Origin of the sequence: Actinomadura luzonensis (assembly GCF_022664455.2) — a bacterium.
GTDB lineage: Bacteria > Actinomycetota > Actinomycetes > Streptosporangiales > Streptosporangiaceae > Nonomuraea > Nonomuraea luzonensis.
Window position 1 is genome coordinate 619,204 of record NZ_JAKRKC020000001.1, and the last position, 115,343, is coordinate 734,546.

93 protein-coding genes (1 of these 93 running past the window's edge) are annotated in these 115,343 nt (G+C 73.2%); 39 read left to right on the forward strand and 54 right to left on the reverse strand.

Annotated features, from left to right (window positions below; genetic code table 11):
• Positions 1-39: 39 nt before the first annotated feature.
• Together MF672_RS02955 and dacB are read left to right on the forward strand one after the other, a co-directional pair.
• The gene (locus MF672_RS02955) at positions 40-603 is read left to right on the forward strand and encodes an FHA domain-containing protein (protein ID WP_242373441.1); all 564 of its coding nucleotides are present in this window, start codon (positions 40-42) and stop codon (positions 601-603) included.
• Between the two features lie 127 nt (positions 604-730).
• Positions 731-2,275, forward strand: coding sequence for a D-alanyl-D-alanine carboxypeptidase/D-alanyl-D-alanine endopeptidase (gene dacB, locus MF672_RS02960; RefSeq protein ID WP_242373442.1), 1,545 nt, complete (start codon positions 731-733; stop codon positions 2,273-2,275).
• Between the two features lie 274 nt (positions 2,276-2,549).
• Here dacB and MF672_RS02965 read toward each other — a convergent pair whose 3' ends face one another.
• The 4 genes from MF672_RS02965 to MF672_RS02980 are packed head-to-tail and all read right to left on the reverse strand — an operon-like array spanning position 2,550 to position 5,867.
• Entirely contained in the window at positions 2,550-3,320 is a 771-nt protein-coding gene (locus tag MF672_RS02965) for an ABC transporter permease (protein WP_242373443.1), read from the reverse strand.
• Positions 3,317-4,066 carry an ABC transporter permease gene (locus MF672_RS02970; protein WP_242373444.1) on the reverse strand — a complete coding sequence of 250 codons (750 nt, stop codon included), beginning with the start codon at positions 4,064-4,066 and terminating at the stop codon, positions 3,317-3,319. The genes MF672_RS02965 and MF672_RS02970 overlap by 4 nt, the downstream gene beginning before the upstream one ends.
• Positions 4,063-4,815 (reverse strand): ABC transporter ATP-binding protein, encoded by a 753-nt coding sequence (locus tag MF672_RS02975; protein WP_242373445.1) that lies wholly within the window; start codon positions 4,813-4,815, stop codon positions 4,063-4,065. The genes MF672_RS02970 and MF672_RS02975 overlap by 4 nt, the downstream gene beginning before the upstream one ends.
• A complete protein-coding gene (locus MF672_RS02980; protein ID WP_242373446.1) occupies positions 4,812-5,867 on the reverse strand; it encodes an ABC transporter substrate-binding protein in 1,056 nt (351 codons plus the stop codon). Before MF672_RS02980 ends, MF672_RS02975 begins: the two co-directional genes overlap by 4 nt.
• 217 nt (positions 5,868-6,084) lie before the next feature.
• Between MF672_RS02980 and MF672_RS02985 the strand changes: the two genes are divergently transcribed.
• Positions 6,085-7,272: an amidohydrolase family protein gene (locus MF672_RS02985; protein WP_242373447.1), complete on the forward strand. Its 1,188-nt coding sequence runs from the start codon at positions 6,085-6,087 to the stop codon at positions 7,270-7,272.
• Here MF672_RS02985 and MF672_RS02990 read toward each other — a convergent pair.
• Positions 7,234-8,388: a helix-turn-helix domain-containing protein gene (locus MF672_RS02990; protein ID WP_242373448.1), complete on the reverse strand. Its 1,155-nt coding sequence runs from the start codon at positions 8,386-8,388 to the stop codon at positions 7,234-7,236. The two genes, MF672_RS02985 and MF672_RS02990, sit on opposite strands and share 39 nt — an antisense overlap.
• Positions 8,389-8,475: 87 nt before the next feature.
• Here MF672_RS02990 and MF672_RS02995 point away from each other — a divergent pair, with 87 nt between their 5' ends.
• Positions 8,476-9,402 (forward strand): adenosine deaminase, encoded by a 927-nt coding sequence (locus tag MF672_RS02995; protein WP_242373449.1) that lies wholly within the window; start codon positions 8,476-8,478, stop codon positions 9,400-9,402.
• A gap of 67 nt (positions 9,403-9,469) precedes the next feature.
• Here the strand turns inward: MF672_RS02995 and MF672_RS03000 are convergent, their stop codons facing one another.
• The 4 genes from MF672_RS03000 to MF672_RS03015 form a co-directional block, all read right to left on the reverse strand.
• Positions 9,470-9,715 carry a hypothetical protein gene (locus MF672_RS03000; protein ID WP_242373450.1) on the reverse strand — a complete coding sequence of 82 codons (246 nt, stop codon included), beginning with the start codon at positions 9,713-9,715 and terminating at the stop codon, positions 9,470-9,472.
• Positions 9,716-9,917: 202 nt separating this feature from the next.
• The gene (gene map, locus MF672_RS03005) at positions 9,918-10,685 is read right to left on the reverse strand and encodes a type I methionyl aminopeptidase (RefSeq protein ID WP_242373451.1); all 768 of its coding nucleotides are present in this window, start codon (positions 10,683-10,685) and stop codon (positions 9,918-9,920) included.
• 87 nt (positions 10,686-10,772) lie between these two features.
• Entirely contained in the window at positions 10,773-11,507 is a 735-nt protein-coding gene (locus MF672_RS03010; RefSeq protein WP_242373452.1) for a siderophore-interacting protein, read from the reverse strand.
• A complete protein-coding gene (locus MF672_RS03015; protein WP_242373453.1) occupies positions 11,504-12,028 on the reverse strand; it encodes a PadR family transcriptional regulator in 525 nt (174 codons plus the stop codon). Before MF672_RS03015 ends, MF672_RS03010 begins: the two co-directional genes overlap by 4 nt.
• Positions 12,029-12,226: 198 nt before the next feature.
• On the opposite strand from MF672_RS03015, the gene MF672_RS03020 reads away from it, so the two are divergent.
• On the forward strand, positions 12,227-13,369 hold the full coding sequence (locus MF672_RS03020) for a L,D-transpeptidase (protein ID WP_242373523.1): 1,143 nt from the start codon (positions 12,227-12,229) through the stop codon (positions 13,367-13,369).
• Here MF672_RS03020 and MF672_RS03025 read toward each other — a convergent pair.
• From MF672_RS03025 to MF672_RS03035, 3 genes are all read right to left on the reverse strand, one after another.
• Positions 13,366-13,644 carry a hypothetical protein gene (locus MF672_RS03025; RefSeq protein ID WP_242373454.1) on the reverse strand — a complete coding sequence of 93 codons (279 nt, stop codon included), beginning with the start codon at positions 13,642-13,644 and terminating at the stop codon, positions 13,366-13,368. The two genes, MF672_RS03020 and MF672_RS03025, sit on opposite strands and share 4 nt — an antisense overlap.
• Positions 13,641-14,864 (reverse strand): hypothetical protein, encoded by a 1,224-nt coding sequence (locus MF672_RS03030; protein ID WP_242373455.1) that lies wholly within the window; start codon positions 14,862-14,864, stop codon positions 13,641-13,643. Before MF672_RS03030 ends, MF672_RS03025 begins: the two co-directional genes overlap by 4 nt.
• Positions 14,865-14,972: 108 nt before the next feature.
• The gene (locus tag MF672_RS03035; protein WP_242373456.1) at positions 14,973-15,914 is read right to left on the reverse strand and encodes a LysR family transcriptional regulator; all 942 of its coding nucleotides are present in this window, start codon (positions 15,912-15,914) and stop codon (positions 14,973-14,975) included.
• A gap of 113 nt (positions 15,915-16,027) precedes the next feature.
• On the opposite strand from MF672_RS03035, the gene MF672_RS03040 reads away from it, so the two are divergent.
• A complete protein-coding gene (locus MF672_RS03040; RefSeq protein WP_242373457.1) occupies positions 16,028-16,720 on the forward strand; it encodes an MBL fold metallo-hydrolase in 693 nt (230 codons plus the stop codon).
• A 45-nt stretch (positions 16,721-16,765) separates the two neighbouring features.
• Here the strand turns inward: MF672_RS03040 and MF672_RS03045 are convergent, their stop codons facing one another.
• Complete coding sequence (locus MF672_RS03045; protein WP_242373458.1) at positions 16,766-17,602, reverse strand: hypothetical protein; 837 nt, start codon at positions 17,600-17,602, stop codon at positions 16,766-16,768.
• 424 nt (positions 17,603-18,026) lie between these two features.
• Here MF672_RS03045 and MF672_RS03050 point away from each other — a divergent pair, with 424 nt between their 5' ends.
• Positions 18,027-19,046 carry a serine hydrolase domain-containing protein gene (locus MF672_RS03050; protein WP_407654755.1) on the forward strand — a complete coding sequence of 340 codons (1,020 nt, stop codon included), beginning with the start codon at positions 18,027-18,029 and terminating at the stop codon, positions 19,044-19,046.
• A 641-nt stretch (positions 19,047-19,687) separates the two neighbouring features.
• Here the strand turns inward: MF672_RS03050 and ilvC are convergent.
• The 5 genes from ilvC to MF672_RS03075 all read right to left on the reverse strand — a co-directional run bounded on the left by ilvC (position 19,688) and on the right by MF672_RS03075 (position 26,830).
• Positions 19,688-20,671, reverse strand: a complete 984-nt coding sequence (gene ilvC, locus MF672_RS03055; RefSeq protein ID WP_242373524.1) for a ketol-acid reductoisomerase — start codon at positions 20,669-20,671, stop codon at positions 19,688-19,690.
• A gap of 34 nt (positions 20,672-20,705) precedes the next feature.
• A complete protein-coding gene (gene ilvN, locus MF672_RS03060; protein ID WP_242373460.1) occupies positions 20,706-21,230 on the reverse strand; it encodes an acetolactate synthase small subunit in 525 nt (174 codons plus the stop codon).
• Positions 21,223-22,962, reverse strand: a complete 1,740-nt coding sequence (locus MF672_RS03065; protein WP_242373461.1) for an acetolactate synthase large subunit — start codon at positions 22,960-22,962, stop codon at positions 21,223-21,225. The genes ilvN and MF672_RS03065 overlap by 8 nt, the downstream gene beginning before the upstream one ends.
• Positions 22,963-23,166: 204 nt before the next feature.
• Positions 23,167-25,782 carry a putative bifunctional diguanylate cyclase/phosphodiesterase gene (locus tag MF672_RS03070; protein WP_242373462.1) on the reverse strand — a complete coding sequence of 872 codons (2,616 nt, stop codon included), beginning with the start codon at positions 25,780-25,782 and terminating at the stop codon, positions 23,167-23,169.
• Positions 25,783-26,032: 250 nt separating this feature from the next.
• Positions 26,033-26,830 (reverse strand): 2-hydroxyacid dehydrogenase, encoded by a 798-nt coding sequence (locus MF672_RS03075; protein WP_242373463.1) that lies wholly within the window; start codon positions 26,828-26,830, stop codon positions 26,033-26,035.
• 149 nt (positions 26,831-26,979) lie between these two features.
• Between MF672_RS03075 and MF672_RS03080 the strand changes: the two genes are divergently transcribed.
• On the forward strand, positions 26,980-28,107 hold the full coding sequence (locus MF672_RS03080; RefSeq protein ID WP_242373464.1) for a PQQ-dependent sugar dehydrogenase: 1,128 nt from the start codon (positions 26,980-26,982) through the stop codon (positions 28,105-28,107).
• 47 nt (positions 28,108-28,154) lie between these two features.
• Here the strand turns inward: MF672_RS03080 and MF672_RS03085 are convergent, their stop codons facing one another.
• The 3 genes from MF672_RS03085 to MF672_RS03095 form a co-directional block, all read right to left on the reverse strand.
• Positions 28,155-30,158, reverse strand: a complete 2,004-nt coding sequence (locus MF672_RS03085) for a VanW family protein (RefSeq protein ID WP_242373465.1) — start codon at positions 30,156-30,158, stop codon at positions 28,155-28,157.
• A 92-nt stretch (positions 30,159-30,250) separates the two neighbouring features.
• Positions 30,251-30,913, reverse strand: a complete 663-nt coding sequence (locus MF672_RS03090) for a response regulator (RefSeq protein ID WP_242373466.1) — start codon at positions 30,911-30,913, stop codon at positions 30,251-30,253.
• On the reverse strand, positions 30,910-32,472 hold the full coding sequence (locus MF672_RS03095) for an ATP-binding protein (protein WP_242373467.1): 1,563 nt from the start codon (positions 32,470-32,472) through the stop codon (positions 30,910-30,912). The genes MF672_RS03090 and MF672_RS03095 overlap by 4 nt, the downstream gene beginning before the upstream one ends.
• Before the next feature lie 145 nt (positions 32,473-32,617).
• Between MF672_RS03095 and MF672_RS03100 the strand changes: the two genes are divergently transcribed.
• Genes MF672_RS03100 through MF672_RS03110 form a run of 3 tightly spaced genes read left to right on the forward strand, consistent with a single transcriptional unit; the run spans position 32,618 to position 35,581 of the window.
• Positions 32,618-33,589, forward strand: a complete 972-nt coding sequence (locus tag MF672_RS03100) for a tripartite tricarboxylate transporter substrate binding protein (RefSeq protein ID WP_242373468.1) — start codon at positions 32,618-32,620, stop codon at positions 33,587-33,589.
• Entirely contained in the window at positions 33,589-34,074 is a 486-nt protein-coding gene (locus MF672_RS03105) for a tripartite tricarboxylate transporter TctB family protein (RefSeq protein ID WP_242373469.1), read from the forward strand. Before MF672_RS03100 ends, MF672_RS03105 begins: the two co-directional genes overlap by 1 nt.
• 1 nt (position 34,075) lies before the next feature.
• The gene (locus tag MF672_RS03110; RefSeq protein ID WP_242373470.1) at positions 34,076-35,581 is read left to right on the forward strand and encodes a tripartite tricarboxylate transporter permease; all 1,506 of its coding nucleotides are present in this window, start codon (positions 34,076-34,078) and stop codon (positions 35,579-35,581) included.
• On the opposite strand, the gene MF672_RS03115 is transcribed toward MF672_RS03110, so the two are convergent.
• The 3 genes from MF672_RS03115 to MF672_RS03125 form a co-directional block, all read right to left on the reverse strand.
• Positions 35,565-36,944, reverse strand: coding sequence for an MFS transporter (locus tag MF672_RS03115; RefSeq protein ID WP_242373471.1), 1,380 nt, complete (start codon positions 36,942-36,944; stop codon positions 35,565-35,567). The genes MF672_RS03110 and MF672_RS03115 overlap by 17 nt on opposite strands.
• A gap of 70 nt (positions 36,945-37,014) precedes the next feature.
• Positions 37,015-37,482 (reverse strand): sensor histidine kinase, encoded by a 468-nt coding sequence (locus MF672_RS03120; protein ID WP_242373472.1) that lies wholly within the window; start codon positions 37,480-37,482, stop codon positions 37,015-37,017.
• A complete protein-coding gene (locus MF672_RS03125) occupies positions 37,470-37,961 on the reverse strand; it encodes an RICIN domain-containing protein (RefSeq protein WP_242373473.1) in 492 nt (163 codons plus the stop codon). Before MF672_RS03125 ends, MF672_RS03120 begins: the two co-directional genes overlap by 13 nt.
• Before the next feature lie 179 nt (positions 37,962-38,140).
• Between MF672_RS03125 and MF672_RS03130 the strand changes: the two genes are divergently transcribed.
• Complete coding sequence (locus MF672_RS03130; RefSeq protein WP_242373474.1) at positions 38,141-41,827, forward strand: nSTAND1 domain-containing NTPase; 3,687 nt, start codon at positions 38,141-38,143, stop codon at positions 41,825-41,827.
• A gap of 115 nt (positions 41,828-41,942) precedes the next feature.
• On the opposite strand, the gene gatB is transcribed toward MF672_RS03130, so the two are convergent.
• From gatB to MF672_RS03170, 8 genes are all read right to left on the reverse strand, one after another.
• Entirely contained in the window at positions 41,943-43,430 is a 1,488-nt protein-coding gene (gene gatB, locus MF672_RS03135) for an Asp-tRNA(Asn)/Glu-tRNA(Gln) amidotransferase subunit GatB (protein WP_242373525.1), read from the reverse strand.
• A gap of 13 nt (positions 43,431-43,443) precedes the next feature.
• On the reverse strand, positions 43,444-44,094 hold the full coding sequence (locus MF672_RS03140) for a DUF4276 family protein (protein ID WP_242373475.1): 651 nt from the start codon (positions 44,092-44,094) through the stop codon (positions 43,444-43,446).
• A complete protein-coding gene (locus tag MF672_RS03145; protein WP_242373476.1) occupies positions 44,091-45,497 on the reverse strand; it encodes an AAA family ATPase in 1,407 nt (468 codons plus the stop codon). Before MF672_RS03145 ends, MF672_RS03140 begins: the two co-directional genes overlap by 4 nt.
• A gap of 17 nt (positions 45,498-45,514) precedes the next feature.
• Positions 45,515-47,005 carry an Asp-tRNA(Asn)/Glu-tRNA(Gln) amidotransferase subunit GatA gene (gene gatA / locus MF672_RS03150; RefSeq protein WP_242373477.1) on the reverse strand — a complete coding sequence of 497 codons (1,491 nt, stop codon included), beginning with the start codon at positions 47,003-47,005 and terminating at the stop codon, positions 45,515-45,517.
• Positions 47,002-47,301 carry an Asp-tRNA(Asn)/Glu-tRNA(Gln) amidotransferase subunit GatC gene (gene gatC, locus MF672_RS03155; RefSeq protein WP_242373478.1) on the reverse strand — a complete coding sequence of 100 codons (300 nt, stop codon included), beginning with the start codon at positions 47,299-47,301 and terminating at the stop codon, positions 47,002-47,004. The genes gatA and gatC overlap by 4 nt, the downstream gene beginning before the upstream one ends.
• A gap of 142 nt (positions 47,302-47,443) precedes the next feature.
• Entirely contained in the window at positions 47,444-49,525 is a 2,082-nt protein-coding gene (locus MF672_RS03160; protein ID WP_242373479.1) for a putative bifunctional diguanylate cyclase/phosphodiesterase, read from the reverse strand.
• Positions 49,526-49,843: 318 nt separating this feature from the next.
• A complete protein-coding gene (ligA, locus tag MF672_RS03165) occupies positions 49,844-52,033 on the reverse strand; it encodes an NAD-dependent DNA ligase LigA (protein WP_242373480.1) in 2,190 nt (729 codons plus the stop codon).
• Between the two features lie 99 nt (positions 52,034-52,132).
• A complete protein-coding gene (locus MF672_RS03170) occupies positions 52,133-53,125 on the reverse strand; it encodes a methionine synthase (protein ID WP_242373481.1) in 993 nt (330 codons plus the stop codon).
• A gap of 23 nt (positions 53,126-53,148) precedes the next feature.
• Between MF672_RS03170 and MF672_RS03175 the strand changes: the two genes are divergently transcribed.
• Positions 53,149-53,781 carry an MBL fold metallo-hydrolase gene (locus MF672_RS03175; RefSeq protein WP_242373482.1) on the forward strand — a complete coding sequence of 211 codons (633 nt, stop codon included), beginning with the start codon at positions 53,149-53,151 and terminating at the stop codon, positions 53,779-53,781.
• On the opposite strand, the gene mnmA is transcribed toward MF672_RS03175, so the two are convergent.
• Positions 53,778-54,845: a tRNA 2-thiouridine(34) synthase MnmA gene (mnmA, locus tag MF672_RS03180; RefSeq protein ID WP_242373483.1), complete on the reverse strand. Its 1,068-nt coding sequence runs from the start codon at positions 54,843-54,845 to the stop codon at positions 53,778-53,780. The two genes, MF672_RS03175 and mnmA, sit on opposite strands and share 4 nt — an antisense overlap.
• A 67-nt stretch (positions 54,846-54,912) precedes the next feature.
• On the opposite strand from mnmA, the gene MF672_RS03185 reads away from it, so the two are divergent.
• Complete coding sequence (locus tag MF672_RS03185) at positions 54,913-55,968, forward strand: DUF695 domain-containing protein (RefSeq protein ID WP_242373484.1); 1,056 nt, start codon at positions 54,913-54,915, stop codon at positions 55,966-55,968.
• Positions 55,969-56,071: 103 nt separating this feature from the next.
• Positions 56,072-57,157, forward strand: coding sequence for an alpha/beta hydrolase family protein (locus MF672_RS03190; RefSeq protein WP_242373485.1), 1,086 nt, complete (start codon positions 56,072-56,074; stop codon positions 57,155-57,157).
• 49 nt (positions 57,158-57,206) lie between these two features.
• Here MF672_RS03190 and MF672_RS03195 read toward each other — a convergent pair whose 3' ends face one another.
• A complete protein-coding gene (locus tag MF672_RS03195; RefSeq protein WP_242373526.1) occupies positions 57,207-58,325 on the reverse strand; it encodes a cysteine desulfurase family protein in 1,119 nt (372 codons plus the stop codon).
• A 98-nt stretch (positions 58,326-58,423) separates the two neighbouring features.
• Here MF672_RS03195 and MF672_RS03200 point away from each other — a divergent pair, with 98 nt between their 5' ends.
• The 5 genes from MF672_RS03200 (at position 58,424) to MF672_RS03220 (ending at position 62,597) form a co-directional block, all read left to right on the forward strand.
• The gene (locus MF672_RS03200; RefSeq protein ID WP_242373486.1) at positions 58,424-58,936 is read left to right on the forward strand and encodes a TetR/AcrR family transcriptional regulator; all 513 of its coding nucleotides are present in this window, start codon (positions 58,424-58,426) and stop codon (positions 58,934-58,936) included.
• 213 nt (positions 58,937-59,149) lie between these two features.
• Positions 59,150-60,343 carry an MFS transporter gene (locus MF672_RS03205; protein ID WP_242373487.1) on the forward strand — a complete coding sequence of 398 codons (1,194 nt, stop codon included), beginning with the start codon at positions 59,150-59,152 and terminating at the stop codon, positions 60,341-60,343.
• 49 nt (positions 60,344-60,392) lie between these two features.
• Positions 60,393-61,076, forward strand: coding sequence for a rhomboid family intramembrane serine protease (locus tag MF672_RS03210; protein ID WP_242373488.1), 684 nt, complete (start codon positions 60,393-60,395; stop codon positions 61,074-61,076).
• A 30-nt stretch (positions 61,077-61,106) separates the two neighbouring features.
• The gene (locus MF672_RS03215) at positions 61,107-61,571 is read left to right on the forward strand and encodes a MarR family winged helix-turn-helix transcriptional regulator (RefSeq protein ID WP_242373489.1); all 465 of its coding nucleotides are present in this window, start codon (positions 61,107-61,109) and stop codon (positions 61,569-61,571) included.
• 117 nt (positions 61,572-61,688) lie between these two features.
• Entirely contained in the window at positions 61,689-62,597 is a 909-nt protein-coding gene (locus tag MF672_RS03220) for an LLM class flavin-dependent oxidoreductase (protein WP_242373490.1), read from the forward strand.
• A 51-nt stretch (positions 62,598-62,648) separates the two neighbouring features.
• Here the strand turns inward: MF672_RS03220 and MF672_RS03225 are convergent, their stop codons facing one another.
• Complete coding sequence (locus MF672_RS03225) at positions 62,649-63,857, reverse strand: ROK family protein (RefSeq protein ID WP_242373491.1); 1,209 nt, start codon at positions 63,855-63,857, stop codon at positions 62,649-62,651.
• 56 nt (positions 63,858-63,913) lie between these two features.
• Here MF672_RS03225 and MF672_RS03230 point away from each other — a divergent pair, with 56 nt between their 5' ends.
• Genes MF672_RS03230 through MF672_RS52015 form a run of 3 tightly spaced genes read left to right on the forward strand, consistent with a single transcriptional unit; the run spans position 63,914 to position 67,612 of the window.
• On the forward strand, positions 63,914-66,130 hold the full coding sequence (locus MF672_RS03230) for an HAD-IA family hydrolase (RefSeq protein ID WP_242373492.1): 2,217 nt from the start codon (positions 63,914-63,916) through the stop codon (positions 66,128-66,130).
• Between the two features lie 53 nt (positions 66,131-66,183).
• The gene (locus MF672_RS03235; protein ID WP_242373493.1) at positions 66,184-67,344 is read left to right on the forward strand and encodes an epoxide hydrolase family protein; all 1,161 of its coding nucleotides are present in this window, start codon (positions 66,184-66,186) and stop codon (positions 67,342-67,344) included.
• Positions 67,268-67,612, forward strand: a complete 345-nt coding sequence (locus MF672_RS52015) for a YceI family protein (protein ID WP_407654697.1) — start codon at positions 67,268-67,270, stop codon at positions 67,610-67,612. Before MF672_RS03235 ends, MF672_RS52015 begins: the two co-directional genes overlap by 77 nt.
• Here MF672_RS52015 and MF672_RS03240 read toward each other — a convergent pair.
• The gene (locus MF672_RS03240; protein WP_242373494.1) at positions 67,581-68,888 is read right to left on the reverse strand and encodes an FAD-binding oxidoreductase; all 1,308 of its coding nucleotides are present in this window, start codon (positions 68,886-68,888) and stop codon (positions 67,581-67,583) included. The genes MF672_RS52015 and MF672_RS03240 overlap by 32 nt on opposite strands.
• 116 nt (positions 68,889-69,004) lie before the next feature.
• Here MF672_RS03240 and MF672_RS03245 point away from each other — a divergent pair, with 116 nt between their 5' ends.
• A complete protein-coding gene (locus MF672_RS03245) occupies positions 69,005-70,189 on the forward strand; it encodes a helix-turn-helix transcriptional regulator (RefSeq protein ID WP_242373495.1) in 1,185 nt (394 codons plus the stop codon).
• A gap of 350 nt (positions 70,190-70,539) precedes the next feature.
• On the opposite strand, the gene MF672_RS03250 is transcribed toward MF672_RS03245, so the two are convergent.
• The 10 genes from MF672_RS03250 to MF672_RS03295 all read right to left on the reverse strand — a co-directional run bounded on the left by MF672_RS03250 (position 70,540) and on the right by MF672_RS03295 (position 82,716).
• Complete coding sequence (locus tag MF672_RS03250; RefSeq protein WP_242373496.1) at positions 70,540-71,493, reverse strand: electron transfer flavoprotein subunit alpha/FixB family protein; 954 nt, start codon at positions 71,491-71,493, stop codon at positions 70,540-70,542.
• A gap of 18 nt (positions 71,494-71,511) precedes the next feature.
• The gene (locus MF672_RS03255) at positions 71,512-72,291 is read right to left on the reverse strand and encodes an electron transfer flavoprotein subunit beta/FixA family protein (protein WP_242373497.1); all 780 of its coding nucleotides are present in this window, start codon (positions 72,289-72,291) and stop codon (positions 71,512-71,514) included.
• A 248-nt stretch (positions 72,292-72,539) separates the two neighbouring features.
• Positions 72,540-73,745 carry a serine/threonine-protein kinase gene (locus MF672_RS03260; RefSeq protein ID WP_242373498.1) on the reverse strand — a complete coding sequence of 402 codons (1,206 nt, stop codon included), beginning with the start codon at positions 73,743-73,745 and terminating at the stop codon, positions 72,540-72,542.
• 195 nt (positions 73,746-73,940) lie between these two features.
• Positions 73,941-75,758, reverse strand: a complete 1,818-nt coding sequence (locus tag MF672_RS03265) for a serine/threonine-protein kinase (protein WP_242373499.1) — start codon at positions 75,756-75,758, stop codon at positions 73,941-73,943.
• 16 nt (positions 75,759-75,774) lie between these two features.
• Positions 75,775-78,054, reverse strand: coding sequence for a serine/threonine-protein kinase (locus MF672_RS03270; protein WP_308210460.1), 2,280 nt, complete (start codon positions 78,052-78,054; stop codon positions 75,775-75,777).
• Between the two features lie 118 nt (positions 78,055-78,172).
• Positions 78,173-78,685, reverse strand: a complete 513-nt coding sequence (locus tag MF672_RS03275) for a YbaK/EbsC family protein (RefSeq protein ID WP_242373501.1) — start codon at positions 78,683-78,685, stop codon at positions 78,173-78,175.
• 60 nt (positions 78,686-78,745) lie between these two features.
• Positions 78,746-80,296 carry a flavin monoamine oxidase family protein gene (locus MF672_RS03280; RefSeq protein WP_242373502.1) on the reverse strand — a complete coding sequence of 517 codons (1,551 nt, stop codon included), beginning with the start codon at positions 80,294-80,296 and terminating at the stop codon, positions 78,746-78,748.
• Positions 80,297-80,309: 13 nt separating this feature from the next.
• The gene (locus MF672_RS03285; RefSeq protein WP_242373503.1) at positions 80,310-81,152 is read right to left on the reverse strand and encodes a M55 family metallopeptidase; all 843 of its coding nucleotides are present in this window, start codon (positions 81,150-81,152) and stop codon (positions 80,310-80,312) included.
• On the reverse strand, positions 81,149-82,360 hold the full coding sequence (locus tag MF672_RS03290; protein WP_242373504.1) for a DUF6395 domain-containing protein: 1,212 nt from the start codon (positions 82,358-82,360) through the stop codon (positions 81,149-81,151). The genes MF672_RS03285 and MF672_RS03290 overlap by 4 nt, the downstream gene beginning before the upstream one ends.
• Positions 82,351-82,716, reverse strand: coding sequence for a hypothetical protein (locus tag MF672_RS03295; protein ID WP_242373505.1), 366 nt, complete (start codon positions 82,714-82,716; stop codon positions 82,351-82,353). The genes MF672_RS03290 and MF672_RS03295 overlap by 10 nt, the downstream gene beginning before the upstream one ends.
• A 142-nt stretch (positions 82,717-82,858) precedes the next feature.
• On the opposite strand from MF672_RS03295, the gene MF672_RS03300 reads away from it, so the two are divergent.
• Positions 82,859-83,707 carry a hypothetical protein gene (locus MF672_RS03300; protein WP_242373506.1) on the forward strand — a complete coding sequence of 283 codons (849 nt, stop codon included), beginning with the start codon at positions 82,859-82,861 and terminating at the stop codon, positions 83,705-83,707.
• Between the two features lie 30 nt (positions 83,708-83,737).
• On the opposite strand, the gene MF672_RS03305 is transcribed toward MF672_RS03300, so the two are convergent.
• A complete protein-coding gene (locus MF672_RS03305) occupies positions 83,738-84,511 on the reverse strand; it encodes an enoyl-CoA hydratase/isomerase family protein (RefSeq protein ID WP_242373507.1) in 774 nt (257 codons plus the stop codon).
• Between the two features lie 109 nt (positions 84,512-84,620).
• Here MF672_RS03305 and MF672_RS03310 point away from each other — a divergent pair, with 109 nt between their 5' ends.
• Entirely contained in the window at positions 84,621-84,905 is a 285-nt protein-coding gene (locus tag MF672_RS03310; protein WP_242373508.1) for a HesB/IscA family protein, read from the forward strand.
• Between the two features lie 101 nt (positions 84,906-85,006).
• Complete coding sequence (locus MF672_RS03315) at positions 85,007-87,031, forward strand: CehA/McbA family metallohydrolase (protein ID WP_242373509.1); 2,025 nt, start codon at positions 85,007-85,009, stop codon at positions 87,029-87,031.
• A 27-nt stretch (positions 87,032-87,058) separates the two neighbouring features.
• On the opposite strand, the gene MF672_RS03320 is transcribed toward MF672_RS03315, so the two are convergent.
• Both MF672_RS03320 and MF672_RS03325 read right to left on the reverse strand, forming a co-directional pair.
• Positions 87,059-87,520, reverse strand: a complete 462-nt coding sequence (locus tag MF672_RS03320; protein WP_242373510.1) for a PaaI family thioesterase — start codon at positions 87,518-87,520, stop codon at positions 87,059-87,061.
• Between the two features lie 39 nt (positions 87,521-87,559).
• Entirely contained in the window at positions 87,560-88,273 is a 714-nt protein-coding gene (locus MF672_RS03325) for an HNH endonuclease family protein (protein ID WP_242373511.1), read from the reverse strand.
• A 212-nt stretch (positions 88,274-88,485) separates the two neighbouring features.
• On the opposite strand from MF672_RS03325, the gene MF672_RS03330 reads away from it, so the two are divergent.
• The 4 genes from MF672_RS03330 to MF672_RS03345 all read left to right on the forward strand — a co-directional run bounded on the left by MF672_RS03330 (position 88,486) and on the right by MF672_RS03345 (position 93,302).
• On the forward strand, positions 88,486-89,253 hold the full coding sequence (locus tag MF672_RS03330) for a hypothetical protein (protein ID WP_242373512.1): 768 nt from the start codon (positions 88,486-88,488) through the stop codon (positions 89,251-89,253).
• On the forward strand, positions 89,246-90,388 hold the full coding sequence (locus MF672_RS03335; protein WP_242373513.1) for a helix-turn-helix domain-containing protein: 1,143 nt from the start codon (positions 89,246-89,248) through the stop codon (positions 90,386-90,388). The genes MF672_RS03330 and MF672_RS03335 overlap by 8 nt, the downstream gene beginning before the upstream one ends.
• Before the next feature lie 48 nt (positions 90,389-90,436).
• The gene (locus MF672_RS03340) at positions 90,437-91,303 is read left to right on the forward strand and encodes a MarR family transcriptional regulator (RefSeq protein ID WP_242373514.1); all 867 of its coding nucleotides are present in this window, start codon (positions 90,437-90,439) and stop codon (positions 91,301-91,303) included.
• An 85-nt stretch (positions 91,304-91,388) separates the two neighbouring features.
• Positions 91,389-93,302, forward strand: a complete 1,914-nt coding sequence (locus MF672_RS03345; RefSeq protein ID WP_242373515.1) for an N-acetylmuramoyl-L-alanine amidase — start codon at positions 91,389-91,391, stop codon at positions 93,300-93,302.
• On the opposite strand, the gene MF672_RS03350 is transcribed toward MF672_RS03345, so the two are convergent.
• A complete protein-coding gene (locus tag MF672_RS03350) occupies positions 93,265-94,164 on the reverse strand; it encodes a MurR/RpiR family transcriptional regulator (protein ID WP_242373516.1) in 900 nt (299 codons plus the stop codon). The genes MF672_RS03345 and MF672_RS03350 overlap by 38 nt on opposite strands.
• A 21-nt stretch (positions 94,165-94,185) precedes the next feature.
• Positions 94,186-96,768, reverse strand: coding sequence for an alpha-glucan family phosphorylase (gene glgP, locus MF672_RS03355; RefSeq protein ID WP_242373517.1), 2,583 nt, complete (start codon positions 96,766-96,768; stop codon positions 94,186-94,188).
• A 243-nt stretch (positions 96,769-97,011) separates the two neighbouring features.
• On the opposite strand from glgP, the gene MF672_RS03360 reads away from it, so the two are divergent.
• From MF672_RS03360 to MF672_RS03370, 3 genes are all read left to right on the forward strand, one after another.
• Positions 97,012-99,078 carry an alpha-1,4-glucan--maltose-1-phosphate maltosyltransferase gene (locus MF672_RS03360; RefSeq protein WP_242373518.1) on the forward strand — a complete coding sequence of 689 codons (2,067 nt, stop codon included), beginning with the start codon at positions 97,012-97,014 and terminating at the stop codon, positions 99,076-99,078.
• 70 nt (positions 99,079-99,148) lie between these two features.
• Positions 99,149-100,849 carry a maltose alpha-D-glucosyltransferase gene (treS, locus tag MF672_RS03365; protein ID WP_242373519.1) on the forward strand — a complete coding sequence of 567 codons (1,701 nt, stop codon included), beginning with the start codon at positions 99,149-99,151 and terminating at the stop codon, positions 100,847-100,849.
• 3 nt (positions 100,850-100,852) lie between these two features.
• Entirely contained in the window at positions 100,853-102,178 is a 1,326-nt protein-coding gene (locus tag MF672_RS03370) for a maltokinase N-terminal cap-like domain-containing protein (RefSeq protein WP_242373520.1), read from the forward strand.
• On the opposite strand, the gene MF672_RS03375 is transcribed toward MF672_RS03370, so the two are convergent.
• Positions 102,175-103,038, reverse strand: a complete 864-nt coding sequence (locus tag MF672_RS03375) for an NAD(P)-dependent oxidoreductase (RefSeq protein WP_242373521.1) — start codon at positions 103,036-103,038, stop codon at positions 102,175-102,177. The genes MF672_RS03370 and MF672_RS03375 overlap by 4 nt on opposite strands.
• 83 nt (positions 103,039-103,121) lie before the next feature.
• On the opposite strand from MF672_RS03375, the gene MF672_RS03380 reads away from it, so the two are divergent.
• A complete protein-coding gene (locus MF672_RS03380; protein ID WP_247815151.1) occupies positions 103,122-106,289 on the forward strand; it encodes an AfsR/SARP family transcriptional regulator in 3,168 nt (1,055 codons plus the stop codon).
• On the opposite strand, the gene MF672_RS03385 is transcribed toward MF672_RS03380, so the two are convergent.
• Positions 106,274-106,906 (reverse strand): DUF4328 domain-containing protein, encoded by a 633-nt coding sequence (locus MF672_RS03385; protein ID WP_242381661.1) that lies wholly within the window; start codon positions 106,904-106,906, stop codon positions 106,274-106,276. The two genes, MF672_RS03380 and MF672_RS03385, sit on opposite strands and share 16 nt — an antisense overlap.
• 284 nt (positions 106,907-107,190) lie before the next feature.
• On the opposite strand from MF672_RS03385, the gene glgB reads away from it, so the two are divergent.
• From glgB to MF672_RS03400, 3 genes are all read left to right on the forward strand, one after another.
• Positions 107,191-109,359 carry a 1,4-alpha-glucan branching protein GlgB gene (glgB, locus tag MF672_RS03390; protein WP_242381662.1) on the forward strand — a complete coding sequence of 723 codons (2,169 nt, stop codon included), beginning with the start codon at positions 107,191-107,193 and terminating at the stop codon, positions 109,357-109,359.
• Between the two features lie 154 nt (positions 109,360-109,513).
• Entirely contained in the window at positions 109,514-111,460 is a 1,947-nt protein-coding gene (locus MF672_RS03395) for a S8 family peptidase (protein WP_242381663.1), read from the forward strand.
• Positions 111,461-111,625: 165 nt separating this feature from the next.
• Entirely contained in the window at positions 111,626-113,089 is a 1,464-nt protein-coding gene (locus MF672_RS03400) for a S8 family peptidase (RefSeq protein ID WP_242381664.1), read from the forward strand.
• A gap of 21 nt (positions 113,090-113,110) precedes the next feature.
• Here the strand turns inward: MF672_RS03400 and MF672_RS03405 are convergent, their stop codons facing one another.
• Complete coding sequence (locus tag MF672_RS03405) at positions 113,111-113,764, reverse strand: nucleoside/nucleotide kinase family protein (RefSeq protein ID WP_242381665.1); 654 nt, start codon at positions 113,762-113,764, stop codon at positions 113,111-113,113.
• A gap of 159 nt (positions 113,765-113,923) precedes the next feature.
• Between MF672_RS03405 and sppA the strand changes: the two genes are divergently transcribed.
• On the forward strand, positions 113,924-115,343 hold the 5' portion of the coding sequence (sppA, locus tag MF672_RS03410; protein WP_242381666.1) for a signal peptide peptidase SppA. It continues 278 nt past the right edge of the window; only the first 1,420 of its 1,698 coding nucleotides appear in the window; the start codon lies at positions 113,924-113,926; its stop codon lies off the right edge, out of view.

The following is a 115,343-nucleotide window of genomic DNA, read 5'->3' on the forward strand; positions in this document are numbered from 1 at the left end:
TTCTGGACACGAGCCGAGGTTGAGGCCGATACTCGCTACATGAGCTCGACCCATCCACCTTTCCGCGCGTCCGACGGAGAACGCGACCGTGCGATCGACGAGCTCAAGAACCGCGCCGTGGAGGGACGCATCTCCCACGACACCTTCATCGGCCGGGTCGACCAGGCCCTGCGGGCGCGCAGCCAGTACGAGCTCGACGAGCTGGTGGCCGACCTGCCGCGGCGGCCCACGCTGCGTCAGCGGCTGACCGACGCCGTCTCGTCGGTGTCGGAGTTCACCACCCGCGTGCAGTCCGCCTGGCGGCGGCCCCGGCTGCCCCGGCTGGCGCTGCCCGACGACGACCGGGTGCGTTACGTGGTGGGGCGGGGGTCGGCCTGCGACCTCGTGCTGTCCGACCTGACGGTCTCCCGGGTGCACGCCGAGCTGCGGCGCGACGACGACGACCGATGGCTGCTGGTCGACCTGGGCTCGCTCAACGGCACCCGGCTCAACGGGTGGCGGCTGGTGAGCCCGGCGCGGGTGAAGCCGGGCGACGAGATCTCCTTCGGCGACTGCGGCTTCCTGCTGACCTCGGGCCGGCCGCCTGACCGCCTGACCGCCTGACCGCCTGACCGCCTGACCGCCGGTCCAGCGGCTCGCCGTTCCGGCCGATAAATACGGAATTTTGCGGATTACAGCCCGCACGCGCTGCCTCATGCTCACAGGCGTCCCCCAGTACCTTGGAGACCCCATGCGGCGCACCTCAGCCTCCCTCGTCGCGGGCGCGCTCGTCGCGGCCCTCGCGTGGGCGTCCAGCCCGTCCTCACCCGCCGTCGCCCTCGACCCCGCGGCCGGCGTGGCGGACCTCACCCAGGACATCAACCAGATCCTCAGCGACTCCCGCCTCACCATCGCCCGCGCGGGCGTCGTGGTGAAGAGCGCCAAGACCGGCGAGGAGCTGTACTCCACCGACGCGGGCAAGCTGCTCACCCCGGCGTCCAACACCAAGCTGTTCACCTCGGCCGCCGCCGTGGAGACGCTCGGCCTCGACTACCGCTTCCCCACGACCGTGCTCGCCACCGGACGCAAGGCGGGCTCGATCCTCGCCGGCGACCTGGTGCTGCGCGGCACCGGCGACCCGACCATGCTGGCCGAGGACTACGACGCCCTGGCCGCCCAGGTGGCCGCGGCCGGGATCAAGGTCGTCGCCGGCCGGCTGGTGGCCGACGACACCTGGTTCGACTCCCAGCGGCTCGGCAACGACTGGTCCTGGGACGACGAGACCGCCTACTACGCGGCCCCGATCTCGGCCCTGACCGCCTCGCCCGACCGCGACTACGACGCCGGCTCGGTGATCGTCAGCGTGGCCGCCGACGGCGACAAGGTCAAGGTCTCCACGACCCCGGAGACCGACTACCTGAAGATCGTCAACAGGGCCACCGTGGGCGCCGACACCGACGTGCTCATCGAGCGTCAGCACGGCACCCGCACGGTGGTCGTCACCGGCACCGTGGCGGACCCGTACCAGGAGTGGGTGGCGGTGGACGACCCCACCGCGTACGTCTCCTCGCTGTTCCGCAAGGCGCTGGCCGGGCACGGCGTGAAGGTCGTCGGCGCGAGCGCGACCGGAGCCGCCCCGGACGGGGCCAGGGAGCTGGCCCGGCACGAGTCCATGACGCTCGGCGAGCTGCTGGTTCCGTTCATGAAGCTGAGCAACAACATCCACGCCGAGATCCTCACCAAGGCCATGGGCCGCAAGGTCGCCGGCCAGGGCACCTGGTCGGCCGGGCTCAAGGTCTCCACCGACTTCGCCAAGGCCAACGGCGTGCAGGTGATCAACATGCGCGACGGCTCGGGGCTGTCGCGCCGCGACGGGTTCTCGCCCGGCTCCATCGTGCAGCTCCTGACCGCCGTGCGCGGCAAGCCGTGGTTCCCCACCTGGTACGAGTCCCTGCCCGTCGCCGGCAAGAGCGAGCGCTTCGTCGGCGGCACCCTGCGCAGCCGCATGGGCGGCACCCCGGCCGCCGGCAACGTGCACGCCAAGACCGGCTCGCTGACCGGCGTGACCGCGCTGTCGGGCTACGTGACCAGCGCCGACGGCGAGCCGCTGGTCTTCTCCATCATGCTCAACCAGTACCTGTCGGGCTCGCCGAAGGACATCGAGGACAAGATCGCGGTCCGGCTGGCCCAGTTCTCCCGCGCCGCCCCGGCCGACGCGCCGGCGCAGCTCCGCTCGGCGGTGCCGCAGCAGGCGGGCGACCTGGAGTGCTCGTGGCTGAAGCCGGTCCAGTGCTGACCTGCCAGTCGTAGAAGCGGCCCCCTGACGCCCAGGGGGCCGCCCAGGTTTACCTGGAGCCCCAGATATTGGGCGACTTTTCAGGACATGAACGACTTCTGGGCACCAGAATCACGGAACAGCCCATCGAGGACCACGGGAGCGCCCGGGGCCTTCACCGGCCACACCCCCTGTGCCGGTAACCCACCGCACGCCCATGGCGCTCCCCTTCCCGCGGGCTCGGCCGCGCCTCCCCCCGCACACAGGACCGCGGCCGGGCCCGCCCACCGGCTCCTCAGGAGCCGGCGAAGCGGGCCAGGACCAGGCTCTCGACCACGCCGACCAGCGCGTAGGCGAGGATCGACACGCCGGTGACGACCACGATGTCCGCCCACACCTCGTCGTAGCGGAACCCGCCGATCGCCCGCAGGATCTCCGCCCCGACGCCCTGCCCGGTGGCCAGCCACTCGGCGATCAGCGCCCCGATGATCGAGGCCGGCACGGAGATGCGCGCCGAGGCGAAGACCGCGGGCATCGCGGTCGGCACCGCCACCTTGCGCAGCACGGTCAGCCGCGTCCCGCCGTACGCCATCACCAGGTCGGTCGCCTGCGGCGAGGCCGAGCGCAGCCCGAAGGCGATGTTCACCAGCGCGGGGAAGAACACCACGATCCCGCCGATGACGGCCACGCCCAGCAGCTCCCGGCCGAAGACCAGCGTGATGAGCGGCGTCATCACCACCAGCGGCACCGACCGCAGCAACATCGCGACCGGCATGAACGTCTGCTCCACGCTGCGGAACAACACGAACGCCACCGCCACGGCCACGGCCGCCGCCAGGCCGGAGGCGAACCCGACGGCCGCGTCCCTGATCGTGATCCCGAGCGCCCCGAACACCGCCTCCCGGTGCTCCGCCGACGCGGTCAGGTACTCCCACACCTGCGGCGGCCGCTTGCCGACCAGCGGGCTGATCCCGAACGCCTCCAGCGCCAGCCACCACCCTGCCACCACGACCAGCACGGACGGCACGAGCGGCCCGACGATCCGCAGCGCCGTGCGCCCGATCATGACGCCACCCCGCGCGACCAGGGGGTGACCACCCGGGCGACGAGCGCGACCAGCGCGTACCCGAGCCCGGCGACCAGCCCCGCCACCAACGCCAGCCCCCACGTGCGCGGCACCTGGAACTGCTGCTGGGAGATCATCAGGGACACGCCGAGCCCCTGGTCGTTGCTGCCCAGGTACTCGCCGATGATCGCGCCGAGCAGCGCCGACGGGGCCGAGATGCGCAGCCCGGCGAACGTGCTCGGCAGGGCCGCGACGACCTGCACGTACCGGAGCCTGGCCAGCCGCCCGCCGCCGTAGACGGTGACGAGGTCGAGGCTCGCCCGGTCGGCCGAGCGCAGCCCGAGCAGCGCGCCGATGAGCGTGGTGAAGAAGACGGAGATGGCGGCCAGGAACACCACGGTGGCGTCCCCGCCGAACACCACCAGCACGATCGGCCCGATGGCGAGCAGCGGGACGCAATAGCTGATCACCGCGAGCTGCGTGGCGACGGCCTCCAGCCTGGGCACCAGCAGCACGAGCAGCGCCACCCCGACGGCGAGCCCGTTGCCCCACAGGAAGCCCTGGACGGCGGCGGAGACGGTGGCGCCGGCGTTCGGCCCGTAGAAGGCCCACCCGTCGCGGCCGACCGACTCCAGGACGGCGAGCGGAGTGGGCACCGCGCCGCCGGCCGCGAACACGGTCGCGGCCAGCAGCCACCAGAGCGCGACGAGCACGACGACCCCGGCGAGCCCCTGGACGCGCCTCATGAGCCGTGCCCGAACAGCAGGTCGCTGAGGCGGTCGTGGAGGGCGTGGAACTCGGGCGTGCGCATCATGGCGGGCGTGCGCGGCCGGGGCAGGCCGATCTCCACCAGCTCGACCACCCGGCCGGGGCGCGGGCTCATGACGGCGACCACGTCCGACAGGAACACCGCCTCGCCGATGCCGTGCGTGACCATGAGCGTGGTGGCCGGCTTCTCGGTCCAGATGCGCAGCAGCTCCAGGTTGAGCCGCTGCCTGGTCATGTCGTCGAGCGCGCCGAACGGCTCGTCCAGCAGCAGCACGCTGGGCTTGACCACGAGCGCGCGGGCGATCGAGACGCGCTGGCGCATGCCGCCGGACAGCTCGGCGGGCCTGGCCTTCTCGAACCCCTCCAGCCCCACGAGCTTGATCAGGTCCTGGATCACGCCGGGCTCCGGCTTGAGCCCGGCCACCTCCAGCGGCAGCCGCACGTTGGCCGTCACGCTGCGCCAGGGCAGCAGCGCCGAGTCCTGGAAGGCGATCCCGAGATGGTGGCCGCGGCGCAGCTCCTCCGGGGTCTCGCCGTTCACCCGGATCTCGCCGGCCGTCGGCCGCTCCAGCCCGGCCAGGATGCGCAGCACCGTGGACTTGCCGCAGCCGGACGGGCCGAGCAGCGACAGGAACGAGCCCTTCGGCGTCTCCAGGTCCACGCCCTCGACGGCGGTCACGCCCTTGCCGAAGGTCTTGCTCAGGCCGCGGATCGAGATCCCGCTCATGCGAGCTTGAGGCCCGGGTCGGCCTGGTGGACCTCGTCCAGGATCGACAGGTCGAAGAGCTGCTCGGCCTTGATGGCGAGGCCGGCCTTGCCGAGGGAGGCGATGTTCTGCTCGATCAGCTCGGGCGTCATCGTGAACAGGCCGTTGGCCTTGGCGTCCGGGGTGACGACCAGCTCGTTCTGCATCTTGGCCTCCTCCGTCTGTTCCTTGACGTCGAGGTTCTGGTCCTTGCCGTAGACGGTGGCGGCCAGCTCGGCCGATCTGGCCGGGTCGGCGACGGCGTCCTTCCAGCCCTTGATCTCGGCGGTCAGGAACGCCTTCAGCTTGTCGCGCTCGTTGTCGATGGTGTCCTGGGTGACGGTGAACGTCTCGGCGACCAGCGGCAGGCCCGCGTCGGCGAGCAGCAGGTACCTGGGGTCGTGGCCCTTCATGCGCAGGTTGACCGGGCCGCTGGTGACGAAGCCGACGTACCCGTCGAGCTGGCCGGAGGTGAGCATCGACGGGTCCGACTGGAACGGGACCCTGGTCACCGCGCCCGCGTCGAGGCCGTTGGCCTTGAGCAGCGCGTTCCAGACCAGCTCGTTGGAGTCCTGGACGCCGATGCGCTTGCCGGCGAGGTCCTCGGGCTTCTCGATCGGGTTCTTGCTCAGGGAGATGACGGCGAACGGGTTCTTCTGGAAGGTCGCGCCGACGATCTTCAGCGGCGCGCCCTGCAGCACGGCCGGGGCGGTGATGGTGGGCGTGGACAAGCCGATCCAGCAGCGGCCGGTGGCGAGGCCCGACTCGACCGAGGTGCCGGAGCCGCCGCCGGACAGCAGCTCGACCTGGGAGAACCCGGCGGCCTTGAAGTAGCCCTTGCTGTCGGCGAAGTACTCGCCGGCGAACTCGACGTTCTTCTTCCAGGAGAGCTGCAGCTTCACCGCGCCGAAGCCGGCGCTCCCGCTGCCGCCGCTGCCGCCGCCGGTGGACTCGCCACCGCAGGCGGCCAGACCGAGCGCCAGTCCGGCCAGACCCGTTGTCCGCAGGAACGCGCGGCGGTCGAAGGTAGCCATAATTCTCCTTGGGCGGCGGTGAACATGCAGGTCAGGACCGTATCTATCGATTATTACCATCGTGTGACGGTCATTTCGGACAGCCGACCCGGCGGGCGGCGGTCGCGCGGGAAGGGCGCAAAACGCCAGGCGGGTGTCGTAGGTCCCTACGAGAGGGCCCGGCGAGGACCGTAGATCCCTCCAGCCGCCCGGAGCCTCCGGTAGCGTCGAGCGGGAAATGAGACTCGACGGAATCCCTCTTTGGGACGGTACCGAACACCGCGGCCCCGCCGACCTGAGCTGGGAGCCCGACCGCATCCTCGACGTGCGCCCGGCCGCCGCCGCGCGGCACGGCGACCTGTGCGTGCTGCCCGGCCTGGTCGACACGCACGTGCACCTGGTCGGCTGGGCCGGCTCCGGCGAGCCGCCCGACTTCGCCACCTGGCCGCTCACCACCACCCGCGACGAGCAGGTGCTGCACGGCGTCGCGCACGCCCAGCGGGCCATGCGGCACGGCGTCACGACGCTGCGCGACCTCGCGGGCGACGAGGCCCAGATCGCGCTGCGCCGCGTCTTCGACGCCGGCGTGCTGCCCGGCCCGCGCCTCCGCGTGCACGGCGTGGTGGGGATGACCGCCGGGCACAACGACCTGTTCGTGCCGCCCGCGTTCCCGCTGCGCAAGCCCACCGCCGACGGCCCCGACGAGTGCCGCAAGCTGGTGCGCGTCTGGGCCCGCGCCGGCATGGACGGCATCAAGCTCACCACCAGCGGCGGCGTCCTGTCGATGGGCGACAAGAACGTCTGGCGCAACTACACCCGCGAGGAGATCCGGGCGGTCGTGGACGAGGCCCACGCGCTCGGCATGCCGGTCGCCTCGCACGCCCACAGCGCGGACGGCATCCGCGTCGCGGCCGAGGAGGGCGTCGACTCGATCGAGCACGGCACGCTCATGAGCGAGGACCTGGCCGGACTGCTGGCCGCCCGCCGCACCCCGGTCGCGCCCACCCTGCTCATCAACGAGGCCATCGCCGAGGGCCGCGTCCCGGTCACCGCCGAGTCCCGGCAGAAGGCGGCCGAGCTGGTCGCCACCCGTGACGTGCTGCTGGCCAGGGCCGCGGCGCTCGGCGTGCGGTTCGTGCTCGGCACCGACGCCAACGGCCACCACGTGCGCTTCGGCGACCAGATGGCCGAGGTCGTGCGCATGACGCGGGTGCTCGGCCTGGACGCCGGAGCGGCGCTGCGCGCCGCCACCTCGGACGCCGCCGACGCGATCGGCGTGCCGGCCGGCCGGATCGCGCCCGGCCTGGGCGCGGACCTGATCGTGCTGCGCGGGCGGCCGTGGGAGCGGATCGAGGACCTCGCCACGGAGAACATCGTGGCCGTGGTGTCACGGGGCCGGCTCGTCGCGGGCGCTCTTCCCTCCTGAGCGCAGCGCCAGGTACAGGTCGGTGCGGTCGCGCATCGACGACATGCGCCGCCCGGTCAGCTCCTCTACGCGCTGCATCCGGTAGCGCAACGTGTTGACGTGCACGTACAGCTCGTCGGCGGTGCGCTGCCAGGAGCCGCACGTCTCCAGGAAGACGTCCAGCGTGCGCAGCAGCTCCGAGCCGTGCCGGGCGTCGTACTCCTCGACCGGGCCGAGCAGGTGGTCGCGGAACGTGCGCCGCACGCTCGGCGGGAGCGCGGCCAGCAGCAGGTCCACGTTGTCGATGTCGGCCACCGACATGATCGAGACCGGCCCGGGGCCGCCGCGCGCCGACTCCATGCCCCGGCGGGCGGTCTCCAGGGCCTCGCCGAGCTGGGAGACGCTGGCCGTCATCTCGCTGATGCCGGCCGCGATGGCGAGGCCGGGACGGGCGGCGGCCAGCGCGCGCAGCTCGTCGGCCAGGCTCTTGCGCGAGGCCCGGCCGTTGACCAGCACCACGGCCTCCTCCGGCGTGCCGCCGACGACGAGGTGGCGGCCCTTCCTCGCCAGGCCCTCGTGCAGCAGCTCGGGCAGGTCGGGCCCGTCCCGGCCGGCCCGGGCCACGACCAGGGCGGCGGTGGGCTGGCCGGGGTCGGCGCCGAGCAGCCGCAGGTGGGCCGAGACCTCGCCGGGCGGGATCTGGCCGAGCACGTCCAGCAGGGTCTGGGCCCGCACCCGCTCGGCCCTGCGCTGCTCGGCGGCGAACCCCTCGGCCGTCACCACCTCGGTGATCGCCCCGAACGCCTGGTCGGGCGCGGCCAGCAGCAGCGGCAGCCGACGCCGCTCGCACGCCGTGACCAGCGCGGGCGGCAGCTCCCCGAGCACCACCAGGCCCACGACCAGCGCGGCGGCGTCGGCGGCCCACAGGGCGTCGGCGAAGCGCTCGCAGTCGGCCGGCTCGGCGTACCAGACGCCGCTGGTCAGCACGAGGTCGCCGGAGCGCAGGTAGCGCCGCGGGTCGGGCAGGTCGGTCGGGTACGCGCGCCGGATCTCGCGATCGAGCAGCCCGCCGCCCGGATCGTCCGTGATCAGTGTCAGCCGCATGTCGTCGCGGGCGAGCAGCTCCGCCACCCTCATGAAATCTGATGTTATGCCAGGTCAAGGGGTGAGAGTTCAGAGGTTCGCACGATGCTCCGCGCTCCGCGGGTCGGGTTTACTCGGTCCATGCGTCCGAAAGCGGAACTCCACCTGCACATCGAGGGCACCCTCGAACCCGAGCTCGTCGTCGAGCTGGCCCGGCGCAACCGGGTCGAGCTGCCCACCTTCGACGTGGCGGCGATCCGGGCGCGGTACTCGTTCACGAGCCTGCAGTCGTTCCTGGACGTCTACTACGAGAACATGGCGGTGCTCCGCACCGAGCAGGACTTCTACGACCTGGCCACCGCCTACCTGCGCCGGGCCGCCGCGCAGGGGGTGCGGCACGCCGAGATCTTCTTCGACCCGCAGGCGCACCTGGTCAGGGGCGTGCCGCTGGAGGTCGTGCTCGGCGGGTTGTCGGCGGCGCTGAAGGACGGCGGGCTGTCGGCCGCGCTGATCATGTGCTTCCTCCGCGACAGGGGCGCGGAGGAGGCCGAGCGGGTGCTGCGGGCCGCGCTGCCCTTCCGGGAGCAGTTCATCGGGGTGGGGCTGGACTCGGCCGAGGTGGGGCATCCGCCGTCGTTGTTCCGCCGGGTCTTCGACATCGCGGCGGCCGAGGGGCTGCGGCGGGTCGCGCACGCGGGCGAGGAGGGCGGGCCCGACTACGTCTGGGAGGCCCTGGACGTGCTGCGCGTGGAGCGCGTGGACCACGGCATCAGGGCGATGGAGGACCCGCAGCTCGTGGCCCGGCTGCGGGCCGAGCGCATCCCGCTGACCGTGTGCCCGCTGTCGAACGTGCGGCTGCGGGCGGTGCCGTCCCTCCGCGACCACATCCTGCCCGCGATGCTGGACGAGGGCCTGCTGGTGACGGTCAACTCCGACGATCCCGCGTACTTCGGCGGCTACGTCGAGGACAACTTCGCCGCGCTGCGGCGCGAGCTGGGGATGACGGACGAGCAGCTCGACCGGCTGGCCCGCAACTCCTTCGAGGCGTCCTTCTGTTACGAAGGGTGACCGCGACGAAGGGGCCCATCCCGTGCAGGATGGGCCCCTTCGGGCGAATCGTCGGCAACGCGGGACGTCAGCCGCTCAGGACCGAGCTGAGGAGCTCGTTCAGGAGGTCGAGGTCGAGGATGTCGTTGTCCTCACCGTAGTTGTTCCACTCGCCGAAGTCCCAGCCGGGCGCTTCCTTGCCGTGGCTCGGGCCGGGGAGGATGCCGCTCTGCACGCTCTCGGCGGCGGTGACGTTGGACGTCGCTAGCGCGGAGCCGCCGAACGCGACCATCCCGCCGACGAGACCGGCGAGGATGAGTCCTGCTCTATACATATCGTTCTCCTCTGATACCTATCGACTACTCTCCGTAGCTATCGGGAGGAGATCTGCCCTATGTCCACTTTGGACAAACACCCGCACTTTCACGCTTGACCTGGGAAAATGCCGCATCTGAGGGAGAAGGGGCAGAAGATCACGGTCCTTGACGGTCCGGTGTGGTCGGCAGGGGAACATCAGGCTCTTTCGTGACCCGCCTTTAGGGCAGCGTGAGGACCACCGGGCCGTCGGCCGTGATAGCCACCGTGTGCTCCACGTGCACACTGCGGCTGCCGTCGGCCGAGCACACCGACCAGCCGTCGTCGGCCATGCAGTAGCCGTCGCCGCCGCCCGCCATCAGGCTCGGCTCGATCGCGATCACCAGGCCGGGACGCAGCCGCAGGCCACGCCCGGCGCGGGCCTCGTTCGGCACGAACGGCGCCTCGTGCATGGCCCGGCCGATGCCGTGGCCGGCGAAGTCGTTCTGCATGCCGTAGCCGGCGCCGCGCCCGACCGTGGACATCGCGTGGCCGATGTCGCCGAGCCGGGCGCCGGGCAGCGCCGCCTCGACGCCCGCGGCCAGCGTCTCCTCGGCCACCCTGATGAGCTTGAGGTCCTCGGCGCGCGGCTCGCCGACGGTGAAGCTCACCGTGCCGTCGGCGTGCCAGCCGTCCACGATCGCGCCGCAGTCCACGCTGATCAGGTCGCCGTCGCGCAGCCGGTACGGCGTCGGCAGGCCGTGCAGCATGGTCCCGTTCACCGAGGTGCAGATGACGCCCGGGTACGGGGTCGCGCCGAAGGACGGGTGGTAGCCCAGGAACGACGCGCCGGCCCCGGCCTCCTCGATGACCGTCCGGGCCACCTGGTCGAGCTGCTTGAGCGACACGCCGACGGCGGCCCGCTCGCGCACCGCGGCGTGCACGGCCGCCACCACCCGTCCCGCCTCGCGCATCGCGTCGATCTCGCCGGCGCTCTTCAACTCGATCACGGCCACTCCTCGTCCGCCCGTCCGTCGATACGGCGATAACTATACCGGTATTTTTATCGGGCGCCAGAGGGGATCCGGGACGGCTCGTCAGTCGAGACCGCGGCGGCCGGGCGTCCAGAACGGCTTCGTGCGCACGTCCCTGCGGCTCCAGCCACGCTCGTGCACCAGGTGCGCGCGGATCGCCTGGACGGTGCGGGCCTCGCCCGCCAGGTAGGCGACGCCCGGCCGGTCCGGCAGGTCCAGCGCGCGCACGGCGTCCACCAGCACCGCGGACCCGGCCGCCAGGGCGCCCTCCCGGCACACCCGGGTCAGCTCGCGCGGCAGCCCGAGGTGGTCGCCGGGCCGCTCGGCCTCCACCACGCCGTACGCCGCCGCCTCGCGCGGCAGGGCGCGCAACATCGCGCCGAACGCGACCGCCGCCGTCTCCTCCCCCGCGAACAGGTGGTAGCGGGCCTCCTCCCGCAGCACGAAGCTCCCGTCGGGACGGGTGAAGGCCACCTCCTGGCCGGGCGCGGCCGCCCGCACCCAGCGGGCTCCAGGGGCGTCGCCGCCGTGGTCGAGGCCGATCAGGTCCAGGGCCTCCCAGGTGGGGTCGTGGGCCCACACCGAGTACGTCCGCAGGACCCCGCCCAGCAGGCCGCCGCCGTCACCGATGAGCACCCGCACGTGCTGGCCCGGCGTCCAGGAGAGCCCGGCGAGGGCCTCGCCGCCGATCCTGATCCGGCGCATGCGCGGGGCCACCTCCTCCACCTCGACGATCTCTCCCGTCACGAGCATCCGGTCCAGCAGCCGCCGGGCCAGGCCCGGCCGGGTCGCGGTCACCGCCCCCTCCTCGGGTCCAGGTCCTCGATGCGGCGGCGGGCCTCGACGAAGATCTCCTGGATGCGTTCGACCACCCGGGGGTCGCCGTGGCTGTGCGCGAGCGCCTTCACCGCGGCCTTGACCAGGCGCAGCGCGGGGCCGACGATCTCGGCCGCCTCCGGCTCGCGGAACAGGCCCCACTCGCCCCTGCTGGCCGCCCGCCCCCACAGCCGCTCGATCTCGGCGGCCTGCTCCGCCACGACGCGGCGGCCGTCGTCGGTGACGTGGTGGACCTTGCGGCCGTCGGCCTGCTCGACGCGGACCAGGCCCTCGTCCTCCAGGAGCTGGAGGGTGGGGTAGATGGAGCCGGCGCTGGGCTCGTAGGTGCCGTTGAAGCGGTCGGACAGGCGGCTCATGATCTGGTAGCCGTGGCCGGGCTGCTCGGCGATCAGCGCGAGCACGGCCAGGCGCAGCTCGCCCGGCCCGAAGACGCGCCCGGTGGGGCCGAAGCCGCCGGGGGCGCGGCGCGCGTTCATCATCATGAGTCGGATGCTATATCGAACGATATATCTAAGGAAGGGTCTTGCATGAATACGATGAGTTATGGGGATAGCACGGTCCGTATCATCTCTAGGGCCCTCTAGGCCCTGATATGCCCATTTGTCGGGGGACTGGAGGCATCGTCGATGCGGAATGGCGGACCCACGGTTGGCGGACCCACGGCTGTCGGCACCTTGACGGTGCTGCTGCTCCTGCTCGCCGGATGCGCCCAGGACGGCCCCGGCCCGCCGCGGCCCGCGGCCCCGCAGGACCCCGGCCGGGCGGCCAAGCTGTCGATCACGCCCGCCGACGGGACGCGGAAGGTCCCGCCGGACACCGCGATCAGCGTCAAGGTCACCGACGGCACGCTCACCGGGGTGATCGTCGCCGACGAGCAGGGCCGCGAGGTCCCCGGCCGGACCGACGCGACCGGCACCTGGCGGCCGGCCTGGCCGCTGCGGCCCTCGGCCGCCTACACCGTGCGCGCCCGGGCCACCGGCACGGACGGCGCACAGGTGACCGGGCGGACCGCGTTCACTACCCTCAAGCCCAAGCGGGTGCTGGAGAGCGGCATGTCCCCCCTCGACGGCGAGCGGGTCGGCGTCGGGATGCCGATCCAGCTCCTGCTGTCGCGGCCGGTGACCGCGCGGGAGGACCGGGCCGCCGTCGAACGGTCGCTCACCGTCCGCATGTCGAAGCCGGTCGAGGGCGCCTGGAGCTGGGTCAGCGACCGGGAGGTGCAGTTCCGGCCGCGCGCGTACTGGCCGAGCGGCGAGCGCGTCACGGTCGTCGCCCACCTGGCCGGCCTGTCCGTCGGCCGGGACGTCTGGGGCGCCAGGGACCGCAGCGTCACCTTCACCGTCGGCCCCCAGCACATCACCGAGATCCGTGACAGGACCCACCGCGCCGTCGTGCGCGAGAACGGCCGGATCGTCAAGACGATCCCGGTCAGCCTCGGCAAACGGGGCGACGAGAGCTACTCCGGCACCATGATCGCGCAGGAGAAGGCCCCCGACTTCCTCATGGACTCCGCCACCGTCGGCAGACCCGGCGAGTACTTCGCGCACACCAAGTGGAACGTCCGGCTCACCTACAGCGGCATGTTCTTCCACGCCGCGCCCTGGTCCGTCAGCGACCAGGGCAGCCGCAACGTCAGCCACGGGTGCGTCAACGTCAGCCTGGCCGACGCCCACTGGTTCTACCGGTTCACCCAGCGCGGGGACATCATCCAGGTCAAAGGCACCTCGCGCCGGCTGCGGTTCGGCAACGGGCCGACGCCGTGGGCCAAGACGTGGGAGGAGTGGCTGGCGGGCAGCGCCCTCGGCAGGTCCGCGGACGCCTAGCCAGGACGCTCCTCGGCGTCCGGTCCGTGCCCGGCGAGCCGGGCCGCGATCACGTAGTCGACCCGGACCTCGCGGTAGACCCGGCGCTCCGCCACGCGGTCGGGCAGGCCCGCGCGACGGCTCCCGGACGCGGACTCCTCGCCCGGCTCGCCGCTGAACGTCACCGTCACGGGCGGCGCCCGGTCGAAGCAGATGCGCTCCGCCCGGACGGTGGCGGCGAAGACGATGTCCGCGGACGCCGTCAGCCGGGGGTCGGGCCGGTGATCGCCCGTCATGAGGGGCGGCCCCGCTGCCCTGACCGGCGGGGGTCGCGGCGGTCGTTGGCCATGTCCCGCAACCGGCGCAGGCCCGCCTGCCTGGCCGCCCGGCCCAGGTCCCGCAGGGCGGAGCCGAGGGTGAGGTTCCCGGCCTCCTTGGCCGGCTCGCGGGCGGCGGGCTTCTCGGGCTGGCCCGGATGATCCGGCTGGTCCGGCTGGCCCGGCTGCGGCTCTGCCGAGGCGGACGAGGAGCGGGGGCGGGAGGGCGGAGTCGGGCTCTCCGGCGCAGGCTCACCCTTGGCCGCAGGCTCGCCCTTGGCTGCAGACTCGCCCTTGGCCGCAGGCTCCCGCTCGGGCGCGGGCTCGCTCTCGGACGGAGGCGGGCCCTTCGGCACAGATCGGCTCTCCGGCGGCGGCGGACCCTTCGGCGCAGGCCGGCTCTTCGGGGCAGGCGGGCTCTTCGGGGCAGGCGGGCCTTCGGGCGGAAGCGGGCTCGGGGGCGCAGGCGGCGCTGGAGGCGCTGGAGGCGCTGGTGGCCTGGCTCGCGTGACATTCGTCGTGGCGTCCGTCGCAGCATCCGTCACGGCGTTCGTCGTCGTGCCGGGCTCGGCCACCGCGGGCGCGTCACGCACCACCTCGCCGGCGACCTCCCCGACCCCGTCCACGCCGACCTCGCCCACGACCCGCCCGGCACCCGCTCCCACGTCACGAACGGCCCGCCCGGCACCCGTCCCGACGTCGCGGACGGCCTCCCCCGCCCCCGCCCCCACGTCACGAACGGCCCGCCCGGCACCGGTGCCGACGTCGCGGACCGCCTGACCGGCGCCCGTCCCCACGTCGCGGACCGCCCGCCCGGCTCCCGTGCCAACCTCGCCGATGGCCGCCCCCACGCCTCGCGTCACGTTCTCGATGAGCTGCGGATTGTGGTCGATCGTCCGCAGCACCTCTTGGATGATCAGCGCCACGTTGTCCAGCCGCACCTTCAGCAACGCCTGAGCCTCAACGCCCTTGATGTCCAGGTTGACGCGGTTGAGCCCGGCGTCCACGCCGACGTGCAGCCGCAGCAGGTCGAGCACGTCCGCCTCCAGCGAGACGCGCGCCCGCAGGTCCTCGACCTCGAGCTTGATCTCCTCGACCTTGAGCACCGGCACGTCGAGGTACACGTCCGGGTCCGCGGGCCCACCCGCGGGCGTGACTGCGGGCGGCTGGACCTGCTCCGGCCGATCCTCCTCGTGCATACGCTCCCCCTCGAACGGCGGCTCCACAAAGCCCTGCCCGTGAGCCGCGCCAGGAGCAGCCCTTTCCGCAACCAGGGGAAGGTCTTTACCGCCGGATGACCCGGCGCCTCACGGCACGGGGCCGAGGTCGGTCTCCGGCAGCCACACCTCCGGGTCGGGCTGCGCGGGCGGCGCGCACGCGCGGAGCTGGCGCAGCAACGCCCGCAGCAGCGGCCGCGGGTTGCGCCGGTGCCACACCACCGACCAGGGCAGGAGCGGCGTCGGCCGGACGATCGGGATGCGGCGCAGCCCGCTGCCCGCCGGGTCGATGCTGCTCTCCCCCAGCCCCACTGCCTCCTTCTCGGCAAGGAACTGCTCCACCAGGTGCCGCTGGCCGATGGCCGGCGCGTTGAACCGGAGCGGCGCCCCGAAGCGGTCGGCCAGCCGCCGCAGGTAGTCCCGCCACTCGGTGGCGCCCGCCGGGTCGGGCATGGCGATGCCCGCCTCGCGCAGGTCGGCCGGGCGCAGCACGTCCTTGCCGGCGAGCCGGTGGTCCTCCGGGACGAACGCGTGCAGCGGCTCCAGCCGCACCAGCCGGTACGCGAGCTCGGCCGGCCACGGCGTCGGCGTGCCGTGGACCCGTCCGAAGGCCGCGTCGATCTCCTGCCGCCGCAGCGCGGGCAACGCCGCCGACAACCCCTGCCGCATGCTCAGCTCGATCCGCACCCGCGGGTCGCGTTCGCTGGCCCGGCGCACCAGCCGCAGGGGCGTGAACCGCTCGTCGTAGACGTCCACCCGCAGCGGCTCCTCCTGCCCGCGCACCGCGCGCACGGCCCGGTCGAAGGCGGCGACGGCCTCGATCGCGTGCGGCAGCAGCCGCCGTCCCTCCTCGCTCAGCTCCACCGCCCGGGTGCTGCGCCGGAACAGCGGGACCGCCAGGGCCTCCTCCAGGCGGCGGACGCGCTTGGACAGCGCCTGCTGGGTGATGAACAGCCGCGCGCCGGCCCGGGCGAAGTGCAGCTCCTCCGCGGTCACGACGAAGGCGCGCAGGCCCTCGATGTCGGCCTCCATCCGTCCGAGCCTGGATTACCAACCACTGGTTGTCAATGTCCGGGGATCGTTGTTGGACAACGCGACCCGCCTGCGACTTTGCTGGTGCCCGACCGAACGCGAAGGGCCACCCCATGAAGATCGAACGACTCCGTCCCGAGCTGCACCTGATCCTGCTGGAGTTCGGCCAGGCTTACCTGTGGGACGACGACGGCGAGCTGACGCTGGTCGACACCGGGATCGCCACCTCCGGGAGCGACCTCGCGGCCGCGCTCGGCGAGCTGGGCTTCACCACGGCGGACGTCAGGCGGGTCGTGCTCACCCACTTCCACGAGGATCACGCCGGCGGCGCGGCCGAGGTCAGCGGATGGGGCGAGGTCACCGTGCTGGCGCACCGGCTGGAGGCGCCGGTGATCCGCGGCGAGCGTCCCGCGCCCGCCCCCGACTTCACCGACGAGGAACGCGAGCTCCACCGCGCCCTGGGCGCCCACCTGCTGCCGCCCGCGCCCGCCTGCCGGGTGGACCGCGAGCTGGAGGAGGGCGACGTGCTCGGTTTCGGCGGCGGCGCGCACGTGATCCACACGCCCGGCCACACCGACGGCAGCATCGCCCTGCACCTGCCGCGCGCCGGGGTGCTGTTCACCGGCGACACGGTCGCGCACGTGGGCGGGCAGGTCATGCCCGGCGTGTTCAACCTCGACCGGGCCGAGATGCTGCGTTCCTTCCGCAGGCTCGCCGGGATCGACGCCGGGCTCGCCTGCGTCGGCCACGGCGAGCCCGTCCACGACGCCCGCGACGCCCTCACCGCGACCCTCAGCACACTGTGAGAGCACACTGAGAGCACGGTGGCGGGCGCCGGGCGGCCGTGGGCGTCAGCTCCAGAGGGCGGGCGCCTGGTCCGGCACCTCGTCCTCGACCTGGGACCGGTCGATGACGTCGCCCTGCAGCGGCAGCAGGACCGTCGTGTCGCGGCCCCACTCGGTGTAACGCGTCTCGGACTCGACGGTGACCGAGCCCTTGTCGTACGGCAGCACGCCCTTCACCGACACCCGCTCGACCAGCCCGCCGGGGCTGAGGTGCAGCGCGTAGGAAATCTTGCCGCTGTTCTTCTTCCATTGCTTGCCGAAGCGGGCCACGAACGAGTCGGACGCCTTGGCGAGGCCGCCCGGCCGGATCGTGCCCTTGACGACGCCGCCGCTCCAGGACGAGCGGTGGTCCATCAGCGCCTTGAGCGTGGCGGGCTCGAAGACGTCGAGCAGCAGGCTGCCGGACGGGACGTCGGTGCCGCCGTAACGCACCCAGCTCGTGCCCTCCGGCAGGGCGTCGCCGACCACAGCGCCGGAGACGTAGCTGGTCGTGCCGCTGGACAGGACCCGGACCGGCGACTCCTGCAGCGCCTCGGTCTCCTGGGGGCTCACCTTCATCATCCGGGCGAGCAGGTCCTTGCTGTAGCGCAGGTTCTGGCTGGTGTCGGCCGCCCGGGCGCCGCGCTGGTCGAACTCGACGGTGCCGTCGAGCGACGAGGAGATGTACTGGCCGGCCGCGTACGTCACCTTGGCCGTGGCCTGCACGTTGACGCCCTTGCCCCGCGCCAGCTCGGACGCGAGGACCTTCACCGGATCGACCTTCGGCGCCGCCTGCGCGGGCGCGACGGCGGCGAACTGCACCGCGCCGGCGACCACGGCGACGCCGAGGAGGGTTCGCTTCATGGGTTCTTGGTTTCCTTGAGGGGGATGCTCCGGAAGGACCCGAACAATCTGGTGCATCTAAGATCAACAGTCAAGTCGGCCGACATTCTCGTTATGCCGCGACCACCCAGGTCGGGGCGCACGCGTAAGGCCCGCGTCAGGTCCGCGACGGTCCGGCGTCAGGACGATCCGCGACCGTGGGCGCATGAACACATCGGTGCTCGCGGCCAAGGGGCCGCGCAGGACGTACCCGTTGCTCACCGGCCTCCGCAGGCGGCTCGCCCGGCCGGCCGCCGTGACGGCGGCGCTGGCGCTGGCCTCCGCGCTGCTCACCGGGACGGCGGCGGCCGCTCCGGCAGCCGCCACCGCCGGACAGGACCGCCCTGACCTGCGGCAGGCCATCCAGGAGATCGTCGACGACGGCCTCCTCGGCGTGCAGGTACGGGTGCACGACGAGCGGGGCGACTGGGCCGGCAGCGCCGGCGCGCGCAAGCTGGGCTCGGCCGCCGCGCCCCCGGTGAACGGGCGGTACTGGATCGGCAGCACCACCAAGACCTTCACCGCGACCCTGGTGCTGCAACTGGTCGCCGAGGGCCGGGTCGGGCTGGACAGCCCGGTCGCCGGCTACCTGCCCGAGCTGGGGCTGGACCCGCGCATCACGGTACGGATGCTGTTGCGGCACAACAGCGGGCTGTTCAACTACACCGGCGAGTACTACCCCGACGGGACGGTCGTGCCCGGCATCCCCGGGACCGGCAAGGAGTGGCTGGACCACCGCTTCACCTCCTACCATCCGGAGGAGCTGGTGCGGCTGGCGCTGTCCAAGCCGGCCCGGTTCGAGCCGGGGACGAACTGGAGCTACTCCAACACCAACTACACCCTCGCCCTGCTGCTCGTCGAGAAGGTCACCGGCCACTCGTACGCCGAGGAGATGCGCCGCCGCATCCTGCGCCCGCTCGGCCTCACCGGCACCCTCGTGCCAGGCGACCAGTCGCGGCTCCCCGGCCCGCACGCGCACGGCTACCTCCGCTACCAGGACGGCGACCAGTGGCGGGTGGTGGACGTCAGCCGGCAGAACCTCTCCATGCTGGCCGGCGCCGGCGACATGATCTCGACCACCAAGGACGTCCAGACGTTCTTCACCGCGCTGCTGCGAGGCAGGCTCCTGCCCGCCGCGCTCGTGGCCGAGATGTACCGCGACCCGGACCCGAGGAGCGAGAGCCTGTACGGCCGCTACGGTCTCGGCATGTACGTGCTGGACACCGGCCCGGACTGCGCCGGCGTCGTCCTCGACCACAACGGCAGCCCGCCCGCCGGCTATGGGTCGCTGATGTACAGCACGCCCGACGGCAGCAGGACCCTGACCGCCTCGCTCACCATGGGCGACGCCGCGATCGACCTCGGAACGGTGTTCCCGAAGGCGCTGGACCGGCTCGTCAAGGCCGTGTTCTGCGACAAGCGCTGACCCTTCCCTACACCCCGGCCCCGTCCCCCGCCCCGGCCCTCGTGCGCGATCTGCCCGTTCCCGCGATACATGGAGCAAACTCCTGCGCTCGTCCTGCTCGCCCTGCTTCACTGTAGGCAGCGACTATCTTCAGGTGCCTAGGGGAAGCCCGAACACCACATCCTGAGGCCGCCCTCGCGGGCGGCCTCAGCGCTGAGCCTGATCGTCGATGCCGCCTCGGCACCACGAGCCCATCGCGCCGCTCCTCGGCCTTCCTCGGCTGCGGGTGGTGGTGTGGCCGGAGCCGGCCTCCGACATCGAGGAGCAGGACGAGCGGAGGGGTCCGCTCTCCTGCGCCGGGTCGACCCAGGTCGAGGGCTCAGCGACGCCGATTACGAGGCTTTGCGCGAGTGGTCGGGCAGCGTCCAGAGCCGCTGATCAGGCCTACGCCATGATCGTGACGCTCTCCGTACGGGTTGCAACTCGGCTGAGCGGAGCGAAGACCTCCAGGGGCCGGGCCCCGGCCCGGCTGGAAGAAACGGCTGAGCCCCACACGCGCGAAGCGCCCCCGACGCGAAGACCTTTGAGCCGGCAAGACGGCCGACCCGAACCAGCTTCGGCCTGGGAAGGCGGCCGAGCCGCCCTCCCAGTGACCAGGAAGCTCAGCCCTTGAGCCAGCTCATCATCGGACGCAGCTTCGCACCCGTCTTCTCGATGGCGTCCTCGGACAGCTCCTCGCGGTACTGCTGGAACTTCTTCTGCCCGCTGTCGAACTCCTCGACCAGCTCACGCGCGAACGACCCGTCCTGGATCTCGCCCAGGATGCGGCGCATCTCCTGCCGGGTCTCCTCGGTGACCACGCGCGGCCCGCGGGTGTAGCCGCCGTACTCGGCGGTGTCGGAGACCGACCAGTACATCTTGGAGATGCCGCCCTCGTACATGAGGTCGACGATGAGCTTCATCTCGTGGAGGCACTCGAAGTAGGCGACCTCGGGCTGGTAGCCCGCCTCGATGAGGGTGTCGAAGCCGGCCTTGATGAGCTCGGACACGCCGCCGCACAGCACGGCCTGCTCGCCGAACAGGTCGGTCTCGGTCTCCTCCTTGAACGTGGTGCGCAGCGCGCCGGCGCGAGTGCCGCCGATGCCCTTGGCGTACGACAGCGCGAGGTCGAGCGCCTTGCCGGAGGCATCCTTCTCGACGGCGACGAGGCAGGGCACGCCGCGGCCGGCCTCGAACTGGCGGCGCACGAGGTGGCCGGGGCCCTTGGGGGCGACCATGCAGACGTCGACGCCCTCGGGGGCCTCGATGAGGCCGTAGCGGATGTTGAGGCCGTGGCCGAAGAAGAGGGCGTCGCCCTCGACCAGGTTGGGCGCCACGTGCTGGGCGTACAGGTCGCGCTGGACGTGGTCCGGCGCGAGGATCATCGTGAGGTTGGCCTCCTCGACGGCCTCGGCCGGGGTGACGACGCGCAGCCCGTCGTTCTCCGCCTTCTCGCGGCTCTTGGAGCCCTCGGGCAGGCCGACGCGCACGTCGACGCCGCTGTCACGCAGGGAGAGCGCGTGGGCGTGGCCCTGGCTGCCGTACCCCAGCACGGCCACGTGGCGTCCCTGGATGATCGACAGGTCGGCCTGGTCGTCGTAGTAGATCTCGGTCACTTGCTCAAAACCTTTCAGGCGGGATTCAGGCGGTACGGTCCAGTGCCCTGAGGGACCGGTCGGTGATGGAACGGGCACCGCGGCCGATGGCCACCATGCCCGACTGGACGAGTTCTTTGATCCCGAACGGCTCGAGGACCTTGACGAAGGCCTCCAGCTTGTCGGGGGTGCCGGTGACCTCGATGGTCACGGCGTCGGCGGCCACGTCGACGCAGCGGGCCCGGAAGAGCTGGACGAGCTCCAGCACGTGCGATCGGCTCTCGGCGTCGGCCTTGACCTTGATGAGCATGAGCTCGCGCTGCACGGACTGCGACGGGTCCAGCTCGACGATCTTGAGCACGTTCACCAGCTTGTTGAGCTGCTTGGTGACCTGTTCGAGGGGCAGTTCCTCGACGCTCACGACGATCGTGATGCGGGAGATGTCGTCGTGCTCGGTCGGCCCGACGGCCAGCGAGTCGATGTTGAAGCCCCGCCGGCTGAACAACGCGGACACGCGCGCGAGGACGCCGGGCTTGTTCTCGACAAGCACGGACAGCGTGTGCCTACTCATCTTCGTTCTCCCACCTCGGCGCCATGTCCCGGGCGATCTTGATGTCGTCGTTGCTGGTGCCCGCCGCGACCATCGGCCAGACCATCGCGTCCTGGTGGACGACGAAGTCGACCACGACGGGCACGTCGTTGATCTCCATGGCCTTCTTGATGACGGCGTCCACGTCCTCGGCGCGCTCGCACCGCAGACCCACACAACCATAGGCCTCGGCCAGCTTGACGAAGTCGGGGATGCGGCGCGCCGTCTTCAGGTCGGTGTTGGAGTAGCGCTGGTCGTAGAAGAGGGTCTGCCACTGCCGGACCATGCCGAGGTTACCGTTGTTGATCACGGCGATCTTGATCGGCACGCCCTCCAGCGCGCACGTGGCCAGCTCCTGGTTGGTCATCTGGAAGCAGCCGTCGCCGTCGATGGCCCACACCGTCGAGTCCGGGCAGCCCATCTTGGCGCCCATCGCGGCCGGCACGGCGAAGCCCATCGTGCCGAGGCCGCCGGAGTTGATGAACGTGCCGGGGTTCTCGTAGCTGATGAACTGCGAGGCCCACATCTGGTGCTGGCCGACGCCGGCCACGTAGTAAGCGTCGGGGCCGACGATCGTGCTCAGCCGCTCCATCACGTACTGCGGCGCCAGCGACCCGTCCGCGAACGGCTCATAGCCCAGCGGGTAGGTCTTCTTGTAGCCGTTGAGCAGCCGCCACCACTCGTCGTAGTCGCCCTTCTGCCCGCCGGCCTGCACCGCGCCGATGAGGTCGGTCAGGACCTCCTTGCAGTCGCCGACGATCGGGACGTCGGCGTGCCGGTTCTTGGAGATCTCGGCCGGGTCGATGTCGGCGTGCACGATCTTCGCGTACGGCGCGAAGGTCGACAGGTCGCCGGTGACCCGGTCGTCGAACCGCACGCCGAGCCCGATGATCAGGTCGGACTTCTGCAGGGCGCCGACCGCCGCGACGCTGCCGTGCATGCCCGGCATGCCCATGTGCTGCGGGTGGCCGTCGGGGAAGGTGCCCCGGGCCATCAGCGTCGTCACGACCGGGATGTTGGTCAGCTCGGCGAGCTGCAGCAGCTCGGCCGCGGCCCGCGCCTTGTGCACGCCGCCGCCGACGTACAGCACCGGCCGCCGGGCCTCGGCGATCAGCTTGGCCGCCTCGCGGATCTGCTTGGAGTGCGGCCGCGTCACCGGCCGGTAGCCCGGCAGCTGCATGACGGGCGGCCAGGAGAAGGTGGTCTCGGACTGCAGCGCGTCCTTGGAGATGTCCACCAGCACCGGGCCGGGCCGGCCGGTCGAGGCGATGTGGAACGCCTCCATGATCGTCCGGGCGATGTCGCCGGCGTCGGTCACCAGGAAGTTGTGCTTGGTGATCGGCATGGTGATGCCGGAGATGTCGGCCTCCTGGAAGGCGTCCGTGCCGATCATCGGCGCGGCCACCTGCCCGGTGATCGCCACGATCGGCACCGAGTCCATGAAGGCGTCGGCGATCGGCGTCACCAGGTTCGTCGCACCGGGGCCGCTGGTCGCCATGCAGACGCCCACCTTCCCGGTGGCCTGCGCGTAACCCTCGGCCGCGTGCCCGGCGCCCTGCTCGTGCCGTACAAGCACGTGCCGCACCTTGACCGAGTCGTAGAGGGGATCGTAGGCGGGCAGGATGGCGCCGCCGGGGATCCCGAACACGGTGTCGACCCCCACGTGCTCCAGCGCCCTGACCAGGGCCTGTGCACCTGTCATGCGTTCGGTCATCGGCTCGTTCCTTGCGTGGCTACTCGCTTAGGACATAAAAAAGGCCCCTTCCCACCGGAACGGCGGGACTGGGGCGGCGCGCAGGTCGTCGTGCTTCGCTATCGGCCTGCGCGCCGGCGAAGTACTACGAGAATCTCACTGCGAAGCATGTCGTCCACGATAGCCGCTCCGAACGCCCTGGTGTCAACTTGGTGGACACAAGTCTCAAACAGTGAGACTTGTCCGCATCAGCTTGTCGACGCCGCGCGCCGCCATCGGGCGGGCCACGAGGAAGCCCTGGCCGCGCGTGCAGCCCATCTCCCGCAGCAGTTCGAGCTGTTCGGGACGTTCGATGCCCTCGGCCACCACGATCAGCCCCAGGTCGTGCCCGAGCCGCACGATCGTGCGGGTGAGCAGCGTCAGCGTGTCGTCGCGGCCCAGCCCCGCCACGAAGGACGGGTCGATCTTGATCATGTCGACGGGCAGCTGGCGCAGGAAGGCCAGCGAGGCGTAGCCGGTGCCGAAGTCGTCGATGGCCAGGCGCACGCCGAGCGCGCGCAGCTCCGACAGCCGCCGGATCGTCTCCTCGGCGTCCTCGACCAGCATCTCCTCGATGACCTCGAGGGTGAGCGCGGAGGCGGGCAGCCCGCTCTCGGCCAGCGCCTCGGCGACGGTCTCGACGAAGCGGGGCGCGGTGATCTGGCGCGCCGACAGGTTGAGCGACAGGCCGATGTCCCAGGACGAGGCCCGCCAGGCGGCCACCTCGCGGCACGCCTCGCGCAGGATCCACTCGCTGAGCGGCACGATCAGCCCGGTGTCCTCGGCCGGGCCGAGGAACTGCTCGGGCGGCACGAACACCGAGCCCCGCCACCACCGCACCAGCGCCTCGACGGCGGTGACGCGCGAGGTCGCGAGGTCCACCACGGGCTGGTACTCGATCGCGAACTGGTGCTCGATGAGCGCGCGTTGCAGGTCGGCGGCCAGCTCCAGGCGGCGCAGCACGTCGGCGTGCATCTGCGCGGCGAACACCTCCACGCGCCGGCCGCCCAGCTCCTTGGAGCGCGCCATGGCCACGTCGGCGTTGCGGATGAGGTCGCCCGCGGGCATGTCGTCCTCGGCGAAGGCCACGCCCACGCTGGCGGTCAGCGCCACGTCGCGGTCGGCCACCCGGAACGGCTCCTGCGACACCGCGCGGACCAGCCGCTCGGCCAGGTCGACCGCGACCTGCGCCTCGCCGCCGGTCTCCACCAGCACCGCGAACTCGTCGCCGCCCCAGCGGGCGAGCGTGTCGTCGGCGCGTACGGCCCCGCGCAGCCGCCGCGCGGCCTGCCCGAGGAGGTAGTCGCCGCTGGCGTGCCCGACGGAGTCGTTGACCGAGGTGAAGCCGTCGAGGTCGAGGAAGATCACCGCGACGGTGCCGGCGGTGCGGCCGGAGAGCACCTCGCGGGTGCGCTCCTCGAAGTAGGCGCGGTTGGGCAGGCCGGTGACGCCGTCGTGGAAGGTCAGGTGGGCGACCTGGTTGCGCAGGGCCTCCTCGTCGCTGACGTCCCTGGTGGTGACCAGCATCAGCTCGTCGCCGCCGACGTGCCGGGTGGCGACGGACTCGGTGGGCCGCCAGGTGCCGTCGGCGGCGCGCACCCGGCAGGCGATGAGGCAGGCGCCGGCGGTGGCGTTCTCCTCGTCGAGGCCCATGGCGCGGAGCGCGGCCTGGATGCCGGGGACGTCCTCGGGGTGGATGTAGTCGAAGATGGACCCGCCGACCAGCTCGTCGGGCGGGTAGCCGTAGGTGACCTCGACGCCGGGGCCGATCTCGCGGACCACGCCCTCGTAGTCGCACAGGAACACCACGTCGCCGGTGCTCTCGGCCAGCTCCCTGAGCTGCCGCTCGCCGAGCCGGACCAGGCCGCGCAGGCGCGCGTTGACCGCCGACACCACGAACAGCCGCACCAGCAGGAGCAGCACCACGCTGACCGCGATCACCACGACGCCGGTCACGGGCTGCTCGGCGTGCCCGCCGGCGACGTGCGCCAGCAGTGTCGCGGCGGCCACGGCGACCAGCGCCAGCGGCACGATCGCGACGAGGTTGCGCGCCGCGGGGCCGCCCGCGGGCCCGTCCCACTCGACCCAGGGCACGCCGGCCAGCAGCAGGAACACCACGGGCGCGAACAGGACCGCCCACACCGGCGGCACGCCGCCGTCGAGCCGGGCGGTGGCGATGGCCAGGCCGGCCACGGTCATCGCGACCAGCGTCACGGCGCCGGCCAGGCTCAGCGACCAGGAGGCCGACCTGCTCGCGGCCACCGACGGCAGCACGGCGCAGGTCACCAGCAGGCCGAGCATCGGCGGCAGCATGACCAGGGTGAACGCCGGAGGGTCGGCGGCGGCCTCGTAGACGTGGCGGAGCTGCACCACCCAGCCGATGAGGAAGAGCGAGGCCGCGCACAGGTAGGAGTCGGTGATGTGCCGTAACACCGCCCGGGCGGGCAGCTTGCGGTCGGCGGCGATGAGCGTGCCGCCCGCGGTGACCGCGACGCCGAGCAGCAGGAACAGGTCCGCGAAGCCGGCGGCGAAACCGCCGTCGAACGGGCGCAGCGCCAGCCCGGCCCCCCAGATGACGGCGCCGCCGCCCATCCAGCGGGCGCCCATGGCGGTCGGGCGGTGGCCGCCCGACCGTAGCGAGGCGACCAGCAGCGAGGCAGCGGCGGCCAGCGCCGCCACCCCTCCGATGACCGCTCCGGCGACGAGGGACTGGTCGTCCTTCAGGAACGCGGCAGCGAGCACCACCACGCCTGCCGCGATCGCGGCGGTCAGCGGCGCACGTGGATCACGCCAGCGGATCACAGTCGTTGCCCATCCCGTCTCGAACTCTGCACCTGCGACCGCCGAAGCCCGGCGATCACCTCGCCAGTGTGTGCGGTCGCGGGCGCGCGGGTGGTGACAACGCCGATGTCGTCACCGATCTGATAACCACACAGACCCATTGCCGCCAAGAGTCCCTTGACAGTGAGTCAGGAACTCCCTGCAAACGTAACCGTACGCACCGCAGGTCACGGACCAGCCACGTTCCGGAATCCTCTCAGTACGGGTCACGTCAGTAGGACTCGGTGATGACGTTGGCCAGTTCCTCCCCCGCGAGGTAACGCGAGAGCTGAGCCCTGATGAGGCGCAGCATCCGCCGCCCGGAGGCGGGGGTGCTGCCCGCCACGTGCGGGGTGATGAGCACGCCCGGCGCGCTCCACAGGGGGTGGCCCGCGGGCAGCGGCTCGGGCGCGGTCACGTCCAGCGCGGCGCGCAGCCTGCCCGTTTTGAGCTCCGCGATCAGGGCGTCGGTGTCGACGACGCTGCCGCGGGCGGCGTTGACCAGCACCGCGCCGTCGCGCATCCGGCCGAGGAAGGCGGCGTCCACCATGCCCGCGGTCTCGGGCGTGGAGGGGACGAGCAGCACCACGACGTCCGCGCGGGGCAGCAGGGCGGGCAGCTCGGCCAGGCCGTGCACGCCTTCGCGCGCGGTGCGCGCCACCCGGACGACCTCGACCTCGAAGCCCTCCAGGCGGCGTTCGAGCGCCGCGCCGATGGAGCCGTGGCCGACGATCAGCACGGTGGAGTCGGCCAGCACGGCGGTGTGGCGGTAGGTCCACTCGCCGCGGCGCTGGGCGTCGGTGAACTCGGGGAACTCGCGCAGCACCGCGATCATCGCGCCGACCGCCCACTCGGCGGTGCCGGCGTCGTGCACGCCGCGCGCGTTGCACAGGGTCGCGCCGTCAGGCATGTACGGCCGGTACGGGTCCACCCCCGCGGTGACGGTCTGCACCAGCCGCAACGAGGTCATCCTGGCCAGCGTGCCGGGCACGTCGGGCACCGGGATGAGCGGCGGGACCCAGACCTCCACCTCCTCGATCCCCTCCGGCTCAGCGGCCGTACCGTCATAAACGGCACATTCGACGCCAGGCAGGTCGGACAGAACATCAGCCACCGAATCAGACGGAACCCAGGTCTTCATGCCGAGAACCCTACGGCTCCCGGGTAAGTATGGAACACATGAGGAAGCTATGGACGCTCGCGCTCCTGGCCACGCTGACGACGACGGCCGCCTGCTCCGGCGGCGGCGGCGCGGCGCCCGCCGCCCCCGCCACGCGGCCGGGAGCGGCCGGCGACACGACCCCGGCCGCGCCTCCCACCGCGGCCCCCACCGCGACCGTCACCGGCGCCGTCCGTCCGGGAACGCCGAAGGACGTCGCCACCGGGCTGGCCGTGCCGTGGGCGATCGCGTTCCTGCCCGGCGGCGACGCGCTGGTGACCGAGCGCGACTCCGCCCGGCTGCTCAGGGTGACCGCGTCCGGCCGGGCCAGCGAGGTCGCCAGGATCGGCGAGGCCCGCCCCGACGGCGAGGGCGGCCTGATGGGCGTGGCCGTCAAGGACCGCCAGGTCTTCCTCTACTACACCGCCGAGCAGGACAACCGCGTCGTCCGCTACGCCTTCGACGGCGAGCGCCTCGGCGCGGCCAAGGTCCTCGTCCAGGGCATCCCGAAGGGCGGCATCCACAACGGCGGCCGCCTCGCCCTCGGCCCCGACGGCTACCTCTACGCCACCACCGGCGAGACCGGCGACCGCCCTCTCGCCCAGGACCGCGGCTCGCTCGCCGGCAAGATCCTGCGCCTGACCACCGACGGCGCCCCCGCCCCCGGCAACCCGTTCGGCACGCTCGTCTACAGCTACGGCCACCGCAACGTCCAGGGCCTCGCGTGGGACCAGGAGGGCCGCCTGTACGCCAGCGAGTTCGGCCAGAACACCTGGGACGAGGTGAACCAGATCAAGCCGGGCGGCAACTACGGCTGGCCCGAGGTCGAGGGCCGCGGCGACGACTCCCGGTACGTGAACCCGATCGCCACCTGGCCCACCTCCGACGCCTCGCCGTCCGGGATGGCCTACGCGGGCGGCTCGTTGTGGGTCGGGGCGCTGCGCGGCCAGCGCCTGTGGCAGATCCCGCTGTCGGCCGACGGCTCGCCCGGCAGGCCGGTCGCCCACTACACCGGCCGCTACGGCCGCCTCCGCGCCGTCACCGCCACGCCGGACGGCTCCGCGCTCTGGGTCGGCACCAGCAACGAGGACGGACGCGGCGCGCCACGCCAGGGCGACGACCGCGTCCTGTCCGTCCCGCTGTCCTAGAGCCGCTGTCCTGGAGCCGCTGTCCTGGAGCCGCTGTCCTGGAGCCGCTACTGGCCGCTGCCGGTGCAGGTGATCTGGGCCTGCGGCCGGTACTCGGTGGTCAGCTTGGCGTCCCGCTTGACGACCTTGCCGTCCTTGTGGAAGACGCGGGTGACGTCGATGGTGAAGCCCTCCTGCCCGACCGTGGGCAGGCAGCCGGGCTCCGAGCTGACCTCCCGCCGGAACGGAACGACGTCGCGCCGCTCCGACTCGACCGCCTCGACCTTGTCGTAGCGCTTGGTGCTCCACAACGTCACCGACACGGAGGTGTCGGTGGAGGCGGTCTTGATCAGCACGCCGTGCTCGGAGTCGTTGCGCCACTTCAGGTCGGTGTCGGGGTAGAGCAGCGCGGCGTCGCGGCCGGCCGGGTAGCGCGGCGCGTAGTAGTCCATGGGCTGGTGCTCGACGTCCTCGTAGCCGCCGAAGAAGGCCGCGTTGTACAGGGTCGTGGCGAACTGCGAGCCACCGCCGCCGACGACGTTGACCATGCGGCCGCCGACGATCTGGCCGGCCTCGACGTAGCCGTCCTCGACGGTGCGCTCGCCGAGCACGTCGTTGAGCGAGAACGTCTCCCCCGGCTTCACCAGATGGCCGTCGAGCTGCTGGGCCATGCGCCTGATGTTCGTGACGCGGGCCTGGCAGCAGTCGAAGGAGGTGGTGAAGGAGGCGACCTCCTCCTTGATGCCGAGCCCGCGCACCTGCTGGGTGGTGACGGCGGGCTCGACCGTGCCGAGCCGCACCGGGACGACCCGGGCGCCGCCGGTGTCGAAGACCCTTTCGGCGTCCCTGGCCAGCAGCTTGTCGTTGACGCCCCGGCCGGTGCGCGAGGGCACCAGCACCGGCGTGCCGTCCACGATCTGGTACGTGGCGTCGCGCGGCTGCTGGGCGGCGTCCACCAGCGTGCTCTCCAGGCCGGCCAGCACCGCCTTGGCGTCGAACTGCGGCGTCAGCGTCCCGTCGCCGTCCGGCACGTACGCCAGGTTCGCCGCGATCGTCGCGGGCGGGACCTGCGCCTGCTTGGCGCCCGCGGTCAGCGTCAGCGGGGCGGCCACCGCCTGGCGGGCCTTGGCCAGGGCGGCCTGCACGGCCTCGGGGGTGGTGACGGGCTTGGCGGGCCGCAGGGTGAGGACGACGTTGCCGCCGCCGCGCAGGAACGCCTCGCCGATGCGGCGCACGGCGTCGTCGCGGTCGAGCAGCACGCCGTCGGCGGGCCGGCGGGCCCTGGGCTGCAGCCCGGTGAAGGTGACGCGGCCCTCGACGGCGGGCTTGTCCACGGCCTCGGCCAGGCCCTCGACGGTCCTGGCGAGCTGGGAGGAGTCGATGTTGATCTTCGGCTGGAGCTCGGTGGTGCCGGTCAGTCCCCGCCACACCTCCAGGGGGCCGGGAAAGCCGCTGGGCGCCTGCCCGATGGTGCCGACCACGTCGAGCTCGAGCCCGGCCTCGTCGGCCTGCACGGTGTCCTTCCTGTCGCCGATCTCCACGATGACCGGCCTGCTGAGCTTGGCGCCCAGCTCAGCGCGGAGCTTGTCGGCCGCCTGGGTGACGGTCAGGCCGCCGATGTCCACGCCGGCCACGTGGGTGCCGCGTAAGACCGAGCCGGACATGAAGACGGCGGGCACCACGTACGCCAGCGCGGCCAGCACGACCACCAGAAGCGCGAGCCCCGGCAGGAGCCGCCGCCTGCGGGGCGGCTCGGCGTCGGCGTCGTAGGAGGGGCGCTCCTCCGGCCCCGGCCCGAACACGGGGCCGGGCGGCGGCGCCGGCTCCTTCTCCTTCATCGGCCAGGGCTGGGCCGGCGGCGCCACCGGGGGCAGCGCGCCGGCGGCGGGACCGCCCGCGGCGCCCGGACCCTGCGCCGGCCGTGCCTCCTGGCGGTCCGGCGGGCCGAAGATGTCCCGGGAGACGCCCGGCGGCAGTCCTTCGATCCGCGGCTTCCTGGAGACGCTCGACGTGGGCAGGGGCACCGAGGCGAACGGGTCGGTCGGTGATTCGATCGGTCCGGCGTTTCGCACGCCTCAATCTCCTCCCGGTCCGCAGCCAAGTCTCAGGCAACAGTAAGGCACGGGGATCCGCATATGTCACGGGAAATGGCTACGGAAGTGTGTCAACCTAGCCACCGGTAGCGATGCTCCGGACGGCCCGCCGTACCGTAACGCGGCCGCAGCCCGGCCTGCCCCGCCGTGCACAGATGTTCGAGATAACGGCGGGCGCTCACCCGCGACAGGCCGGTGAGCTCGGCGGTCTCGGCCGCGGACAGGTCGCGCCCCGCCTCCCGCAGCGTGGCGGCGACCAGCGCGCAGGTGGCCGCGGACAGCCCCTTCGGCATGGGCGCGGCCGCGGCCGGCGCGCCGAAGAGCCGGTCCACGTCGTCCTGGCGGGCCTCGGGGCCGATGGACGTCAGGCGGCGGCGGGTGTCGGCGTACTGGCGGAGGCGGTCGGCCAGGGCGGCGGCGGTGAACGGCTTGATGAGGTAGTTCACCGCGCCGCCCCGCATCGCCTCCTGCACCGTGGGCACGTCCCGGGCGGCACTGATCATCAGGACGTCCACGTCGTGCAGCGCCTTCAGCACCTCCAGCCCCGACCGGTCGGGCAGGTAGATGTCGAGCAGCACGAGGTCGGGCCGCAGCTCGGCCGCGGCGGCGAGGGCGTCCGCACCCGTGTGGGCCGTCGCCACGACCCGGAAGCCGGGCACGCGGGCGACGTAGCCCGCGTGGATGCGGGCCACCATGAAGTCGTCGTCGACCACCAGCACGCGCACGTCGCTCATCGGACGGCCACCGGAGGCAGCAGGGCGGTGAAGACCGCGCCGCCCGCGTTGCCCACCCGGACCCAGCCGCCCCGCCGCAGGCACGCCTGCCGGGTCAGGGCGAGGCCGAGCCCGCGCGGCCCCGAGTGCGCCGCCTTCGTCGTGAAGCCCTCCCTGAACACCTCCTCGACCAGGTCGGGGGCGATGCCGGGGCCGGAGTCGCCGACCCGCACGCGCAACCCGTCCGGCCCGGCGAGGACCGACACCTCGATCGTGCCGGGCGCGCCGTCCAGCGCGTCGATGGCGTTGGCCACCAGGTTGCCGACGACGAGCACGGCGTCCTGCGGGTCGCCGAGCGCCCCCTCGGGCACCCGGGAGTCCTCCGCCAGCACCAGCGTCGCGCCCCGCTCGGCCGCCTCGGCCGACTTGGCCAGCAGCAGCGCCGCCAGCGTCGGCTCCTGGACGCGGTCGCGCAGGTCGCTCGCGTACGCGCCGCGCGTGGTGCGGGTGATGTAGCCGATCGCGGCCTCGTGCTCGCCCAGCTCCAGCAGGCCGACGACGGTGTGCATGCGGTTGGCGAACTCGTGGGCCTGCGCGCGCAGGGCGTCGGTGGCGCTGCTGGCGTCGTCCAGCTCGCGGGCCAGCCGGATCAGCTCGGTGCGGTCCCGCAGGGTGACCACCCAGCCGAGGTGCCGGCCGCGTACCGACACGGGGGTGCGGTTGAGCACCAGCACGCGCTCGCCGTGCAGCACGACGCGGTCCTCGCCCGGGTCGGCGCCGCCGAGCACGTCGCGGAGGCGGGCCGAGACCGGCAGCCGGGACAGGTCCTCGCCCTCGGCGACCGCGCCCAGCAGCTCGCGGGCGGCGTCGTTGACCAGCGTGACCCGGCCGTCGAGGTCGAGCGCGAGCACGCCCTCCTTGACGCCGTGCAGCACGCCCTCGCGCTGCTCCAGCAGCGTGGCGATCTCCCGGGGCTCCAGCCCGAACGTCTGCCGGCGCACCCGGGCGGTGATCAGCGCGGCCAGCGCCAGCCCGGCCAGCATGACCGCGAGCGCGGTCCACACCAGCGGCGGCAGCGCGGCCCCGAGCTGGTTCAAGACCGTGGTCTCCAGGATGCCGACGGAGACCAGGCCGATGACGGTGCCGTACTCGTCGCGGATCGGGGTCTTGCCCCTGACGGTGGTGCCGATGGTGCCGGTCTCGGTGCCGACCCAGCTCCGCCCGGTGCGCAGCACCACCGTGCCGTCGGTGGACAGCCGCTTGCCGATGAGCGAGGCGTTGGGGTGGGCGTAGCGGCGCTGCTCGGCGTTGGCGATGACGACGTAGTCGGCGCCGGTCTCCTGCTGCACGGCCATCGCCAGCGGCTGGAGCACGCTCTCCGGGCTGGGCAGCCGGAAGGCGTCGCGGACCTGCGGGAGCGCGGCCACCGACTGCGCGATGGCGAGCGCCCGCTGCTGGTGCAGGGCGTCGAGCTGCTCGCGGGTGTGCCCCGCCCACACCCCGGCGGTGCCGCCGACGGCGAGCAGCACGATCACCATCTGGAGCACGAACAGCTGGGTGCCCAGCGGCGCCTCACGCACGCGTCTTCCGAGCCACATCCCGACGAACCCAGGTCACGACCAATACGACCACTACGACGGCAAGCATGCAAAGCCTCGACGCCGACCGGAAGGGGCTTCACCATCCCAGTTTCATAACCGTGAAATCCCTCCCTGGAGTTCGATCATGCGCTTGCGCATCCTCGCCGCGCTCGCGGCGCTCTCCTTCGGCGTCCTGACCGGCTGCGGCAGCCAGGGCGGCGGCACCAGCGCCTCGGGCACCCTGCGCATCATGGCCCCGGCCGCGCCCGGCGGCGGCTGGGACCAGACCTCCCGCACCGCCGAGCAGGCGCTCAAGACCGCCGCCCCGGACCGCAAGGTCGAGGTGTACAACGTGCCGGGCGCGGGCGGCACCATCGGCCTGGCCCAGCTCGCCGGCGAGAAGGGCAACGGCAACCTGCTCATGACCATGGGCCTGGTCATGGTGGGCGCGATCGAGCAGAACAAGTCGACGGTCACGCTGGCCGAGACCACGCCGATCGCCAAGCTGACCGAGGAGTACGAGATCGTCGTGGTGCCGGCGGCCTCGCCGTACAAGACGCTGGCCGACCTGGTGGCGGCCTGGAAGGCCGACCCGGCCAAGGTGTCGATCTCCGGCGGCTCGGCGGGCGGCACCGACCACATCGTGGCCGGGCTCATGGCCAAGGCCGCGGGCGTGGACCCCAAGCAGGTCAACTACATCGCCCACTCCGGCGGCGGCGAGGCGCTGAACGAACTGCTCGGCGACAAGGTCACTGCGGGCATCTCGGGCGTCTCGGAGTTCGCCGAGCACGTCAGGTCGGGCAAACTGCGCGCGCTCGGCGTCACCTCCGGGCAGCGCCTGCCCGAGCTGGACGCGCCCACCCTCAAGGAGGGCGGCCTGGACGTGGAGCTGGCCAACTGGCGCGGCTTCGTCGCCCCGGCCGGCCTGTCCGAGACCGACAAGAAGGCCCTCACCGACCTGGTCACCAAGATGCACGACTCGCAGCCGTGGAAGGACGCCGTGGCCAAGAACGGCTGGATCGACTCCTTCCAGACCGGTCAGCAGTTCGCCGACTACCTGAGCTCCGAGCAGGCCCGGGTCAAGGGCATCATCGCCGAGATGGGGCTCGTGTCCTGATGACGCGCTGGTGGCGGCCCGAACTCGGGCTCGCGCTCGTGGTGCTCGGCCTCGGGGTGTTCGTGATCGCCGGGACGCTCGACGTCTCGGCCGCGGCCTCCCAGCTCGGGCTCGGGCCGCGGTTCTTCCCCGTGCTGGTCGGCGGGGCCATGGTGGTCGTCGGCGGCTGCTACGTCCTCGACGTGCTGCGCGGCGGGCACGGCGACCCCGAGGAGAGCGAGGACGTGGACGCCGGCGCCCCCGCCGACTGGCGGAGCGTGCTGCTGGTGAGCGGGATCTTCCTGGCGTTCGCGGCGCTGCTGGACCTGCTCGGCTGGGTCATCGGCGCGAGCCTGCTGTTCTTCGGGCTGTCGGTGGCGCTCGGGGCCGAGCGCAAGGTCCGGGCGGCCGTGGTCGCCGTGGTGATGGGCGTGGCGACGTACCTGCTGTTCGTCAAGGGGCTCGGCGTGACGCTGCCGGCCGGGCCGCTGGCGGGGGTGATCTGAGGTGACCTCCCTGGAGCTGCTGCTCGACGGCTTCGCCGCCGCGCTCACCCCCGTCAACCTCATGTACGCGCTGATCGGCGTCACGCTCGGCACCCTGGTCGGGGTGCTGCCCGGCATCGGGCCCGCGATGACGGTGGCGCTGCTGCTGCCGATCACCTTCACGGTGCCGCCGGCCAGCGCGTTCATCATGTTCGCCGGCATCTACTACGGCGGCATGTACGGCGGCTCGACCACGTCCATCCTGCTCAACACGCCGGGCGAGTCCTCGTCCATGATCACGGCGCTGGAGGGCAACAAGATGGCCAGGCGCGGGCGGGCGGCGCAGGCCCTCGCCACGGCGGCCATCGGCTCGTTCGTGGCCGGCACGATCGCGACGGCGCTGCTGGTCGTGGCGGCGCCCGCGGTGGTGGCGTTCGCGATCTCGTTCGGGCCCGAGGACTACTTCGCGCTGGCGGTCCTCGCGTTCACCGCCGTGTCGTCGGTGTTGTCGCGCTCGGTCGTGCGCGGCCTGGCCTCGCTCGGCCTCGGCCTGGTGATCGGGCTGATCGGCATCGACCAGCAGACCGGGCAGGCGCGGCTCACGCTCGGCATCCCGCAGCTCCTCGACGGCATCGACGTGGTGATCGTCGCGGTCGGCCTGTTCGCGCTGGGCGAGGCCCTGTACGTGGCCTCGCGGCTGCGCCACTCCCCGCCCTCCGTGGTGCCGGTGGGGTGGGCGTGGATGGGGCGTTCGGACTGGCGGCGCTCCTGGCTGCCGTGGTTGCGGGGCACGGCGCTGGGGTTCCCGTTCGGGGCGCTGCCGGGGGGCGGGGCCGAGATCCCGACGTTCCTGTCGTACGCGGCCGAGCGGCGGCTCGCGCGCGGCGTGGCCCGCGAGGAGTACGGCCGGGGCGCCATCGAGGGCGTCGCCGGGCCGGAGGCGGCCAACAACGCCTCCGCCGCCGGCACCCTCGTGCCGCTGCTGACGCTGGGCCTGCCCACGTCCGCGACCGCGGCGATCATGCTGGCCGCCTTCCAGCAGTACGGCCTGCAGCCCGGGCCGCAGCTCTTCGACCACAACCCGGCGCTGGTGTGGGGCATGATCGCCTCGTTGTTCATCGGCAACACCATGCTGCTGGTGCTCAACCTGCCGCTGGCCCCGGTGTGGGCGCAGGTGCTGCGGGTGCCGAGGCCGTACCTGTACGCCGGGATCGTGCTGTTCGCCGCGCTCGGCGTGTACGCGCTGAACGGGACCGTCGTGGACCTGTTCGTGCTGTACGTCCTCGGCCTGCTCGGCTACGCCATGCGGCGCTTCGGGCTGCCGGTCGCCCCGGCGGTGATCGGCATGATCCTGGGGCCGATGGCGGAGATCCAGCTCCGGCGGGCGCTGGCGATCGGGGCGGGCGACGTGAGCGTCCTGGTGCGCAGCCCGGTCGCGGCCGGGCTGCTGGCGCTGGCCGTCCTGGCCCTGCTGACGCCGCTCGCCCGCCGCCTCGCGGCCCGCCGCCGGGTCAGCCGGACCGGCTGACCTCTCCGGCGACCGGTTCCGCCGCACCCGCGGGACCGGTCCCGGACGCCTTCGCCCGGAACGCCCGGGGCGCGATCGCCAGCCCCGCCAGCGCCATCGCCAGCGTCGCCGCGAACACCGCCCAGTACCCCGACCCCGCCGCCGCGAACAGCGCCCCGGTCACCGCCACCGACACCACCGAGAACACCGACTCGCCCACCTGCAGCGCCGAGCTGTTCTCCCCCTGCTCGCCCGGCGCCGACAGCTCCAGCGTCAGCACCGACAGCGTCGGGTACACCAGCCCGATCCCGAACCCCGTGACGATCCACGCCGGGTAGGCCACCGCCACCGGCACCGCGGGCACCGTCACCGCCCCCATCACCAGGACGCCGAGCGCGATCATGCCCGCGCCGAGCCGCAGGTTCGTCCGCTGCCCGAAGACCTCCCGCCCCTGCAGCCACGACGCGAACGACCAGCTCAGCGCCCCGCCCGTGAGCACCAGCCCGGCCGCCGTCGTGGACAGCCCGCGCTGCTCGCGCAGCATCAGCGGCACCATGACCTCGGCCGCGAAGAACGCCCCGGCGGCCAGCCCGCGCAGCCCCACCACGGACGGCAGCCCGCGGGCGGCCCGCAGCGTCCCGGCGGGCAGCAGCCTCGGCAGCGCCACGGCCAGCACCGCCAGCCCGGCGGCCAGCAGGATCCACCGCCAGGAGCCGCCGCCCTCGCCGGTGCCGCCGCTGCCGTACTGCATGAGCCCGGCCCCCACCGCGGTCACCGCCGCCCACGCGACCTTCGCCGCCAGCCCGGGGGCGGGCGCGCGCTGCCCGCCGCTGACCGGCTGCCCGGCCAGCCCGCGCAGCAGCACCAGCCCGGCCGCCACGGTCAGGACCGGCACCAGCAGGAACACCCACCGCCAGCCGAGCGTGTCGGTCACCACGCCCACGACGGCCGGCCCGACCATCGACGGCACCACCCACGCCGTCGCGAACAACGAGAACACCTTCGGGTGCAGGCTCTCGGGATAGACCCGCGCCACCACCACGTACAGGGCCACGCTGACCAGCGCCCCGCCGAAGCCCTGCACGAAGCGCCCGGCGATCAGCACCTCCATGCTCGGCGCGAGGCCGGCCACCGCCAGGCCGGCGGCGAACCCGGCCACGCCCGTCCACAGCGGCGCGCGCGGCCCGCGCAGGTCCGCCCACCGCCCGCCGAGCACCGTGCCGACCACGCTCGCCGCCATCGCCCCGCTGAAGGCCAGCCCGTACAGCTCGACGCCGCCCAGCTCCTCGGCGACGACCGGCATCGCGGTCGCGACCGCCATGTACTCGAGGGCCACCAGCGACATCATCGCCACCAGGCCCGCCGTCAAAGCTTTCCTCGTCATGCCGCGAACCTACGACGTCCCGCCGCGCGGCACCTCCAGCGGGGGTGCCGGGACGGCTCGGCAATTGGACCTAGGACCCCGGTCGAGGGCGCGCCCGCCGCAGCGGGACGGTGACGCTCGTCGTGGTGCCTTCACCGGGGACCCCGTTGACGGTCAGGCGGCCGCCCAGCCCGGCGATCCCGGCGGCCCGCCCGCGCAGCCGCGCCCGCAGCGCCTCCGCCGCCGTGCCTGAGCCGTCGTTGCTGACCGTCAGGCGCAGCCTGCCGGGGGACCGGGTGAAGGACACGGTGAGGGCGAGCGAGACGACGCGGGCCGTCGCCTGCCGCTCCACCTCCTCCAGGATCTCGTCGAGCGTGCCGTGGACCAGCTCGGCGACCGTGGCGGGGAGGGGCCGCCGCGGCAGGGCCCAGATCTCGATCGCGATGCCGGACCGCGCCGACCAGCCCGCCAGGTGCTCCGCCAGGGTGTGCCGGAGCGGGTCCTGCGGCGAGCCGTCCTTCCTCCCCCGTCCGCCGAGCACGGCCGTCACCGGCGCCACGCCTGCTCCGCGGTGCTCCCGCACGGCCACTGGACGGCGGCCTTGCCCTTGCGCCTCTCGCCGCCCCCGATGGCCAGGCACATGCCGGTGGCCCTGTTGCGCAGCCGCTGCATGCCGTCGTAGACCCACTCCTGCGCCAGGCCGCCGTCCGTGCACGGCCACTGGATCGCCGCCTTCCCCCGCTTCTTCTCGCCGCGCCCGATGGCCAGGCACAGGCCGGTCTTGGCGTTCACCAGCCGGCGGTCGGCGCGATGGATCCAGCGCTGCGACTTGCTGCCGATGCACGGCCACTGGATGGCGGCCTTGCCGGCCTTCACCTCTCCCCGGCCGATGGCCAGGCACATGCCGGTCGCGCCGTTGACGTAGGCCCGGCCCGCGGCGGCCGCGGCCGGCGCCGCCTGCGCGGGCGCGGCCGGCGGCAGGCTCAGCAGGGTCAGGGCGGTCACGACCGCGGCGGCGGTCCTGGAGCTCGTACGCATGGACGTCCTTTCGTGAGGTCGGTCTCCGGCGGCCGGCGAGGAGCGGAACCCCCTGATCGCTTGCCCCTCCGGAGCTTGTGACCCCAGGATCATGACGGCGACGTTGTTCGGCACCCCTGATCAGGGCGGCAAACAACGCGTCGCGTGGCGAGCCGTCCAGAGAACGGAGATCCGGAACGGTGGTGGGCCGTCGTGAGACCCCGCTGGACCCGGCGGCGGGCCCGGTGCAGCGCTTCGCCGCCGCGCTGCGCGAGCTCCGCCGGGAGGCGGGCGGGCTCACCTACCGGGCCATGGCGGCGCGCGCCGGCTACTCGGTCACCACGCTGTCGCAGGCGGCCGCGGGCGAGCGCCTGCCGTCGCTGCCCGTCGTCCTCGCCTTCGTACGGGCCTGCGGCGGGGACGCGGCGGAGTGGGAGCGCCGCTGGCACGAGGCCGCCGAGGCGGCGGCCCGCGAGCGGGCGGCCGAGGAGGAGCCCGCGGCCGGGCCGTACCTGGGGCTGGCCGCCTACGGCACCGGCGACGCCGGGCGCTTCTTCGGCCGCGACCGCCTGGTGGAGGAGCTGCGCGAGCTGCTGGAACGGCACCGGTTCGCCGCCGTGTTCGGCCCGTCGGGCAGCGGCAAGTCGTCCCTGCTGCGCGCCGGGCTCGCGGCCGGGGCCGGCCCGTGCCTGCTCCTCACGCCCGGCGAGCACCCGATGCGGCACGCCGGCCGGCTCGCCCCGGGCGAGGACGGGACGCTGGTGGTGGTCGACCAGTTCGAGGAGGTCTTCACCCTCTGCCGGGACCCGGCCGAGCGCGGCCGGTTCGTCGACCTGCTGCTCGCCGCCCGCGGCGGCCGGCCCGTGGTCATCGCGGTCCGCGCCGACTTCTACGGCCGCTGCGCCGAGCACCGCGAGCTGACCGCCGCCCTGCGCGAGGCCAACGTGCTGGTGGGCCCGATGCGGCCGGAGGAGCTGCGCGAGGCGATCGTCCGGCCGGCCATGGCCGAGGGCCTGACGGTGGAGCGGGCGCTGACGGCCGCCGTCGTCGCCGACGTCGCCGAGGAGCCCGGGGCGCTGCCGCTGATGTCGCACGCGCTGCGTGAGGTGTGGCGGCGGCGCACCGGCAAGCTGCTGACCCTGGACGCCTACCGCAGCGTGGGCAGGCTGCACGGCGCGATCAGCCACACCGCCGAGGAGGTGTACGCCGCGATGTCGCCGGCGCAGGCGCGGATCGCCCGGCGGGTCCTGCTCCGGCTGATCAACCCCGGCGAGCAGGCCCAGGACACCCGCCGCCCGGCAGCGCGGGCCGAGCTGGACCCGTACGGGGACCCCGACGTCGCGCTGGTCATCGAGCGCCTGGCCGGGGCCAGGCTGCTCACGCTGCACGAGGACGGCGTGCAGCTCGCGCACGAGGCGCTGATCGAGTCGTGGCCGCGGCTGCGCGGCTGGGTGGACGAGGGACGCGAACGGCTGCGCGTGCATCGGCGGCTGACCGAGGCGGCCCAGGCGTGGCAGGCGCACGGCCGGGACGCCGGGCTGCTCTACCGGGGCGTCCGGCTGGCCGAGGCGACCAGGCTGTTCCCTGAACCGGACGAGCGGCCCGACGGCCAGGACGTCCTCACGCCTCTGGAGCGCGGCTTCGTCGAGGCGAGCGCGGCGCTGGCCCGGCGCGCCTCCCGCCGGCGGGTGGCCGTCGCGGCGGCCCTGGTGGTGCTGCTGGCCGCCTCCGTGGCCGCGGCGGGCGTCGCCGTCCGCCAGGCGGGCCTGGCCGACGACCGCCTCCAGGAGGCGACGGCCCGGCTGGCCGCCAGGCGCGCGGCCGCGCTGCGGCTGAGCGACCCGCGCCTGGCCCGCCGGTTGAGCGCCGCCGCCTGGCGGATCGCCCCGGTGGCCGAGGCCAGGAGCGAGCTGATCGACTCGCTGGCGCTGCCGCTGGTGGACGTCTTCACCGTCCCCTACCCGCCGACGGACCTCGTGTCCGCGCTCAGCGTGGACGGCGCCAGGCTGGCCGTCTTCACCCCCGGCGGGCCGGGCGAGCCGGCCGTCCTGCGCGTGCTCGACCTGGCCACGAGGAAGGAGACCGCGGCCACGACGTGGCGGGGGCGGGAGGTCCACGGACTGGTGTGGAGCCCGGACGGCCGAACCCTGGCCGTGTACGACGAGGGCGACACCCGGTTCTGGGCGGTGCGGGGCGGCCGGCTGACGGACCTCGGCGTGCGGATCCCCCGGCTGACCCCGTCGGAGTTCAGCCCGGACGGACGCCGGCTCATCGGCATCCGCGACGAGTCGAGCGAGGTCTGGAACGTCGCCGACGGCACGCGGGCGCTCGGCGAGCCGGTCGCCGCCATCAGCCCCGACGGCCGGCTGGCCGTGGTCATCCCGCCGCGGGACGAGCTGCGGGCGACGTCCTCCGGCGGCGGGACCGGCCCGGCGGGACAGGTGGAGCTGTGGGACCTCGACCGGCGCGCGCGGCTGCCGGCCCCCTGGCTGGACGGGAGCGCCACGGACGCCGTGTTCAGCCCCGACGGCAGGCGCCTGGCCCTCGCCGCCGACCACGAGGTCCGGGTCTTCCACCTCCCCTCCGGCAAGGAGGTCCTGCCGCCGCTGCCGCCGGCCGCCGGGCACCTGGAGTTCAGCCCCGACAGCCGGTTCCTGGTCGGGACGCAGGCCGAGGGCCGGGTGACCCTGTGGCGGGCGGACGACGGCGCCGAGCTGACGCGGTCCCCGCTCCCGCAGGCGACGACGGCGCCCGACGCCCGGATCACCCCGGACGGCCGGCTCCTCCGGGTCCTCGGACAGTACGGCACGGTGATCACCCTCGACGTCTCGCCCGCCACCCGCCCGGCGGTGCTCGCGCCGGGAACCGACCAGCGGCTGCTCAGCCCCGACGGTCGCCTGCTGGTGACGGCCGGCCGCCGCGACGGCCGGTCGGAGGTGCGCGTCTGGGACGTCGCCGCGCGCAGGCCCGTGAGCGGCCCGCTGCCCCTCGACGGCCACCCGGACCAGGGCTCCGGCGAGACGGGGTACGTCCCGGCGTTCAGCCCCGACGGGCGGATCCTCGCGCTCTCCCACCCCCTGTCCCCCACGGTGACCCTGTGGGACGCCACGACCGGCCGCGGCCTCGGCACGTTCCGCGCGCACGACCCGGACGCCATCGGGATCATGTCGCTGACGTTCTCCCCCGACGGCGGGACCGTCGTGTTCGCCACCACCAGCTCGCACCTCGGCGACGGGCTGAGCGACTTCGACCTGGAAGTGTGGGACGTGCGAGCCCGGAGCTGGCTCCGCACCGTCCCCGGCGCGGGATCGGGAATCCCGATCTTCGAGCCGGACGGGCGGCGGCTGCTGGTGGACTCCTCCGCGCAGGGCCGCCTCGCGATCGACACCGCCACCGGGCAGGTGCTCCGGCGGCCGTACGACGTGCGCTCCGAGGGCGAGATCCTGTTCGTCGAGGACCGGGCGGCCGTCGGCGACCCCGACGGGATCCTGACGTTCTGGGACAGGGAACTGCGCCGCCCCCTCACCCCGCCGCAGAACGCCCACCTGGGGCCGATCAACGCCCTCGTCCCCTACCCGCCGGGCCGGCTGCTGGCCACCGTCGCCGGTGCGGGCGAGTCAGGCGTGCGGCTCTGGGACTGGCGCGGCAACCAGCCGGTGGCCACGCCGATCGACTTCACCGGCGATTCCGTGCCGGCCGTGGCGTTCACCCGCACGACGCTGCTCGTCTCCACCGCCGACGGGATGCTGCGGGAGATCGTCGTCGACCCCGACACCGCCGTCGCGGCGATCTGCCGCCGGGACGGGGCCCTGTCCCCGGCCGAGTGGCGGGAGCAGATCCCCGAGCTGCCCTACCAGGACGCCTGCCGGGCCCCGCCGTCGCGCTGAGCCCTGCCCGGCACGCGGCGGGCCCCGCCGTCGCGCTGAGGCCCGCTGAGCGCGGGGCGGGACCCGCCGTCGCGCTGAGGGCGGCCTGGCGCGCGGCGGGACCCTGTACCCGCGATCACTCCGAGACGCCCAGCTTCTCCAGGATCATCTGCCGGGCGCGGGCCGCGTCGGCCTTGCCCTTGCTGGCCCGCATCACGCCGCCGACCAGCGCTCCGGCCGCCGCGATCTTCCCGGAGCGCACCTTGTCGGCCGCGTCGGCGTTGTCGGCCAGCACCTGGTCGATGATCGCCGACAGCTCGCCCTCGTCGTTGACGATCCGCAGCCCGCGCGCCTCGACGACCTCGTCCGGCGTGCCCTCGCCGCCGAGCACGCCCTCCAGCACCTCGCGCGCCAGCTTGTCGTTGAGCGCCCCGGAGGCCACCAGCTCGGTCACCCGCGCGACCTGGGCGGGGGTGATGGCCAGCTCGGACAGCGGCACGCCGCTCTCGTTGGCGCGCCTGGCCAGCTCGCCCATCCACCACTTGCGCGCGTCGGCCGCCGGCGCGCCCGCCGCCACGGTCGCCTCGACCAGGTCGAACGCGTCGGCGTTGTGCATGGCCTGCATGTCGAGGTCGGACAGCTTCCACTCGGCCTGCAGCCGCTTGCGCCGGGCCGACGGCAGCTCGGGCAGCGCCGCCTTCAGCTCGGCCACCCACGCCGGGTCGGGCGCGATCGGCACCAGGTCGGGCTCGGGAAAGTACCGGTAGTCCTGCGCCTCCTCCTTGGACCGGCCGGACGTGGTGGTGCCGGTGTCCTCGTGGAAGTGCCGGGTCTCCTGGATGATCTTCCCGCCCTCGGCGAGGACCGCGGCCTGCCGCTCGATCTCGCTCCGCACGGCCCGCTCGACGCTGCGCAGCGAGTTGACGTTCTTGGTCTCGGTGCGGGTGCCCCACTCGGCGGAGCCGCGCGGCATCAGCGAGACGTTGACGTCGCAGCGCAGCGAGCCCTCCTCCATGCGCACGTCGGAGACGCCGAGCGTGCGCATGATCTCTCGCAGCTCGGTGACGTACGCGCGGGCGACCTCGGGCGCGAGCCGGTCGGTGCCCGGGATCGGCTTGGTGACGATCTCGACCAGCGGGATGCCGGCCCGGTTGTAGTCGACGATCGAGTGGTCGGCCCCGTGGATGCGCCCGGTCGCGCCGCCCACGTGGGTGGACTTGCCGGTGTCCTCCTCCAGGTGCACCCGCTCGATGCCGATGCGCACGGTCTCGCCGTTCACCTCGACGTCGAGGTAGCCGTCGAAGCAGAGCGGCTCGTCGTACTGGGAGATCTGATAGTTCTTCGGCATGTCCGGATAGAAGTAGTTTTTCCGGGCGAATCGGCACCACTCGGCGATCGAGCAGTTCAGCGCCAGGCCGATGCGGATCGTCGACTCGATGGCCTGCGCGTTGGCCACCGGCAGCGACCCGGGCAGCGCCAGGCAGGTCGGGCAGACCTGCGTGTTGGGCGGAGCGCCGAAGGTGGTCTTGCAGCCGCAGAACATCTTCGACCTGGTGCCCAGCTCGACGTGCGTCTCCAGCCCGAGCACCGGCTCGAACCGCTCCAGCGCCTCGTCGTACGGCATGGTCCCTGTTGTGTCAATCACGGATCAACCTCAGTTCTTTCAGAGCCTCGAACGTCTCGGACAGCCAGAGACGATACGAGGGCACGTTTTCCAGGTAGTCCAGGCGCATGAGCTCGGCTATGCGGGTCAGGTAGTCGCCCGCCTCCCGGCCCGCCCGGCGGCGCCGCCTGCCACTCGCGACGATGTCCTTCAACGTCCGTTTCGGATCGGAGAGGCACTCCACCCGAGAAAGGCGGTCGCCCTCGAAGACGCTTTTGGCCTGCCACGATGATCCTGCGACCTGCCGCAGGACATCCAGGTCGCTCAGTGCCCAGCTCTCCATCTCACGGACGGGGACCACTCTCACCAAGGGCCGCACCGGCCCGTGCCTTTTCCATGTCTCCCATAACGGCGCCCAGTATTTCCGCTCCTCACGGTCGGGAGCCGCCGAACCGTCGTAGTGGTAGAAGAGCAAGGTCATTCCTGCCACCGCGGCCCGAGCCACCCTGCATACGGCTTCGTGCCGGGACTCCTGGCCCTGTACGGACACCCGCAGCACCTGAACCGGAGCCACCGCGAGGCGATGCGGCAGGCACAGGCGGTTCAGCGCTCGTTCCAGGAGCACAGGCAAGAAGTCGTAGTCGGAGTTCCCCTCAGCGGTCAGGAAGGCATTGACCTCGATCACGAGGCCTCCTCCAGAAGCTGCCGCGCCTCTTCTTTCGAGATGGCGGCGAAAGCCCGCCACTCGGGCGCCGGGACGACGAGCCCGACCTCGTCAAGAGGTGGCGTGCCGTCCGGCGTGCTCGGCACCAACTGCCGGGCGCGCGAGACACGGCTCCCCACGCCGGCCACGTCGTCCTCAGGCACGGTGATCCAGTCCATGACCAGGAGGTCCTCCGGGTGCAGGGCCACCAGCATCAACGGGGAGTGACTGCTCATGAGGAGCTGCGCCAGAGGCTCGTCCTCCTCGACCTCGCCAGTCGGATCCGTCACCAGTCTGCGGAGATGCCGCACGAGCTCCCGCAGCCGCTGTGGATAGATCCCGTTCTCGGGTTCTTCGAAGCAGATGAGCCCGCGGTGAGCCGGATCGTAAAGCGCAGCGAGGAGGGCGAGGACCCGCAAGGTGCCGTCCGATGCGACACGGGCGCTCACCTTCCCCTCGTCGCGCGTCCGGAGGTAGATCTCCCATTGCTCCTTGGCGACGTTCTCCTCCACCTCGATACCGGCGAAGCCACGGACGACGCGTGCCATGTCGGCCGCGATCTCGTCCAGCGAGCTGCCGGACTCGTCCGCGGTCGTCTGCTCGATCCGGCGGAGGACCTTGGCCAGATTCGCGCCGCTCGGCTCCAGCTGTTCGCCTCGCTGATGCCGCGAACTGGGCATCCGCAACGAGGCTGGATCCAGTTGGAGGAAACGCCAGGAAGCGATCTCCTTCCTGAGCGCGTAAAGAAGCGGGAACTCTCCTGCCGAGGTGATGCTTGAGAGAACGGTGGCCTCCGCGGCGTGCGCCGCGAGCTCCCGCTTGCGCCCTTGCCGCCCTTCCTGCGCGATGCGGAACACCCGGCGGCCGGCGTCGTCGAGGGTCGTCTCGAGAAGAGGCGACTGCCTCTTGTAGCGCAGGAACGTGGAGCGGAACTCTCTGCCCACGCTCTGCTCCCGGGTCCACGAGTCGTCGGCCGAACGGATGGGGCGCGCCTCCTCCCTGGCCACATAGGGGCGCGCGAAGCCGTCCTCGCTCAGGCGCTGCACGATCTCCAGCTCGTAGCGGATCCGGGTGTGCGATATCTCGAGCTCGGCCCCGAACTGGTCCACGACCTTCGGATCCAGGAGCACCTCGACGGCGAACGCCATACGGTCCACGACCTGGCCGTCACCGCGCCGCCGGAACAGCTCGCCGAGGTCCCCCCTGGCAGCCGCGAAGGCGTCGTACAGGCTGGGGGTGTCGACGAGCCTGCGGAGCAACTGGATGCCGTCGAAAAGGTTGGACTTGCCGCTGGCGTTCGGGCCGATGACCACGAGGAAAGGCGGCACGTTCAGCTTGAAGTCCGCGAACGACTTGAAGCCGTCGATCTCGATGCGGGTGAGCATGCCGCCGTTTCCCCTTCCTAAAGCTCCGGAGCCTGGGACAGCAGGCTGCCGCCCCAGCGGCTCTCCAGGGCGCGCTCGACGGCGGCGCCCACGCGGTAGCAGCGGTCGTCGGCGAGCACCGGGGCCATGATCTGCAGGCCGACCGGCAGGCCGTCCTCGTCGGCGAGGCCGCACGGCACCGACATGGCCGCGTTGCCCGCCAGGTTGGACGGGATGGTGCACAGGTCGGCGAGGTACATCGCCATCGGGTCGTCGGCGCGCTCGCCGATCGGGAACGCCGTGGTCGGCGTGGTCGGCGAGACCAGCACGTCGACCTGCTGGTAGGCGGCCTCGAACTCGCGCGCGATGACGGTGCGGACCTTCTGCGCCTGGCCGTAGTAGGCGTCGTAGTAGCCGCTGGACAGCGCGTACGTGCCGAGCATGATGCGCCGCTTGACCTCGGGGCCGAAGCCGGCGGCCCGGGTCAGCGCCATGACCTCCTCGGCGCTGCGGGTGCCGTCGTCGCCGACGCGCAGGCCGTAGCGCATGGCGTCGAAGCGGGCCAGGTTGGACGAGCACTCCGACGGCGCGATCAGGTAGTACGCCGGCAGCGCGGTGGTGAACGACGGGCAGGACACCTCGACCACCGTGGCGCCCAGCGACTCCAGCAGCTTGACGGCCTCGTGGTAGCGGGCCAGCACGCCGGCCTGGTAGCCCTCGCCGGAGAACTCCTTGACGACGCCGACGCGCAGCCCCGCGATGTCGGGGTTGCGGGCCGCCTCGACCACGCTCGGGACAGGGGCGTCGATGGAGGTGGAGTCCATCGGGTCGTGGCCGGAGAACGCCTCGTGCAGCAGCGCCGCGTCGAGCACGTTGCGGGCGAAGGGGCCCGGGGTGTCGAGAGAGCTGGCGAAGGCGATGAGGCCGTAGCGGGACGAACCGCCGTAGGTCGGCTTCATGCCCACGATGCCGGTCACCGAGGCGGGCTGCCGGATCGAGCCACCGGTGTCGGTGCCGGTGGACAGCGGCGCCTCGTAGGCGGCCACGGCGGCGCTGGAGCCGCCGGACGAGCCGCCCGGCACCTTCGTCAGGTCCCACGGGTTGTGGGTCGGGTGGTAGGCGGAGTTCTCCGTGGAGGAGCCCATCGCGAACTCGTCGAGGTTCGTCTTGCCCAGGATGACCAGCCCGGCCTCGCGCAGCCGCCGGGTGACGGTCGCGTCGTACGGCGGCCGCCAGCCCTCCAGGATCTTGGAGGCGGCGGTGGTCGGCATGTCGCGGGTGGTGAAGATGTCCTTGTGCGCGATCGGCACGCCGGCCAGCGGCCCGAGCTTCTCGCCCGCCCGCAGCCGGGCGTCTACGGCCCGCGCCTGCTCCAGCGTGACCTCGCGGTCCACGTGCAGGAACGCCCTGACCTTGGGCTCCACCTCGGCCATGCGGTCGAGGTGCGCCTCGGCCACCTCGACGGCCGACACCTCGCCCCCGGCGATCATCGCCCCCAGCTCGGCGGCGGTCTTGCGGATCAGGCTCATGCCTCCTCCCCGAGGATGCGCGGCACCTGGAAGCGGTCGTCCTCGACGGCGGGGGCGCCGGACAGCGCCTGCTCGGGGGTCAGGGACGGGCGCACCTCGTCGGCACGGAAGACATTGGTGAGCGGGAGCGCGTGCGACGAAGGCGGCACGTCCTCGGCGGCGACCTCGGCCACCTTCGCGACCGACTCGATGATGGCATCGAGCTGGGTGGCGTAGTGGTCGAGCTCGTCGTCCGTGAGCGCCAGCCTGGACAACCGGGCCAGGTGTGCGACCTCGTCGCGGGTTATGGCGGACATGAGTCGTTGAACCCGTTTCGTGGATGGAGTCTTTGGACACTGCCATCCTAGGGGGCTTGACGCAGCGCACCCGAACCATTAACCCACTGGCAACATGCGGCGCGCGTCCCGTGGAAGCGCTCCCACGGAGGCGAGGGTCGCGTCAGGCGGTATGGGTGACCTCGGGCTGGTAGCCGTACTCGGCCGCGTGCCGGCTCTCCTCGACGCCGGCGTGCTCGCGCAGCCACTCGGTGACCTCCGCGGGCGGCATCGGCTCGCCGAACAGCCAGCCCTGCCCCACGTCGCAGCCCATCTCGGCGAGCCGCATCGCGACGTCGTCGGACTCGACGCCCTCGGCCACCGAACGCAGCCCGAGCGAGCGCACCAGGTCGACGATCGAGCGCACGATCCGGTCGTCGTCCTCGGAGGCGGCGATCCGGCGGACGAACGAGGCGTCGATCTTCACCTCGGACACCGCCAGCCGCTGGAGCCGGATGAGGGAGGAGTAGCCGGTGCCGAAGTCGTCGAGCGACAGCGGCACGCCCAGCGTGGCGAGCGCCTTGATGGTCTCCTGCGTGTACGCCTGGTCGCCGGTCAGGATGCGCTCGGTCACCTCGAGCTGGATGGCCGAGGGCGGCAGCCCGTAGCGGGCCAGGCCGACCTCCAGCCGCTCGGGCAGCGCCGAGTCGAGCAGGTCGCGGGCGGAGATGTTGACCGAGACCTGCACCCGCAGCCCGGCCCGCCACCAGCGAGCGGTCTGCGCCAGCGCCTCCTCGATCACGTACGCCGTGAGCTGCCGCATCAGGTAAGACTGCTCCGCCAGCGGCACGAACTCCGACGGCGGGATCGTGCCGTGCACCGGGTGCCGCCAGCGCAGCAGCGCCTCCACGCCCCGCACCGCGCCGTCGCCCAGCCCGACCTTGGGCTGGTAGTGCAGCGACAGCTCACCGCCGTCGATGGCGCGGCGCAGGTCGCCGAGTAACGTCAGCCGCTCCGGCGAGTTGCGGTCCTTGTCCGGCTGGTACAGCTCGACGCCGGTGCGGCCCTCCTTGGCCAGGTACATCGCCACGTCCGCGCGCTGGAGCAGCAGCTCGAAGTCGGGGGCGTGGTCGGGGTAGAGCGCGATGCCGACCGAGGCGTCGACGTCGAACGTCATGCCCTCCAGGCGCACCGGCTCGGTCAGCGCGGCGCGCAGCCGGGCCGCCACCTCGCGGGCCGCGTGGGTGTCGCGGATCGAGGGCAGCAGGACGGCGAACTCGTCGCCGCCGAGCCGGGCCACCACGTCGCCGGGCCGCACCGAGTGGGTCAGCCGGTGCGCGACGAGCTGCAGCAGCCGGTCGCCCACCGGGTGGCCCATCGTGTCGTTGACCTCCTTGAACCGGTCGAGGTCGAGGAGGAACAGGCCGACCCGCTCGTCCTGGCGGGCCTCGGCCAGCGCCTCCTCGGTGCTCACGATGAGCATCTTGCGGTTGGGCAGGCCGGTCAGCTCGTCGTGCAGCGCCTGATGGTCGCGGCGCATGGACAGCGTGGCCGTGAAGTAGACGGCCGCGAGGGGCGCGACGAACAGCGGCACGAGGCCGGGCGAGTGGTTCATGACCACCACGACCAGGGGCGCCATGCCCAGCAACGCGACGTAGACCAGGCTCTGCGGCCCGGCGGTGGCCTTCAGCACGCGCACGATCGAGCGCCGCTCGTGCAGCGCGACCGCGCCGCAGACGAGGGTGGCGCGGGTGACGAAGTACGCGACGCCGGCCAGCGCGATCGGCAGCAGGTCGGGGACGCCGGGCTCCCACGGCGCGGCCGGGCTCGGCACGATGCCGAACGCCCCGAGCACCACGGCCGCGGCGGTGAGGGCGAGCGTGGACTGGGCGATGTTGAACATGACCCGGTGCCAGGCCTTGCGCGTCACCACGCCGTTCATGGCGACCGCGACGGCCTGCAGCAGCACCGCGACCGGCAGCCCGAAGTGCAGCAGGGCGGCGAAGGTGAACATCGCGGACGGGTACGTGCCGCCCACGGAGGCGGCGGAGGACACCATCACGGGCCTCAGCTCGCCGAGGATCACGAGGACCACCAGCACCCAGAACAGCGCGGTGCGGGCCAGCGCGACGAGCCCCGCGGCGTCGAGCCTGAGCATGGCCACGAGCAGGGCGGTGAAGCCGATCACCGTGATGCCGGCGAGGAACGCCCAGAGGGGCGTGCCGACGCGTGGCCCGGTGTCGCGGGTGTCGGTTGGGTCAGTCATCGATAACAGAACCCCCATTAGGTCACTATGGGAGGGTACGACCTTCAGCCCACTTCGCGAAACCAAGCGCGTACGGTCCGTAGTTCTCCTTTGGGACATATACCCGAAAACCACCCTCCGTAGCAAACCATGCCCGATCCGTACCCGTCCCGGAGGCGGCGGCGTCCACTCGCCGACCCTCGTGAACGCCCGTCCAGGCCACCGCCCGCGGATCCGCCTGCCCTGGATGCGCGCAAGCAACCCTCCCGTGCGCGCAACAACCCACCGACCCCCGCCGCCTTGACGGCCCTCACCCCCGGACGCCGCCGCCGGTGACGGTCATGCCTCCGGTTTGACCGCCACCTCCGCCGCCGCCTCAGGCCCGTCGTTGAGCAGCACCTCGAACCCGGCCCCGTCCAGGATCGGCACGTTGAGGCTCACCGCCTTGTCGTACTTCGACCCCGCGTTCTCCCCCGCCACCAGGAACGACGTCTTCTTCGACACCGACGAGGCCACCTTCCCGCCCCGCGCGGCGATCGCGTCGGAGGCGGAGTCGCGGGTGTAGCCCTCCAGCGTGCCGGTCACCACGAACGTCAGCCCTTCGAGCGTCTGCGGCCCCTTCTCCGGCGCGGGCTCGTCCGCCATGCGCACCCCGGCGGCCCGCCACCGCTCGATGATCTCCCGGTGCCAGTCGACCTCGAACCACTCCTTGATCGTCGCCGCCACCCGCGGCCCGATGCCTTCGACCGCGGCCAGCTCCTCCTCCGAGGCGTTCATGATCGCGTCGATCGAGCGCATGGCGCTCGCCAGGTCGCGCGCGGTGGGCGGGCCCACGTGCCGGATCGTCAGCGCCACCAGGATCTGCGCGAGCGGCACCTGCTTGGCCCGCTCCAGCTCCTCGATGAGCAGCCGGGCGACCGCGCTCGGCTCGGCGTTCTGGTTGGCGAAGAGCGTGACGACCTTCTGCTCGCCGGTCTTCGGGTCGATCTTGGGCAGGCCGGAGTCCTGGTCGCGGACCACCGACCTGATCGGCAGCAGCTGCTCCAGCGTCAGGTCGAACAGGTCGGCCTCGGTGCGCACCACCGGCTCCTGCGGCGGCAGCGGCTGGGACAGCGCGGTGGCCGCGACGTAGCCGAGCCCCTCGATGTCGAGGGCTCGCCGCCCGGCCGCGAAGTAGAGGCGCTCACGGATCTGCGCGGGACAGCTCCGGGCGTTGGGGCAGCGCAGGTCGGCGTCGCCCTCCTTCTCGTACGCCAGCAGCGTGCCGCACTCGGGGCAGTGCGTCGGCATGACGAACTCCCGCTCGGACCCGTCGCGCAGCGCCGCCACGGGCCCCACCACCTCGGGGATGACGTCGCCCGCCTTGCGCAGCACCACCGTGTCGCCGATCAGCACGCCCTTCTTCTGCACGATCGCGGCGTTGTGCAGCGTGGCCCGCTCGACCGTGGACCCGGACACCACCACCGGCTCCATCACCGCGAACGGCGTCACCCGCCCGGTGCGCCCCACCCCCACCTGGATGTCGAGCAGCTTGGTGTTGACCTCCTCCGGCGGGTACTTGAACGCCATCGCCCAGCGCGGCGCCCGCGAGGTCGAGCCCAGCTCGCGCTGCGTGCGCAGGTCGTCGACCTTCACCACGACGCCGTCGATCTCGTACGCCGGGTCGTGCCGGTGCACCCGGTAGTGCTCGATGAACGCGTTGACCTCGGTGAGCGTCGGCACCACGCGGTAGAGGTCGCTGACCGGCAGCCCGAACGCGCGCAGCCGCTCGTAGACCCCCGACTGGGTGCGCGGCTCGGCCGCCCCCTCCCACACCCCGACGCCGTGCACCAGCATGCGCAGCGGGCGCTGCGCGGTGACGCGCGGGTCTTTCTGCCGCAGGGTGCCCGCGGCGGAGTTGCGCGGGTTGGCGAACGGCGGCTTGCCCTGCTCGACGAGCTGCTCGTTGAGCAGCTTGAAGTCTTCCACCGGGATGTAGATCTCGCCGCGCACCTCGACCAGGCTCGGCACGTCGTCGCCGGTGAGCCGGTGCGGGACGCCCTTGATGGTGCGCACGTTGGCCGTCACGTCGTCGCCGGTGCGCCCGTCGCCGCGGGTGGCGGCGCGCTCCAGCCTGCCGTCGCGGTAGACCAGCGCGATGGCCAGGCCGTCGATCTTCAGCTCGCACAGGTAGGGGCCCGGGTCGCCCTCGGCCAGCCGCTCGGCGCGGGCCTGCCAGGCCGCCATGTCGGCGGCCGTGAAGGCGTTGTCGAGGCTCTCCATCCTGGCCAGATGCCGCACCTTGGCGAAGTCGCCCGAGGGCGGGGCGCCCACCTTCTGGGTGGGCGAGTCGGGCGTCTGCAGCGAGGGATGGGCCTCCTCCAGCGCCAGCAGCTCACGGAACCACTCGTCGAACTGCGCGTCGCTGACCGTCGGCTGGTCCTCGACGTAGTAGCGCCAGCGGGCCTCCTCGACCAGCTCGCTCAGCTCGGCATGCCGCTTGAGCGCGGCCACGGGCACGCCTCCGGGCTCGGTGCTCGACTGGCTCACGCGGGCTCTCCTTCCGTACGACGCGTACGACGACCTGTGCAAACGCTACCGCCGGGCACCGACAAGAACACGCTCGCGGCGCGCCCCCTGACAGCCGCCTCAGCCCTCGCGCATGCCGCCGGCCGGGTCGTCCTTGAGCACCTGGGCGGCCTTGCGGCAGGCGGCCAGCGCCGCCCGCGCGTACGCGGGCGAGGCTCCGGCCAGCCCGCACGCGGGCGTGAGCACGACCTTCCCGGCCAGCGCGTCGGGCGCGAACCCGAGCCGCCGCCACAGCTCCACCGCCGGCTTGGCGATCACGCCGACGTCCGGCAGCCGCGTGTCGGTGGCCGGCACGACCCCGAGGAACAGCGGGGTCCCGGCCTCGACCAGCTCGCCCAGCTCGTCCTCGTCGCGCCGCCGCAGCAGGGAGGCGTCCACCGAGACCGCCCGCGCCCCCGCCCGGCGCAGCAGCCCGAACGGCACCCCGGGCGCGCAGCAGTGCACCACCGGCTCGCCGAACAGCCGCAGCGACTCCTCCACCCGCCACTCCTCCACGGCCGCCAGCCGCCCGAACCCCGACGCCGTCGGCACCGTGCCCGCCAGCACCCCCGGCAGGCCGGGCTCGTCGAGCTGCAGCACGATCTCGCTCACGCCGGGCAGCCGCCGCCGCACCTCGGCGCAGTGGTCGGCGACGCCCTGCGCCAGCGAGGCCGTCAGGTCGCGTACCGCGCCCGCGTCGGCGAGCATCTTGTCGCCGTACTTCAGCTCGACCGCGCCGGCCAGCGTCCACGGCCCGCACACCTGCAGCTTGAGCGGCCCCTCGTAGTCGTGGCCGATCTCCTCCAGCCCGTCGAGGTCGCGCCGCAGGTGGTCGACGGCCCGCTGGTGGTCGCGCCCCGGCCGGTCGGTCAGCCGCCATCCCGACGGCTGCACCTCGACGGGCATGTCGACCAGCAGCGACGCCGTCCGCCCGACGAGATCGGCGCCGACGCCCCTGGCCGGCAGCTCCGGCAGGTACGGCAGGCCCGGCACCTCGCCGAACACGACCCTGATCGCCTCAAGATGATCGTCGCCCGGATGCGACCCGACCCCGGTGGCTTCCCACGTTGACATGGCACAAGCGTAGGCTCTTGCGCATGCAGCTCACGAAGTACGGCCACGCGTGCGTCCGCCTGGAGAAGGACGGCAAGGTCCTCGTCATCGACCCCGGCGCCTTCACCAGGGACCCGGTGCTCGACGGCGCGGACGCCGTCCTCATCACCCACGAGCACATGGACCACGTGGACGTCGGCAAGCTGACGGCCGCCTCCCCCGACCTCGAGGTCTGGACGTGCGAGGGCGTGGCGGCCGAGCTGTCCGAGGTGCCGGCCAAGGTCCAGGTGGTACGGCACGGCGACGCCTTCGAGACGGCCGGTTTCCGGGTGCGGGCGTTCGGCGAGTGGCACGCCGCCAACCACCCCGACGTGCCGATCGTGCAGAACGTCGGTTTCCTGGTGGAGGACGAGGTGTTCTACCCGGGTGACTCCTTCACCGTGCCGGAGGCCGAGGTGGGCACGCTCCTGGTGCCGACCGGCGCGCCCTGGCTGAAGCTGCCGGAGGTCGTCGAATACCTGCGCACGGTCCGGCCGGCGCGGGCGTACTCGACGCACGACGCGCTCTACGGCGACATCGGCCTGGCCCTGGTCGACAACTGGCTGAAGATGGAGGCCGACAAGCAGGGCGCCGACATCCGCCGCCTCGCGGTCGGCGAGTCGGTCACCCTGGCCTAGCCCCGGCCGGCCGACCTGATCGTCGCCGAGCCGATCACCGTGTCGCCGGAGTAGAGCACGGCCGCCTGGCCGGCCGCGACCCCGGTGGCGGGCCGGTCGAGCTCGACGCGCAGGCCGCCGCCGGTCTCCTCGAAGCGGCAGCCGTAGACCTCGCCGTGCGCCCGGAGCTGCACGGTGAGGTCGGCGCGCAGGTGCTCGGGGCCGTTCCAGACGGGCGGGCCGCAGGTGATCGTGGTGACCTCCAGCGCGGCGCGCGGGCCGACCGTGACGGTGTTGCTGACCGGCTCGATCGACAGCACGTAGCGGGGCCGGCCGTCGGGCGCGGGCCGGTCGATGCGCAGGCCCTTGCGCTGCCCCACGGTGAAGCCGTGGGCGCCCTGGTGGCTGCCGACGACCGCGCCGTCCTGGTCGACGATGGGGCCCTCGGCCGAGCCCAGCCGGTCGGCGAGGAAGCCGCGGGTGTCGCCGTCGGCGATGAAGCAGATGTCGTGGCTGTCGGGCTTGTCGGCGACCGTCAGGCCGCGCCTGGCGGCCTCGGCGCGCACCTCGGCCTTGGTGGAGTCGCCGAGCGGGAAGATCGCGTGGGCGAGCTGCTCGCGGGTGAGCACGCCCAGCACGTACGACTGGTCCTTGCCCTGGTCGGGGCTCCTGGACAGCACGCCGTCGGCGAGCCGGGCGTGGTGGCCGGTGGCGACGGCGTCGAAGCCGAGCGCGAGCGCCCGGTCGAGCACGGCCGCGAACTTGATCTTCTCGTTGCACCGCAGGCACGGGTTGGGCGTGCGGCCGGCCGCGTACTCGGCGACGAAGTCCTCGATCACGTCGCGCTGGAAGCGCTCGGCCATGTCCCAGATGTAGAAAGGGATGCCGATGACGTCGGCGGCGCGGCGCGCGTCGCGGGAGTCCTCGATCGTGCAGCAGCCGCGCGCCCCCGTGCGATGCGATTGGGGGTTGGCCGACAGGGCGAGGTGGACACCAGTGACGTCGTGACCGGCCTCGGCGATGCGCGCGGCGGCCACGGCTGAGTCGACGCCGCCCGACATGGCGGCAAGCACACGCAGTCCCATGACCGTTCCAGCGTACTGTCCGGCGGGAGGTGCGCGACCGCGCCCTCGGTCTGCGAGGATTCAGCCCATGCGACTATTCGGGCGCAAGGACGCCGAGGACGAGGGCGGCGCGTCCCGCGAGGACGGTATCGCCACATTCTGGACGTGGTGGCAGGAGAGCAGACCGGCCGTCGACGCGCTCGTGGCCGCGGGCGACACCGGCGGCCTCGAGGACCTGCTCGCGCCGGCGGTGGCCGCCGTCCACCCCGGCCTGGTGTGGGAGGTGGCCCCAGGCCGCAACGCCATGCACACCCTGGTGGTGACCTCGGCGGGCGACGCCGAGCTGCGCCCGCTCGCGCACCGCTGGGCCAAGGCCGCCCCGCCCGCCGACCTGCTGTGGGAGTTCCACCCGTCGCGGCAGGCCAACCCGCAGGCCGCCGAGCTGACGCTCGACGTGGGCGGGGCCGAGTTCGCCCTCGACAAGCTCGTGCTGGGCCTGCGGGTGCCGCGCAACCAGCCGCGCGTGGACGTCTCCGCCTACCACCCGATCTTCGCCGACCTCGACGAGGACGTCCGCCTGGACGCGGCGCTGCTCGCCCTCGACTGGCTGCTCGGCGAGGACGACGTGGCCCGGTGGGTGGGCGAGATCACGGCGGTGACGTTCGAGCCGATCGACGCCGTGTCCGCCGCGCACCTGCCGGCCGTGGTCGCCGACCTCGCCTCCGGCTACGACGAGGAGGAGTGGGTGCTGCTGGAGGGCCAGACGGCCGGCGGCGCGCCGCTGGTCGCGACCGCCCGCTACCCGCTGCGCCCGGTGGACCATCCGCTGTTCGACCAGCACATCGCGATCACGCTGCCGTACGCGCACCGCGACGAGGCCGGGCTGCCGATCGGCGAGTCGCTGACCGCGCTCCGCGACTTCGAGGAGCGGCTGGCCGCCCGCCTGCTCAAGCTGCGCGACGACGCGGTGCTCGCCGCGCACCTGAGCGCCGAGGGGCAGCGGGTCATCCATCTCTACGCCGACCCGACCGGCGACGCGGCCATCCATGCCAAGGAGCTGATCGTGAGCTGGGAGGAGGGCGAGCCCCGGGTGGACGTCGCCACCGACCCGGCCTGGACGGCCGTCTCGCCGTTCCTGAGCTGACGTCGCGGCGGGCGGGCCCGGCGTCCCGGGTGACAACCGACGGTTGTCGGGTGCGCGCGGGCGTTGTTGGAGCGGGTGCGGCTCGTGCCGGTTATATGGCCGCATGCGCGAACCGACCCCGACAGCAGCCCCCGCCCCTCCGGCACGCCCCGCGACGCAAGGCACGCCGACCGGCCCAGCCGAGAGCACGCCGACCGGCCGCGCGGAGGTTGCCGCGTTCGCGGCGGCGAACTTCTCGCGCGCCACCGGCGCGGGCCTGGACCCGCACGAGTATCTGCGCGTCACCGCCGCCCTGACCGGCCTCGACGGCTGGGGCGAGGCCCTGATGGGGGCCGCCCGCGGCCATCTCGCCCGCGCCCGGCAGGCCGCCGGCGCCGTCTCCGCGGGCGAGCACCACCAGGTCGCGGCGCGCTGGTTCCACTTCGCCACGCTGGGCCCGAACCCCGAGCGCGCGCTGGCCGCCGCCGAGGCGGACGCCGCCATGGCCCGGGCGCTGGAACTGCTGGACCCGGACGCCCGCAGAGTGGAGGGCCCCGAGTTCGCCGGATGGCTGCGCGGCCCGGCCGGCGCCCCGGTGGCGATCGTGGTGCCCGGCCTGGACTCCGGCAAGGAGGAGTTCCACGACCTGGTGGCCGCCCTGCTGCGCCGGGGCCTGGCGGTCCTCGCCATGGACGGCCCCGGCCAGGGCGCGCTCGCGGCCACCACCACCGTCCGGGCCGACTACCACCGGGTCGTCGCCCGGGTCGTGGACGCGCTCGGCGCCCGGCGCGTGGGTCTGGTGGGGCTGAGCCTGGGCGGCTACTACGCGGCGGAGAGCGCCGCGCACGAGCCTCGCGTCGCCGTCGCGGCCACCGTCAGCGGCCCCTTCCGGCTCGACTGGGCCGCCCTGCCGGACCCCGTCCGCCTGCTGCTGGCCGAGCGCGCGGGCGGTGAGGACGCGGCCCGCGCCTTCGCCGGCCGGGTGGACCTGTCTGCGCTCGCCGCCCGCGTCGCCTGCCCGCTGCTGGTGGTGGACGGCGGCCAGGACGTCATCCCCGGCGTGACCTGCGGCGAGGCGCTGGCCCGCCGCGCGCCCCGCGGCCGGTACCTGCGGATCCCGCACGGCGACCACCTGCTGGGCAACGCCCGCCCGGACTGGCTGCCGGCCCTCGCCGACCACATCGCCGGGGGCCTGACGCCGGAAGCCTGACCTCGGGGCCTGACCTCGGGGCCTGACCTCGGGGCCTGACAGCCGCCGGCTAGCTCAGCCCCGCCCGCCGGGCGCGTTCGACGGCGGCGGGCAGCACCTCGATCAGCCGGTCCACGTCGTCCCTGGTGGAGGTGTGCCCGAGGGAGAAGCGCAGCGAGCCGCGGGCCGCGGCGGCGTCGGCGCCCATGGACAGCAGCACGTGCGACGGCTGCGCCACGCCCGCAGAGCAGGCCGAGCCGGTGGAGCACTCCACGCCCTTGGCGTCGAGCAGCATGAGCAGCGCGTCGCCCTCGCAGCCGGGGAAGGAGAAGTGCGCGTTGCCCGGCAGCCGTTCGGTGGGGTGGCCGTTGAGCACCACGTCGGGGACGGCCTGGCGGACCCGTTCGATGAGCTCGTCGCGCAACGCGGTGAGCCGGCGGCGCAGGGCCTCCTGCTGCTCGACGGCGGCGCGGACGGCCGCCGCTAGCCCGGCGATGGCGGGCGCGTCGAGGGTGCCCGAGCGCACGTCGCGCTCCTGGCCGCCGCCGTGCTGCACGGACACGGGGTTGAGCCCTCTGGCCAGCAGCAGCGCGCCGACCCCCATCGGGCCGCCCACCTTGTGGCCGGTGAGCGTGAGGGCGTCGGCCCCCGACCCGGCGAACGACACCGGAAGCTGGCCGACGGCCTGCACCGCGTCGGTGTGGAACGGGATGCCGTGGTCGTGGGCGACGGCCGCGAGCACGTGGACGGGCTGGACGGTGCCGACCTCGTTGTTGGCCCACATGACGCTGATCATGGCCACGTCGTCGGGGTCGCGCTCGACGGCGGCCCGCAGGGTGTCGGGGTGGACCAGCCCGTGCTCGTCCACCTTCAGCAGCTCGACCTCGGCGCCCTGGCTCTCGCCCAGCCAGTGGGCGGGGTCGAGCGCGGCGTGGTGCTCGATGGCGCTGAGCAGCACCCGCCGCCGCGGCCGCCGGGCCCAGTAGAGCCCTTTGATGGCGAGGTTGTCGGCCTCGGTGCCGCCGGAGGTGAAGACCACCTCGCTGGGCCGGGCGCCGAGGGCGTCGGCGATGGTCTCGCGCGCCTCCTCGACGACCCGCCGCATCCGGCGGCCGGCGGCGTGCAGCGAGGACGGGTTTCCGACGTGCCGCAGTTGCTCCGTCATGGCCTCGATCGCCTCGGGCAACATGGGCGTGGTCGCCGCATGATCAAGATAGGCCGACGGTCTGCTCACCCGCCCAGGGTATCGCGCTTGCTACTGTACCGTCCGGACGGTACAGTAGAGGCATGCGAAGGGACGAGCTTTTGGACGCGGCGGAGGACATCCTCTGCGACCAGGGCTCGGCCGCGCTCACCCTCAACGCGGTGGCCGACCGGGCCGGGGTCAGCAAGGGCGGGCTGCTCTACCACTTCAACTCGAAGGAAGCCCTGATCAAGGGCATGGTCGAGCGGCTCATCGAGGATTTCGACCAGCTCATGGCCGGCCAGCCCGGCGGGTCCTACACCGAGCGCTACCTGGGGGCCACCCTGGCCGCCGTGCGCTCGGGCCGGCTGCGACGCTGGGCCGTGGTCACCGGGGCGTCGGGAAACCTGTTCCTGCTCGCGCCGCTGCGCGAGGCGATGACCCGCTGGCACCGCGAGGGCCTGAGCGAGGAGCCCGACCCGGTGGCGTCGCAGATCGTCCGGCTCGCCTGCGAAGGGCTCTGGGACGTGGCCAGCCACGACCCCGAGCTGAACTCCGACGCCGACCTCCGGGCCCTGGAGGCGCGCCTGCGGGGGCTCCTGGCGAGACCCGCCTGACGCACCCGACCCCATCCGTCCCAGGGGCCCGCCTGAGGCGCCGCAGTCTCAGGAATTTTCTCCCCGTCCGTCCTGTTCCATCGTCCCGTCGCCCCCTGGCGCCGGGGGCTCAGGCACGCCCGTCCTTCAGTCCTGTCGTGACCGAGGGGCCAGGTGCGGCCCTGCATGCCCGAAATATGCCTGTAAGTAACTCTTTGTGTGAGGTGTTGCCGTATGACCCGCGACCTGAGGAGTGCCCGCTACGGGGCGGTCCTCACCTTCGTCCTCGCCGGCCTGATGGTGGGCACGATGACGGTGCGCATCCCCGCGCTGACCGACAAACTCGGCCTGTCCGAGTCCACGGTCGGCGCCGTCCTGCTGGTCTGGGGGCTCGGCGCCCTGGTGACCATGCAGAGCATGCGCCGCGTCATGGCCCGCCTGGGCAGCAGGACGGTCCTGCGGGTCGGCGGCCCTCTCACCGCGCTCGGCCTGGTGGCCGTGGCCTTCGCCCCCGACCTGCCGCTGCTGATGGCGGCCGTGGCGCTCTTCGGGATGGCGTTCGGCATGGTGGACGTGGCCATGAACGCCCAGGGCTCCACCGTCGAGCAGGCGTACGGCCGACCGCTGATGAACGGCATGCACGCCGGCTGGTGCGTCGGCGCGATCGCGGCGGGCGGCCTCGGCAGCCTGTCGATCGCCCTCGGCCTGTCGTTCACCGCCAACGTGGCGCTGATCGGCCTGGTCGCGCTCCCGCTCATGATCGCTCTCGGCCGGACGTACCTGGCCGAGACCCCGGCCGCCGGACGCGCCGCCGCGACCGGCCGCCGCCGCCTGCCCCCGATCGTCTACCTGCTCGGCGCGATCATGTTCTTCGCCTTCATGGTGGAGGGCACGGTGGCCGACTGGAACGGCCTCTACATGCGCGACGAGCTCGGCGCGCCCGAGGCCGTGGCCGCGCTCGGCTACCCGGTCTTCGAGGTGGGCATGCTGGTCGCCCGGCTGACCGGCGACCGGCTGCGGCTGCGTTTCGGCGTGCGCGGCATGCTGACGGTGTCGGGCGTGGCGACGGCGGGCTTCTTCGCCGTCGTGCTGCTCGCTCCGGCGGCGCTGGTGGCGGTGGGCGCGATGTTCTTCGTCGGCCTCGGCGTGGCGACGATCTCGCCGCTGACGCTGTCCCTGGCCGGGACCGCGACCGCGAACCCCGGCCCGGCGATCGCCCAGGCGGGCGCGATGGGCTACGCGGGCCTGCTGCTGGGCCCGGTGGTGATCGGGTTCCTGTCGGACGCCACCAGCCTGCGGACCGCGCTCGGCATCGGGGTCGTCCTCGGCGTGCTGATCACGCTGGCCGCGCGCCTGCTGCCGCGCCGCGAACCGGCCGCGATCCAGCCCCTCCCCGTCACCAGGGAACGGGAGCCCGCGGCCGCCTGACCCGGTATGGCACGCTATGGGCGTGCTCAAGCGCCGGACGGACGGATTCGTGCCTTACCTCACCGCCGTGGTCCTCGCGATCACGGCGGTGCCCAGTCTCCTGCAGTTCGTCATCCCGGGCCTGGAGCCCGCCTGGGCCCGCGACCCGGCGGCGATCGCGGCCCACGGCCAGTGGTGGCGGCTCGCCACGGCCCTGCTGGTCCAGGACGGCGGCCCGTTCGGCACCCTGGTCAACCTGGGCTTCCTCGCCGTGCTCGGCCACCTCGCCGAGCGCGCGCTCGGCCGCCCGCGCTGGCTCGTCCTGTACGCGGCCGGCGCCGTCGCCGGCGAGACCGCCGGCTACCTGCTGAACCAGCCGGGCGCGGGCAACTCGATCGCGCTGTGCGCCCTGGCCGCCGGCCTCGCCGTCTCCTCCGCCGGCCGCCTCGAACGCTCGGTGGGCGCCTTCTACGCGATCGTCTCGGGCGCCTGGCTGCTGGCGGACCTGGGCGTCTGGGGCGTCGTCGCCATGGTCGCCCTGGCCGCGGCCGGCGCCCAGCTCGTGGCGCACCGCGCGCGGGTGCCCGAGTGGCTCTTCCCCGCCGTCCCCGCCGTCGCCGCCGTCGCCCTGACCGGCGTACCCGACCTGCACGGGCCGGCGCTGCTCAGCGGGCTGATCGTCGGCTGGCTCTGGGAGCTCCCCTCCCGCGAGCCGCCGGAGCCGGTGGCGGACGGCGTCGCCGCGAGCGGGTAGTTCGTGCCACGAATTGGTTATCCTTGTGAGGTGAACGAACAATTCGACGGCCAGATCGGGACGGTGGCCGCGCTGGTACGGTCGACGTTCCTGGTCAATGCCGTGTACGTGGACGCCGCCCGCGAGTACGGCCTCACCCAGCAGCAGGGCCAGCTCCTGTGCGTGCTGATGGCGCAGCCGTACGGGATGAGCGAGCTGGGCGCGATGCTGGGCCTGGCCAAGTCCAGCCTGACCGGCCTGGTCGACCGGTGCGAGCGCAACGGCCTGGTCCAGCGCAGACCCGACCCCCAGGACTCGCGCGCGGTGCGGGTCGCGCTGACCCGCCGGGGCGCCGAGCTGGCCGACGTGTTCTACACCGGCACCTGCCGCCGCATCGAGGAGCTGACGGCGGGGTTCTCCCAGGAGGAGCGCGACACGCTGGCCGCGCTGCTCGGCCGCGTCGTCGCGGACAACAAGGTGCCGGCCGTCTTCGCGGAGCCGGACGCCGTCCGTTGATCCCCGGCTTGCAGTTCGTGTCACGAACTATTATGGTTCGTAGCACGAACTACAAGCCATTGCCGGGGCGCCGGGACAGCACCTGGGCGGCCGCGGCAGCGGGGGAAAGGCAGAACCATGTCCGCATCCACTGACGTCGTCTTCGGCTTCGGCGCGCACTCCGGCGTCTCCGACATCCCCGAGCTGTTGCGCCTGGTCCAGCAGGCCGACCGGGACGGCCTCGACCTCTTCTCCCTGTCCGACCACCCCTACCTCGGCGAGCGGCTGGACGCCTACGCCGCCATCGGCTACCTCCTCGGCCGGACCGAGCGCATCGCCGGTTTCGCCAACGTCACCAACCTGCCGACCCGCCCCGCCCCCATGCTGGCCCGTCACGTGACGTCCCTGTCGGCCCTGTCGGGCGGCCGCGTCGTGCTCGGCATGGGAGCCGGCGGCCTGTGGGACCGGATCGCCGACATGGGCGTGCCCCGGCAGACGCCCGGCCAGGCCGTTGAGGCGTTCGAGGAGGCCATCACCCTGGTCAAGAAGCTGTCGGGCGGCGGCCCGCCGGTCACCTTCGAGGGCCGCCACTACCAGGTGAGCCGCATCGACCCCGCCCCCGTGGCCGCTCCCCCGGTGTGGACCGGCTCGAACGGCCCCAAGTCGCTGGCCGCCACCGGCCGGGTGGCCGACGGCTGGATCCCCGGCCACGCGGCCGACTGGCTCAGCGAACGCTACCGCTGGTCCCGTCCGATCATCGACGAGGCGGCGGCGTCCGTGGGCCGCGACCCGGGCGAGGTGCGCACCGTCTACAACTTCCCCGGCCGCGTCACCGACCGGCCGCTGGCCGCCACCCGCGACCGCGAGGGCCGCTGGCTCGGCGGCTCGGTCGCGCAGTGGGTCGAGGAGCTGACCGGCGCGGTGCTGGAGCACGGGGCCGCCGGTTTCATGCTCTTCTCCACCGGCCACGGAGCCGTGGACCTCACCACCCTGGCCCGCTGGGGCCAGGAGATCGCCCCCGCCGTGCGCGAGGCGATCGCCAAGTGACCCGCCGGCGCGGCCGCGCCTCTCACGTGCCGAGCTGAGCCGGCGGACGGGCTAGGCCGGGGAGCGGGAGGAGCGCAGGGCCGCCCAGGCAGCGAGCCCTTCTTCGGTGAGGACGTGGTCCAGCGCCGCCACCACCGCCCCGCGCAGTGCCCCGTCACGGCCGAGGGCGGCGGGGAGCACGGGAGGCGGGTGCGGGCGGCGGAAGCGCATGAGCCCGCCGGTCAGGGCAGCGGTGAACTCGGGCTCGGCCGCGGCCCGCAGGGCCTGCGCCAGGCCGCCCAGAGTGACGACCGCGGGGTCCAGAGCGTTGATCAACCCGGCGACGCCATGGGCCAGTCCGGCGGCGGTGCGGCCGACGGCGGCCCGGGCGGCCGGGTCCGCCGGGACGCGGGCAAGGACCTGCTCGGCGTACGTGCGGGGGTCGCGGGGCGGCGGCTCGCCGAGGTGGCGGGCGATCGCGCGGCCGTCGACGGTCAGGTCCCAGCAGCCCCGGGCGCCGCAGGGGCAGCGCAGGCCGGGGTCGCCGAACGGCAGGTGCCCGAACTCCCCGCCGGCGCCCGTCGCTCCGTGCATGGGCCGGCCGCCGACGACCAGCGTGCCGCCGACGCCCACCTCCACGGTGATGTGCAGGACGCTCGCCGCTCCCGCCACGGCGCCCTGCCGGGCCTCGGCGAGGCCGGCGAGGGTGGCGTCGTTGCCGATCAGCAGCGGCGTGCGCGGATCGTTCGTCAGTGCCGCCAGGTCCACCGCGTCCCAGCCGAGCACGGCGGACTGGACGACCTTGCCGTGCTGCACCGTCGCGGCGACCGCCACGGAGATCGCCCGGACGCGGTGACCGTGACGGTCGTGCAGGCGTCGCACCGCCCCGGCGACCGTGTCGATCACCTGCTCGGGAGCGCGGCTGCGGTGCGTCCCGGTCTCCGCGATGCCGGGCTCCCCGTCGAGCGAGGCGACCGCGCATCGCCAGTCCTCCTGCCGCAGGTCCACGGCGATGACGAGAGGGCCGTCAGGGTGGGGCGTGAGCACGCTGGTCGGGCGGCCGCGGGTGGTCGCGGCGGCCGGGGTCTCGGCGAGCAGGGCGAGGTCGCGCAGCCGGGAGGTGATCTCCGTGGCCGAGCCGGTGCTGAGGCCGAGGCTCCGGGCGACGGCCGCCCTGGTCACTCCCGGCGCGCGGCGCATCTCCTCCAGCACGGCCAAGGCGCCGCGCCAGCGGAGATCGGCGGCGCGCACGGACCTGGCGCGGTCGCGTGGGGTTGCCATATGTCGCTGCCCTTCGTTTATGCTCGACTCACGAGTTTAATCGAAGGGGGAACGCCGTGCCACGACGAACGACGGATCTCGGCGAGATCCAGGCGGTGCTGCTGGACATGGACGGCACTCTCGTGGACTCCGACGCCGCGGTCGAGCGCGCCTGGTCGATCTGGGCCGAGGAGTACGGCGTCGACCCCGGCGCGGTGCTCGCCGTCGCCCACGGCAGCCCGGCCGCGCGTACGGTCCGCAGGCTGCTGCCCGCCCTGGACGACGAGGCGGTCACGGCGGCGGCGCGACGGCAGCACGCCCTGCAGTACGAGGACCTGACGGACGTCACCGCGGCACCCGGCGCCCATCTCCTGCTCGCCACGCTGGACCGGCTCCGGCTGCCGTGGGCCGTGGTGACCAGCGCCGACGGGCGGCTGGCCAAGGCCCGCCTGCACGCGGCGGGGATCGATCCGCCGGTTCTGCTGACGATCGACGACGTCGGCGCGGGCAAGCCCGACCCGGAGGGCTACCTGGAGGCCGCGCGCCGCCTTCGCCTCGCGCCGTCCTCCTGCCTGGTGGTGGAGGACTCCGAGCCGGGGCTGGCCGCGGGCCGGGCGGCGGGCATGCCGACCGTCGCGCTGCGGGGGCTGGACGGCGACCTGTCCCTGTCCGGCCTCGGCCGGCTGGCCCACCTGCTGCAGCGCTCGCGGGTGCGGCCGTGGTGGCGCGACGCCGTGGGCTACCAGGTGTACCTTCCGTCGTTCGCGGACAGCACCGGGGACGGCTGGGGAGACCTGGCCGGGGCGAGCGCGCGGCTGGACCACCTGGAACGGCTCGGCGTGGACGTGGTGTGGCTGACCCCCTTCTACCGCTCGCCGATGCGCGACCACGGCTACGACGTCGCCGGCTACCGCGCCGTGGATCCGTCGTTCGGCGGGCAGGCGGCCCTCGACGAGCTGCTGGCGCAGGCGCACCGGCGCGGGATGCGGGTGCTCGGCGACCTGGTCGTCAACCACACCAGCGACGCCCATCCGTGGTTCGTCGCCGCCGCCTCCAGCGCGGACGACCCGCACCGCGACTACTACATCTGGCGCGACCCGGCACCGGACGGCGGCCCGCCCAACAACTGGGTGTCGCACTTCGGCGGGCCCGCCTGGACGTTCAGCCCGGCGACCGGCCAGTACTACCTGCACCTGTTCCGCCCCGAACAGCCCGACCTCAACTGGCGCAACCCGGCGCTCGCCGCTGAGATCGACGCGATCGCCGAGCACTGGCTGAGCCGCGGACTGGACGGCTTCCGCATCGACACCGCCGGCTACCTCATCAAGGACGCCGGCCTGCGGGACAACCCGCCGCTGCCCGCCGGCCGGATCCTGCCGGCCCGCGGGGTGACCCTGGACTGGCGCCGCCAGGAGCATCTCCACGACATCCACCAGCCCGGCGTGCACGCCGTCCACGAGCGGTGGCGGCGGATCGCCGACCGGCACGACGCCTTCCTCGTCGGCGAGGTCTACGAGCTCGACCCCCGGGCGCTGGCACGCTTCGTGCAGGGCGAGCGGCTGCACTCGTCGTTCTGGTTCGGGCTGGTGGAGACCGGCTGGGACGCCGACCGCATCGACGCCATGATCGAGAGCGCCGTGCTGGCGTCGCCGCGGCTGTCCTGGGTGCAGGGCAACCACGATCGTTCCCGCGCCGTCACCCGGTTCGGCGGCGGGCTCCGGGGGCGGCGCCGCTCGCTCGCGCTGCACGTGCTGATGGCGTTGCTGCCGGGGACCTTCTGGCTCTACCAGGGCGAGGAGCTCGGCCTGGGTGACGGGCGGGTGCCGCCCGGCCAGGGCGCCGCCCCGCTGGGCGCGGCCCAGCCGGAGGAGAGCCGCGACGCCGCGCGCACCCCCATGCCCTGGCGGCCCGGCCCGGGCCTGGGGTTCACCACCGGGCAGCCCTGGCTTCCCGGCGGCGACCGCCGCGACGACGAGACCGTGGCGGCGCAGCGGGACGACCCCGCGTCCCACCTGAACACCCTCACCCGGCTGCTGGCCGCCAGACGCCGGCTGGCGCACGCGCTGGCCGCCACCGACGACGTGAGCAGGGCCGTGCTCGCGGCGCCGGTGACCGCCTACCGCCGGGGAGCGCTCTGGGCGGTGGCGAACCTCCGCGACACCCCTGCCGGCGACCTGCGCCCGCCCGCTGCGGCGGTGTTCGACAGCGACGACCCCACCGTCACCCCCGACCGGCCCAGGACCGGATACGTCCGCCTCGCGCCGCAGCAGGCGCTCCTCCTGGCCGGAGAATGACCGCCGGTGGCGATCCCCGCACCTGTCACCCGAAGACCGATGAGGAAGGCAGCATGTCCGACCACGTGACCCCGTTCCGGCTCGACATCCCCGAGCCCGTGCTGGCCGACCTGCGCGAGCGGCTGCGGCGCACGCGCTGGCCCGAGAAGGAGACGGTCGAGGACTGGTCGCAGGGCGTCCCGCTGGGCTACCTGCGCGAGTTGTGCCGGTACTGGGCCGAGGAGTACGACTGGCGGGCCACCGAGCGGCGGCTGAACGCGCTGCCGCAGTTCCGGACCTCCCTGGACGGCCTCGGGATCCACTTCCTGCACGTCCGCTCGCCGCACCCGGACGCGATGCCGATCGTCCTGACCCACGGATGGCCGGGCTCGGTCGTGGAGTTCCTCAAGGTGATCGGGCCGCTCACCGACCCGGCCGCCTACGGCGGCGACGCCCGCGACGCCTTCCACGTCGTGTGCCCGTCCCTGCCCGGCTACGGCTTCAGCGACAGACCGGGCCACCGCGGCTGGGGCGTCGAACGGATCGCCGACGCCTGGATCGAGCTGATGGCCCGCCTCGGCTACGACCGCTACGGCGCGGCAGGCTCCGACTGGGGCACCACCATCACCACCCTCATCGGCCTGCGGGACCCCGTCCACGTGGCGGGCATCCACCTCGTCCCGCCGCTGGCGGCCCCCGACCCGGCCACGTTCGGCGACCTCACCCCCGCCGAACGGGCCGCGATCGCCGACCTGGACCGCGGCCAGGAAGACGAGGACGGGTACTCGCTGGAGCAGTCCACCCGCCCGCAGACCATCGGCTACGGGCTCGTCGACTCACCGGCCCTGCTGGCCGCCTGGATCATCGAGAAGTTCCGGTCCTGGACCGACGGTGACGGCCACCCCGAGAACGCCCTCACCCGCGACGAGCTCCTCGACAACCTCATGTTCTACTGGCTGCCCGGAACCGGCGCGTCCGCCGCCCGGCTCTACTGGGAGAGCTTCAAGGCCGTCCAACGGCTCTTCACCGCCGGGACGACGGACCTGGTGACCGTCCCGGCAGGCTGCTCGATCTTCCCCAAGGAGAACCCCCGGCCGTCCCGGCGGTGGGCCGAGAAACGCTTCACCAACATCCTGTACTGGAACGAACCGGACAAGGGTGGCCACTTCGCCGCGTTCGAGCAGCCCGGCCTGTTCGTCGAGGAACTGCGCGCCTTCTTCCGCATGCTCCGCTGACGCCACCAGCACCGGCGTCAAGCACCTCGGCGACGCCTGCTTCGAGGTGACCGGCCGGTTGACCGTCCGGGGTGTCACCCGCGAGATCACCGTCCCGCTCCGGTACGCCGGCAGCACCGTGATCAACCGCAAGGAGCGGCTCCGGCGACGGCATCCACCTCGACGACACCGGCTACGACGCCCTCGCCCGGCCCATCGACCTCGACGCCCTGGGACCGCTGATCCCCGCTCCGGTGTCAGGCCGACGACGGCTGGATGTTGTGGTTGAGGTGGAAGACGTTGTCCGGGTCGTAGACGTCCTTCAGCGCGGTCAGCCGGGCGAGCTTGGCCGCCGGATAGGCGCGCCGCACGCCTTGGGCGCCCTCGTCGCTGAGCGCGTTGACGTACACGCCGCTGGCGAAGGGTTCGAGGGCGGCGGCGGCCCGGCGGGCGGCGGACATGCGCCGCCCGTCCTCGGCCGGGTCGCTCCAGCCCGCCGAGGTCACGTACTCGAAGGCGGCGTCGCGGTGGCCGAAGGCGCTGTCCTCGTCCGGCACGTCGGCGATCGCGCCGCCGTACGCCTGGAGCCGCGCGCCCGGCACGTCCCGGCTGCCGTCGAGGAACGCCTCGATCGCCTCGTCCGGCAGGTCCCGCAGGTAGTGGCCCTTCCAGAACCTGCGCAGGTCGTGCCGGTCCGTCACGTCCTCCCTGGTCTGCAGCTCCAGATAGGACGGCTCGGCCAGGCGTTCCTCCTCGGGACGCCCGAGGGCGCGCAACGCCGGCACCAGCTCGCGGCCCGCTTCCGGGTCGCCCACCCACACGAACCCGACCGACGCCATCCCGCCCCCGGCCCAGGCCGTGAACGTGGCCTGCCGGGGCGCCTCCGCGCTCAGGTCCCGCCAGCCGCGCAGGACCGGCAGCGCCCGCCCGGCCGGGAAGGTGTACTCGGCCGTGAAGGCCCGCGTCCCCACCGGGTGCAGGCGGAACTCGAACTCGGTCACCACCCCGAAGTTCCCGCCGCCGCCGCGCAGCCCCCAGAACAGCTCGGGGTTCTCCTCCCGGCTCGCCCGCACCACCTCGCCGGCCGCGGTCACCAGCTCGTACGACACGACGTTGTCGCAGGAGAGCCCGTGCCGGCGGGCCAGCCAGCCCATCCCGCCGCCCAGCGTGAGGCCGCCCACGCCGGTGTGGGAGACGTTCCCGGCGGTGGTCGCGAGGCCGTGCCGCTGCGTCGCGCGGTCCAGCGCCCCCAGCAGCGCGCCGCCGCCCACCCGGGCGCGCCGCCGATCGGGATCGACCCGGACCTCGTTCATCAGCGTGAGGTCGATCATCAGCCCGCCGTCGGGCACCGCCAGCCCGAGCACGCCGTGCCCGCCGCACCGCACCCCGATCTCCAGGCCGAGCTCACGCGCCGTCCGCACGGCGGCGACCACGTCGGGGACGCCGGCGCAGCGCACGATGAGCTGCGGACGCCGGTCCACCATGGCGTTCCAGACCGTGCGCGCCTCGTCGTACCCCCGGTCGCCGGACCGCAGCACCAGGCGGCCCTCCTCGACGATTCCCATGCCGCTCCTCGTGTCAGGTCCGTCGCCGTAGGCACCTCACGATGCTGGACCGGACATTCACCGGCCATCCCAGATTTCTGGGGACATGTCGCGAAACCCGTGTCTAGGGTGAACGCGTGTCCCCAGCATCCACCCGTGCCGAGCTCCTGAGACTGGTGCACCGCGGGCTCGACGTCCCCGCGTACGCCCGCGCCGTCGGCGAGCTGCTGGGACGGCTCGTCCCGTGCGAGGGCACCTGCCTGCAGACCATGGACCCCGCCACCCTGCTGCCCACCGGCGAGTACGTCGAGAACGGCCTGCCGGCCGCCGAGATCCTCCGGCTCATCGAGATCGAGCTGCGCGAGCCCGACGTCAACAAGTGGGCCGCGCTCAGGAACGCGGGCACCGCGGCGGCCGGCCTCGGCGAGGCCACGCGCGGCGACCTCGACCGGAGCCTGCGCCAGCGGGACGTCCGGGGTCCCGGCGGCTTCGCCGACGAGCTCCGGGTCGTGCTCGCCACCGGCACCGGCACGTGGGGCGGGCTGACCCTGTTCAGAGAGGCGGGCCGCCGGCACTTCACACCCGAGGAGGTCGCGGGCGTGGCGTCGCTGGCCGGGCTGATCGCCGACGGCCTGCGCCGCGCCGCCCTCCTCAGCGGCGCCGCCGCCCCGGACGACCCCGGGGTCCTCCCGCCGGACGACTCCGGGGCCCTCGTCCACCCGCCGGACGACTCCGGGGTCCTCGTCCTCGCGCCCGACGACTCCGTCGCCCTGTGCGACCGGGCGGCCGGGCACTGGCTGGACCAGCTCGGCACGGGTGACCGGGCCGGCGCGCGGCTTCCGCTGGTGATCGCCACCGTCGCCCGCCAGGCCCGCGCCCTGGCCACCGCCCGCCGGCCCGCCTCCCCGCCGGCCCGCGACACCGCCCTCCCCTCCGCCCGCGACACACGCCTCCCCTCCGGCGCCGCCGCCCTTCCCCCTGCCCGGGCGCGCGTGCAGACCCCGTCCGGGTGGCTGCTCGTCCGCGGCTCGCTGCTCGGCGACGGCCCGGACGCGCCGGTGGCGGTGACGCTGGAGGCCGCGCGGGCGCCCGAGCTGGCGCCTCTGATCGCGGCGGCGTACGGACTGACCGAGCGGGAACGCCGCGTCACCGAGCTCGTCGCCCGCGGCCACCCCACCAGCCGGATCGCCGCGACGCTGCACCTGTCGGCGTACACGGTGCAGGACCATCTGAAGTCGATCTTTGACAAGACCGGCACCAGCTCACGCGGCGACCTGGTGGCCCGCCTCTACTTCGACCACTACGCCATGCGCCTGCGCTGAGGCCCGGCGCAGGTTCTCATGATCACCCGTGACGGCGGCGGGCATGCCCGCGCGAGGCAGCCGGCCCGAGCGCCTGGCCGCCCTTCTCACCGCCGTCAGCCGCGGTTGTCGCCCGAGCCGGGGTCGAAGGGGCCGAGAAGCAGCGCCGGCCAGGCACGAAGGCGTGTCCTCGGAGTCGGTCCGCTCCGCCGCTTCTCACGTCCCTGGGCCAGGGATACGACGTCGGCCGGTCGGCGAGGCGGCGCAGCGGGTTCTGCCGGGGGTGTGGGGGGGCGCGACCCCCACTGCCGGCCTGAGCGCCCTCGCGAGGGACGGGGTTTGGGGGGCGGTGCCCCCCGCGTCCCGCCGTGCTACTTGCGCTTCTTGATCTCCTCGGTGAGCTGCGGCACGACCTGGTGGAGGTCGCCCACCACGCCGTAGTCGGCCAGCTCGAAGATCGGCGCCTCAGGGTCCTTGTTGATGGCGATGATGGTCTTCGCGGTCTGCATGCCCGCCCGGTGCTGGATGGCCCCGGAGATGCCGGCCGCGATGTAGAGCTGCGGCGAGACCGTCTTGCCGGTCTGGCCGACCTGGAACTGGTGCGGGTACCAGCCCGCGTCCGTCGCCGCCCGGGAGGCGCCCACGGCCGCGCCCAGCGCGTCGGCGAGCTGCTCGATGACGGCGAAGTTCTCGGCCGAGCCGACGCCGCGGCCGCCCGAGACCACGATCGCGGCCTCCGTCAGCTCGGGGCGGGCGCCCTTCTCCTGCTTGACCCGCTCGACCACGCGCGCGCCCTTGGCGGCCTCGGACAGGGCGACCGAGATCTCCTGCTCGGCGCCGGCGCCCGCGGACGGGGCGGGGGCGGTGGAGTTGGGGCGGACGGCCACGATGGGCGTGCCCCTGCGCACCTTCGAGTGCACGTTGACGCCGCCGCCGAAGATGGACTGGTCGGCGACGAAGCCGTCGCCGAGGCCCACGGCGTCGGTGATGACGCCCGAGTCGGTCTTGACGGCCAGGCGGCCCGCGATCTCCTTGCCCTCGGCCGTGGCGGCCACCAGCACGGCGGCCGGCGACTTGTCGGCCACGAGCTGGGCCAGCGCCTCGGCCTTGGGGGCGACCACGTACTGGACGAGCTCCTCGGAGCCGGCCACGTAGATCGTCTCGGCGCCGTACTCGGCCAGCTTGGCCTTGGCGTCGGCGGTGTAGCCGGGGCCGAGCCAGACGGCGGCGGGCGTGCCGAGCGAGCGGGCCAGCGTGAGCAGCTCGAGCGTGACCTTCTTGACCTCGCCTTCGACCTGCTCGACGAGAACGAGAATCTCCGACATTTCAGTAAACCCCCGTTCTCAGATGAACTTCTTGGACGCGAGGAAGTCGGCGGCGTTCGCGCCACCGTCGCCCTCGTCCTTGACGATCGTGCCGGCCGCGCGCGGCGGGGCCGCGGCGAAGTCGACGACCTCGGACCAGGCGGCGCCGAGGCCGACCTGCCCCGCGTCGATGGAGGCGTCGCCGATGGCGAGCGTCTCGACCGGCTTCTTCTTGGCCGCCATGATGCCCTTGAAGGACGGGTAGCGCGGCTCGTTGATCTTCTCCACCACGGACACGACGGCGGGCAGCGCGGCCTCGACCTTGTCGAAGCCGTAGTCGGTGAGGCGCTGGATCCGGATCGAGGAGCCCTCGACCTCGACCTTGTTGGCCAGGGTGAGCTGCGGCGTGCCGAGCCGCTCGGCCAGCATGGCGGCCAGCACGCCGGTGCGGGCGTCGGTGGACTCCGCGCCGAGGATGACCAGGTCGAAGCCGATCTTCTTGAGCACCTGGGCCATCGCGTACGAGGTGCCGAGGGCGTCGGAGCCGTGCAGGGCCTCGTCGCTCAGGTGGACCGCCTTGTCGGCGCCCATGGCCAGGGCCTTGCGGATGGTGTCGGTGGCCTTGCCGGGGCCCATGGTCAGCACGGTGACCTCGCCACCGTGCGCTTCCTTGAGCTTCAGCGCCTCCTCGACCGCGTACTCGTCAAGCTCGTTGACCACGCCGTCGGCGGCGTCGCGGTCGAGCGTCTTGTCATCGGACCGCAGCTTGCGCTCGGTCGCCGTGTCGGGGACCTGCTTCACGCAGACGACGATGTTCATGGCCGGTGGCCGACCTCCCGTTTCGCGTGCGCCACCGCGTCGCTGCGGTGGGCGCCGGATGCAATGCTGTCCAGACTGCCAGGTGCCCGGCGGGCCTCCGGCAGAGGGTGGCTTGTCGCGGTCATGTTACCCATGGGTAGCTTACGCGCAAACCGTGAGGGAACACGGCCGGCGCACAAGCACTGCCGTTCCCCACCATACCGAACTTCATTCTGTTCGCGGCCATCACCCCCAGCCCGAGCGGACCCTCAGGCCGACAGCAGGAACACGATCCCGACGACGAGCGCCGTTCCGGCGAACAACGCCAGGGTGAAGGTGCTGAACACCGCCGCCAACCCGAAGCAGAGGCCTACAACCCCTGCCACACTGACCATATCTGTGATCATGCGGGAGCGTCTGTAAGGACCGTGCGTGAACAGCGCGACCCCGGCGTCGGACACCGCGCCCAGCGCGTACGCCGCCAGCAGGAACAGCGCCACCTCCGGCACCAGGTCCCGGGCCGCCGCCGCCAGCAGCCCCGTGAACAGCCCGGACGCGATCAGCCAGCGCCTGCGCACTTTCTCCCGGTGCCGGGCGCGGGACTCCTCGACCGGACGCCGGGCCCGCGGCTCGCCCGGCCGCCACTCCATGGTCGCGGTGTCGTCGCCGGCCCGGGAGGGGGCGCGGACCGGACGGGGGACGGAGGGGACGTGCTCCACACCGAGGCGGGCGCAGATCTGCGCGGCCGTGGGCCGCGCGGCGGGGTCCGTGGCCAGGCACTCCGTTAACAGCGGCGCCAGCCAGCCGGGCACGTCCTCCAGGTCGGGCGGGTGGTGCACGACCCGGTAGGCGACCGCGGCGGCGGGCCCCTGCCCGTACGGCTGCCGCCCGGTGGCCGCGTACGCGAGCGTCGCGCCGAAGGAGAACACGTCGGCCGCCATGCCCGCCTGCCGCCCCTCCAGCACCTCGGGGGCCAGGTAGCCGGGCGTGCCGACGACCGCGCCCGAGGCGGTCACCGACAACGAGTCGAGGGCGCTCGCGATGCCGAAGTCGATGACGACGGGGTCGCCCTCGGCGAGGATCACGTTCGCGGGCTTGAGGTCGCGGTGCACGACGCCGGCCTCGTGCATGGCGAGCAGCGCGTCGGCGAGCCCGGCGGCCAGCCTGCGCAGGTCCTCGACCGGCGCGGGAACGGCGCTCAGCGGGCGGCCCTGGATGTAGCGGGTGACCAGGTAGGGGCGCGCGCCCTCCAGCGAGGCGTCCAGCACCTCCGCCACGTGCGGGCCGCCGACCCGGCGCATGGTCTCCACCTCGCGGGCCAGGCGGGCCAGGGCGGCGCTGTCGGCGGCGACGTGCGGGTGCAGCACCTTGACGGCGACCGTGCGGCCCTCCGCGTCGAGCGCGAGGTGCACCTCGCCGAAACCGCCCGCCCCCAGCCGCGAGAGGAGTTCGTAGGGGCCGAGGCGCTCGCTCATACCTCTACTGTCCCCACCCGGACCCCCCAGGACACCCCAGCTCAACGGGCGGGCAGGGGACGCAGCCGACCCCCCAGGACACCCCAGCTCAACGGGCGGGCAGGGGACGCAGCCGACCCCCCAGGACACTCCAGCTCAAAGGGCGGGCAGGGGACGCCGCCCGAGCCCCCCAGGGCCCGGGTCGCGTCTTCCTGGTCAGAACCAGTTGGTGAGGAAGCCCAGGCCCAGGTGGTCGAGGAGGCTGCCGATCAGGCCCGTGACCATGCCCATGGCCGTCTGGCTGGCCTCGTTGCTCAGCTCATCGATGATCTTGCTCGGCGCCCGCCACGGCGACCACACCGGCTCCTGCCCCATGGCGAACATCACCGCGAACAGCGCCGCCGTGCCCACCACCACGACCGCGACCAGCGCCGCGCCCGGGGTGCGCAGCACGCCGGTGAGCGTGCGCGTAACCGCCTTGCGCGGCGCGCCACCGCCCGGCAGCACGAACAGCCCGGCCGCGAACGCCCCGGCCCCGTACGCCGCCGCCTGGTTGATGTCCATGCCGCCGCCCCAGCGGAACACGCCCCACACGCACACGCCGAACAGCAGCGCCAGCGGCACCTGCACCACCGACACCAGCGCCGACTTGATCAGCGCCCACGGCGTGCCGACGACCGCCAGCCACGGGTCGGCCGCGCTGCTGCCGCGGATCTGCCGCCGCTTGACCATGTCGCCGAACAGGTACTCGCCGATGCGCAGCACCAGCGCCAGCGCGACCGCGACCGTGCCCGCCACCACGGGCGTCATCACGGTCATCGCCACCAGCGTGACCAGCAGCAGCAGCCCCGTGAGCTGCGCGCCGAACAGGTAGCGCCTACGCTCGGCGGGCGGCGTGTGCTGGCGCGGCGCGGGCGGCGGCGTGTAGGGCCGGACCTGCTGCGGGGGCGGGGCCGGGTAGCCGGCGACCCGCTGGTCGCCGTACGGCGGCCGAGCGGGCACGTAGGGCGGCGGCCGCTCCTCCTGGCGCGGCCGTTCCTCCTGCCGGGTGCGCGGCGGGGCCTCCGCCCGGCGCTGCTGCCGGGGCGGCGGGGGCGGGGGCGGCTGGGGCTTGGCGTACTCGACCGGCGGCAGCAGGTCGGAGTAGCTGGAGTTGTCCATCACCCGGGTGCCGCCGCCCATGCGCTTGGTGCCGGTCGGCCCGTCGAAGGAGGAGGTCTCGTTGAACGTGGTCACCGCGGGGTCGAGCGCCCTGGCGGTGCGCAGCAGCTCCTGGGCGCTCGGCCGGGCGGCCGCGTCGACCTGGAGGGCGCGGCTCAGCCAGCCGCGCAGCCACGCGGGCGCCTTGTCGAGCTGCGCCCGCCCTTCCATGATGTTGAAGCAGACCGACTCGAACGTGCCGGTGCCGAACGGCGGCGCGCCCGTGGCGGCGAAGAACACCGTCGAGGCCAGCGCGTGCACGTCGGCCGCCTGGGTGATGTCGGAGTCGCGGATGATCTCGGGCGCGAGGTAGCCGGGCGTGCCGACGAACATGCCGGTCTGCGTCAGCCGGGTCGCGTTGACCAGGTGGGCGATGCCGAAGTCGATGACCAGCGGCTCGCCGTCGACCAGCATGACGTTGGACGGCTTGAAGTCGCGGTGGATCACGTCGGCCGCGTGGATGGCCACCAGCGCCTGGCACAGCCCCTGCGCGAGCTTGATCACCTCACGGGCCGGCAGGGGCCCGTCGGTCAGGACGGTGTCCTCCAGCGTGCGGCCGGGCGCGAAGCGCGTCACGACGTACGGCTGCCCGCCCACCAGCTCGGCGTCGATGACCTCGGCCACGAACGGGCTGCGCACCCGCCGCATGGTCTCCACCTCGCGGGTGAGCCGGTCGCGCGCCTTGAGGTCGGCGGCCACGTGCGGGTGCAGCACCTTGACGGCGACCTCGCGGCCCTCACCGTCGAGTCCGAGGTGGACGACCCCCATGCCGCCCTCGCCGATCTTCCTGACGAGCCGGTACGGGCCCAGGCGTTCCGGTGCTTGGATGCTCATCGCCGCCTTCCCCGCGTCATCCCCCGGTGTTCCCCCTCAGACCTTTCAGTTCCTTGACCACTGGCGTGACGTTCAGCGGAGTCCATCCAGCCCCCCTTGGCGTGTCCCCGAACGTGCTGTAAGCGAGGATCAGCGAGAGCGCGGCCGTCGCCGCGAGGACTCCGGCCATCACCATCGCCGCTGTTCTCGAGGGTACGAGGGATGAGAGCGTTCTGCGCATCTGCCTCCCCGGCCCCTCCACTCCGGGGCCGGCGCAGACCGTCCACAGGGCGACCGCGGCACCCCAGGCCAGGGCGTTGGCCGGGGCGGTGTCGGTCGCCACCGTGAGCAGCAGCGTCACCGGCAGACCCAGGATGAGCGCGTAGAGCGTCAGGGCGAGCGTGATGCCCGCCGATTTGACCAGTGCCGCCGGGTAGGCGAGGACCCGGAACACGTCGAGCGCCGCCGCGCCGGCCGGCCGCCGGGTCGCGAGCTGCGGCTGCGCCAGGTCGGCCGCGCGCAGCAGCACCGCGATCGGCACGGTCACGACGGCGACGAGAAGGGGCGCGAGCACCGCCGCCACGATCATGAGGATCAGCAGCATCGCGCCGGCCACCCCGTACGCCCGCGAGCGCTGCAACGGGTTGCCCGGGGCCGCGCCCGGCAGGTACGGCTCCCGCTGCGTCGGGTCGGGCTGGTAGTGCGGCTGCGCGGGGATGTAGGGCGGCGGCTGCATCGGCACCGGGCCCTGCCGCCCGTACTCGGGGGCGTCGGGGCCGTGGCCGAGGCGGGCCGCCTGGTCGTGGCCGGGGGCCATCCGGCCGGCGTCGGGCGCGGGCCCGGCGGCGCCAGGGGTGAGCCGGGCCGCGTCGAGCCCGCCACCCGGGAAGCCGCCGGGGACGCCGCCCGGGAGCCCGCCCGGGTGTCCGCCCGGCGGCAGGTTGGGCGCGGGCCGGCCCAGCTCCGGCGTGGCGTTGAGCCGGCCGTAGTCGGGCGAGTCCGGACGCACCCGGCGGGTCGGCACGTCGGCCTCGACCGGCGGGACCGGGTGGTTGTTGACCGGCGGCGGCGGCCACGGCTGGTTGCCCGACAGGTTGCCCGACAGGTTGCCCGACAGGTTGCCCGGCGCCGCCGCGTTCTCCTGCTGGATGCGGCGCAGCTCCTCGGGCGTGACGCGGCGGGTGGGCCACGGGTCGCCCTCGGGGAGCAGGCTCTCGACGGGCACGTCCGAGGCGGCCGCGCCGGGCAGGCCGGGCCCGGCCGGCACCCCGGGCGCGCCCGGGATGCCCGAGGTGCCCGGGGCGGCGGGCCCGCTCTGGCCCGGCAGCAGCGACACGTACGGCTGGTCCTGGGCCGGCGTCGCGGGCTGCGGCTCCTGGCCTTCGAGCAGCCGCCGCGGCGTGACCGCGGGCGTGGAGATGTCGTACGACGGCCGGTCGGCGATGCGCGGCGGCTGGCTCTCCGGCGGCCGCGGCACGGTGGAGATCTCGTCGGGCGTGCCGCCGGGCGGCGGCTGGGGCAACATCCGCGCGGTCTGCTCGGCGAGGTCGGCCGCCTTGGGCCGCTTGGCCGGGTTGCGCTGGAAGGCCGCCTTGAGCAGCGGTTGCAGGGTCGCCGGGGCGGCGCCGACGTCGGCCTTGCCCGCGGTGATGTTGTAGAAGATCATCTCCAGCGTGCCCTTGCCGAAGGGCGGCTGGCCGGTGGCCGCGTACAGCAGCGTGCCCGCCCAGGCGTGCACGTCCACCTCGGGGCCCGCCTCCTGGCCCTCGATGATCTCGGGGGCGAGGTAGCCGGGCGTGCCGATGAACATGCCGGTCTGCGTCAGCCGCGTCGCGTCGACGGCCTGGGCGATGCCGAAGTCGATGAGGACGGGCTCGCCGTCCAGGATCAGCACGTTGCCCGGCTTGAGGTCGCGGTGGATCACGCCCACCGAGTGCACCGAGGCCAGCGCCGCGGCCACGCCGTGCGCCAGCCGGACCAGCGCGGGCAGGTCGAGCGGCCCGTCGTCCTTGACGATGTCGTCGAGGGCGCGGCCGGGCACGTAACGGGTGACGATGTAGGGACGATGACCGGTCACATCGGCGTCGATCACTTCGGCGATGTACTTGCTGCGCACCCGGCGCATGGTCTCGACCTCGCGCGAGAGCCGCCGCCTGGCGACCTCGTCGCCGGCGACCTCGCCGCGCAGGACCTTGACCGCCACCTGCCGACCCTGGGGGTCGACAGCGAGGTGGACAACGCCCATCCCGCCTTCACCGAGCCGCCTGAGCAGCCGGTAAGGGCCTAGTCGGTCATCGTTCATGGCATGAAGCACCATACCGGCTTAATCCCCGCCCACGAGATGAACCATGAGGCCACATTCCCACTCGTACAACGTCCGCAACGGCCTCTCCGGTTTCCCGACGGCGGGTCTCGAATCGGCCTCGATTTTCCCTTCAGCCCGCCAGCGGCAGGACCTCGGCCCGCTTCAGCCCGGCCAGCGCGGCACCGGGCAGCGCCAGCTTCGAGTGGCGCACGCCGCTGCCGATCACCACCCGCGCGTGCTCGGCGACCCGGGTGTCGACCAGCACCGGCCACTCCTCGGGCAGGCCGATCGGGGTGATGCCGCCGTACTCCATGCCGGTCAGCTCGACGGCCTCGGCCATCGGCGCGAAGCTGGCCTTGCGGGCGTCGAGGTGGCGGCGGACCACGCCGTTGACGTCGGCCCGCGTCGTCGCGAGCACCACGCAGGCGGCGTAGCGCGTCTCGCCGCCCCGCCTGGCGGCCACGATCACGCAGTTGGCGGACTCGTCGAGGGTGACGCCGTAGCGTTCGCAGAACGCCGCGGTGTCGGCCAGATCGGGGTCGATCCCGGCCACCTCGACGCCCTCCACCCCTGACACGGCCCGCGCCACCGGCTCGGCCAGCAGGTCGGTCCGCTCAGCCACGGGCACCCAGTGCAAGCTCATCCCGTCTCCTCGTTCGGCTCTCCCGAGAACCCTACGGCGATCCGGGAACGGCCGGCGCCGTCACGCCGACTGCAGCACGCGCTGGTGCAGCAGGGTGACGGCGGCGCGCGCGGACTCCATGGCCCCCGCCTGCCAGGCGATCAGGTGGGTGAGCCAGTCGCCCGCGAAGTAAACCCTCCCGGCGGGGCGTTGCAGAAGAGTGAAGGACGAATCAAAGGCGGGCCAGCGCACCCACGCCCCCTCGATGTGGGGCTGGCGGTGCCAGGCGATCGAGACGCTGGACAGCACGTCCTTCCGGTACTTCTCGCCGTGGATCTTCTTGCCCTGGGTGAGGGCGCGGCCGCGGCGGTCCTCCGGGGAGAGCGCGCCGTACAGCTCGGCGTCGCGCTCGGTGTTGTAGTAGCCGACGAGCACGCCGCGCTCGGAGTGGAAGCCGTGGGAGGGGTACCAGATGTGGGTGATGTCGAGGTCGGTCTCGGTGACGCCGCCGTAGATGCGGTCCTCCAGCTCCCACCAGCGCCGCCCGTACTCCAGGCCGATCTTGCCCGCGGCGATCGGGACGGGGGTCCTCAGCGCGGCCGTGACCTGCGCGCCGAGGTTGTGCGGGATCCTGGCCAGGACGTGCGGCGGGAGGGCGGCGACGCAGTAGTCGGCCTTGATCGAGCCGCCGTCCCAGACGACCTCGACGCCGTCGGCCAGCGTGGTGATCCCGGTGACCTTGGTCCCGGTCCTGATCCGGTCCGCGCCGACGGCCTCGGTGAGCTTGACGACGATCGCGTCCATGCCGCCGACCGGCTGGAACATGGGGGTGGCCATGTCGTAGCCGAAGTCGTTGAGCACGAGGCGGCCGGTGCCGGCGGCGAGGATCTCGCGGAGGGGAGCGGGGGCGTCGAGCGGGGTGCCGCCGTCCAGCGCCGGGTACTTGACGTAGCCGCGGCGGGCGGAGCCGGCGTAGTCCAGCTTCGGGCCGAGGTCGCCGAACCTGCGCAGGAAGTCGAGCAGCCGCTCCTGGTCGTCCTTGGTGAGGCTGCGGTCGAGCGCGCCGTGGTCGGTGGCCTTGGCCAGCAGCTCGGCGACGTAGCCGTAGAGGTCGGCGCGGGCGGTGCGGGCCCGCACGGTGCGCCCTCCGGTGTGGACGTAGGCCGAGGCGTTGTGGTTGACGAACGTCTCGATGGGGACGCCCAGCTCGCGGCAGTAGTCCAGCGTCACCATCCAGGGGGCGATCCGGCCGGGGCCCGCGTTGAAGTACAGCCCCTCGCCGAGGCGGGCCTGCTGGGCCGGGCCGTTCAGCTCGGTCAGGCGGTCGCCGCCGCGCAGCGTCAGGTTCCGGCCGCCCGCCTTCTCCCTGGCCTCCAGCAGCGTGCAGTCGTAGCCGGCCTTGCCCAGCTCGTACGCCGCCGTCAGCCCCGCCACCCCCGCCCCCAGGATCACGACCTTGGCCGCGCCCTTGCCGCGCAGCGTGAAGTCGCCCTGCCGGGGGGCGGTGAACTCCTTGTCCTGCGCCGACGGCGCCAGCCCGAGCGCGCCCATGGCGGCGTACATGGCGCCCGCGCCGCCCGCCGCGCCGATCCCGACGAGCAGTCCGCGCCGGGTCAGCGCCGCCCGTTCCACGTCCGTCCGCTCCTCATCCGTAGGGGCCGCTGCCGCAGGCGACCTGGCCGCCGATCGTGGCGAAGATGCCGAACAGCGCCATGATCTGGGAGAAGTCGTCCGTGGTGAACTCGATGTGCCGCGGCCCCGCCGTCTTCACGCCGGGGATCAGCGCCACCGCGGCGGCGATGGCCGTCGAGTTCCACTCGACGCCGAGCGTGTACGGCGCCTCCACCCGGTACGGCCGGAAGTCGCCGAGCCGCCCGAGCGCCCGCGCCGCGGCCTCGCGGATGCGGGCCTGGGCCACGCTCGGCGGCAGCAGCTCCGCGGAGAACTTGTCGATGCCTTTCTTGACCGCCACCGTCTCGACGTCGCCGAGGACCTCGCGGGCCTCCTCGCCGACCGCCTCGTCCCCGGTGACCAGCACCACCGGCACGCCGTGGAAGCCGGCGCACGCCGCCACCAGCCGCGTCTCGCCGCACGGCGCGCCGTTGAGCGTGACGTTCTGGATCTCCTTGCCCATCCAGGTGTGGTTGAGCACGCCGTTCTGGACGCCGGCCCGCGCGTGGTAGCCGACGAAGCAGGCCGCCGCGAACGACCCGTCGAGCCCCTGCGCCATCCGCTGCGCCTTGCCGGGGCCGCGGATCAGGGTGGCGCGCGGGTCGAGCAGGTCGATGCGCAGGTTCTTGGTGGAGCCGTGGGCGTCGTTGACCAGCACGCCGCTCGCGCCCGCGTCGAACGCGCCGGCGACCGCGGCGTTGGCGTCGGCGGTCATCAGCTCGCAGCCGCGCTCGTAGCCGCGCTTGCCGGCGTGCATCTCCTCCGGGTCGGTGAGCCCGGTGACGCCCTCCATGTCCACCGACAGGTACACCTTCACGCCGCCGACCCCCAGTTCTCCACGCGCCTGGCCTCGTCCTCGGTCATCAGCCCGACCTTCTCCGTCATGAACGCGGCCACCTGGGCGCGCCACGCCTCCGGGATCTCCTCGATCGCGGGCGGGTAGCAGTGGTCGAGCCAGCTCGTGGACTCCTCGGTGGCCTCGAAGTAGTCGAGGGCGGGCCCGAACAGGGTGTTCTCGATGCCGGGGACGCGGGCCAGGCCGTACTCGATCATCTCCTGGCCGCCGTAGGGCGGCTTGCGCAGCCACTTGCGGGCGAAGGGGCGGTCGGCGGTGACCGGCGTGTCGAGCGGCCGGCGCTCGACGGCGGCCTGGATCAGCTCCTTGTACAGGCACTTGCCGCAGTCGCGGCACGGGCCGTCGGTGCCGCGCAGGCACCAGCGCACCTGCTCGCGCAGCTCGGAGCTCAGCGCGAGGCGCATGGTGGTCGCCTCGCTGACGCCGCCGACGGGCAGCACGAGGTGCACGCCCACGGCGGCGAACAGCCGGCCCCACTTGCCGTGCGCCGACCACATCGGGTTGTCGGGGGTGTAGCGGTGCAGGTAACGGCCGCCGCCGAGCCAGCGCGAGCCCATCTCGTAGCCGAAGCCGAGCCCGCCGAGGCCGAGCTGGTCGGCCAGCAGCAGCGCCCCGGCCGCCACCGCGTGGTGCTCCGGGTAGCCGGGACGCGGCTCGGCGAGCGTGTACTCCAGGTCGGAGGTGACGGTGGTGACCTCCCGCCCGGTCCGCGCGGCGAGCCTGGCCAGCACGTCGGAGCGGTAGTGCGGCCACCGGTTGGGGATGCGCCGGTGCGGCACCCGGCGGAAGTGCGTGAACGGCGCCTCGGGGAAGATCGTGGCGGCGGCCACGGAGTCGGCGCCGCCGCTGTAGGAGATGGCGAGCGTCGGCCCGGGCCGCCGGGGCTCGGCGCCGACCGGGCCGGCCTCGACGCCCCAGCCGTCGTGCAGCGCGGCCGCCAGCTCGGCCGAGACGGCCCGGTCGAAGGTCACCCGCCGGCGGGTCCAGGGGGCGACGACCGTCCAGGCGGCGACGGCGTACAGGTCGGGGTGGGCGTCGGCGGGGACGCCGCCGATCGTGCACGAGTTGGTGGCCAGCTTGACGGGGAAGCCGTCGGAGGCCCTGCCGGTGATCTCGTCCTCGGGGTCGAGCCGGAAGCTCAGGTCCCCGCCGGTCCACGTCACGCGCACGGGCGCTCCCCGGCGGAGGCGCGGGCGCGGAGGTCGTCGATGGCCTGCCAGACCAGGACCTCGTTCTGCAGGACGCCGTCCAGCGCCTTCGCGGTCTCCTGCGCCAGCCGGTGGGTGTCGTCGACGCGCGCCTTGTCCACCACGGGCCCCTGCTGGGAGCGCTCCTGGGGGCGGGCGGCGGCCTTGCGCAGGCGTTCCACCTCGGTCTGGAGGCTCTTCACCTCGCGCCGGAGCGTCTGGACCTCCCACAGCGCGTCCTTGAGGTCCTGCCGGTGGTCGGCGATCGAGATGTAGCGGGAGTCGAACCACGTACGCACGGCCTTGCGAAGCCGCGCAGGGACCAGGGCGCGCATCATGAAACGCCACCATACTGGCAAACCCGGGGCCAAATGGACGGCCTGTGGTAACCGGTCCGGCTTTGTCCGGGACCGCCGGCGGGGCCCGCCGCCGCGCCACGCGTTCATGACGAGTGGTGTACGAGTGGTAACGTTCCGCTACATGCCCTCCCCCGCGCATGCCACCTTGGCCGCGCTGTTCGACGACCGCCCGACGCTCGCCGTCGAGCTCCTGTGCGAGGCGTTCGACATCGACCTGCCGCCCGACACGCTGGTCGCGGTCTCGCCCGACGACGTGCCCGAGCCGCCCGGCCTCGGCGGCGAGCCGGAGACGGTCTTCGCGCCGGGGCCGGCCCACGGCGTGCTCGTCGAGCTGCTGCGCACGCCCTGCGAGGACGACCGGCAGGCGTGGGCGCGCCGCGGGGCCGCGCTCTGGCTGCGGCTCAACCGGCCGGTCGTGGTGCTGGTGCTCGCCCCCGACGGCGAGGTCGCCGCCTGGGCCTCGCAGCCGGTCGTCACCAGCATGCCGGGGTACGTCGTGCATCCGCTGGTGGTCGGGCCCGAGCAGCTGAGCCCGCTCGCCGACCCGGCGGAGGCGGCCGGGCGCCTGGAGCTGTCCGTCCTGTCCGTCATGGCGCACGGGGCCGAGACGCCGGTGGCCGAGGCGTTCCTCGGGGCCCTGTCGAAGGTCGAGGAGGAGCGCGGGGCGCGCTACCTCGAATACGCCTATCACCTGTCGCCCGGCCAGGTCCGCCGGGTGCTGGAGGAGAGCATGTCGTCTGCCGCCTGGCCGGTCCACAGCCCGTTCGCCCGCGAGCACTACACCAAGGGACGCGCCGCCGGCCTCGCGGAGGGCAAGGCGCGGGCCGTGCTGACCGTGCTGCGGGCCAGGGGCGTCGCCCTCACCGACGACGCCCGCTCGGCCATCACCTCCTGCGCCGACCAGCAGCAGCTCGACGAGTGGGCCCGCCGGGCGGCCGTCGCGCAGCGCGTCGAGGACCTGTTCGCCTGACCGCCCCGCCCGCGGGCGGGCCCGCCGGCCCTACCTGCCGGTGAACTTCGGCTTGGTCTTCTCGGCGAACGCGCGCATGCCGGCCTTGGCGTCGTCGGTGGCGAACAGCCCGGAGAACTGCAGCCGCTCGATCTCCAGACCGGTGTCGAGATCGACCTCAAGCCCCTGGTCCACGGCCTGCTTGGCGGCGCGCAACGCGACCGCCGGGCCGCCGACGAACGTGGCCGCCCACTCCAGCGCCGCCGTGTAGACCTGCTCGTCCGGCACCACCCGGTCGACCAGGCCGATCTCCAGCGCCTCGGCGGCCGTCACGTGCCGGCCGGTGAAGATCAGGTCCTTGGCGCGCGCCGGGCCGACGAGTCGGGGCAGCCGCTGGGTGCCGCCCGCGCCCGGGATGATGCCGAGCAGGATCTCCGGCTGGCCCAGCCTGGCCGACTCGCCCGCGACGCGGAAGTCGGCGCACAGGGCGAGCTCGCAGCCGCCGCCCAGCGCGTAGCCGGTGATGGCGGCGATGACCGGCTTGCCGATGCGGGCGACCGCCGTGAAGCACGCCTGGAGCGTGCCGGAGTGGGCGGACATGTCGGCATAGGACATGTCGGCCATCTCCTTGATGTCGGCGCCCGCCGCGAAGACCCGCTCGCCTCCGTAGAGGATGACCGCCTGCGCCCCCGGGTCGGCGTCCACGATGCGGGCCGCCTCGGCGATCTCCCGCTGGACCTGGCCGTTGAGCGCGTTCATCTTCGGACGGTCGAGACGGATCGTGGCGATCTGGTCGGCCACTTCGACGCTCACAAACTCACCCATGCTCCGAACCTAACAGCCGCTCCCGGCCGCGGGCCCCCGGCGTTTGGCCGTCCGGCTGCCGGGGAGGCGGTGGTCCTGGCCGGACTTCCGACGACCGAGGAGCATCGACGTGCTGACACTGACCGACAACGCCGTGGTGGCCATCCGCGACCTGATGGTCGGCGAGGACGTGCCGCCCGACGCCGGCCTGCGGATCGCCGCCAAGCCCGACGAGGCGGGCGCGCTGGAGCTGTCGCTGGCGAGCACGCCTCAGGCCGGCGACCAGGTCATCGAGCAGGAGGACGTGCGGGTCTTCGTGGCCGAGGACACCGTCGCCATCCTGGACGACAAGTCGCTCGACGCCCGGCCGGGCAGCCCGGGGCGCCCGTCGTTCCGCCTCGACCGGCGGGACTGACCAGGGCGTACGGCACTCGCCCGCACGATCCCGCGCACACGGGTCGCACAGTCGCGTCTCCCGTGTCACGATGACGGCGCGCCTGATTCAGGGAGTGCCCGATGCGTGACGATCCGCTGTTGCCAGAACCCGTCGCCCGCGCCCTGGCCGGCTACCGGTCCCTGCGCGACGAGCACGGGCTCACGTGGGGCGAGCCGCCGCTGTCGTACGTCGTCCAGGCCCGCGCCACCGTCTTCCTCGGCCCGCGCCACGACTACTGGGGGCCGGCCCTGCGCCAGCTCGCCGCCCGCCACCCCCGGCTGCCCCTCGCCGAGCTGGTGGACCGGCTCGGCGAGGTGGACGTGGACCGCCTGGTGCGCGACGCGCTCGCCGGCGAGGTGCCGGACAACCTGCCCGCGCTGCGCCTCACGCCGTCCGGCGCCGTGGTCGAGGCGGCCGGGCGGGTCGTGCTCGGCGACGCGCCCTTCCGCACCGCGCTGCTGCTGGACTCCCGCCGGCCGGACCCGGCCGAGGTGGTCGTGGACGGCGTCCGGCACGAGGTGCCGCCGGGCGGGGCGGTGATCGTCGAGGTGGCCGGCTCCGCCGAGGTGACCGTCGCGGGCCGGCCGGTGGACCTGTCGCCGCTGGCCCGGCGGGCCGCCCCGGCGGCGCTGCGGCTGCGGGCCGGGTTCCCCTGCCGGTGGAGCGTGACCGGCGCGAACGGCCAGGGCTGGTACCCCGAGGGCGCGCCGCCCAAGATGGACGCGCACGGCCGGCCGTACTTCCACGGCGACGACCTGGTGATGGCCGTCCCCGCCGAGCCGCTGACCGTCACCGTGACCAGGGGCATGGAGTACGCCTCCGCCGAGGCCGCGCTCACCCCGGAGGCGGGCCGCGAGACGCTGGTCGAGCTGACCCCCGAACGGCTCTACGACGCGGCCGGCCGCGGCTGGTACGGCGGCGACCTGCACGTCCACCTCAACTGGATGGGCGAGGAGCCGGCCGCGCCCGAGCTGGCCGCCGCCGCCCAGCACGGCGAGGACCTGCACGTGCTCAACCTGGTGGCGGGCAACGTGGCCGGCGCGCGGGTCTACGACGACGAGGCGCTCGCGCACTGGGCGGGCCGCGACCTGCCCTGGTCGGACGGGCGCCACCTGGCCACGATCGGCGTCGAGTACCGCAACGACCTGGTCGGGCACGCCACCGCGTTCGGCCTGCGCGCCGCGCCCGAGCGGCGGCACTCGGGCTTCCTCGGCACCGCCGACTGGCCGCCGAACGCCGTCGCGCTGGAGCGGCTGCGGGCGCTCGGCGGGGTCACCGGGTACGGGCACCCGTTCCACACCGCCTTCGCCGCGGACGCCCCGCCCGGCGCGGCGCTCGGCCTCGGACGGGACTGCTCGGCCAGGGAGATCGTGGCCGACGCCGCCCTCGGCCTGGTCGACACCCTCGACGTGCTCAACCACACCTCCGTCACGGCCACCGCCGCCGTCTACCGGCGCCTCGTCGGCGCGGGCAACCGGCTGGCCGTCAGCGCCGGCACCGACGTGGTGCTGTCGTTCTGCCGGCGCGGCACCGCGTCCGCGCCGCCCGGGTGGGGGCGGGTGTACGCGCACGTCGGCGGGCCGCTCACCGCCGCCGCCTACGCCGAGGCGCTGCTGCTCGGCCGCACGTTCGCGACCTCCGGGCCGTGGCTGGAGCTGACCGTGGACGGGCACGGGCCCGGCGACACGCTGGAGCTGCCGGCCGGGCGGCGGGTGGAGATCGCGGTGGGGTCGGTGGGGCCCGAGGTCGAGCGGCTGGAGATCCGCACCGCGGACGGGGTGCTGGCGGAAGGGCCGCCCGGGCAGCTCGTGGCCTCGATGACGGTGGACCGGCCGACGTACGTGGTGGCCGTCGCCACGGGCGGGCCGCATCCGCGCGCGATGCACCCGTCCGGGGCGTACGCGCACACCAGCCCGGTCTACCTGGACGTGGCGGGCGAGCACGTGGCCCGGGAGGCGGACGTGCGGTGGTGCCTGACGTGGCTGGACCGGCTGGAGGAGATCCTGCGCGAGTCGGGCACGTTCGAGAGCAAGGAGCAGCTCGCGGACCACCTGGAGCTGTACGGACGCGCCCGCGCCGTCTACCGGGCCCGCCTCCGCACCTGACACCGGCCCCGGAGGGGGCGGCGGGCCTCAGCCGGCGTCGCCGCCGGCGGGGCGGGTGATCGCCTGCACGTGGGCGGTCGCGGTGGCCACGGCCACCGGCTCGCCGTCGGGGCCCAGCAGCTCACCCGACATGAAGCACACCTGCCGCCCGCGCCGCACCACGCGCCCCCGGCCGACGAGCCGGCCGGGCCTCGCCGGACGCAGGAACTGCACGTGCAGGTCGAGCGTCGGCGCGAAGTGCCCCTCGGGCAGCGTGGCGACCAGCGCCGGGCCCAAGGTGTCGTCGAGCATCGCGGCCAGGAACCCGCCCTGGACGACGCCCATTGGGTTGGTGAACCGCTCGTCGGCCACGAAGGCCACCTCGATGGTGCCCCGCCCGGGATCGACGTCAAGGAGCTCCCAGCCGAGCGTCGCGGCCGCCGGCGGCGGGGCGGCCCGCCCGGCGAGCACGTCCCAGAACAGGCCCTGGCGCGGTCGCGTGTCGTCCATGCCGCCGAGTCAACCCGACGCCACCGACAGTTCCGGCGCTCACCCCTCGTCCGGCCCCTGGCAGGTCGCCAGCATCTCGGACAGCGCCTCGCGCTCCGGCTCGGTGACAGTCAGCTCGTAGCGGGCCTTCACGTCGATCCAGGCCCGGCTGTAGGTGCACCAGTAGCCGGGCAGCGGCGGACGCCACCGGTCGGGCGACTGGTCGCCCTTGGAGCGGTTGGAGGCGGCGGAGACGGCGATGAGCTGCGGGCCGTCCAGGTCGTTGGCGAACTCCTTGCGCCGGGCGTCGGTCCACCGGTCGGCCCCGGAGCGCCAGGCCTGGGCCAGCGGGACCATGTGGTCGATGTCGAGCCGGGCGGGGTCGTCGAAGTCCTCGCCGTCGTACGCGCTGTGCCAGGCGCCGGACAGGGCCCGGCACCTGGCGTCCTGCTTGACGTCCGCGCCGTCGCGGGCCAGCACCACCTCACGGGTGTCGCAGTCGTGGCCGTGCCGGCTCCAGTGCGGGAAGCGGGCGCGGCTGTAGCCGGTCATCGGCCGGGGGCCGGCCACCGTGAGTCCGGTGAGCCGCCGGGTGGCCGCCGCGGCGGAGATCGCGGGCGGCAGCTCGGCGGGCGCCGCCGACGTGGTGCCGGAGCCGGGCCGGGAGGCGGCGGATCGGGAGGCGGCGTAAGGGGCGGCGGCCCCGGAGGCGGGCAGGAGGGACGCGGCGGCGAGGGCCGCGACGCGGAGGCGCCATGATCGTCGCAGGAACATGCCGCACGACTAACAGCGGCGATCACGCCGCGTGATCACCACCCGCCCCGCTTGTCGCTCACCGTGACGGATTTTGACGAAGGAGTGACCATCGGGACGACACGCGGCGGCCGGGAGCGGCTTCTTGAAGCCCCGGCGGGACTATGATGTCGGAAATTAAAGCGGCCCCGGCGGTCGGACGCCGCTGGGCCAAGCGGTGCGGAGGTGCGCGCATGCCGGTGTCGCAGTGGGCTCTGGAGACGTTCGGGCAGCGTGCCCCGGTGATCAGGCAGGGCATCGCCGACGCGCTCTCGACCGCGCTCGACAACGCCCGCGAGGCCCAGGCCGCCGCCCGCACCGACCACACGCACCCGTTCGGGTTCACGCTCATGTCGCGCAAGTTCGAGGCGCTGGCCGAGACGTTCGAGGACATGGGCGGCGTGCGCGTGGTCAAGCCCGCCGGCTCGCCGCACGAGCTGGTGCTGCTGGGCGGCAAGCTGCTGTTCCCGTTCCGCTACGCCCGTGACCGCTCGGTGAGCGTGATGAGCGCGCGCATCGGCGAGGGGCGGCCGTCGGCGCTGGTGCAGGCGTTGTTCCACCGGTTCGGGCCCGAGCCGGTGATGCGCCAGCTCACGCTGCACGACGTGGCCCCGCACGCGGTGCCGGTGGCCGAGGCGCTCACCGACCTGCCGGCCGACACCGAGCTGGTGCTCATCGCCTACGCCTGCAACGCGCACGCCGGGCTGCTGGACGCCTGGTGGGGCGAGGCCGAACTGCTCGACCGCACCGGCAGCCTGCGCTGGCACCACTGCGAGCCGATCCCGCTGCCCGCGGCCGGCCAGGCGGGGCTCACGCCGCTGCCCGCCACCGCGTTCGACCAGGGCGCCGTGCCCGCGCCCGCGCTCAATCCGCGCACCGGCGCGGCCCGGCTCGTCCCGCCGGTCGCCGAGCCGACCCCCATCACCCGCACCTCCAGGGCAGAAGCCGCGAGCGGTGAGTAGCCGCCGACCGGGCGCGCCGACGCCGCAGGCCGTCGCCGACGCGTTCGACGCCACCCGCCTCACCCAGGCCCGCCACCTGGCCGCGCTGACGAAGAAGGAGGTGGCCGAGCACCTCGGCGTCTCCCCCGCGGCGGTCGGCCAGTACGAGGCGGGCGTCACCCGCCCGCGCCCGGAGCTGATCCAGCCGCTGGCCGAGGTGCTGGGGGTGCCGACGGCGTTCTTCCTGTCCGGCCGGCCGCACGGCAAGCTCGACGGCTCGATGGCCCACTTCCGCAGCCTGCGCTCCACCCGGGCCTACCAGCGGGCCAAGGCCGTGGCCTTCGTCGAGCAGGTGTGGGAGCTGGCCTACGCGCTGGAGCGGCGCATCCAGCTCCCCGCCGTCGACCTGCCGGGCTTCGCGGGCGGCGAGATGCACTCCGACCTGCCGCGCGACCCGGCGGGCGCGGCCCGCGCGCTGCGCGAGCACTGGGGGCTCGGCACCGGCCCGGTCAGCCACCTGGTCCGCCGGATGGAGGCGCACGGCATCGTGGTGGCCTTCCCCCGGCACGACCCCGACGCGGTCACCGTCGACGCCTTCTCCACCTCCAGCCTGCCCCGGCCCATCGTCGTGCTCACCCCCAACCGCTTCGACGACATCTACCGCCACCGCTTCACGGCCGCCCACGAGCTGGGCCATCTCGTGCTGCACGGCGACACCGCCGCGGGCGACGCGCACCAGGAGCGCGAGGCCGACGCGTTCGCCGCCGAGTTCCTGACGCCGCGCGAGAGCATCCTGCCGCACCTGCCGCTCCGGGCCGACCTGCGGCGGCTGGCCGAGCTGCGCCGGACGTGGGGGGTGTCGGTCGACTCGCTGCTCTACCGGTGCCGCGAGACGGGCCTGATCTCCGACTCCGCGGCGAGCCGCGCCTACCAGCGGCTGGCGGCCCTGCGCGACCAGCCGGGGTTCACCAACGAGCCGGTCTCCGGCTATCCGGGCGAGCAGCCGGTGCTGCTGGCGCACGCCTTCGAGCTGGCGTGCGCGGAGACCGGGCTGACCGCCGCCGCGCTGGCGCAGGAGCTGGCCTGGCCGATCGGCCGGGTTCGCGAGCTCATCGGGCTGCCCGACCGGCGGCCCTCGCTCAAGCTCGTTCTTTAGGACATCGTCGGCGGCGCTGCGCGGCGCGCGGGGCGGGAGGGAGGCCGGATGCCGGGTGGCAGGCTGACGCGGGAGGACCGGCTGCGGATCGCCGCCGGGCTGGAGGAAGGGCTCGGGTACGCCGAGATCGCCCGCGGCCTCGACCGGCCCACGTCCACGGTCAGCCGCGAGGTGCTGCGCAACGGCGGCCCGCGGCGCTACCGGGCCGAGCAGGCGCAGCAGGCCACCGGCGAACGCGCCCGCCGGGCCCGCGCCCGCCGTCCGCGCGACCCCGCACAGGACCGAGCACAGGACCGAGCACAAGACCGAGCACAGGACCGAGCACAGGGCCAGGCGCAGAGCCAGGCGCAGAGCCAGGCACAGGCCCCGCCCCAAGATCCGGCCCAGCCCCCGCCCCAGCCCCCGCTCCAGGCCCCGCCCCGGGGACGGGATCCCGGGGTCGTGCGCGACTTCCAGGAGCGGCTGACCGCGCTGCTGATCCTGACCGGCCTGCCCCGCATGATGGCCCGGGTGGCGGCCTGCCTCTACAGCACCGACACCGGCGCGCTGACCGCCCGGGAGCTGGCCGAGCGGCTGCGGGTCAGCCCCGCCTCGATCTCCGCGGCGGTCGCGTACCTGGAGGAGCAGGAGATGATCGTCCGCGAGCGTGACCCGCGGCGGCGGCGGGAGCGGTACGTGATCGACGACGACGTCTGGTACCGGGCCTTCCTGGCCAGCGTGCGGCGCAACGAGCTGCTGGCCGAGCTGGCCGCCGAGGGCGCCCAGGTCTTCGGCCCCGCCACGCCGGCGGGCCGCCGGATGGAGCTGACCGGCCGGTTCCTGCACGCCGCCGTCGAGGACATGGCGCGGGTGATCGAGCGCCGCAGGCACCTGCTGACCGGGGAGGAGCCGCCGGGCGCGCACGTCAACGAATGAAAAATGTCTTCGCAAAGATCTCGCCTACGAAGGAAATCGTTGAGACGCTGAATCGCACTGCACCCCCAGTCCCCGAGGAGTGTCCATGCGCAGACTGTTGGCGCTCGGCGTGGCGGCCCTGCTGCCCTTAACCAACGTCTCGGCCGCCCACGCCCAGGACCCGGCCGACCGCCAGGCCGCCTTCGCCGCCGCCGCGGCGGAGTACCAGGTGCCCGAGAGCGTGCTGCTCGGCGTCTCCTACCTGGAGTCGCGGTGGGACGCCCACGCGGGCAAGCCCTCCAGCGACGCCGGGTTCGGCCCCATGCACCTCACGGACGCGGCCGCGTACACCGGGTCGAACCACCACGACGCGGGCGAGGAGGACGCCCGCGGCGACGAGACCCGGCCTCTGCCCGCGCCCGTCACGCCGCCGGCGCCCGCGGAGATCCCCGCGCGCCTGCGCACCATGGAACGGGCCGCCGCGCTCACCGGCGAGAGCCACGAGCGGCTGCGCACCGACGACGCCGCCAACATCCGGGGCGGCGCGGCCCTGCTGGCCGACTACCAGAAGTCCCTCGGCGCGCCGCTCAGCGACGACCCCGGCGAGTGGTACGGCGCCGTCGCCAAGTACTCGGGCGCCGACGAGAGCGACGCCGCCGAGTTCTTCGCCGACGAGGTCTTCTCGGTGATCTCCGAGGGCGTCGAGCGCACCACCGACGACGGCGAGCGGGTCCGGCTGCCCGCCGTGAGCGACCTGCACAAGATCGTGAAGTGGCTGGAGAAGCTGGGGCTGCGCCCGCCCCGCACCGACGGCGTCGAGTGCCCGGCCTCGATCTCCTGCGAGTGGATCCCGTCGGCCTACCAGGAGCTGCCGCCGGACGACTACGGCCACTACGACCTGGCGAACCGTCCGTTGAGCCAGAAGGTGGACTACATCATCATCCACGACATGGAGGGATATTTCCTACCCTCCATCAAACTCAACCAGGACCCGAACTACGGCGCGAGCTGGCACTACTCGGTCCGCTCCAGTGACGGCCACATCGCCCAGCACATCAAGACCAAGGACGTCGGCTGGCAGGCCGGCAACTGGTACATCAACGCCAAGTCCATCGGCATCGAGCACGAGGGCTTCCTCGCCGAGGGCAGCACCTGGTACACCGAGGCGATGTACCGCTCCTCCGCCCGCCTGGTCCGCTACCTCGCGTTGCGGCACGGCGTGCCGCTGGACCGCGCGCACATCCTGGGCCACGACAACGTCCCCGGCACCCTGCCGACCACCGTGCGCGGCATGCACGAGGACCCGGGCCCGTTCTGGGACTGGGCGCACTACATGCAGCTCATGGGCGCGCCGCTGCACCAGTTCGGCGGCCCGCGCAGCGGCAGCGTCATGATCAAGCCGGACTTCGCCACGAACAAGCCCTACTTCTACGGCTGCGACCGCAAGAACCCCGAGGCCGCCTGCCCGCCGCTGCCCGCCGGCACCGTCTGGCTGCGCACCGAGCCGCGCGCCGACGCCCCGCTGGTCAAGGACATCGGCAAGCACCCGACCGGCGAGTCGCTCTACAGCGTCTACGACCACAGCGCCCGCGCCAGCACCGGCCAGCGCTTCGCCGTCGCCGAGCGCCAGGGCGACTGGACGGCCGTCTGGTACCTCGGCCAGAAGGCCTGGTTCCACAACCCGGCCGCCGCGCCGACCGCGATCCCGTCAGCCGGCCTGGTCGTGACGCCGAAGGCGGGCAAGGCCACGGTCCCGGTGTACGGCCGGGCCTATCCCGAGCAGGAGGCCTACCCCGAGGGCATCCCCTACCAGGCGGTGACGCCGCTGCAGTACACGTTCTCGGCGGGCGAGAAGTACACCCTCGCCGGGCCGGCGGCCGCCGAGTACTACCGGGCGGTCACCTTCAACCTGGAGGACCACAAGGTGGTACGGGGCCGGACGAAGTACCTGGAGATCCAGTTCGGCCACCGCGTGATGTACGTCAAGGCTGACGACGTGGATGTGACGTTCTCCGGGTGAACTCCTTGACCGCCTGACGGGTGCTGGCCAGCGCCTCCTGCGAGGAGTCGTAGGTGCGCTGGGCCACCCCCACGAACAGGCAGTCGACGACGAGGAGCTGGCTGATCCTGCTGGCCAGGGCGCCGGGACGGAACTCCGTCTCGCGCCCGGCCGAGATGAGCACGTGCTCGGCCAGCTCCGCGATCGACGAGCGCGGGTTGTTGGTGATCGCCACCGTGGTGGCGCCCGCCTCCTTGGCCCGGGTCAGCGGCTCGATCACGTCGGGCGTCTCGCCGGAGGTGCTGATGCCGATCGCGACGTCGCCGGGCCTGAGCAGCACGGCGCTGGTCAGCGCGAGGTGGGCGTCCTGGAAGGCGTGGCTGGACAGGCCGATGCGCAGCAGCTTCTGGGCGACGTCCTCGGCCACCAGGCCGGAGGCGCTGACCCCGTAGGCGTCGATCCGGCGGGCGCCGACGATCGCGTCCACGACCAGGCCGAGCCGTTCGCTGGTGAGCTGCGCGACCGTGTCGTTGATCGCCTCGGACTCGGCCCGCGCGACCTTCTGGATGACCGCCGACAGCGGGTCGTCGGGGGCGAGGTCGCCGGGCACCAGCCGGTCGGGCTGCGCCGCGGCGGCCGCGAGCGCCAGCCGGAGCTGCGGGTAGCCGGCGAACCCGAGCAGCCGGGCGGTGCGCACGATCGTGGCCTCGCTGGTGCCCGAGGCGGCGCTGAGCTCCGTGATGGTGCTCCGCGCCACCGTCGCCGGGTCCTCCAGGATGAGCCGGGCCACGGTCTGGGCGGCCGGCGTCAGGGACGGCAGCACACCGCGGACCGTGGCCACCAGAGTGTCGGCCCGCAGGCCGTTGTTCCCGCTGTCGTCCACGCCCCCGATTATGCCTGGGCTTTAACGCAATGTGCCGTTCGTCATGCCTGCGGGTTCCTCGGGCACCGCGATGAGGCCCAGCTCGGCCGGCGTCGCGACGAGCGGGTGGTCGGGGACGACCCGCACGGTGTAGCCGAAGGCGCCCGTGCGGTCGAGCGGCACGACGCCCGTGTAGTGGGCGTGCCCGTCGTCGTCCACCGACTGGCAGGCCATCTTCGCGTACGACGGGTGCACCAGCTCGTCGTGCGGCCCGACCTTGCCGTAGGCCGCCTGCACCAGCACGTCCTCGGGCTCCAGGTCGCCGAGCGCCACCGTGGCGTGCAGCTCGATCGCCGCGCCCACCTCGGGCGTGTCGCCCACCCCGGACGCCTCCACGTGCTCCACCCGCACCCCCGGCCAGGCCCGGGCGACCCGGACCCGCCAGGCGGCGAACGCCTTGGCCGGCGCGTAGGAGTCGGCCGACAGCGCCCGCGCCGCCTTGGCCGCCGGGGTGTAGAGGCCGACGACGTAGTCGCGCAGCATGCGCCCGGCCAGCACCTTCGGGCCGAGCGAGGCCAGCGTGTGCTTGACCATCTCCAGCCAGCGGCGGGGCAGCCCGTCGAAGGCCCGGTCGTAGAAGCGGTCGGAGACCTCGTGCTCGATGAGGTCGTAGAGGGCGGCGGCCTCCAGCTCGTCGCGCCGGTCGGGATCGGTGACGCCGTCGGCGGTGGGGATGGCCCAGCCGTTGGTGCCGTCGTACCACTCGTCCCACCAGCCGTCGCGGATCGACAGGTTGAGCCCGCCGTTGAGCGCCGACTTCATGCCCGAGGTGCCGGACGCCTCCAGCGGGCGCAGCGGGTTGTTCAGCCACACGTCGCAGCCCTGCACCATGAGCTGGCCGAGCGCCATGTCGTAGTCGGGCAGGAACACGATGCGGTGCCGCACGTTCGCCTGGTCGGCGAACTTGACGATCTGCTGGATCAGCTTCTTGCCGCCCTCGTCGGCGGGGTGGGCCTTGCCGGCGATGACGATCTGCACCGGCTTGTCCGGGTCGAGCAGCAGCTCGGTGAGCCGCTGCTGGTCGCGCAGCATGAGCGTGAGCCGCTTGTACGACGGCACCCGCCGGGCGAAGCCGATGGTCAGCACGTCGGGGTCGAGGGCGTCGTCGATCCAGCCCAGCTCGGCGTCGGAGGCGCCGCGCTCGCGCCAGGACCGGCGAAGGCGCACCCTGGCCCCCTCGACCAGGCGGCGGCGCAGCACGCCGCGGATCTCCCAGATGTCGGCGTCGGAGATCTTCTGGATGCCCTCCCAGCCGCGGGCCCGCTCGATCAGCGTGGGCAGCTCGCGGCCGGCCAGCTCCATCAGCTCGCGGCCGACCCAGGTGGGGGCGTGCACGCCGTTGGTGATGGAGCCGATCGGCACCTCGTCGATGTCAAAACCGGGCCAAAGATCTTTGAACATCTCCCGGCTGACCTCGCCGTGCAGCACGGAGACGCCGTTGACCCGCTGGGCCAGGCGCATGCCCATCACGGCCATGTTGAAGCGGCCGGGGTCGGCCTCCGCGCCGAGCGCGAGGATGCGCTCGACCGGCACGGTCGGCCAGGACGCCGACCCGCCGAAGTGGCGCTGGATCAGCTCGACCGGGAAGCGGTCGATGCCCGCGGGCACCGGCGTGTGCGTGGTGAACACGGTGCCGGCCCGCACGGCCTCCAGCGCCTCGTCGAAGGTGAGCCGGGCCTCGGTCAGCTCGCGGATGCGCTCCAGGCCGAGGAAGCCGGCGTGGCCCTCGTTGGTGTGGAAGACCTCGGGGTCGGGGTGGCCGGTGATGCGGCAGTAGGCCCGGATCGCGCGCACGCCGCCGACGCCGAGCAGCAGCTCCTGCATGAGCCGGTGGTCGGTGCCGCCGCCGTAGAGGCGGTCGGTGATGTCGCGGGCGGCGTTGTCGTTGTCGGCGACGTCGGAGTCGAGCAGCAGCAGCGGCACCCGGCCGACCTGCGCCACCCACACCTGCGCGTGCAGCACGCGCTCGTCGGGCAGCGCCAGGCGGATCTTGACGTTGCCGCCGTCGGTGTCCTTGAGCAGCGACAGCGGCAGGCCGCCCGGGTCGAGGGACGGGTAGTGCTCGAGCTGCCAGCCCTCGGGCGACAGGGACTGGGTGAAGTACCCGTGCCGGTACAGCAGGCCGACCGCGAGGATCGGCACGCCGAGGTCGCTGGCGGCCTTCAGGTGGTCTCCGGCGAGGATGCCGAGCCCGCCGGAGTACTGCGGCAGCGCGGCGGCGATGCCGAACTCGGGCGAGAAGTAGGCGATGGCCCGCGCGCCGTCGGGCAGCGTCTGGTACCACCGCGGCGAGGTCATGTACTCGCGCAGGTCGTCGGCCGCGTCGGCGAGGCGGCGCAGGAAGCGGCGGTCGGCGGCCAGCTCGGCCAGCCGGGCGGGCGTGACGGCCCCCAGCAGGGCCACCGGATCGTGGCCTACCTGCTCCCAGAGCACGGCGTCGACCTCGGCGAAGAGGTCGAGTGTCTCGGGATGCCAGGACCAGCGCAGATTCTGTACGAGCTCGCCGAGGGCGGCCAGCTCCGCGGGCAGGACGGTGCGGACGGTAAACCGACGGATAGCTCTCACGTTGTGCACCCTACGGGCTAGGAGGGACCTCTCGTTCCTTCACCCCCATCAGAGCCCTTCAAACCCCTTCCAGAGACAAGCATGAAGAGGGAGCATTGGGGCAACTTTCCCTAATGTTGGGCTCTCCCGCGAACTTCTGCGGGAGGTCTATCCGCTGCTGTCCAGAAATAACGTGCGAGGATCGTTCCTGCCACGGAAAGCCTCCGGCGGCACCGAGTGTGCCGTCGCAAACCCTTGATTGCGATGATCGGACGAATTCCCATCACGGACATCTCCCCCGTCGTCGACTGCGGGCAGCGGCCCGCCAAGGCGGTCGCCGGAGAGACCTTCGAGGTCTCGGCGACCGTGTTCAGAGAAGGCCATGACGCCGTGGCCGCGGGTGTGGTCCTCACCACGCCCGACGGGCAGCGCGGCAGGCTGAGACCGATGCGCGAGCTCGCCCCGGGCACCGACCGCTGGGGCGCCGACGTCTGCCTGCCCGCCGAGGGCGACTGGCTGTTCCGCGTGGAGGCGTGGAGCGACCCCATCCACACGTGGCTGCACGACGCGGAGATCAAGATCCCGCGCGGCATGGACGTCGATCTCATGTGCGAGGAGGGCGCGCGCCTGTTCGAGCGGGCGGCCAAGGCCGTGCGCGCCGCCGACTGCCCCTCCGCCTCCGCCAAGCCCCCGGCCAGGCCCGGCGGCAACGGCGACAACTCGTGCGGGCACCGGGCGGCGCTGCTGTCGGTCGCGGCCACGCTGCGCGACGAGGAGCTCGACCCGCGCGCCCGGCTGTCGATCGCGCAGCTCCCCGACACGGGGGCGCTGCTGGAGGCCCACCCGTTCCGGGAGCTGGTGACCAGGTCGAAGTCCTTCAAGGTCCGGGTGGACCGGCGCCGCGCGCTCTACGGCTCGTGGTACGAGTTCTTCCCCCGCTCGGAGGGGGCGATCGTCAGCACCGGCGGCGTGTCGAAGTCCGGCACCTTCCAGACCGCCGCCAAGCGGCTGCCCGCGATCGCCAAGATGGGCTTCGACGTCGTCTACCTGCCGCCCATCCACCCCATCGGCACGACGTTCCGCAAGGGCCGCAACAACACGCTGAGCCCCGAGCCCGACGACCCGGGCTCGCCGTGGGCGATCGGCTCCGAGGACGGCGGCCACGACGCGGTCCATCCCGACCTCGGCACGATCGAGGACTTCGACGCGTTCGTGACGCACGCGCGCGAGCTGGGCATGGAGGTGGCCCTCGACCTCGCGCTGCAGTGCTCGCCCGACCACCCGTGGGTCAAGGAGCACCCCGAGTGGTTCACGATCCGGGCCGACGGCTCGATCGCCTACGCCGAGAACCCGCCGAAGAAGTACCAGGACATCTACCCGGTCAACTTCGACAAGGACCCCGAGGGCATCTACGCCGAGGTGCGCCGCGTGGTGCGGCACTGGATGGACCACGGGGTGCGCGTCTTCCGGGTGGACAACCCGCACACCAAGCCGGTGGGGTTCTGGGAGCGGCTGCTGGCCGACATCCACACCACCGATCCGGACGTGCTGTTCCTGGCGGAGGCGTTCACCCGGCCGGCCATGCTGCGCACGCTGGCCAAGGTGGGCTTCCACCAGTCGTACACGTACTACACGTGGAAGAACTCCAAGCAGGACGTGGAGACGTACCTGTCGGAGCTGGCCCACGAGACCTCGGGCTACCTGCGGCCGAACCTGTTCGTCAACACGCCGGACATCCTGCACGAGTACCTGCAGCACGGCGGCGTCCCGGCGTTCAAGATCAGGGCGGTGCTGGCCGCGCTCGCCTCGCCGACGTGGGGCGTGTATTCGGGTTACGAGCTCGCGGAGAATGTCCCGGTCCGCCCCGGGAGTGAAGAATATCTAGATAGCGAGAAATATCAGTACAAGCCCCGCGATTGGATTACCGCCGAACGTGAGGGACGCAGCCTGGCGCCCTTCATCACGCACCTGAATTTGTTCAGAAGAGCGCATCCGGCACTGCAGGAATTGCGTAACCTACATTTCCACAGGGTCGACCAGCCGGACATCGTCTGCTTCTCCAAGCGCCTGCCGGGCGCCTACGACCCGGCCACCAGAAGGCACGGGCTGGGCGACGTCGTTCTCGCGGTCGTCAACCTGGATCCGCACCACACCCATGAGGCCACCGTTGATCTCGACCTGCCCGCGCTCGGGCTCGACTGGAACGCCGAGTTCGTCGTGGACGACGAGCTGTCCGGCGAGTCCTACCGCTGGCGGCAGAGCAACTACGTGCGCCTCGACCCTCACATCCAGCCTGCCCACATTCTCACCGTACGAGCCGCGCCACGGTAGAACTGAATTCAGCGGGGAGTCTTCAAGTGTGTGTTAGCGCCTCCCTCATAGGCACCCGGCGAGGGCGCCCATGAGCTCCACACCCATTCCCAACACCTTCGACGAGGAAAAACCGCGCGATCCCTACTGGTACAAGCGCGCCGTCTTCTACGAGGTCCTCATCCGGGGATTCTCCGACAGCAACGGGGACGGCACGGGCGACATCAGAGGGCTGATCAGCAAGCTCGACTACCTGCAGTGGCTCGGCGTCGACTGCCTCTGGCTGCTCCCGCTGTACGAGTCGCCGCTGCGTGACGGCGGCTACGACATCGCCGACTTCATGAAGATCCTCCCCGAGTTCGGGGATCTGGGCGACTTCGTGAAGCTCGTCGAAGAGGCGCACCGGCGTGGCATGCGGGTCATCGCCGACCTCGTCATGAACCACACCAGCGACGCGCACCCGTGGTTCCAGGCCAGCCGGCACGACCCGGAGGGCCCGTTCGGCGACTTCTACGTCTGGTCCGACACCGACGAGAAGTACCAGGACGCCCGGATCATCTTCATCGACACCGAGACGTCCAACTGGACCTACGATCCCGTGCGCGGCCAGTACTACTGGCACCGCTTCTTCCACCACCAGCCCGACCTCAACTACGAGAACCCGGCGGTGCAGGACGCGATGCTGGAGGTGCTGCGGTTCTGGCTCGACCTCGGCATCGACGGCTTCCGCCTGGACGCGGTGCCCTACCTGTTCGAGGAGGAGGGCACCAACTGCGAGAACCTGCCGCGCACGCACGAGTACCTCAAGCGCATCCGGGCCGAGGTGGACCGCCTCTATCCCGACCGGGTGCTGCTGGCCGAGGCCAACCAGTGGCCGTCGGACGTGGTGGAGTACTTCGGCGACCCGGTGGGCGGCGGCGACGAGTGCCACATGGCCTTCCATTTCCCGCTGATGCCGCGCATCTTCATGGCCGTCCGCAGGGAAAGCCGGTACCCCATCTCGGAGATCCTTGCCCAGACCCCCAAGATTCCGGAAAACTGCCAGTGGGGGATCTTCCTCCGCAACCATGACGAGCTGACGCTCGAGATGGTCACGGACGAAGAGCGCGACTACATGTACACCGAGTACGCGAAGGACCCCCGCATGCGCGCCAACGTCGGCATCCGCCGCCGCCTGGCGCCCCTGCTGGAGAACGACCGCAACCAGATCGAGCTGTTCACCGCGCTGCTGCTGTCGCTGCCCGGCTCGCCCGTGCTCTACTACGGCGACGAGATCGGCATGGGCGACAACATCTGGCTCGGCGACCGCGACGGCGTGCGCACCCCGATGCAGTGGGACCCCGACCGCAACGCCGGCTTCTCCGACTGCGACCCCGGGCGGCTCTACCTGCCCGTGATCATGGACCCGATCTACGGCTACCAGGCCATCAACGTCGAGGCTCAGCAGAAGAACGCCGGCTCACTGCTGCACTGGACCCGGCGCATGATCGAGATCCGCAAGCGGCACCCGGTGTTCGGCCTGGGCGAGTACACCGAGCTCAACTCCTCCAACCCCAGCGTCCTGGCCTTCGTCAGGGAGCTGGGCGACGACCGGATGCTCTGCGTGAACAACTTGTCACGCTTCCCGCAGCCGGTCGAGCTCGACCTGCGCAGATTCGTCGGCGTCTCCCCCGTGGAAACGATGGGAGGCGTGCCATTTCCGGCAATTGGCGAACTACCGTATCTTTTGACGCTTCCTGGGCATGGGTTCTACTGGTTCACACTCCCGCCGGCCATCATCCAGGAGGAGTAGGACGTGCTGACTGAGCTCCTTGCCGCATGGATCAGCCGCCAACGTTGGTTCGGCGGCAAGGGGCGCCCGATCGACGAGCTGTCGATCGAAGCGGACGTCGAGCTGACGCCCGGTCTCAGACACCTCATCGTCGCCGTGTGGCAGGAGGGCTCACGCGACCGCTACCAGCTCCTGCTGGGCGAGCGGCACGAGCTGCCCGACCGGCTCGCCCACGCCCTGATCGCCACCGTCGACGGCGTCCACCTCTACGACGCCGTGCACGACCCCGAGCGCACCGCCTGGCTGCTGGACGGCATGTCCCGCGACGAGACCCGCAGCGGCCTGCGGATGCGGCACGCCCCGGGGGCCGAGATCGACACCACGCCGCGCAGCCTGGTGCTCGGCGCCGAGCAGTCCAACACCTCGCTCGTGTACGGCGACGCCTACATCTGCAAGCTCTTCCGCCGCCTCATCCCCGGCGTGAACCCGGAGCTGGAGATCGTCACCGCGCTCGCGGCCAGGGACGCGCCGCACATCGCGCAGCCGTACGGGTGGATCGAGGCCGACCTCGACGGCACCGACACCACGCTGGCGTTCATGCAGGAGTTCCTGTCGAACGCCAACGACGGCTGGGACCTGGCCCTGACCAGCGTCCGCGACCTCTACGCGAGCCCGCCCGAGGTGAGCGCCGCCGAGGCGGGCGGCGACTTCGCGGGCGAGGCCGAACGGCTCGGCGTCGCCACCGCCCGCGTGCACGCCGAGCTGGCCGCCGCCTTCCCGACCGACACGATCGAGACCCACGAGATCAAGCGCATGGCCGAGTCCTTCCGGCGCCGCCTGGGGAGGGCGGTGGCCGAGGTGCCGGAGCTGCGCCCGCATGTGCCCGCCCTGGAGGAGGCCTACCACGAGGTGGAGCTGCTCACCAGCGCGGTGCCTGTGCAGCGTGTTCACGGCGACTACCACCTCGGCCAGGTCATGCGCACCCCGACGGACTGGGTGATCCTGGACTTCGAGGGCGAGCCGGGACAACCGCTGGCCGAGCGGCGGGCACTGTCGTCGCCGCTGCGGGACGTGGCCGGCATGCTGCGCTCGTTCGACTACGCCGCCCGCCACCTGCTGGCCGGCCGCCCGGAGGCCGCCGAGCTGGAGGACCGGGCGCAGGCGTGGGCCGACCACAACCGGGCCGCCTTCCTCCAGGGCTACGCCCAGGGCGGCGGGCGCATCGACCGGGCCGACGCGGCGCTGCTGCGGGCGTTCGAGCTGTCCAAGGCGGTCTACGAGGTGGTCTACGAGGCCAGGAACCGGCCCACCTGGCTGCCCATCCCGCTGGCTGCCTTCCGCCCCCGCTAGGCGCCCTCCTCCAGCTCCAGCACCAGCCCGGACAGGCCCTCGTGGCCGAGGCCCCGCGCCACCCGCCGCTCCACGATCGCCTGGAGCGGCAGCAGCAGGTCCGCCCGGACGCCCTGCTCGGCGAAGGCGGTCACCAGGTTGCGCAGGCCGGCCCGGTTGATCTCCAGGTTGGAGACCCCGGTGCGGTGGTCGCCGGCCTCCATCGCCGCCGCCCAGCCGGGCTGCTGCGCGGCCATCGCGTTGAGCCACGGGACCAGCAGGTCCTCGGTGAACTCGGTCAACGGGTACTTGGCGCTGCGGACCAGGGCGGCCGCCGCCAGCCCGCCGGCGATCTGGCCGTACATGCCGGTCAGCATGGCGAGGTCGAGCAGCGGGGCCATCCCCGGGTCCGCGCCGACCCAGCGGGGCTCGGCCAGCGCGGCGAGCGCCTGCTCGTGCCGGTCGAAAGCGGCCCGCTCGCCGCTGTAGAGGATGAGCGCGCCCGGCCCGGCGATCATCTGCGGCACCGCCATGATGCCGCCGCTCACGTGGTCCGCGCCCCGGGCGGTCGCCCAGGACGCCGACTCGCGGGCCTCGGCGGGGCGGCCGGTGGTGAGGTTGGCCAGCACGCGCCCGCGCAGCTCGACGCCGTCCAGGACCTCGCGGACCGAGGCGTGGTCGAGCAGGCAGGCGATCACCAGCGGGCTCGCCGCGACGGCCTCGCCCGGCGTGGCGGCGACGGCCGCGCCCCGGGCGGCCAGCGGCTCGGCCCTGGCCGGGGTGCGGTTCCAGACCGTGACCCGGTGCCCGGCGGACAGCAGGGCGCCGGCGAGCGCGGAGCCCATGAGACCGAGCCCGAGAACGGAGATATTTTCTGACATCTGAGTGTTTCCCTTCCTGGTGGACGGCTCCAGGCTGCGGGGACGCGGTTATGGTCGGGTTCGGGGTTGGTTATGGGGGGCTGATGCGGTTCGGCGTGCTGGGACCGGTCGCCGTGTGGACGGCGGACGGGGAGCCGGTCCGGGTCCCCGAGGTCAAGGTCCGCGCCCTCCTCGCCCGGCTGCTGATCGACGGCGGCCGGACGGTCTCCGCCGACCGGCTCGTCGCCGACCTGTGGGGCGAGCACCCGCCCGCCGGCGCGCCGGCCGCGCTGCGGGTCAAGGTGTCCCAGCTCCGCAAGGCGCTCGGGGACCGGGACCTGGTGGCCTACCGGGCGCCCGGGTACGTGCTGCGGGCGACGCCGGACGACGCCGCCCGCTTCGAGGACCTGCTGGACCACGCCCGCCGGGCGCCCGACCCCGCCGGGCGGGCGACGTCGCTGCGGGCGGCCCTGGAGCTGTGGCGGGGGGCCGCCTACGCCGAGTTCGCCGACGAGCCGTTCGCGCGGGCGGTGGCGGCGCGGCTGGAGGAGCGGCGGCTGGCGGCGCTCGAGGACCTGGCCGAGGTCCGTCTCGACCTCGGCGAACACGCCGCCCTGGCGGCGGACCTGGCGGAGCTGGTGGCCCGGCATCCGCTGCGTGAGCGGCTGCGGGCGGCCCACCTGCGGGCCCTGTACCTGTCGGGGCGGCAGGGGGAGGCGCTGGCCGCGTACGAGGGGGTGCGGGGGCGGCTGGCGGAGGAGCTGGGGGTGGACCCGGGTCCGGAGCTGACGGCCCTCCATCAGGCCATCCTCCGTCACTCCCCCTCCCTCCACCCACTCTCCTCGGGCCCGCTTCCCTCGGGTCCGTCCCGCCAGGGCTCCTTTCCGCGAGGGCCGTTCCCGGAGCCGGGCGGGGTGCCGGGTGGGCGGGGGAACCTGCCCGCGCCGTTGACCTCCCTGGTGGGCCGTGCGGAGGCGGTCGGCGAGGTGCGGGGGTTGTTGCGTGCTCATCGCCTGGTGACGCTCACCGGGCCGGGCGGGGTGGGCAAGACCCGGCTGGCGCTGGCCGTCGCCCGCGACGCGGTGCCCGAGGGCGGCGCGTGGCTGGTGGAGCTGGCCGCGTTGCCGCGCGGCGCCGGGCCGGCCGAGGTGGCCGAGAGCGTCGCCGCCGTGCTCGGCGTCCGCGACGACGCCGCCGCCTGCGTGACCGAACGCCTGGTGTCGGTCCTGCGGAGCCGGGAGACGTTGCTGGTGCTGGACAACTGCGAGCACGTGGTGGAGCCGGTGGCGGAGCTGGTGGCGTGGTTGCTGCGGGCGGTGGCGGGGCTGCGGGTGCTGGTGACGGGTCAGGAGCCGTTGCGGATCGGGGGGGAGCGGGTGTGGCAGGTGCCGCCGCTGGAGGCTTCGGCGGCGGTGGAGTTGTTCGCGGCGCGGGCGGGGGTGGCCGTGGATGCGGGGGTGGCCGTGGATGCGGGGGTGGCGGCGGTGTGCGCGCGGTTGGACGGGTTGCCGTTGGCGGTGGAGCTGGCGGCGACGCGGGTGCGGGCGTTGGGGGTGGCGGAGCTGGCGGCGCGGCTGGATGACCGGTTCGGGGTGTTGACGGCGGGGTTGCGGGATGCGCCGGCGCGGCAGCGGACGTTGCGGGCGATGATCGATTGGAGCTGGGAGCTGCTGGGCGGGGCCGAGCGGGTGGTGTTGCGGCGGTTGGCGGTGCAGGTGGGCGGGTGTTCGCTGGAGGCGGCCGAGCGGGTGTGCGCGGAGCCGGGGGTGGAGGTGCTGGAGGCGCTGGCCCGGCTGGTGGAGCGGTCGTTGGTGGTGCGGGCGGGGTCGCGGTACCGGTTGCTGGAGTCGGTGGCGGCCTACGGCAGGGAGCGGCTGCGCGAGGCGGGCGAGGAGGAGACGATCACGCTCCGGCACGCCCGCTACTACGTCGGCCTGGCCGAGCGGGAGGAGCCGCACCTGCGCGGCCACGAGCAGCGGCGCGCCCTGGCCCTGCTGGACGCCGAGAGCGCCAACCTGCGGGCCGCGCTGGAGAACGCGATCCGCCTGGGCGCGCCCGCCGACGCGCTGCGCCTGGTCAACGCCCTGGCCTGGTACTGGGTCCTGCGCGGCCGGCTGGGCGAGGGCCGCCGCGCCCTGGAGAACGCCCTCGCCGCCGCCGGACGGGACGCGCCAGGGGCGGCGGTGGCCGAGGTGTGGCTGGCCGGGATGCGGATGTTGTCCGGGCAGCCTCAGGCGCTGGATCCCGCCGTGTTCGACGCCGTCGAGGATCCGCCGGCCCGGGCGCGGGCGCAGTGGTTCGCCGGTTTCGCCATGTTCGGCTACGACGACCTGTCGGCGAGCGTCGGCCTGGTCCGGGCCGCGCTCGCGGGCTTCCGGGCGCTGGGCGACGCCTGGGGCACCGGGGCAGCGCTCAACGTCCTGGCCCGGCACGCCGCCATGCGCGGCGACCTGGAGGCGCTGCGGCGCGACGGCGAGCAGGGGCTCGCGCTGTTCCGGCAGACGGGCGACCGGTGGGGCGAGATGCGCGCCGCCGAGAACCTGAGCACGCTCGCCGAGATCACCGGCGACTACGCCCGCGCCGCCGAGCTGCGCGAGGAGGGCCTGCGCATGGCCGAGGAGCTCGGCCTGTGGAGCTCGGTGCCGGACGCGCTGTCGCGGCTCGGCCGGATCGCGCTGCTGACCGGCGACCACGCCGCGGCCGACGACTACCACGAGCGGGCCGCGCGGCTGGCCGCGGCGCAGTCGAACCGGCCCGCCGAGGAGTTCGCGGAGCTGGGCCTCGCGCTCTCCGCCCGCCGCCAGGGCCGCCTGGAGGAGGCCGAGCGGCGGCTGCGTCACTGGCTGGAGTGGGTCATGGACGTGGCCGGCGAGCCCGGCGCGGCGCTGATCCTGGCCGAGCTGGGCTTCTCCGCCGAGCAGCGCGGGGACGCGGGCCAGGCCCTCGCCCTCCAGCTCCGGGGGCTGGCGGCGGCCAGGAGGGTCGGCGACCCGCGCGCGGTCGCGCTGGCCCTGGAGGGGCTGGCGGGCGCGCGGGCCCTCGCCGGGCGGCACGAGGAGGCGGCCCTGCTGCTCGGGCACGCGAGCGCGCTCCGGGCGTCCGTGGGGGCTCCGCTGCCGCCCGGCGAGCGCTTCGACGTCGCCCGCGTCACGGCCGCGGTCGAGGCGGCGCTGGGCGGCGCGCGGGCCGTCGAGGCCGGCGCCCGAGGCGCGGCCCTGCCGCTGGACGACCTCCTGGCCGTGGCGGCGGAAGGGAGCTACCTCCAGGGGTAGCCCGTGTAGGCGGGGTGGAGGCCGGCGGCGAGCTCCTCCCTGCGCCGCTCCTGGGCCTGGGTGATCCGCAGCACGACGGGGACCGCGAGGGCGGCCGCGATCAGCGACAGCCCGATGCTCACCACGTCGAAGCGGGCGGCCGCCGCGTACTCCTCCGCCTCCTCGGCCCGGAACAGCGCGCGGGAGATGAGGCCCGCGCCCCAGTTGCTGACCAGCCAGGCCGCCCACCAGGCGTGGAAGAGCGCCTTCGGCGGGGACGGGGTGCGGGCGGAGGCGTCCCAGACGTCGTCCACGACCTGCTTGGGGAACCAGAGCGCCACGATCGGGACGACCCAGCCGAGCACCGCCCAGACGCGCGAGTGCCGGTGCGCGTGCGGCGCCAGCGCCTCGGCGTTGACCCGCGTCCGGTACAGCCAGACCAGGAACGCCACGGCCGCGGCCAGGTAGGTGACGGTCTCCACGATGCCGGACACGCCGTGGACGAGGTCGCCGGCGTCGATCTCGCTCTGCGGCACCGCCGCCACGCCGCCGAGGATGCGGTCGATGAGGTCCGCGTACCAGAGGTCGATGACCGCGGCGACGACGCTGACCAGCGAGGTGATCCCGAGCGCCGCCACGGCGAGGACCGCGAGGCCGCGGACCGGGCGTAAGGGCGGGGGTGGCGGCGGATATGACGGATGTGTGGGGGAAGGAGGGGGCGGGTACATCACTGCAGCCTTTCTGGCGGGGTTGACGGGCGGCGCACCAGTATGACGAGCCAGATTGCGGTAAAGGATGGGTTATCCATCCCGGCACCCTCTTGTGATGAACCCGGGATTTTGCACTTTCTGTGATTGTCTCGGCGAAAGCGGGCAGTGCCTGGGATGGACGGTCGTCATAGTGCAGGGTTGGGAGCATGCCGATGAGGAACGAGCTCGACCGCCTCGCGGGTGGGGCGCACCACGATCCGCACTCCGTGCTCGGAGCGCACCCCGTGCCCGGCGGGGTGGTCTTCCGCGCGCTGCGCCCGCTGGCGGAGCGGGTCACGGTGGTGCTGGACGACGACGGTACGACCCATGACATGAAACACCAGGCCCACGGGGTGTTCGAGGTGCTCGTTCCGGGGCTCGACAAGGTGCCCGGCTACACGTTGCAGGTCAAGTACGCGGGCGGCGAGCCGTTCTCCGTGCGCGACCCGTACCGGCACTGGCCCACCCTCGGCGAGGTGGACCTGCACCTCATCGGCGAGGGACGGCACGAGCGGCTGTGGGAGGCGCTGGGCGCCCGCGTGATGGTCCACGAGGACGTCCCCGGCGTGGCGTTCGCCGTCTGGGCCCCCAACGCGCGCGGCATCCGCGTCATCGGCGACTTCAACCACTGGAACGGCACCGCCTACCCCATGCGCTCCCTGGGCCGCTCCGGCGTGTGGGAGCTGTTCATCCCCGACCTGCGGGGCGGCGAGCGGTACAAGTACCAGATTCTGGGCGCCGACGGCACCTGGCGGGAGAAGGCCGACCCGATGGCGCGGCGCACCGAGGTGCCGCCGATGACGGCCTCCGTGGTCGACAGGTCCGACTACAGCTGGCAGGACGACGCCTGGATGGTCGAGCGGCGCGGCAAGCACCAGCAGGCCGAGCCGATGAGCATCTACGAGGTGCACCTGGGCTCGTGGCGGCCCGGCCTGTCGTACGTGGAGCTGGCCGACGAGCTGTCGGCGTACGCGGCCGACCTGGGCTTCACGCACGTGGAGCTGCTGCCGGTGGCCGAGCACCCGTTCGGCGGGTCGTGGGGCTACCAGGTGACCTCGTACTACGCGCCGACCGCCCGTTTCGGCACCCCCGACGAGTTCCGCCACTTCGTGGACCGCATGCACCAGCGCGGCATCGGCGTGATCCTCGACTGGGTGCCCGCGCACTTCCCCATGGACGACTGGGCGCTGGCCCGCTTCGACGGCACCCCGCTGTACGAGCACGCCGACCCGGCGCGCGGCGAGCACCCCGACTGGGGCACCTACGTCTTCGACTACGGCCGCCGCGAGGTGCGCAACTTCCTGGTCGCCAACGCGCTGTTCTGGCTCCAGGAGTTCCACATCGACGGCCTGCGCGTGGACGCCGTGGCCTCGATGCTCTACCTCGACTACTCGCGGCGCGAGGGCGAGTGGACGCCGAACGTCTACGGCGGCCGGGAGAACCTCGACGCGGTCGACTTCCTCAAGGAGATGAACGCGGTCGCCTACCGCGAGGCGCCCGGCATCTCGACCGTGGCCGAGGAGTCGACGGCCTGGCCGGGCGTGTCGCGGCCGGTGCACCTGGGCGGCCTGGGCTTCGGCTTCAAGTGGAACATGGGCTGGATGCACGACACGCTGGAGTACCTGCGCCACGAGCCGGTCTTCCGCCAGTACCACCACCACCAGATGACGTTCTCGCTGCTGTACGCCTACTCCGAGAACTACGTGCTGCCGCTCTCGCACGACGAGGTGGTGCACGGCAAGGGCTCGCTGCTCGGCAAGATGCCGGGCGACGAGTGGCAGCGTTTCGCGCAGCTCAGGGCGCTGCTGGCGTTCATGTGGGCGCATCCGGGCAAGCAGCTGCTGTTCATGGGCGGCGAGTTCGGCCAGGGCTCGGAGTGGTCGGAGGAGCGCGGGCTCGACTGGTGGGTGCTGGAGTTCGACGGGCACCAGGGCGTGCAGCGGCTGGTCCGCGAGCTGAACCGGGTCTACCGCGAGACGCCGGCGCTGTGGGAGCAGGACACCGCGCCGGAGGGGTTCCGGTGGATCGACGCCGACGACGCGCCGGGCAACACGTTCTCCTTCGTCCGTTACGCCAAGGACGGCTCGGCGGTGGCGTGCGTGGTCAACTTCAGCGGCAGCCCGCACGAGAGCTACCGGCTGGGCCTGCCGTACGGGGGGCGGTGGAGCGAGGTGCTGAACACCGACGCCTACGACTACTGGGGCAGCGGCGTCGGCAACATGGGCGCGATCGAGGCGGTCGAGGAGTCGTGCCACGGGCTGCCGTACTCGACGACGCTGCGGGTGCCGCCGCTCGGCGCGGTCTGGTTCACGCACGAGGGGCCGCCCGCCGGGACACGCTGAACGTCAGGGGTGCGGTCGCTGAAAGTTCGGTGAGAAACCGGACCGGAGGCCTGTGCCTGTCCGGGAAATCGCCCTAAACTCCGAGATCATCCCCTTCGGAGGAAGACGCGTGCGATTTCGCCATATGATCGTTTGCTCGGTCGCTCTGGCCCTGATGCCGTTATCGGGCCCGGCCTACGCGGACGACCCCACCCCGACGCCGACGCCCGCGCCCACCGCCACCCCGGCACCGGCCCCCTCCGGCTCGGAGACCCCGGGCGCCTCGCAGCCTCCGGGAACCCCGGAGGAGAAGGTGGAGGACGGCTTAGGCGCCGGCGGCGGCACCGAGCGGGCCATCGTCGAGATGACCGACCCCGGGCAGAACGAGCCCGTGGCGAGCCAGGCGGCGGCCGAGAGCGTGGACGTGGTGCTGCGCCCGCGGAACCAGTCGTTCATGGTCGTCCAGGGCACGGCGGAGGAGCTGACCAGGCTCGCCGCCGACCCGCGGGTGACCTCGATCCACCGGGACCGGACGTACACGCCGGCCGACGTGGCCCCCAACCTCAAGCTCATCGGCGCCGACCAGGCGCAGGCCAAGGGCTTCACGGGCAGCGGGCAGGCGGTGGCGGTGCTGGACACCGGCATCGACCGCGACCACCCGTGGTTCAGCGGCCGGATCGTGGCCGAGGCGTGCTTCTCGGCCACCGAGACCGGCGTCGAGTCCCTGTGCCCGAACGGGCAGAACGAGCAGATCGGCGAGGGCGCGGCCGACGCCATGACGGCCAAGTGCCTGACCGGCGCCGAGAACCTGTGCGAGCACGGCAGCCACGTCGCCGGCATCGCGGCCGGCACCGGCGGCGTCGCGCCGGGCGCGGGCATCGTGGCGGTGCAGGTGTTCAGCCGGGTCAACGACGAGGGCGTGTGCGGCGAGGCGAGCTGCCTGCTGGCCTTCGAGTCGTCGCTGCGCCTGGCCCTGGACTACGTGGCCGGGCTGGACCAGCCGCTCGCGGCGGTCAACCTGAGCCTCGGCGGCGCGCTGTCGGAGACCGAGTGCGACTCCGGCGAGGAGGGCGCGGTGCTCAAGCCGAAGATCGACGCGCTGCTCGCCAAGGGCGTGGCGACCGTGGTGGCGGCGGGCAACGAGTTCTTCGAGGGGGCGTCGTACCCGGCGTGCATCTCCTCGGCGGTGGCCGTCGGCGCGAACGACAACAACGACGGCATCGCGGACTTCTCCAACCGGGGCGCGCTGCTGGACCTGTTCGCGCCGGGCGTGGACGTCGAGTCGTCGGTGCCGGACAACGCGACGGCCGTCTACAGCGGCACGTCCATGGCGACGCCGCACGTGGCGGGCGCGCTGGCGCTGATGAAGCAGGCCAAGCCGCAGACCCCGATCGGGGACCTGATCAACGAGCTCAAGAGCACCGGGCGGCCCTACACCTACGAGGCGAACGGCACGCAGGTCACCACGCCGCGCCTGGACCTGGCGGCCGCCCTGGCGGGGGCCTCGCCGCAGCCGACGGTGTCGCAGTCGCCGGTCGCGCCGGAGCCGAGCCCGTCCGCGGACGACGGCGACCCGGACCCCGGCCAGCCGGACGACCCGACGGACGACCCGACGGACGACCCCACGGACGACCCCACGGACGACGCCTCGCCGGACCCGCAGCCGTCCTCGTCCACCTCTCCGGTGCCGCTGCCGACCGTGACGGTCACCGTCACCGTGACGCCGACGCCGTCGCCGACCAGCACGGCCTCGGTCTGCACGCGCGGCACGGCGGCCAAGAAGCTGCCGGCCAGGAAGTGGGCCGTCGAGATCCACCGCAGCAGCGGCACGATCTCCGACGCCACGCTCACCTGCTACCTGAAGCTGATCGCGAAGTCGAGCAAGGTCTTCCCGGAGCTGACGAAGGCGTCGTCGCTGGGCAAGGCGTACCGGGTGCTGAAGAACGGCAAGACGAACAAGGCCAAGTTGGACGCCGCGCTGCTGACGGCCTGGCTGAACTGGGCGCACGGCACGAACGGCACGACCACCCTCATTGCCGCCGAGAAGGTGCGGATGGTGAGCAAGCCCTCCGCGTCGGCGTTGAAGAAGGCGACGAAGAACGTCCTCAAAACCGTCAAATAGCTAGATGTCAGGAAAAGGCCGGTCGGGAACGACCGGCCTTTTCCGTTGCCGGGCTGAAGCGGGTAAAAAACCATTCATCGTTCACCCGAGCCACATTCACCCCCCACATCACACAAGACACAGCCGGGGATGTAACGCCCTAACGCCCATCCTCGGAGGAACCCCGTGAGGCTACGGTCCTTGCTCGCCCGCGCCGCCGCGCTGGCCACCACCACGGCCGTGCTCGGCACGGCGCCGGCCCTGTACGCCGAGACCTACGACACGCCCGGCCCGCCCTCGGCCACGCCGGGCGCGGGAGCGCTGAACGCCGACTCCACCGACACGACCGGCCCCGTGATCAGCGAGGCGCTGGTGCGGGAGATCCAGTCGAAGACCCGGGTGCGCTCCATCATCCAGCTCCGGCCGGGGCAGAGCGTCAAGGCCGTCGCCGGCGACATCGAACGGGCCTCCGAGGGCAGCCGCGTCCTGGAGACCGCCGCCTCGCCGAACTTCTTCGTCGCCGAGGTCGACCAGATGACGCTGGCCCGGCTGAAGAAGGACGGCCGCGTCCAGTCCGTCTACAAGGACGAGCTGAGCGCGCCGACCCCGCTCGCCGCCTGGGAGAACCCTGGGGGCCTGGAGATCAGCACCAACCTGATCGGCTCCAACCGGGCCAACGACGCCGGCTGGACCGGCAGGGGGGCCACGGTCGCCGTCCTGGACACCGGGATCGACCGCGACCATCCCTTCTTCACCGGCCGCCTGGTGGACGAGGCGTGCTTCTCCTCCTCCGACGCCGGCGACGGCACGGTCTCGCTCTGCCCGAACAACCAGCCGAGCCAGACCGGCGCGGGGGCCGCCGACGCCGAGACCGCGCAGTGCGTCGTCAACCAGGTCAACGCCTGCTCGCACGGCACCCACGTGGCCGGGATCGCGGCCGGGCGCATGGTCACCGGAGCGCCGTCGAACGGGGTGGCGCCCGAGGCCGGCATCCTGGCCATCCAGGTGTTCAGCCGCATGGACAACGCCATGTCCTGCGCCACCCGGGGCGCGACCGCGCCGTGCTTCCTCAGCTACACCTCCGACCAGAAGCTGGCGCTGGAGTACGTGGCGCGGGTGGCCCGCAGCCGCAACGTCGCCTCGGTCAACATGAGCCTGGGCGGCGGGGGGCCGTTCACGCAGGCGTGCGACGCCGACCCGAGCGCGTCGGCGGTCAAGCCCGAGTTCGACACGCTGGTGGGGCTCGGGGTGGCCCCGGTGGTGGCGGCCGGCAACAACGGCTTCGCCAACGGCGTCTCCGCGCCCGCCTGCATCTCGACGGCCGTCACCGTGGGGGCCAGCGACAACCAGGACGCGCTGGCCACCTTCACCAACCGGGGGCCGCTGCTGGACCTGTTCGCGCCGGGGGTGGCGATCCGGTCGTCGGTGCCCGGGGGGACGTACCAGGAGAAGAGCGGCACGTCCATGGCCGCGCCGCACGTGGCGGGCACGTTCGCGCTGCTCAAGCAGGAGTACCCGGACTTCACGGTCGCGCAGACCCTGCAGCGCCTCCAGACCACGGGCCGCGGCCTCCAGTACACCGCGGACCAGACCCCGACGATCACCCCCCGCGTCGACGCCGCCGCCGCCACGGGCACCGCCGCCGCCTGACGCGCCCGCCCGCCCGGCCGCTCAGGGCAGCGGGGCGAGCGGGAGGGCTTCGACGTCGAGGACGAGGTCGGCGGTGTCGCGGGTGGCGCGGATGGCGGCGGCGTTCGGCTCGTCGACCTCGGCGACCCAGCGCGCCGCCTGCTCCGGCGCCTTGCCGTGGCGGACGTGCCGCCGGGTGAGGCGGTCGAGGCGGAGGCGGTCGTCGAGGTCGGCGTACCAGACCTCGGTCAGGGCGGAGCGGACCTGCCGCCACGGGTCGCGCGGGATGAGCAGGTAGTTGCCCTCGGTGACGACCACGCGGGCGGCCGGCGGCACGGGGATGGCCCCGGCGATGGGCTGTTCGAGGTCGCGGTCGAAGGACGGGGCGTAGACGGTGGCGCCGGTGTCGGCGCGGAGGCGGCGCAGCAGGGCGAGGTAGCCGTGGCCGTCGAAGGTGTCGATGGCGCCCTTGCGGCCGAGCCTGCCGAGGCGGCGCAGCTCGACGTCGGCGAGGTGGAAGCCGTCCATCGGCACCTGGACGGCGGGCAGGCCGGCCGCGGTGAGCCGGGCGGCGAGCCAGCCGGCCAGGGTGGACTTGCCCGCGCCCGGGCAGCCCGCGATGCCGAGCACGACCCGCCCGCCGTCCGCGGGCAGGAGGTCGCGGACGCGCGCGACCAGGAGGCCGGGGGTGGTCATCGGGCCCCGCCCGCCGACGGGGCCAGGGTGCGGGCGGGATGGCGGTGGTGCACCCACCCATTGTCCTGGGTGCCCGCACCCGGCCTGCTCGCCGGGGCCGCGCACCAAGCGTCCGGCCGACTGAGCACGATTCGAAATGCGTCGCTTAGGGTGAGTTGTATGGACCCAGGCAAGGCGATCTTCGAAACCGTCGACAGGCTCCGCCAGCGGCGCACCGGCCCGCTGGTCCTTGAGCTGGATCTCACCGAGGGCGTCACGGAGGGGCCGCCGGCGGATCCGCTGGCCGCCGTGCTGTCCATGCGCAAGACGCGCCTCGCCGACATCGTCGGCGGGCTGCGGCGGGCCCGCCAGGACTCCCGGGTCAAGGCGCTCGTCGTCAAGATCGGCGGCCAGCCGCTCGGGCTGGGCATGGTGCAGGAGCTGCGCCAGGCCGTCATCCACTTCCGGGCCTCGGGCAAGCTGACCGTCGCCTTCGCCGAGACCTTCGGCGAGTTCGGCGGCGGCACCGTCCCCTACTACCTGGCCAGCGCCTTCGAGCGGGTCTGCCTGCAGCCGAGCGGCGACGTCGGGCTCACCGGCGTGGCACTGGAGCAGCGCTTCGTCAAGGGCGCGCTGGCGAAGCTGGGCGTGGACTACGAGCTCGGCCAGCGTCACGAGTACAAGACCGCGGCCAACACGTTCACCCAGGACCACATGACCGAGCCGCACCGCGAGTCGGTGGGCCGCATCGTGGAGTCGGTCACCGAGACGATGATCAACGGCATCGCGGACGGCCGCCGGCTGGACCCCGGCAAGGTGCGCGAACTGATCGACCGGGGCCCGTTCACCGCCGCCGAGGCCGAGGAGGCCGGGCTGGTGGACCGGCTGGCCTACCGCGACGAAGTGTACGACGAGGTCAAGCAGGCGGCGGGCGCGGACGCGCACCTGCTGTACGTGTCGAGGTACGCCCGCGCGGCGGCGGTCAGGAAGCTGCCGCACCCCATGTCCGACGGGATCGCGCTGGTCCACGGCATCGGCATGATCAAGACCGGTCGCAGCGGCCGGAGCCCGCTCGGCGGGGGCGGCGCCATGGGCTCCGACACGATCAGCGCTGCGCTGCGGGCCGCCCGCCGGGACGAGCACATCAAGGCCGTGGTGTTCCGGGTGGACAGCCCGGGCGGCTCGTACGTGGCCTCCGACACCGTGTGGCGCGAGGTGACGCTGACGCGCAAGGTCAAGCCGGTCATCGTGTCGATGGGCGACCTGGCGGCGTCCGGCGGCTACTTCGTGTCGATGGCCGCCGACGTGATCGTGGCCCAGCCGGGGACGCTGACCGGGTCGATCGGCGTGTACGGCGGCAAGGCCGTCTTCGCCGACCTGATGCAAAAAATCGGGATAAACACGGAAATGGTGGCCGAGGGCGCCAACGCCGGCATGTTCTCCACCTCCCGCACCTTCTCCCCCGAGCAGTGGGAGCGCATGAACGCCTGGCTCGACCGCATCTACGACGACTTCGTCGGCAAGGTGGCCCAGAGCCGGGACCTCAGCAGGGAGCGCACCCACGAGCTGGCCAGGGGCCGCGTCTGGACCGGCGCCGACG

What these genes read in the sequence shown, in the direction of transcription:
- MF672_RS02955 (WP_242373441.1), top strand. Translation starts at nt 40, where the DNA reads ATGAGCTCGACCCATCCACCTTTCCGCGCGTCCGACGGAGAACGCGAC.
- dacB (WP_242373442.1), top strand. Translation starts at nt 731, where the DNA reads ATGCGGCGCACCTCAGCCTCCCTCGTCGCGGGCGCGCTCGTCGCGGCC.
- MF672_RS02965 (WP_242373443.1), bottom strand. Translation starts at nt 3,320, where the DNA reads ATGATCGGGCGCACGGCGCTGCGGATCGTCGGGCCGCTCGTGCCGTCC.
- MF672_RS02970 (WP_242373444.1), bottom strand. Translation starts at nt 4,066, where the DNA reads ATGAGGCGCGTCCAGGGGCTCGCCGGGGTCGTCGTGCTCGTCGCGCTC.
- MF672_RS02975 (WP_242373445.1), bottom strand. Translation starts at nt 4,815, where the DNA reads ATGAGCGGGATCTCGATCCGCGGCCTGAGCAAGACCTTCGGCAAGGGC.
- MF672_RS02980 (WP_242373446.1), bottom strand. Translation starts at nt 5,867, where the DNA reads ATGGCTACCTTCGACCGCCGCGCGTTCCTGCGGACAACGGGTCTGGCC.
- MF672_RS02985 (WP_242373447.1), top strand. Translation starts at nt 6,085, where the DNA reads ATGAGACTCGACGGAATCCCTCTTTGGGACGGTACCGAACACCGCGGC.
- MF672_RS02990 (WP_242373448.1), bottom strand. Translation starts at nt 8,388, where the DNA reads ATGAGGGTGGCGGAGCTGCTCGCCCGCGACGACATGCGGCTGACACTG.
- MF672_RS02995 (WP_242373449.1), top strand. Translation starts at nt 8,476, where the DNA reads ATGCGTCCGAAAGCGGAACTCCACCTGCACATCGAGGGCACCCTCGAA.
- MF672_RS03000 (WP_242373450.1), bottom strand. Translation starts at nt 9,715, where the DNA reads ATGTATAGAGCAGGACTCATCCTCGCCGGTCTCGTCGGCGGGATGGTC.
- MF672_RS03015 (WP_242373453.1), bottom strand. Translation starts at nt 12,028, where the DNA reads ATGATGATGAACGCGCGCCGCGCCCCCGGCGGCTTCGGCCCCACCGGG.
- MF672_RS03025 (WP_242373454.1), bottom strand. Translation starts at nt 13,644, where the DNA reads ATGACGGGCGATCACCGGCCCGACCCCCGGCTGACGGCGTCCGCGGAC.
- MF672_RS03030 (WP_242373455.1), bottom strand. Translation starts at nt 14,864, where the DNA reads ATGCACGAGGAGGATCGGCCGGAGCAGGTCCAGCCGCCCGCAGTCACG.
- MF672_RS03035 (WP_242373456.1), bottom strand. Translation starts at nt 15,914, where the DNA reads ATGGAGGCCGACATCGAGGGCCTGCGCGCCTTCGTCGTGACCGCGGAG.
- MF672_RS03040 (WP_242373457.1), top strand. Translation starts at nt 16,028, where the DNA reads ATGAAGATCGAACGACTCCGTCCCGAGCTGCACCTGATCCTGCTGGAG.
- MF672_RS03045 (WP_242373458.1), bottom strand. Translation starts at nt 17,602, where the DNA reads ATGAAGCGAACCCTCCTCGGCGTCGCCGTGGTCGCCGGCGCGGTGCAG.
- ilvN (WP_242373460.1), bottom strand. Translation starts at nt 21,230, where the DNA reads ATGAGTAGGCACACGCTGTCCGTGCTTGTCGAGAACAAGCCCGGCGTC.
- MF672_RS03065 (WP_242373461.1), bottom strand. Translation starts at nt 22,962, where the DNA reads ATGACCGAACGCATGACAGGTGCACAGGCCCTGGTCAGGGCGCTGGAG.
- MF672_RS03080 (WP_242373464.1), top strand. Translation starts at nt 26,980, where the DNA reads ATGAGGAAGCTATGGACGCTCGCGCTCCTGGCCACGCTGACGACGACG.
- MF672_RS03090 (WP_242373466.1), bottom strand. Translation starts at nt 30,913, where the DNA reads ATGAGCGACGTGCGCGTGCTGGTGGTCGACGACGACTTCATGGTGGCC.
- MF672_RS03100 (WP_242373468.1), top strand. Translation starts at nt 32,618, where the DNA reads ATGCGCTTGCGCATCCTCGCCGCGCTCGCGGCGCTCTCCTTCGGCGTC.
- MF672_RS03105 (WP_242373469.1), top strand. Translation starts at nt 33,589, where the DNA reads ATGACGCGCTGGTGGCGGCCCGAACTCGGGCTCGCGCTCGTGGTGCTC.
- MF672_RS03115 (WP_242373471.1), bottom strand. Translation starts at nt 36,944, where the DNA reads ATGACGAGGAAAGCTTTGACGGCGGGCCTGGTGGCGATGATGTCGCTG.
- MF672_RS03125 (WP_242373473.1), bottom strand. Translation starts at nt 37,961, where the DNA reads ATGCGTACGAGCTCCAGGACCGCCGCCGCGGTCGTGACCGCCCTGACC.
- gatB (WP_242373525.1), bottom strand. Translation starts at nt 43,430, where the DNA reads ATGCCGTACGACGAGGCGCTGGAGCGGTTCGAGCCGGTGCTCGGGCTG.
- MF672_RS03145 (WP_242373476.1), bottom strand. Translation starts at nt 45,497, where the DNA reads ATGCTCACCCGCATCGAGATCGACGGCTTCAAGTCGTTCGCGGACTTC.
- gatA (WP_242373477.1), bottom strand. Translation starts at nt 47,005, where the DNA reads ATGAGCCTGATCCGCAAGACCGCCGCCGAGCTGGGGGCGATGATCGCC.
- gatC (WP_242373478.1), bottom strand. Translation starts at nt 47,301, where the DNA reads ATGTCCGCCATAACCCGCGACGAGGTCGCACACCTGGCCCGGTTGTCC.
- MF672_RS03160 (WP_242373479.1), bottom strand. Translation starts at nt 49,525, where the DNA reads ATGACTGACCCAACCGACACCCGCGACACCGGGCCACGCGTCGGCACG.
- MF672_RS03170 (WP_242373481.1), bottom strand. Translation starts at nt 53,125, where the DNA reads ATGTCAACGTGGGAAGCCACCGGGGTCGGGTCGCATCCGGGCGACGAT.
- MF672_RS03175 (WP_242373482.1), top strand. Translation starts at nt 53,149, where the DNA reads ATGCAGCTCACGAAGTACGGCCACGCGTGCGTCCGCCTGGAGAAGGAC.
- mnmA (WP_242373483.1), bottom strand. Translation starts at nt 54,845, where the DNA reads ATGGGACTGCGTGTGCTTGCCGCCATGTCGGGCGGCGTCGACTCAGCC.
- MF672_RS03185 (WP_242373484.1), top strand. Translation starts at nt 54,913, where the DNA reads ATGCGACTATTCGGGCGCAAGGACGCCGAGGACGAGGGCGGCGCGTCC.
- MF672_RS03190 (WP_242373485.1), top strand. Translation starts at nt 56,072, where the DNA reads ATGCGCGAACCGACCCCGACAGCAGCCCCCGCCCCTCCGGCACGCCCC.
- MF672_RS03195 (WP_242373526.1), bottom strand. Translation starts at nt 58,325, where the DNA reads ATGTTGCCCGAGGCGATCGAGGCCATGACGGAGCAACTGCGGCACGTC.
- MF672_RS03200 (WP_242373486.1), top strand. Translation starts at nt 58,424, where the DNA reads ATGCGAAGGGACGAGCTTTTGGACGCGGCGGAGGACATCCTCTGCGAC.
- MF672_RS03205 (WP_242373487.1), top strand. Translation starts at nt 59,150, where the DNA reads ATGACCCGCGACCTGAGGAGTGCCCGCTACGGGGCGGTCCTCACCTTC.
- MF672_RS03220 (WP_242373490.1), top strand. Translation starts at nt 61,689, where the DNA reads ATGTCCGCATCCACTGACGTCGTCTTCGGCTTCGGCGCGCACTCCGGC.
- MF672_RS03225 (WP_242373491.1), bottom strand. Translation starts at nt 63,857, where the DNA reads ATGGCAACCCCACGCGACCGCGCCAGGTCCGTGCGCGCCGCCGATCTC.
- MF672_RS03235 (WP_242373493.1), top strand. Translation starts at nt 66,184, where the DNA reads ATGTCCGACCACGTGACCCCGTTCCGGCTCGACATCCCCGAGCCCGTG.
- MF672_RS03240 (WP_242373494.1), bottom strand. Translation starts at nt 68,888, where the DNA reads ATGGGAATCGTCGAGGAGGGCCGCCTGGTGCTGCGGTCCGGCGACCGG.
- MF672_RS03250 (WP_242373496.1), bottom strand. Translation starts at nt 71,493, where the DNA reads ATGTCGGAGATTCTCGTTCTCGTCGAGCAGGTCGAAGGCGAGGTCAAG.
- MF672_RS03255 (WP_242373497.1), bottom strand. Translation starts at nt 72,291, where the DNA reads ATGAACATCGTCGTCTGCGTGAAGCAGGTCCCCGACACGGCGACCGAG.
- MF672_RS03260 (WP_242373498.1), bottom strand. Translation starts at nt 73,745, where the DNA reads ATGAGCGAGCGCCTCGGCCCCTACGAACTCCTCTCGCGGCTGGGGGCG.
- MF672_RS03265 (WP_242373499.1), bottom strand. Translation starts at nt 75,758, where the DNA reads ATGAGCATCCAAGCACCGGAACGCCTGGGCCCGTACCGGCTCGTCAGG.
- MF672_RS03270 (WP_308210460.1), bottom strand. Translation starts at nt 78,054, where the DNA reads ATGGTGCTTCATGCCATGAACGATGACCGACTAGGCCCTTACCGGCTG.
- MF672_RS03275 (WP_242373501.1), bottom strand. Translation starts at nt 78,685, where the DNA reads ATGAGCTTGCACTGGGTGCCCGTGGCTGAGCGGACCGACCTGCTGGCC.
- MF672_RS03295 (WP_242373505.1), bottom strand. Translation starts at nt 82,716, where the DNA reads ATGATGCGCGCCCTGGTCCCTGCGCGGCTTCGCAAGGCCGTGCGTACG.
- MF672_RS03300 (WP_242373506.1), top strand. Translation starts at nt 82,859, where the DNA reads ATGCCCTCCCCCGCGCATGCCACCTTGGCCGCGCTGTTCGACGACCGC.
- MF672_RS03305 (WP_242373507.1), bottom strand. Translation starts at nt 84,511, where the DNA reads ATGGGTGAGTTTGTGAGCGTCGAAGTGGCCGACCAGATCGCCACGATC.
- MF672_RS03315 (WP_242373509.1), top strand. Translation starts at nt 85,007, where the DNA reads ATGCGTGACGATCCGCTGTTGCCAGAACCCGTCGCCCGCGCCCTGGCC.
- MF672_RS03320 (WP_242373510.1), bottom strand. Translation starts at nt 87,520, where the DNA reads ATGGACGACACGCGACCGCGCCAGGGCCTGTTCTGGGACGTGCTCGCC.
- MF672_RS03325 (WP_242373511.1), bottom strand. Translation starts at nt 88,273, where the DNA reads ATGTTCCTGCGACGATCATGGCGCCTCCGCGTCGCGGCCCTCGCCGCC.
- MF672_RS03330 (WP_242373512.1), top strand. Translation starts at nt 88,486, where the DNA reads ATGCCGGTGTCGCAGTGGGCTCTGGAGACGTTCGGGCAGCGTGCCCCG.
- MF672_RS03340 (WP_242373514.1), top strand. Translation starts at nt 90,437, where the DNA reads ATGCCGGGTGGCAGGCTGACGCGGGAGGACCGGCTGCGGATCGCCGCC.
- MF672_RS03345 (WP_242373515.1), top strand. Translation starts at nt 91,389, where the DNA reads ATGCGCAGACTGTTGGCGCTCGGCGTGGCGGCCCTGCTGCCCTTAACC.
- MF672_RS03360 (WP_242373518.1), top strand. Translation starts at nt 97,012, where the DNA reads ATGATCGGACGAATTCCCATCACGGACATCTCCCCCGTCGTCGACTGC.
- treS (WP_242373519.1), top strand. Translation starts at nt 99,149, where the DNA reads ATGAGCTCCACACCCATTCCCAACACCTTCGACGAGGAAAAACCGCGC.
- MF672_RS03375 (WP_242373521.1), bottom strand. Translation starts at nt 103,038, where the DNA reads ATGTCAGAAAATATCTCCGTTCTCGGGCTCGGTCTCATGGGCTCCGCG.
- MF672_RS03380 (WP_247815151.1), top strand. Translation starts at nt 103,122, where the DNA reads ATGCGGTTCGGCGTGCTGGGACCGGTCGCCGTGTGGACGGCGGACGGG.
- glgB (WP_242381662.1), top strand. Translation starts at nt 107,191, where the DNA reads ATGAGGAACGAGCTCGACCGCCTCGCGGGTGGGGCGCACCACGATCCG.
- MF672_RS03395 (WP_242381663.1), top strand. Translation starts at nt 109,514, where the DNA reads ATGCCGTTATCGGGCCCGGCCTACGCGGACGACCCCACCCCGACGCCG.
- MF672_RS03405 (WP_242381665.1), bottom strand. Translation starts at nt 113,764, where the DNA reads ATGACCACCCCCGGCCTCCTGGTCGCGCGCGTCCGCGACCTCCTGCCC.